This window comes from Flavobacterium sp. 270 (assembly GCF_004368785.1).
GTDB lineage: Bacteria > Bacteroidota > Bacteroidia > Flavobacteriales > Flavobacteriaceae > Flavobacterium.
The window spans coordinates 692,059-787,647 of the sequence record NZ_SODM01000002.1; the positions used below are offsets into that span (position 1 = coordinate 692,059).

Sequence of the window (95,589 nt, forward strand, 5' to 3'; positions counted from 1 at the left end):
AATCTACATTTGGGCGGATAACATCCTTTTCAATTACATTTATATCTTTAATGATAACGGTATCATCATACGCCACGCTAAGATTTTCTACGTATAAAAGTGTTTCTTTAAATTCGTGTGTCATGATTATATTTTTGAATATCTAAATATGGCTTTTCTTAAGTAATTGATTCCTGAGTCTAAGCCAAGACCTATTAATAATATGATGATTTGAAGCGCAATAATACGTCCGGTATTCATAAATTTATCCGAGTTTTTAATTAAAAACCCTAAACCTCCGGAAGCTACAACAATAGATTCTACCGTAACCAACATCATCCAGGTAATGGCAAGATTTTGTCTGATTACATCAATAACATAATCTACTCTTCCTAAAATAATTACCTGCCAAAGTACTTCCCATCTTGTACATTTTAGCATTTTGGCGTGATCAAATTCTTCTTGCGGAATGTCTTTGATTACGGCAATTAATGAGGTTGTTAAAAACGTAGTTAAGAAAATAACCAAAATCCAAACCTGCATCATTCTTGCATCGTGAATTACCATTGTGATATAAAACGAAAGTCCTGTAAAAGGTAAAAATCGAAATTTAGTAACAAATTCTGAAATGGATTTTAATAACGGAATCGGCCATGAATAAGCTAATACTAATGAAATTAATGTTGCTAAAAAGATAGAAATAAAACACAATTTCAAAGAATTGAAAATATGAACTACTAATCCTTCCTTATATAATTCCTGAAAACCAGTCAAAACCTGACTTGGAGAAGGAAACAAATGTTTTTCGCCAGAAGTGGCAGCAAACCAAATAATAATCAAAAGAACTAACCACCCTGTTAAAATTAGGGTTTTATTGGTCTTTGATATTTTTTCAAAGGGCGTTAAAAATTTTATCATATTTATAGTAAAGGCTGTCCCGTAAGACAGCCCTTTTTATATTTAAATTATTATTTCAAGAAAGTAATAACTACACGTCTGTTAAGTGCTTTTCCGGCAGCCGTATTATTGTCACCAATCGGATCGTTTTGTCCTTTTCCGTCAACCATTTGAAAACGGTTTGCAGGGATTCCTTTTTGTTTCAAATAATTTACAACCGCTTCTGCTCTGCTTTTTGATAAAGCTAAATTAGAATCTGGATTTCCAATATTATCGGTGTGACCCACAACCGTTAATTTTGTGTTTTCTGCCTGAACCAAAAGGTTGTAGATTTTCTCTACTTCTTTACTTGAACTGTTAGAAATTTCTGCACTTCCGGTATTGAAATTAATTTTCCATTCCCCAGAAGCTACAACTTCAGTTGCTTGATTTGTATAATCTGCTTTATCTGCAGATGTTGACTCAATATCATTAATGTTTTTCAGGAAGAATAAATTTACCGCTTGTTCGTAAGGAACAACTGCTCCAACATTTTCGTTAAATCCAAAAGGATTCAATTCTGTTAAATATCCGGCAACTTGATTGTACACAGATTTATATCTGTTAACACCGTCTGATAAACCATAATACTGCATTGCATCAGCATAGTTGAAAACTTTAGATCCACCCATGTTATAAGTTAATCCGCCTTTTGTTCCTTGCTGACCTTTAAACATTTTATACCAATAATCTGCAGTTTCTAATTTGTAAGTATCTGCAACTGCCTGAGAAGCTCTCACTTTCCAGTCTTCATAATTTTTCATTTGGTTTGAAGCTGTAAGTGCAGATTTCAGAATATTAGAAACAATATCCGGATTTTTTTCTGCCCATTCTTTTACACCAATAATTGTTGTTGGCATTTGGTTGTTGAATTCTTTTGTAGAAACGATATCAACAAAACCAGTCAATTTATCAAAAACTGTTTTATCTCCAGGCGTCCAAGTTGCACAACCGTCGATTTTTCTGTTTACTGTTTTTCCAGTTAATTTTCCATCAACAACTTCTTTTAATGTAACTGTCCAACCTGTAGTTTGAGATTTAATCAATTCTTCAGCAGATTTAATGTAGTCATCATTTTCAGAAGGATAAATGTTTACTGCATCTGCATCGTAAGTTGCAGGATCAGGATTTACTTTTAAACCGTTTGCAAAACAATAGTTTACAGTCGTAACCCAGTCACCGTCTCCAAGAACTGCAGAAATTACAGCTCCTTTCATAGATTTTGGATCTGATTTCCAGCTTGGTGGCCCGATTAATTTATCTTCTCCGTAACTCATACCTACAGCACCCATAACTTGTACGTGGTATTTGTCTTTTCCGTATTTTTCGTTTAAAGATTTTTGAACAGAACTAATGTAAAATGGCGCACCATCTCCCATTATTATTACAGCAAAAGCACTTTTATCTGAACTTGGAAAAGCTTCGCCTTTATCAAATTCTTCAATAAATTTCATTTGCATATTACGCAATTCTGAAAGCCAGTCCTGACGGATAATTTCAAGATTAACTCCGTTTTTTTCCATCAAAGAACCTTTTGTTGTTTTAGGTCCACCGTTAGAAACAATAATTCCAGATTGTGCATTCCATGCATACGCAGCAATTCTTACTAAAGGTTTGTTGGCAACTTCTGAAGATACTTCAGTACTTGGCAATGGTATTTTTTGAGCGTTTGTAACGTTATTAACATCTGTTGAGTTAAGCTCCATTCCGTCTAATTGCTTCGAAACTGCCGTTTTAATTCCAGGAGAGATATAATAAACTCCGGCTAAAATTGCTCCAATTGCAACGATCACAATTAATAATTCAGAAAACGTAGTTAACTTTTCTGTTCTTAAAATTTTTCCCATTTTATATTTAAAATTTAAATTTATGTATTAAAAAATATCCCCAAAACCGCCGCTCGATAATTTATCTTCTTTGGTCATTTTATAATTCGGACTTGTATATTTTGTTGAGTCTGGAATCGTGTTGTCTCCCGTTTTAATTTCATCAGCCAATGAATCTAATCTTGAGTACAATTCGTCGTTATCAACAGAATATTTAGAAGTTAAAGCATCAATGTCAATTAAGTTTTCAGATGTTTTAGCAATATCCTGAGCAATTGTAGAAGTTACTACTTCAAGAGCATATTCTAATTCCCAGTCTTTTGTGAACATCATCGCGCTTTTTGCACTTTCTGTAGCTTCTTTAGCGTTTCTTGCAAACTCATATTCTTTTTGAAGCATCGTAACTGTGGCGTCAAAATCGGCAATTTTAATATCGATTGCTGTTCCAGCCAAAGTTAATTTTCTATCCATTTTTCCTAAAACATTAGCACGAACGCCATATTTTTGGATAAAACTTTTACTTTGCTCATATTGAGTAGAAATTCTTTGTGAGTCGCTAAGTTTTCTTGCCAGTTCACTTTGCAGCGCTACATACTCGTCTGTATCTTTAGCCGCAACTCCATTTACTTTTACCATTTCATCCATCGCAGATTTTAATCTTTCTGACTGACGCTGTAAACTTAAAACTTGCTCCTGAAATGACTTTGCTTCTTTTTCAGCTTTATTGGCTTCAATTTCCATTTCGCCTTTTAATCCTTTTAGCTTCGCTTTTGTATTTTTAAAAACTTCACGGTTTTTAATCATTTTTTGCTTTTGCTCTTCCAGTTCATTAAAAGGATTACTTTGAATTAATGCTTTATGAAGATTTTTGGTTGCAAAACGAAGTCCTTTCATAATAACAGGAAACATCATCACTAAGAAAACTAAGAACACTCCTGTTGCAGATAATGCGATCGCCTGCCCAAGCATTGTAAATAATGGCGGAATAATATAAGTCCAGACTAAATATCCTCCAACTCCTAACAATCCTAATGCTAAAGCCCAGAATAATGACTTTTCGCCTTTTTTAAGTACTCCGGCTTTTAAAGCAATTTCACCTTTAGATTCATCAAAGTGTTTTAAAATTGGTAATGATAAAAGAGTGCTTTTCTCTTGTTCGAATTTGTCCATTATAGATATTGATTAATTCCTGTGATTACAGTGTTGATTGATGATAATATTTTTTGTTTTGCTAAATCGTTGGCTTCCATCTTTAATTGAATTTCCGAAAGCTGTTCCATATTTTTTGGATCAATTTTTTGAAGTTCCATTTTCTTAGTCTCCAATTCTTTTTGAAGTTCAATAATTTTGGCTTCCAATTCAGAAATATTTTTAGACAGATTGTATTTTTCTTTTGTAATGTTATTGTCTAATTCTGATTTTTTAGATTTCCCAACAGTATCATATTTGGCGTATACCTTTTCAATTTCACTAATATAAAAACCTGATTTTTCTAAAAGAAACTCTTTTGTCAAATCTGATTTAATCGTTTTACCCATCGTAAAAGCCATTTGATAACTTTGCGGATTTGTAACTCCAACAGCCATTACAGATTTATACAATTCGAAAAAATCAAAACCTTCTGCGTTCAATGATTCAAAACCTTTATTGTAAACTTCAAAAATTTCGTTTAAAAAAGGATTTGTCACTGCGTTTCCCGGAAATGAATCGGTAGCCTGAGTTGGGAATTTATTATCTGATGTTGATAAAACTGGTGCTGCAGGCTGAACCGGAGCTGATCCTTCGTTCTTAGCAGCTTCATCATTAATGAAAAGGCTCTTCCAATTAAAACTTTCTTTTGCCATTGTTTTTAGTTGATCTATTTTTTAATACTTCTTTGGTTGTTAAATGTTATACGTACAAAGAGTTAAAAAGTTACTAATTATAAAAAATATAAATGTAAGTGTTTTTCATATATCGAGGTAACTATTTGTTATAAAGTCAGTTTGCTCTCGTCTAAAATTTTTACAAAATGAAAACCTTTTGGCCCATAGCCTTGATTGTAATAAAAACGATGCGCAGCAAAATTTCCTGTAAAGGCATCCAGAACAATACTGCTGCAATTTAAATCTATTGCTTTTTGTTCAATATAATCGGTTAGTAATTTTCCTATTCCTTTTGAGCGATATAACGGATTGACAACAAAATTGTCTATTTCCAGATATTTGCCCGTCCATAATTTAGTTGCAGACCAACAGCCCGTAATTCCCAAACAAACATCTTCATCAAAAACTGCAACCTGAATATAATTATGCGGTACCATTTCAGAAAGATATGCTTCATATTTATCAACAGAAAGATTTGGATACAAAAAACGTATCGTCTCAATTTGAGCTAACATCTCTGGGATAGTAGTGAGTTCTTGTAGTTTCATTTTGACAAAATAGATTTCCAAAAATAATTAAAAAAGAATTGACTTCCCCTAATTTTACAGATAGTTCGCTCTTAAGTAATAAAGAAAAACCTTATTTTAACACAAATGAGATAACTTATCTATTAATCATTAAAGTATGCTGCAGAAAAGTAATTATATGCCGAAAATAATTACAACATGTGAAATATATAAAATAAAGACAAAAATTATGTAAGATTTTTTTCTTAAACTCTTCTTAAATTTGCTTCACAGGGATTGAGAAAGCTAAATACAACCCTTATAAAAAAGGAAGCACTGGGACTAATAAAGCTTGTTTGTTCCCATAAAAGACAAAGCACAAGGGATTGATTCTGCTGTATTGTAACCCTAAAAAAACAGAGCATTGGGACTAATAAAGCTAGTTTGTTCCCATAAAAGACAAAGCATTGCAGGTTTTTAGGTGCCTGCAAATAAATTATAAAATGGTATTGATTCTCATTTTTGAATAAGATGAGAATCACCATTTTATAACTATTTCTAAAACAAAACAGTTATAATAAAAAAAGAGCAGACAAATTATTGTCTGCTCTTTTTTTATATGTCTTAAATAAATTATCCGTTTAAGGCTTCTGCTCCACCAACGATCTCTAAGATCTCGTTTGTAATAGCTGCCTGACGTGCTTTATTATAAGTTAATTTCAATTGATTTCTTAATTCAGTTGCGTTGTCAGTTGCTTTGTGCATTGCTGTCATACGCGCTCCATGTTCTGAAGCATAAGAATCACGAATTCCTTTATATAATTGTGTTTTCAAAGATTTAGGAATCAAAGCTAACACGATTTCTTCTTTTGAAGGCTCAAAAATATAATCTGCAGCAGTAACTGGTTTATCAGATTTAATTGGAGCTAAAGGTAAAAACTGTTCAACCTGAACGATTTGAGTAGCAGCATTTTTAAATTGATTATAAACCAATTCAATTTTATCGTACTCTCCAGACAAGAATTTTTCAGTTAAATTTTCAGCAATTCCAGCAACATTATCAAAAGTTAAATGATCAAAAATTGCATTATGATGACCGTGAACTTTATGACTTTTAGCTAAAACATCGTTTCCTTTTTTACCAATAGGAAAAACATCAACTTGTTTTCCTGCATAAAATTGAGTACGATTTTTAATCTCTTTAATTACATTGGTATTAAATGCACCACATAAACCTCTGTTTGAAGTTATAGCTACAAGTAATACTTTTTTTACTTCACGTTGTGTAGTGTAATCTCCTCCAACTTCACCCTCAAGTGTAGCAGAAAGATTTTGTAGTAACTCCGTTAATTTCTCAGCATAAGGGCGCATTGCAGTGATTGCATCTTGTGCTTTCTTAAGCTTTGCAGCAGAAACCATTTTCATAGCCGATGTAATCTGCATCGTCGATGAAACGGAAGTAATTCTATTACGGATTTCCTTTAAATTTGCCATCTATTAATTTGAGAATGTGACAATTTGAAAATTAGATAATTAGAAATATCCTAAGACATATCCAATTATCTAATTTACTCATTATCTTATTAGTTATATTTTGCTGAAATTTCTTTTGCTGCTTTTTCGATAACATCAGTAATGTTGTCATCTAACTTACCAGCTTTTAATGCATTAAGAGTATCTTTATGCTTGCTGTTTAAGTATGCTAAGAAATCAGCTTCAAATTCTTTTACTTTATTTACAGGAACGTTTCTTAATAAGTTTTTAGAACCTGCATAAATAATTGCTACTTGATTTTCTACTGTGTAAGGATCATTTAAACCTTGTTTCAAGATCTCAACGTTTCTTCTTCCTTTTTCAATTACATTTAAAGTAACAGAATCTAAGTCAGAACCAAATTTAGCGAAAGCTTCTAATTCACGGAATTGAGCTTGGTCTAATTTTAAAGTTCCAGAAACTTTCTTCATAGATTTAATCTGAGCATTACCTCCAACACGAGATACTGAGATACCTACGTTGATAGCAGGACGAACTCCAGAGTTGAACAAATCTCCATCAAGGAAAATCTGACCATCTGTAATCGAGATTACGTTTGTTGGGATATATGCAGAAACGTCTCCAGCCTGAGTTTCGATAATTGGTAAAGCAGTTAATGAACCACCACCTTTTACGATAGACTTGATAGAATCTGGTAAGTCGTTCATGTTTTTAGCAATTCCGTCATCAGCAATTACTTTACAAGCACGCTCTAATAAACGAGAGTGTAAGTAGAAAACGTCTCCAGGATATGCCTCACGTCCCGGTGGTCTTCTTAATAAAAGAGAAACCTCACGGTAAGCAACAGCTTGTTTAGATAAATCATCATAAACGATAAGAGCTGGACGACCAGAATCTCTAAAGTATTCCCCAATTGCTGCACCTGCGAAAGGAGCATAAACTTGCATTGGAGCTGGATCAGAAGCATTAGCTGCAACAATAACTGTATAAGCCATTGCACCTTTTTCTTCTAACATTTTTGCGATTCCTGCTACAGTTGAAGCTTTTTGCCCAATTGCAACATATATACAGAATACAGGTTTTCCTGCATCGTAAAATTCTTTTTGATTTAAGATTGTATCGATACAAACAGTTGATTTACCTGTTTGACGGTCACCAATTACAAGCTCACGTTGTCCACGTCCAACCGGGATCATAGCATCAACTGCTTTTACACCTGTTTGTAATGGCTCAGTAACTGGCTGACGGAAGATAACTCCAGGAGCTTTTCTTTCCAAAGGCATTTCGTATAAGTCACCACCGATTGGTCCTTTTCCGTCAATAGGAAAACCAAGAGTGTTTACTACACGTCCTACCATTTGCTCACCTACTTTAAGAGAAGCGATACGTTGAGTTCTTTTTGCAGTAGATCCTTCTTTGATTCCAGTTGATGGTCCTAAAAGTACAACACCAACATTATCTTCTTCAAGATTCAATACGATACCTTCCATACCGTTATCAAATTCTACTAACTCACCATATTGTACATTCGATAGCCCGTAAACACGAGCAATACCATCTCCAACTTGAAGTACTGTTCCTACTTCCTCTAGCGTAGCACCAGATTCAAAACCTTCTACTTGCTTTCTTAATATTGCTGAAATTTCAGCAGGTTTGATTTCCGCCATCTTAATTTATAATTTAGACACTTTTATGTGTGATAAAACTAATTACTTAACTCTCTTTTTAAAACTTGTAATCTGTTTGCAACAGAAGCATTGTATTGCTGATCTCCAATTCTCAAAATAAATCCTCCAATAATTGCAGGGTCTACAATGTTTTCTATTGTTATTTTTTTGTCTGACAATGTTGCAATTTTAGCTAAAACTTTAGCTTCTAAAGCTGCGTCCATAGGAATTGCTGTTGTAACTTTTGCTACTTCAATTCCGTTGCTTTGGTCATATACTTTAGAATATTCTACTGCAATTGCATCTAGAATCTCAAATCTTTTGTTTTCAAATAATAAATGAAATAAACCTTTAGTTACACCATTTACATTTGCAAAAACTTCTAATAAAGCACTTTCTTTAACTTCAACTTTTGTAGTTGGGTTTTGAATAAATGTGCTCAATTCCTGATTATTTTCAATTGCAGAAGCAATTGATTTCATATCGTTATTTACAGCTTCGGCAACACCTTTAGAGTTTGCTAAGTCTAAAATTGCTTTCGCATAACGAATTGCTGCTCTTGTACTTGCCATAATCTTAGTTTAACTTTACGTCACCTAACATTTTCTCAACTAATTTAGTTTGAGATTCTTTGTTAGATAATTCTTCTTTCAATAATTTTTCAGCAATGCTTAATGATAAAGTTGAAACCTGTGATTTCAATTCAGCCATAGCAGCATTTTTTTCGCTTTCGATAGCCGCTTTAGCCTGCTCGATCATTTTTAGACCTTGCTCTTGTGCTTCGTGTTTAGAATCAGCAATCATTTTCTCTTTCATTTCGCGAGCTTCTTTAAGCATAGCGTCACGCTCAGCACGAGCTTCATTCAAAATTCTTTGATTGTCAGCTTGTAAATTTTGCATTTCCTGTCTTGCATTTTCAGCAGAAAGTAATGCATCTTTAATACCTTGTTCTCTATCATTTACTGCATCAAGAATTGGTTTCCAAGCAAATTTTTTCAACAAAAGGATTAATCCAACAAATATTAATATTTGCCAAAAGAACAAACCGAACTCAAACTGATATATTAACTTATCCATTATATATGATTATAGATTTTAATTTATGTCTTTTTTAAATTGCTTAATGCAATTTGTAATGTTTTAATTTAAAACAATAGTTACAACCAACCGTTGCAACTATTGTTTTTGTGTTTTAATTACGATGCGAATAACGCAGCGAAACCAATACCTTCAATAAGTGCAGCTGCAATAAGCATAGCTGTTTGGATTTTTCCAGAAGCTTCTGGTTGGCGAGCGATAGCGTCCATTGCTGAACCACCGATTCTACCAATTCCTAATGCTGCTCCGATTACAATTAATCCTGCTCCAACGATATTTGGAATTACCATAATAAATATATTAAAAATTAAACATTCAAATTTGATTGTAGATTTTTGAATGTAGATTGTAGATTGAAAATAATCTGAAATCTAAATTCTGAAATCTAAATTTTAATGGTGCCCCTCCTCTTCGTGGTGGTGCTCTTCTACTGCTGAACCAAAATAAAGTGCAGACAGCATTGTAAAAATATAGGCTTGTAAAAATGCTACTAAAATCTCTAGTATAGAAAGTACAAATGATAATCCGAAAGAAAGACTGCTTCCAATCCAGCTTTTAAAGATAAACATTAATCCAATAATACTCATTAAAACAATATGACCTGCAAAGATATTTGCATACAAACGAATCATTAATGAAAATGGTTTGATGAAAACTCCTAACAATTCAATTGGCGCCAAAATAATTCTCATTGGTTTTGGCACTCCCGGCATCCAGAAAATGTGACCCCAGTAATTTTTATTTGCTGTAAGATTTGTAATTAAGAAGGTAAGGATTGCTAAAGAAAAAGTAATTGTTAAATTACCAGTAGCATTAATCCCTAGTGGTGTTAATCCGAAAAGATTTAAAAACAATACAAAGAAAAAGATTGTCAATAAATAACCCATATATTTTCTATGGTGTTTTAATCCAATATTAGGAATTGCAATTTCGTCACGAATGTAAACTACAAGTGGTTCGAAAATTCTACCAGCTCCAGAAGCGATACCTCCGTTTTTAGCATACGATTTTGCTAAGCTTGAAAATAACCAGAACATTAATAATGCTGCAGCAAAAATAGAAACTACAGTTTTAGTAATAGAAAAGTCTAAAGGACGAACATTTTCTGGGTGACCTGTTTTTTCATTTTCAGTAATTTCTCCAGAAGCATCTGTTCTGTAAATTTTACCATCATGGTGATTGATTACATAATATTTTCCATTTGATTCTGCAGTAGCATGACCGTGGTTGAATTTTGCTGAAGAGAAAACATGCAAACCTTCATCCCAAATAATTACAGGTAAAGGAAAACCATAATATTTTCCAGTCTCATCATCTTGAGTAAAAGTAAAATCATGAGAGTCTAATACGTGGTGATTAACAAATGCTTTAATCTTAGATTTTACATCTGTTGGTTCTGCCTCATGATGGCCTTCTGCAACAGCTTCGTGAGCTGCTTCAGTTTGAACATGTGCTGAGTCCTTTTCAATATTTGAAAAGCTCATTAATGAAAGACTAGCTACAAAAGCTGCAAGAATAAATCTGAGTGGTTTGTTTGAAATCACCATATCTGTGGAAATTCTTATTTTTTACGTTTCTAAAATTTGGTGCAAAGGTACATTTTTTATTAATATTCAAAAGGATATGAAAAATTATTTTTGAACCTTGTTTTACATAATCGCTATTTTAACGCTTTTCATTTAATAATCGGACAGTTAAAACCGTCTCAAATAACAAAAACAAAATAAATGTTATAAAAAAGTTCGTTTTTTCAACAGCGATGTCATGAATCTTATCTGATAAAATCGGTCGCAATACGATATAAGATAATAACATTTGAAGAAAAGTTCCTAACATGAAAAACATTCCGATGCTGTCAAATTTATCTTTTTTAAACTTTAATGTGATTATTAATAATAATGCAGCAAATGCGGAGAAAATTAAATACAGAGTTTCTATACTGTAATGAAAATTTTGATCATCAAGTTTAAAAAAAACAAAAACTGCCTTATGTAATATATAGGTAGTGACTGCAAGAAAAACTAAATGTAAAATTGATTTGTATATTTTAAAAAGCATCTTTCAATAATTTATGCAAAGATGCAACATTTATTTAAAGCACTTTTTAAAAAGCTGTTACTTTGTTTTGTTGATTTCGTTTACTTGTCGGATTACATTATATAATGCCAAAGCAACGCCAACCATAACTAATATCTTATTATAGTAGACTTTTTCACTCGGATGATTTTCATCAAGCCAAGTGCCTAGATATGAAAACAAGAAAATAATTGCACCCATTTGTATCGGAATATTAATGAGTGCAATCCATTTATTCCTTTGGTTTTTGTTCGGTTCCTTTTCCATCTTTCAATAGTACTTCTTTTGTATGTGTTAACATGGTACAAGTCGCTGTAAAATCAGCTCCGGGTTCTATAGAAAGTTTTCCAACTGCAACTTCACCGTGAATTTGTGCGGTCGCTTTTATATTAAGTACTTCTAAAACTTTTATTTTTCCGCGAAATTCTCCTTCAATATCAGCATTGTTGCAAATAATTTCGCCTTTTACAACTCCAGACGCTCCAATCACTAATTTTCCTTGTGATGTAAAATTTCCTATCAATTCTCCGTCTAGTCTAAAATCTGCTTTAGAAACAATATCGCCTACAATTGATGTTCCTTCTACGATTCTATTGGTTTTGCCTAAGAGTTCGGTTCCTGGCTTTTTAACTTTTTCAAACATTATATTATGGGTTTTGGGGGGCTAAGTAAGCGTCAAGGTTCTTTTTAATTTGAACCACTTTGTAGTTATCACTTGAAATGATAATTGACGGTTGTGCAATTTTATATTTTTTATCCTCACGGAAAACTTCTGCAAGATCTCTGGCATAAGCTTCATTATTAATTCCGTGAATAACAACAAAACTTTGGGTTCTTGTATATTTATCCAATGTTGTTGTAACCTTCATAAAATTCTCAAATTCTAAATATTTCTTAATAGCATCATCAACCTGCTTGGCTATTTTAGTATCACCTGCCGGAACTGGGTAGAGAACTTTCCAACTCTTTTTATCAACAGTTGTAAAACTAAGTTTTTCTAAACTTGGTACCTGTTTTTCTAAAATTTCTCGTGCATTTTTTCCTTCTTCACTGTTAGGATAATTATCTGCCACTGCTTCAAGATTTTTCTTGTATGCATCCAGACCATCTACTTTTCCTAAAGTTTTTGCTTTTAACAGTTCGTATTTAGAAACAATTTCATCACCAGAATATTGATTAATTAAATTATCAATATTATCTAAAATCATACTATATTCTTCCTGCTCATAAAGTTTGTACCACTTTTTGTATTCTGTATCAGGAGCCGAAATTTCGTTGGAATTGGTATTGTTTAATATTTGAGCATATCTCGAATTTGGATACGCTGTTGTAATATTTGATTTGATTGCTTCGGCTTTGGCCGGATTTGTAATTTGGTATATTTTATACAAATTATACATTGATGGCAAGATCAATTTTTCTTCTGGATTATTTTTCAATAATTGCTCGAGTTTATCACTGGCCAAATTGTATTCTTTGAATTTCTCCTTATATATAAGACCTAATTGATAATAGGCAAAATTACGTTCTTTACCAATGCTGTCTATTGCCAACTGCGAAGTAGGAAGTTGTTTTTCGTAAAAATCTGTGGTGTATTTTGGAATAACTATTGAATCTTTTAATGCATTTGCTGCCTCCAGATCATTAATAGTATCATTCATCGCTGCAGTATTAGCAGATTTTATTGATGCCAGTCTCCAATTACCGCCTATCGCTCTATTACCCCACATTTTTTTAAATTGTAGTTTTCCGTAAGCAACTGTTGTTGGATTATAAAAATAAAATGTACTTGCTACATCCGAATTGGCACCTGGAGGCATTCCAATTCCTCCCATCCCATCAGGTGGAGATGTTGGCTGTCCTAACGAATTTGGATTAACGGCTCCGTTTCCTGGAGTCTGAGCCTGAGAGTTGCGATCTATATTGGCTAATCTTTCATTTTCTTTTTCCATTAAAATACGTTTTGTCTCATCTTTCTTTTTAAGATCAGCAATATACGTTTGGAAATAGGTTTTTCTGTCAGCAGGAGGCAATCCGTAAACTTTGATAATACTATCGTTTCGTTTTGCAATTGCTTCGTACTTGATTACATTATCAAGATTTTTTCTGTTTTTTTGGATGAGTGCAAATTCTCTTCCTTTTGGATCTAATTTTACCAATGTACTGTCGTAGTATTTGGCAGCCATTGTATAATTGGTAGCTTTAAAATACATATCGCCGACGTTTCTATAAGTAGAAGCGGCTAAATAAGAATCTTTAGATTTTCTATGCAGCGATTTATTATAAAATTTTAAAGCATTTTCCTGATCTTTCTTTTTATCATAATAAACACCCATTTCGTAAAACAAGACATCATAATAAGGTCTGTTTTCTCGATCTGCAACCAGTTTATTATATGTTTTTAAAAATATGGTATCATTATCTTTTCCATAGTCAAACAATTGTGCTTTTTTAGCATAAGCATGCATCATGTATTTTCTGTCTGCTTTTCGATTCATATCGATCACACCGTCATAATAATAAATTGCACTGTCTCTTTTGCCTGCTTCCTGATACATCTGTCCGAGAATAAAACGGTATCGGGCTTTGTCCTCGTTTATTTTGCTGTATTCTTCTGCTATTTTAAGTTTAGTAACAGCACTGTCTTTTTGTTCTAAGTTTAAAAAAGCTTCTGCCAACAAAGCATTGGCATCAGAAAAGGTTTGTTTGCTTAAATCTGTCTTTTTTAATAATCTATTAATGTTTGTAATCACAATTGCGTCGTTTCCTAAACGCATATTGGTTTTCTCACGCCAGATTTTTGCAGTGTAAATATTACTGCTGTTTGGATATTTGTATAGAATGTAATTGAATGCTTCGAGTGCGGGAATAAAACGCTGGTCATAATACCTCGCTTTTCCGAGCATTAAATAAGCTTCATCGATCTGCGAATTTTTTTCTCTTCCACCAATATTCATCGAGTGTTTCTGAATGGCTTTTGTTGCTTTGGTTTCTGCTTTTTCAAAATCAGGATTCTTAGCCTTTGCTTCATCAGAAAAATTTTCATCGATCTGCATTTTTTCGATAGGCAGCATTTTCCAAAAATTATCCTGATTGTTTGCTTTTATAGCCATTAAGCCTTTATCCAGACCAATTCCTCCGTTGTACAAAATATTATATTTTGTGCTTAGCGCATGAGAATTTCTAGACAAAAAAGTGTTTTTCTTTGTAGAGCAAGCTATCAAAAGAAATAGAAACACAACAAAAAAACAATATTTAAGAGTATTATTTTTCAATAGAAAAGATTTTAAAACAATTAACTTCTAAAAAGTCGTTTTAGTATAATGACTGGTAAAAATACGCTTCTTTTTTGAAATTACAGGAACTTTATACTGCAAAAAATAATTCAAGTTCTTGTAAGGTTTCTTCTGATGTTTGTATGTCTTTTACAACCTCTCCTTTATTGAGTGCAACAATTCGATCACATACCTCTACAGTATGCTGTAAATCATGGCTTGAAACCAAAACCGTAACATTAGGATTGTCTGCCAATTCTTTAATTATTTTTTTTAAACGGCTTACTGTTGTCGGGTCTAAATTAGCAAAAGGTTCATCTAAGATTACTACTTCCGGATTACCAATTAGTGTTGCAATTATGCCTACCTTTTTCTGATTTCCTTTTGATAAATCGCGAAGGTATTTTTTGTTATTCAAAATTTCACCATTAAAAAACTCTTCGTGCTGCGCCAATAAAGCGTCAATATCTGCTTTGTTTTGATGGCGTAAATCTCCGATAAAATAAAAATATTCTTCAGGAGTCAGATATCCAATTAAGAAACTTTCGTCGAGAAAAGAACCTGTAAAAGATTTCCAATTTTCGCTTGTATTTACCTGAATATCATTGCTTTTTATACTTCCTGTTGTTGGCTGAATTAAGTCTAACAATAAACTAAAAAAAGTTGTTTTTCCAGCTCCGTTATTTCCTACTAGTCCAAAACTCTGTCCTTTTGGAATTTCAAGATTATTAATATTTAAAACTGTAGTACCGTTATATTTTTTTGAAAGTTGATTTACTTGTATCATGAGTAATTTTAGATTTTAGATTGTTGATTTTAGATTAAAAATCTCTTGTGTTTTCCTGTTTACTTAATTTTTTAATTATCAAATTTGCCAATTCTCTAATTAAAATTTAACTCTTTTGTTTGTAAGCACTTATCGTACTGTATTTTTCTGTTTTATATCTTTTTTCTATAATTGTAAAAACTTTGTCTTTAAAAATAAAACCTAAAACTCCAGCTCCTGCAACTAAAGCTAATGCCACGCTTTTATCGGCAAAATGAAGCCCAAGCCAATACAATAATGATGGTAAAAATATCTTTGGTAACGAAAGCAACATTCCATTAATGTTAAAAGCTTTTTTATCGCCAAAAGCACCTCCGGCATTGCTTAAATCAATTGGAGTTTTAGTAAAAGCACCTCCCAAAAGTACTAAATGCGAGTTGACTCCGATATTGTAAATTGCTCCAACAACGATTGTTAAGTAAATTTCCCATCCGTAAAAAAGATAAAACGAGGCTAAAATTGTCGAAACAAAAGTAGCAATAACAATGAGCCACCATTTTGAAGTAATATACCCTCGATACGGAATATTTTGTGTCATCATTAATTGATAATACGAACTGTCCCAGCTTGGTACAAATTGTCCGAAAACAAATAAAAACCCGCCCGACACAAAAATTCCAGCAAAAATATGCATCACTTCTGGCTGATGCGTATTGCCAAAAAAGATTAATCCGTAAAATAAAAAGATCACACTCATTACAATTGTTGTTTTAGATCTTTTATTTCTTTTAATTAATTTAATGTCATTTTTAAGAAACGTTCCTAAAGTTCCGAATTGATTGAGCCAAGAAAGATTTTCTGTTGTAGCAATATCTTCTTTTTTAGAAAGGCCGGCATCTAAGAACAGATTGTTTTTGAAGAATTTAAAAGTAAATAAGTACAGAATAATCAATACTAAAACCGGAATTAAAAACACAAATTTGGTTTGGTAAACCCCTTGAAAAAAAGGCGTTGTAAAAGTCGTAACATCAAACAATTTATAATATTGTGCGCCAGCCAAAACTAGAATCAAACCGATAAAAAGCACAAATAATTTATCGATATTACTTAAAATAATATTCAGAAAATTGTTGATATAAACTAAAGCTATAATTGCTAAATTCCACAAAATAATACCCGCAATATTATAACCTTCCAGAACTAGCACAAACGAAAACGGAACAAAGAAAAGCGCATGAATCCAGTTAAAAAAAGACAAAGCTGTTTTGCCCAAAGAAAAATGAACTATTGTTGGCTTTTTAAACGGAAGAACCAGTAAAGGTTTGATATTAAGTACTGGTATTGATTGTAATAACAGTCGTATAACTAAATCGAACAGAAGATAATAAATCAAAAATTTATTGATGGTTTGAAGAGGCTCAAGATTCATTTTCTTAAGAAGGTAAAATACTCCAGCTCCCGCACCTATAAAGATTAATGAAAAATAGATCATCAAAAAACCGATTAAGATTTTCATTACCAGGTTTTTACCAAATGATGCAGATCTTGAAAAGGCTTTCCATTCGAGATAAATAAATTTTTTAATCATGGTTATTCTGTTTTTAGGTTTTGTAGTAAGTGATCAAATGTAAGAAAACGTTACAAAAAAAGTTAAAAAAAATTTTTTCATGCCTCTCTTTTAGCTTCGTTTGCTACTTTTGCATAAAATATTCAACCATGCCTTCATTCTTAAAACTTATAATTAAAGAGGTAAAACGAGAAACAAAAGATGCTGTTTCTGTGCTTTTTAATGTTCCTGAAGAACTAAAACCTGACTATAAATTTATTGCAGGACAATATATTAATTTAAAATTAACTCTTGATAACCAAGAAATTAGACGCGCATATTCTATTTGTTCTGCACCAGAAAGTGGTGAATTACGAATTGCTGTAAAAGCGGTAAAAAATGGTTTGTTTTCTCAATTTGCCAATACTACTCTAAAAGCAGGCGATGTTCTTGAAGTAGGTCATCCTGAAGGAAAATTTACTTTTGAGCCAGAAGCAGAAAGACAAAAAAATTATGCTGCTTTTGCTGCAGGAAGTGGTATTACTCCTGTGCTTTCTATTATAAAATCGGTTTTGAAAAGTGAGCCAAAGAGTTCATTTGTATTGGTTTACGGTAACAGAACTCCCGAAGAAACTATTTTTCACCAAGAATTACACGATTTACAATTACAATATGTGGGACGTTTTTTCGTGCATTATGTATTTAGTCAGGCTAAAGCTGAAAATGCATTGTTTGGAAGAATCGAGAAATCTACGGTAAATTTTGTATTGAATAACAAACATAAGGAACTTCAGTTTGATAAATTTTTCTTGTGCGGGCCAGAAGAAATGATCAATACGGTTTCTGGAATTTTGAAAGAGAAAAATGTAAAAGAATCAGCAATTAAGTTTGAACTTTTTACTTCTTCTACAGAAGAACATGAAATTAAAGCTTCTTTAGAAGGACATACAAAAATTACTGTTTTGGTTGATGATGAAGAAGTTACTTTTGAAATGTCTCAAAAACAAACCATTCTGGATGCAGCATTAAAAAAAGGAATTGATGCACCATATTCTTGCCAAGGTGGTATTTGCAGCAGTTGTTTGGCACGTATTACAACGGGAACTGCAGAAATGACTAAAAACTCAATTCTAACAGATAGAGAAATTGCTTCTGGTTTAGTTTTAACCTGTCAGGCACATCCAACTTCTGAAACTATTTATGTAGATTTTGATGATGTTTAATCGTTAAAATCTCCATTTTTTAAATTCCAAATTCCAACTTTACAATTGGGGTTTGGAATTTTTTTTTCATCACATCTTTGTCAAAGTCAAAAATTGAAATTTAATTTTATGTTTATGAAATCAATTCGAGAAATATTTAGAAACAACGAACCTCTTTTGGATGAACCTGAAGTTAGTGAGCTTATTGATTACTGTAAAGAATTACAAGACGAAATTGTAGAATTTAAATTTCAGAAAACTGATAATAAAGAAATTGCAATGCTGGATATAATTAAAGAAGTTCTAAAAGGCTGCGAAGCTTTGGAAAAAGAACAAATGGAACATGAAAGATTTGGTTACGATGCTCCAGATTATAAAACGACTATTTCAAATCTTAAAAATTATATACACGGTCGATGTCGCGATGAGAAAATAAGGTTGTGAAAGATTTAAATTCCAATAAAAAAATTCCAAATTCCAATTTTGAAAATTGTTGTAAAACTTTGACAAAGATGAATACTCTTCAAAATTGGAATTTGGAATTTTTTTATTGGAATTTAATTTTTACAAAAGTGCCTGAATTCTTTTAAACACTTTTTTAGAAGATATTGTTCTCATTGCATCTTCATAACCTTCTACTATTTTGTTTCCGTAAACTGAAGTTGGTAATTGTGGATATAGGTTTCGGTCTGAAATTAAAGCATTTTCTAAACTTTGATTGAAAGGTAAAAATCCCGCATACGGATGTGTTGCGCCCCAAAGCGTAACCACTTTTACGCCCAGCATAGCTGCAATATGTGCGTTTCCAGAATCCATAGAAAGCATCACATCGAGATTGCTGATTAGTTTTAATTCCTGCTGAAATTTAATTTTTCCCGCGACATTTATCACATTTTTAAAAGGTTCAGAAAGTGAATCCAAAATTTCGATTTCTTTCTTTCCGCCTCCAAAAAGTAAAATAGTATAATCTTTATTTTCGGCTAGTTTTGCAATAACTTCCTGCATTAAATCTAAAGGATAAACTTTAGAATCGTATTGTGCGAAAGGTGCAATTCCGATTAAATTTTGATAATTTTCTCCAATTAAATCGGTAATTTCTGCACTTAAAACTGCTTTTTTAGGAAACTCTGGATTGGATAAATTTATACGAAAACCAAGTTCTTCAAAGACTTTTGCGTGTCTTGCAAACATTGACGGCAATTGTTCGAAAACTTTATTTTCTGCCCTTGTTAATTCTTTTTTCCCTTCACGTCCTTTATCAACTGTAGCTCTTTTTTTTCCGCTTAAAGCGAAAAGTAAACTCACAACCTTAGATCTTAATACGTTATGCAAATCTGCAAAAGCATCTATTTTGAGTTTTTTTACATCAAAATACAACCGTAAAAGTCCTAAGAAACCTTTGTGGCGTGCTTTTTCATCAAAAGCAAAAAAATCCAGATTTGGAATTCCTTCAAAAAAAGGTTTAAAAAATGGTCTCGAAATTACGGTGATTTTTACCGTTGGATATTGTTTTACAAAAGCGCGTAAAACAGGAACCGTCATGGCGACATCTCCCATTGCGGAAAGTCTCATGACGGCTATATGTTGAATAGTCTTGGACAAGTCTGCTGCCAACTATTTTTTATTTTGGTATAAAACTGGATTTAATTCGTCGTCGTTGTACATTTTCATCTGCTTGTACACTTTCATGAATTTATCGCCATTTTCGATATCTGTAAGCAATTCTTCGATCGCTGTAGATAAATCAGTTCTTTGCTCTAAAAGAACATTTAATTTTTCCTGACATTTGTCTCTATGCTCTTGCGAAGCCTCAGCACGAGTAGCTTCTTCCTGCATGTGATAAATTTTTAATGCTAAAATAGACAATCTGTCAAATGCCCAAGCAGGACTTTCTGAGTTGATTTTTGCACCGTCTTTTACTTTTACATCGCTGTACTTTTGTAAAAAGTAGCCATCAATGTATTCCACCATGTCTGTACGCTCTTGGTTTGAAGCATCGATTCTTCTTTTTAAAGTTAAAGCTGCAACAGGATCAATCTGCGGATCACGAATGATATCTTCAAAATGCCATTGTACTGTATCAATCCAATTTTTTAAATACAATAAATGTTCAAATTTATCTTTTGGAAAAGGATTGTTTATAGGTTGGTCAACATTATCAAACTGATGATAATCTTTTATACTTTGTTCGAAAACCGAATATGCTAATTTTGAAAACATGTCTATCTTTTTTATAGACACAAAGATACTTTTTATACTTTTATAGTCCGAAGAAAACCTTTAATTTTTCATTATTAGTAAAGTTTTCTTCATAATAACTCAAAATAATCATTATGCAAATTCATTATATCTCTGAAAATAACAGTGTATTAAACCATTTTTTAGGTCAAATTCGAAATATAAATGTTCAAAACGACAGTATGCGTTTTCGAAAAAATATAGAACGAATCGGCGAAATTATGGCGTATGAATTGAGTAAAACTCTGCCTTACAAAAATGTTGATATTCAAACACCGCTTGGCATTAAAAAAACAACAGAAATTGCATCTGATATTGTTTTATGTCCAATTTTAAGAGCCGGATTACCGCTTCATAATGGCTTTTTAAATTATTTTGATTATGCCGAAAACAGTTTTGTTTCGGCTTGCAGATTTCATCCTAATAATGATGATTATTTTGAAATCCGCGTTGAATATCAAGCAATTTCAGACCTCAACAATAAAACAGTTTTACTGCTTGATCCAATGCTGGCAACTGGACAATCAATTGTAGCTGTACACGAAAAATTAATGCAGAATGCCTCTCCAGCTGAATTTCATATCGTAGTCGTTATCGCTGCGCCGGAAGGAGTTGCCTTTCTGGAAAAAAACCTTCCTGACAACTGCCATTTATGGGTTGCAGCTTTGGACGAGAAGTTAAACGAGAAAAATTATATTGTTCCGGGACTTGGCGACGCCGGCGATCTTGCTTACGGAAGTAAATTATAACTGGGAGAAAAAAGTAAATAAACTACATAAAATAAGCACGTAAAAAACAATTTCGTTATTTAGTTTTTGCTGTACATATTCTACATGACTTGCTGCCATCATAGACAATGGCGCAATACTAAACAACAGTAAATCATTGCTTTTGTTTGGAGAAACGATGTAAACTAAAACAGCAATAAAAAAGCACGCTACAATTTTTTTATACGAACTGTGCAAAAGCTGTGGTCGGTTTGATAATGTACTTATCATAGAAACTACAAAAAATAAGGCCACTGCCGTATAGATCGAAAGTGCTCCGTTTTCGTAATTATCTTTAAAATAATCAATTCTAAAATCTACTACAGCACGTTTCTGAATAAATTCTACAGCATCAATATGAAAAATTAGAGACACCATTAAAAAAACTATTCCAACTGCTAAAAGTGCAATAAATGGCAAAACCCAGTTTCTATAATCCCTTGAAACGTGAAAAATAATGGATATAAAAACCAAGATCAAAAACAATACAGACCAAAATTGAAATAAAGAGGCTACAAAAATCCAAAAAGAAGCATCGAATATTTTTTCTTTTGATGATTTTAGAGATTGCAATGAAATCAGTCTTCGAAGCGATAATAAAATAAAAAATCCAGCATATATTACATTCGGATTATTAAAGATCGTTGGGAAAAATAATAGAAATAATAAGTAGAAAAATATCGCGTAACCGTTGTCTTTACTAAGCCCATTTTTTTTGACAACAAAATTAACCATGAAAAAAGATGCCAAAATAAAGCACAATAAACTTACTTTCTGAAATAACAAAAATGAGGAATGAACCCAAGAAGCATCTCGAATTTGGAACAGAAAAAAGAAAACCAGTATTAAAATTACAACCAATGAATAATTTAATGGCGTAGATTTTTTAAAAACACTTGTTATCATAAGGATATTTTATACTTTTGTGATTGTAAATATAATACTTGTTTAAAAGGAAAATCCCAACAAGTTGAAAAAAAGATTCTATAAATTGAATTTTAACTTCAATGCGTTACAAAACAATAAATAACATATAATTTTATAAATTATGACAGCTTTTTTTGAAGGAATACAATACTTATTCGTTAACATTTTATTCGCTCCTCTTGATTTTTTACGTCATTTAGAACGTAGTACTTGGTTTGGTGCTAACACTATCAACTGGATTTTTATGATTATTTGTGCAAGCGCAATCATTTATTGGATTAAACAATTACGCATTTTTGATGATGCCGGAACAGAAAACCAAGATACTACTGCTCACTCTTTCTTAAAGTAAGTCGAAGCCAATATCTTTTCTAAAATACATCTTATCAAAATTTAGTTTATCTATATTTTGGTAAGATTTTTTTATGGCCTGTTGGAAATCGTCTCCGTAAGACGTTACTGTTAATACACGTCCTCCGTTACTTAGAACTTTTCCGTCTTCTAATTTTGTTCCCGCGTGAAAAACGATAGAATCTGTAATTGTTTCTAAACCAGTAATTGTTTTTCCTTTTTCAAAATCTTCTGGATATCCGCCAGAAACCACCATAATTGTTGTTGCGCTTCTTGGATCAACTTCTAAATTGAAGTCTCCTAATTTCTCGTCTGCAACAGACAAAAACAATTCAACCAAATCAGATTTTAATCTTGGTACCACAACTTCAGTTTCAGGATCACCCATTCTTACGTTGTATTCAATAACGATTGGCTCATTTTTTACATTGATCAAACCGATAAATACAAATCCTTTATATTCGATTCCGTCTTTTTGGAAACCTTCGATTGTTGGTTTTACAATACGTGTTTCAATTTTTTCCATTAAAACCGCATCAACATAAGGAACTGGAGAAACAGCTCCCATTCCGCCTGTATTTAATCCTGTATCACCTTCTCCAATACGTTTGTAATCTTTTGCTGTTGGAAGAATTTTATAGCTTTTCCCGTCTGTAAGAACAAAACAGCTCAATTCAATTCCATCCAAAAATTCTTCGATTACCACTTTAGAACTTGCAGTTCCAAATTTGGCATGAACCAGCATATTTCTTAATTCTGTTTTCGCTTCTTCAAGATCCTGAATAATCAAAACACCTTTTCCTGCTGCCAAACCATCTGCTTTTAAAACATACGGAGGTTGTAATGTTTCCAGAAACTCACATCCTTTTTCTACTGTTTCAGCAGTAAAACTGTCATAAGCTGCAGTTGGAATGTTATGTTTCATCAAGAATTCTTTTGCAAATTCTTTACTTCCTTCTAATTGTGCACCTAATTTTGATGGTCCAATTACTGGGATATTTTTTAGACTTTCGTCGTTTTTAAAATAATCGTAAATCCCTTTTACCAATGGATCTTCTGGTCCAACCACTACTAAACTTATATTTTCTTTAAGCACAAGTGCTTTTACTGCTTCAAAATCGGTTGGAGAAATTGCTACATTTTCGGCAATTGCAGCCGTTCCCGCATTTCCTGGTGCAACAAAAAGTTTTTCGCAAAGCGGACTCTGAATCATTTTCCATGCAAATGCATGCTCTCTTCCGCCTGATCCCAATAATAAAATTGTCATGTGTTGTTGTATTTTAGTTGTGGTGCAAAAATAATTGCTTTTACACGTAAAAAATAATTAAATCTTAAAAAGTTAACTTTTAATCCCTAATAATGGTTGCTAAATATTATTTTTGAGGAAATTAGTCCTTCGATGTTTAAAATTTTTGACTTAGCGCTACAACTAAATGGTTATCCTCTAAAGAAAGCCAAATTAAAATTGCAAACAATAATTGCTGTTCCAAATGAAAATTTTGATGATTTTAATGAACAGCGAAAAAAAGAAATTGTCAATTTTCATTTAAATAATAATGCGTTTTACAAAGAATTAGCACATATAGATTCCTATCAAAATTGGTCCGATTTACCTGTTTTAAGTAAAAGGCATTTGCAAAGACCTTTATCCGAAAGGCTTTCAAATGGGTTTTCTTTAAAAAATATTTATACAAATAAAACCTCCGGTTCTAGTGGTGATCCAATGGTTTTTGCACGGGACAAATTTTCACATGCACTTACATGGGCAGATATTACTCGACGTTTTTTATGGTATAAAATTGATTTTAACCATTCCTATCAAGGTAGATTTTACGGTATGCCTTTAAATTTTTTAGACAATAAAAAAATCCGGATAAAAGATTTTTTTAGCCGTAGATATCGTTTTACAATATTTGATTTGTCGGATAAAGCATTAGAAAAAATATTATCAAAATTTCAAAAAAATAAATTTGATTATATAAATGGCTATACCACTAATGTCGTTTTGATGGCAAAGTATTTACAGAAAAACAACAAGGTACTTGTCGACATCTGTCCTTCATTAAAAGCCTGCGTTGTTACGTCTGAAATGCTTTTCGAAGAAGATAGAATACTATTAGAAAAACAGTTGGGCGTTCCTATAGTTAATGAATATGGATCAGCAGAATTAGGCGTTATTGCTTTTGAAAATTCTGATGGAGAATGGCAAATCAATACTGAAACATTATTTGTTGAAATATTAGACGAAAAGAATCAACCTGTGCCTTACGGAAAAGAAGGGCGTATTATTATAACAAGTTTATACAACAAAGCAAATCCTTTTATAAGATATGAGGTTGGTGATTATGGTATTTTGGATGAAAAAAGTACACCAAATAAACCTATTCTAAAAAAATTAATTGGGAGAACCAGCGATATTGCTATTCTGCCAAGTGGCAAAAAATCACCGGGAATGACTTTTTATTCTATTACCAAAAAAATCTTTGGAGATGATGGAAATGTCAAAGAATTTATAATAAAACAAGTCGAAACGGACGTTTTTGAAATAGAATACACTAGTGAAACCACCCTTAATACCTTTGAAATCACAAAAATTGAAAAGATATTTGAAACATATTTAGAGCCTAATTTAAAGTACATTTTCATTCGAAAAGAAAAACTCGAAAGAGGCAAAAGTGGAAAACTAAAGCAATTTAAATCATATTTATAATATAAATAAAATCTTACATTTGTTTTTTATTTAAAAACTTATGGATCATCATTCTTTACTTTCTGAAGAAACAATTTCTAACAAAATATATTTTATTCGCGGACAAAAAGTGATGCTGGATAGTGATTTGGCAATGCTTTATGGTGTTGAAACAAAAAGACTAAATGAACAAGTAAAAAGGAATTTATCTAGATTTCCTGAAGATTTTATGTTTCAACTTACTGAAAATGAATATATTTCTTCAAGGTCGCAAATTGCGACCTTGAAGAATGGAAGAGGTTCAAACTTAAAATATCTTCCTTATGTATTTACCGAACATGGCATACTAATGCTTTCAAGTATCTTAAAAAGCGACAAAGCCATTCAAACAAATATACAGATCATGCGAATTTTTACAAAAGTGAGACAAATGCTTTTGGATACAACTGAAATAAAAGTCGATATTCTTCAGATTCAGAAAAAATTAGAAAATCATGATAAAAATATAGAATTGGTTTTTTCTTATCTTGATGAGTTAACCGAGAAGAAAGAAAATGAAACGGATAGAGTGAAAATTGGGTATAAAAAATAAATTTGAGGTCACAAATTGTGACCTCAAATTTTATGATAATGTAAATGTATTCTTTAAGGTCACAATTTGTGACCTTAAACATAAATATTAATTCCTCTTAATATATTTCGGCTTAATCACCAATTGCGTAAACAAAAACCTCATCATCAGCAAAATAGAAAATACCAAGTTATATCCATGAAATTCTCTATAAACACCAAAATTATGTTTTATCAATTTGAATTTTGAAGATGAAATTGAATCTTTTCTAATTCTGTAAAACGCTAGAGGTTCTGGAACAGGTTTTGTTTCTCCAATTTGTTTTAGAATTGTCAACCACAATCGCCAGTCTTGTCTTTTTTGAGAAGCTGGTAAGATGATTTTTCCAAAATAATCTGCATTGTAAATTGCAGTTAAATTGCCAACATAATTGCAGAAAAATAATTGATTGTAAGTTAGCTTTAATGGCGCTTCTACCCTTCTGTTTAAATCTTTTCCTTCTTCATCAATACAATCATAAAAACTAAAAGTAAAGTGTAGATTATTATCTTTTAAAAACTGAATTTGTTTTTCCAGCTTTTCGGGAAACCACAAATCATCGGCATCCAGATAGGCGATATATTTTCCGGCTGCTTTTTCTAAAGCTATGTTTCTGGCGAAACCATTTCCTGAATTTTTCTCTAATTTAAATAGTTTTATTCGATCATCTTTTTGAGCAAATTCTTCAATTATAGAAACAGTTTGATCTGTAGAAGCGTCATCGACCAAAATCATTTCCCAGTTTTGATAACTTTGATTCTGAACTGATTGCAAAGTTGCAGTAATGAACTTTTCAGTATTATAGGTTGGTATTATAATAGAAACCAATTCGCTCATTAGTATGCTTTTTTATCGCCTTTAAAAATATTTATTACGGTCTGAGAAATGATCTTTAAATCTAAAAAAAGAGACCAGTTTTCAATATAAAAAATATCAAACTTGATTCGGTTTATCATATCTCTTTCTATGGTAATTTCGCCTCTAAAACCACTTACCTGCGCCAATCCGGTAATTCCTGGTTTAACACAATGGCGTATCATATATTTTTTTACGCTGTTTCCGTATTCTTTATTTTGTGACCAAAGATGTGGCCTCGGGCCAACAACAGACATTTCGCCCATTAAAACATTATAAAATTGCGGCAATTCATCAACACTTGTCTTTCTCATAAACCTGCCGATTACTGTAACCCTCGGATCATCTTTTGATGCTACTGTTTCTGGTGTTTTGTTCATTTTCATAGAACGAAACTTATAACACACAAATTCATTTTCATCTATTCCAGGACGGCCTTGTTTAAAAAACACAGGGCCTTTAGATTCTAATTTTATTAAAATTGCCAACAGCGGATATAACCACGACAAGAGAAAAACAATTACTGAAATAGCAAAAACAACATCAAAAGATCTTTTAAATAATTTTATTGCCGGTTCGTTCAGCATCGTTTGTTTTAAAGATAATACAGGAAAAAATTCGTAATAATCAATTTTCAAATTCTTCGAAAAAATCTCTTTTGTGTCGGGAATAAACTTTATCGATTTATTGTTTTCGTCTGCAAAATCAATTAGATCTTTCAGGAAACTATTCGATACTTCGTTTAGAGAGCAATAAATTTCATCAATATAATTATCAATTACATACGGTTTTAAATCTGCCAGCTTTCCTGTAATTTCCTGATTTGTTTTTTTATCAGAAAAAAAACCAAGAAATCGATATCCGTAATCTTTTCTTGTTTCAAAAAAATCTTTCAATCGCATTGCCTCTGGCGTAAAGCCAACAATAACTGCGGTTCTGTAATTACTGCCGGTTATAATTCTATATTTTTTTAGATAAAAAAACAACGAAAACTTAAATACCGTGACCAATAATAACAACACAAATATGAAAATTGCGATATCACGTTCGCTAAATACCGCTTGTTTTGAAAACGGAAAAAAAGAAATTACTGCCAAAAGAAAAAGAATTCCTTGCTTAAAAATTTTTGAAGCAATTTCTAATGGCGTTGTAAACCTGTAAACATCATAAAATTTTATTGAAAAAGCGATTAAACCCCAAACTACAAATTGATAAATAATAAATACTAAAACATTCGAAACTTGCGTGTTAAATACAAAATAGCTTATAACTGCAATTATAACCAAATCGATTAATATACTAATTGGCCGGATATATTTTGAGTATCTTCCTATTTGCACCACCGCTTTAAAGTTAGTTACGCCTGCGTTTTCTTTTTATTTATGCTATTTTATATAATTTGAAAAGTCTTTGTGTTCTTCCTTAGAAAGTTCTTCTTTAGAAAGTGATCTAAAATAATCATATGTAATTTTCATTCCTTCAGAACGGCTTACTTTTGCTTCCCAGCCTAATAATTCTTTTGCTTTTGTTGTATCTGGCTGACGTTGTAACGGATCGTTTATTGGAAGCGGATGATATACTACTTTTTGGTTTGTTCCTGTTAGTTTTATAATTTCCTCTGCAAAATCTTTGATTGTAATTTCATCAGGATTTCCAATATTTACCGGATATACATAATCAGAATGCAACAATCTGTAAATCCCTTCTACCTGATCGTCTACATAACAAAAAGAACGTGTCTGCATACCGTCGCCAAAAATCGTTAAATCTTCTCCGCGAAGTGCCTGACCAATAAATGCCGGAATTACACGTCCGTCATTCAAACGCATTCTTGGTCCGTAAGTATTAAAAATTCTAACAATTCTGGTTTCTACGCCGTGAAAAGTATGATACGCCATTGTTATAGATTCCTGAAAACGTTTTGCTTCATCATAAACACCTCTTGGGCCTATTGTATTTACATTTCCATAATATTCTTCGGTTTGAGGATGTACTAACGGGTCTCCGTAAACTTCAGAAGTCGAAGCGATTAAAATTCTAGCTTTTTTTACTCTTGCTAAACCTAATAAATTATGTGTTCCCAATGAACCTACTTTTAAGGTCTGAATTGGAATTTTTAAGTAATCAATCGGACTTGCCGGAGAGGCAAAATGCAAGATATAATCTAATTCGCCCGGAATATGAACAAATTTTGTAATGTCGTGATGGTAAAATTCGAAATGCTCTAATTTGAATAAATGTTCAATATTTTTAAGATCTCCCGTAATTAAATTATCCATTCCGATAACATAATATCCTTCTTTGATAAACCGATCGCATAAATGTGATCCTAAAAAACCTGCCGCACCGGTAATGAGTATTCTTTTCATAATAATTATATTGAACCTTTGTTTTTTGGTAATAACTGCAAATATCCACAAATGTAATAAAATATCCGCCTTTTAAATTGTGTAATGTTTTAGTAAAAGGGAGCGCAAACTTTAATTCGTTTTTAATTTGGTTTATTCTATTTTTACGAAACTAAATTGATTTGTTTTGAAAGTTGTACATATTGTAGAAGCACTAGAAGGTGGTGTATATACCTATTTTAAAGATTTATCGACTTTCTTTGGCGACGAAGAGATAAATACTGCTGTAGAAACTACTGTTATTTACAGCGGTAACAGAAAAAGCATTGATCCTGAAAAAGTAAAAACAGATTTTTCTTCGGGCGTTCAGCTAATATCGATCAGCATGGCGCGGGAAATTGCTCCTTTTCAGGATTTAAAATCAACTTTTAAATTAATCCGGGAACTTCGAAAAATTAATCCGGATATCATTCATCTTCATTCTTCAAAAGCTGGTGTTTTGGGTAGAATAGCTTATTTTTTCTTATTCAAAAAAAAGAAACTTTTCTATACGCCTCATGGTTATGCTTTTCTGAGAACTGATATTTCGAATAAATCAAAAAAATTGTATTCGATAATCGAAAACAGTTTTCAGCGTATTTTTGGCGGAACAATAATTGCTTGCGGCGATACTGAATTTGAAATTGCAAAAAAAATCGGGCCGGCAAAATTAGTCCGCAATGGAGTTGATATTCCTGAAATCCGACATCATTTTTTACCTCATCAAAATTCTAAATTAACAATTGGTATTCTGGGTCGAATCACCGCGGCAAGAAATCCTAAATTGTTTAATGATATTGCTTTACGTTTTCCCGACTTCGATTTTGTCTGGATTGGTAATGGCGAATTAAATGCTTTAATTACAGCACCAAATATTCGGATTACAGGCTGGATTTTAGATAAAAAAAAGGTCTTCGAAGAGTTAAATACTATTGATATTTATATGCAAACCTCTCTTTGGGAAGGTTTACCAATTGCAGTTCTGGAAGCAATGGTTTTAGAAAAACCTGTAATAGCTACCAATATTATAGGAAATAAAGATTTGGTTTTAAATCAGGAAACAGGATTCTTATTTGATGCTATTGAGGAACTCGATTCTTATTTTGAAATTTTAAAAGACAATCAAACCAGAGTTTCTTTTGGCAAAAATGCTTTTAAAAGATGTCAGGAATTATTCGATAAAAATCAAAACTTTAAACAGCTTCTTGCTCTTTATAAACAATAACTTTTTGCTGCATCCAATAACTGGCGAAAATAGACGCCCATAAACCGCTAAACGCAATTCCATCAAAACGAAGCAAATAATCATCTGTTAAATTGCAAATGAAGAAGATGAGAAAAAACGAAAGTATAAGCGCGTTTTTTAAATCATAGCCGAAATAAGCAATTGTAAGCATATACAATAAAGCGACAATTGGACCTAGAATGCCAAACTTCAATAAAAAATCAAGAAACTGGTTGTGCGTCGGAAATTCATATTTAGCCAAAAAATGCTGGTTTGTTTCGGCAAAATATTTGTTTAATTCTGGTTTTCCATCAGAAGCGCCAACTCCAAAAGGCAGGTTTTTTACAGACAATTCCCAAGCCGATTTCCAAACCGAAACTCTGGTTACTAAAGAATTAAATACTTTAATTTCGGGATGATCAATTTCATCCAGCTTCCCTACTTTATCCATATAAGCAAATGTTACTTTTGAGTATTTCTCTTTCATGTAAGGATTTTTCTGAATGAAGATAAACAAGATTCCTCCCAATAAAACTATGGCTGTTACAACAATTAATGCCATTTTTTTAATGTTGATTCTGGTCTTAATTGCAAAAGAAACTACTAGAATATATCCGAGCAAAACACCAATCAACGCAATTCTGGTATTTACAAATAGAACAAAGAAAAACGACAACAGGAATACTACGAAACGAAATGTTTTAGAAATCGTTATTTCGTTATTTATAAAGCTGTAAAATACAAAATACAAGGCGCAGACCGATACAAAAGCCAAATGCATATTTAATGCCGGCGCGTGTATGCCAATACTGTCCGAGAACTTATAACCTATTTCAAATAAGTCAATTCCGTTTAGGTATTTTGTAATTAATTCCGGAAAAATGACTGTAAATCGTATCAGGAAAAATAAAATAAGAATTGTGGTCGCAATACAATAAATCTGAACTGTTTTTAGAAAATTAACGCGTTGATAATTTCCTATAATAAAAAGTGGAAATAACAATAACGAAGTGCTTTTCTCAAGTGCTTTTAATCCTTTTGAGTAAGAATCATTATTCCAAAAAAATAATATTTCCAGCAAAAGCGGCGATGCTATACAAAGTACTAAAATCAGGCTCGTTTTGGTAAATTTTAATCGTTTAACAAACAACAGATTAAATACTCCAAAAACAATAATAATAAAGGAACACGGTTTTCTGAAAATCATCAAAATGGCGATGATACACAAAAATATATTGAAAATTTTATTGAAGTTCTTTTCGGAAAGATTCATAGTATAATGCAAAATAAATTAATGGAAATATGCCTATTTTATGACGAACTGCTGTACCTAAATCCGGTTCGAAAACACCTTGCACAATAAAGAACGAAAAAATTATCAGCAATACTAAAAGTTCTTTTGGATATTTTTTCCTGTTTTGTAAACATTTTGAAAACCTGACAAGCAAGATATAAAATAACAAAAGCTGCCAGATTATAAATATAATAATCTGCGGAGAAAAGATATGTTTTAAACCGTTTACAGGAATATTGACCGTAAAAAATCCATAAAAAATTCCAATAGTTTCTCCATACCAAGTATCTGTTTTTACGGGCGAAACAATCATGGAATTAGCATCTGCAGATCCAATTCTATCGTTATTAACTAATTCCCGGCTGACTTCAGAAAGGTATTTTCCTTTTATAATGCCATGACTAAAGGACAAAAAAACAGCAATCAGCAAACCATAAAAAATAGTGGTTATGGTTTTGTTTTTGAAGCTTATCAAACTAATTAAATACATACCGCCGCCAATTATCGGAATTAAGGCATAATAAGGGCGATAAAAGGCTCCAAAAATTATTAATAGTAAAATGGTGCACCAGATTGTCTTTTTTAATGAAAATTGAGCATTTAAACACATAAAAACAATTGGAGAAACATACAGAAATGTCACGAATTCTTTTGATGGCATGGATACAAAAACAGCGATCATAAGTATGCCTAAATACACTAAAATGTTCTTTACGTTTACTCGCTCAAAATTATCCGGAATCCCGATTTTATATAAAATGTAGAGTAATATTGGAAATTGAATTAATGCAATTATAGGAAATGGCAAATATCTTAAACCTGTAATTTTGTAAAACAAAATAGTTAGCGGATAACTTCCAAAATAGCCTATTTCATTGTATTTATCATAAACCAAAATCGCCGAATCATAGAAAAATTTTGGAGGCAAAACAAAAAAAGCCAAAAAAGCGACAACCAAATTGGCCGAAGCGATAAGCAAAAATGCTGCAGTACTTTTTTTGATTAAAATTTGCATATTCGTTTAATAATTATTTTGATGCTCTATATCTTTTAGAGAAAGTAGTTTTTATGCGGTATCCGTTTAAAAAAAATATCAAAGATTTAAAATTCAGATATTTATAAAAATTCATTACTTTATCTACTTTTAAATTTCGATCTCTTTGCAGTAAATATTTCCAGGAAACTAAACCGTTCCAAATCACATTTTGCATTTTAGAAGACAGCACATAAAATTCTTTTAAAATTACAATATAATTGCTCGCCCAAAAGTTTTCTATCGCGAGATTCAGTTTTTCAGAATTTGTTTTTTCTTCTTGTAAACCGTGTTTTATCATTTCATAAATATCCATGACGTGTTTTTCGTTTACAGACGTTGTAATCGAACCTTTTCTGGCTTGGCGATAATGATAAAACGATTTGGAATAAACGCTGAATGTATTGATATAATACATCAGCTTCGCTGTCCATTCTATATCTTCTGATTTTCTTCCTAAAGTAAAAAACAAATTATTGTCTGTTAAAATAGCTCTTCTAATTACTTTGTCCCACGCGGCGGCGGCATATAAATCATAATAAACCAGATGAACCGCTTCTTCTTTAAAACTTCCTTTTTTGGCTTTTAAAAATTGCTGATTGTATTTACAGTTTACATCATTCGCAGAAAAAAAACGACTTTCTTCGTGTATAACTATATCTGGATTTGAGTCTTTTATCAAGTTATTAAGATCTAACAAAACATCGCTTCCAACCCAATAATCATCACTGTCAGAAAAAATAATATAATCTCCTTTTGCTGCTTTTAAACCTGCATTTCTGGCGTCTGATAAACCTCCGTTTTCTTTATCAATTATAATAATCTGCTGATGCTTTTCTTGGTATTTTTTGCAGATTTCTAACGATGAATCTGTAGATCCGTCGTTTATTAAAAGAAGTTCAAAATCAGTATAACTTTGACTTACAATACTGTCTAAACATTGTTCCAGATAATCTTCAACATTATAAACGGGAACTATAATGCTGAAAAAAACGGCTTGGTTTTGAGTCTTTATTTCTTCCATTTTAATGCAAAAAAACTTTTACTTTATCTTTTTGATAAATGATTACTGCCGAAACAAAATTCCAGAAAAAAGAAGCCGAAACAAAAGCAATTGCAGCGCCGTTCATTCCGTAAATTGGAATTAAAAATCGGTTTAAAACAAAGTTAATTAATACTGCAATAATTAAAACGATTTGAAATATGTGCTGTCTTCCCGTCATGTTGAGATAAACGGGTACAGAACCAAAAGCCGAACAAATTCCCTGACCAATTATTAAAATTAGAAACGGTTCTTTTGCTACAATATATTGATGCCCAAAACAAGACAAAACCTTTTCTGAAAAAATACACATAAAGAATATTACCGGAAATGTAATTCCCGAAATTAAACGTACGCTGTTTCGAACTGTTTTGTTGAGTTCTTCCATTTTTTGACTCGAAAAAAGTTCTGCTATTTTTGTTGATACTGTAATATTTATTGTAACAACAATAACCGAAACAATGGTCATTAATTTTACTCCAACAGAATAAAAAGCGACAGTTTCATCGTCTCTATATTTCTTCAGAAACATAATGTCAAAACACATCAATAAAAATATCGCCATACCGCTGATCGCTATTGGATACGATTTTAAAAATACTTCTTTGTGCGAAATCTTTTCTGTGACTATAATTTGTGCCGTAGTTCTAAAGTATTTGTAAACTAAGACAGAACTAATGAATGCCAATACTACATAACCGAGTAAAAAAACATCTACTAAATAAGTTTCCTGATGCCAATAAAATAAGACAACGGCTCCAATTATCAACGGAATATATTTGAGAACATTTCTAAACAATTCTGCTACATATAATTTGTCTAATGCTCTGAAAACTTCTGTGTTTAAAGTCGAAATTCCGTAAAAAGATAAGGTTGCGGCAGATTTTAGAAATATAGAATAAACGTCCTGATCAGAAAAGTAGTTGTTTACTACTTTTTCATCTATTAAATAAATAATTAATAAAGCAATTACCGAAGTCAAAATGAGCATTAGGATCATTTTGATATAAATATTTTTCAATTCTTCAAGCGCATTCAGACTTGCCAATCTTCCTTTAAAATATAAAATAGACTGATCAAAACCTAAAAGACAAATACTGCTGGCGGCCAAAAGAAAAGATCGCGCAAAATCATATTGTCCGACTAATTTTGGACTGTAGGATTTTGTCAAAAATATGGTAAAACCAAATAACAAAAGAACTCCAAGAATTCTTAAAACCAAAGTGCTTAAGCTTCTTTTTAAAAATGAGTTTTTGGAGATTTTCTCAAAAATGCTATTTGTTTTCAATTGAATTTCATGATGTTAAAGAATAAAATTATTGTTTTTTAAACTTTATTTATCTGTGATTTTAAAAGCTGGCGACGATAAAATTTCTGAAACAAATTGATAAAAACAAAAATAGAAAGGAAAAAAATTGGCAGTAAAAATTTAAAAATACCACTTACTATTTTCGTGTCATTTATGTTTAAAGACGCGTCTATTTCTTTGATTGTTTTATCGGCACTAATTAGTTTTAATCTGTTTTCTCCTTGTTCTTTAACTAACTTCTGCTTGGTTTTTATAATTTCGTTTAGCTGTGTATTTTCATTGTAATACACTAATTTATCGCTTTTTGTATTGTTTTTTACGGTGCTCGAAAAGCCATTTAAAACATTATCAATCTGAGCAATTATCGTGTCGTTTTGGGTAATTTCCTGTTGCAGATTTTTAAATCCTATTTTCTGGATTGCTTTAAAATATTCGGAATCGTTTAGGTATTTTAATAACGGTTCAACCATTTCTTTTTCATTCACATTTGTGTTTGAAACAAAAGAAATGGCATGAAAAGTATAGTTTTTGCTCGTTACATTATCTTCAAGGACTTTTTTTACTTCGCCAACCTCAGCCATTAACTTTATAAGCTCAAAGTTTTGTTCATTGTCCTCAATAAACTTATAAACGTCGGCAATGGGTTTAATTTCGATTCTTTTAATGCTTTTTGGATGCGAAATCCCCACAACATTTTTTAGGAAAACTGTGTCTCCAGAAACAATTTTGGCTTGAATTAAATCAATTTTAGAATACAGATAATCAACGCTTCCAAAATTTGGTCTTACAATAAGCTGATTTTGAAAGGTTTTTTTATGCGAATCTAAATACCATCCTAACCCAAATCCGAGTACTACCAGAACCAGAACAATAATCCAGTTGCGGACAAAAAACTGAATCGATCTAAAAATAGCAGCGCTTAGTCTCTCAAAGAAACCTCCAATGCTTCTGGAAAGCTGAAAAATATCAATTTCCTGATCTGTGTCTTTTTGCGGTAGTTTTGTACTCATTTATTGGTTTTATTTTATATTGAAAATTTGTTCCAAAATCTTAATTGTAATCAAATATGTTGGTTTTACGCCCGTAGTTCCCAGTCCGCCAGAAGCCAATGTGCTTCCCGTTTCCAAAGGATTATCAGATGCGTAATACGCATATCTTACTTTAATATCGTGCGGAACACTTTTTCTAATTTTTGATGCCGATTGTATTGCTTTTTGGTAATATGAACCTTCCATTTCAAGACCAATTACTCCCCAAGTCGATTCGTGAAAGAATTTTAATAAATCTCTGTTTTGCAATGAAGTTCCTAAAACGGTAACCATTGCGCCTTCAAAAACTGCGATGTCATTTCCTTCAAACATAGCGCCTGTTAATTCATTTTCGAAGAAATAATTATCAGCCGTTCCTTCGTTTATGTGCGCCGTAGGAATCATAATGTCGCCTTTTCCGCCTTCCAAAATTCCGGCTTTACCCATTATAGAAACCGATTTTACATTGAGTAAAGTATCTTTTTTAAATGGTTTTAAAAGTTCATCGATTGTCTCATACGCCTGCTCGCCAAACGCATAATCCATTACAATAATAACCGGTTTTTCTTCGTCTAATACTGCATTTGGAAAAGCTGTTTTTTTCCAGTCAATTTTTTCGGTATCAAAAATCTGAACATCAATATTGGTTCCAGAAGTATCTAAAATCGAAATCATTCCGTTTTTAAGCGCCAGTTCTTCTACTACATTTCTTGTGTCTTTGGCGCCGGACTTGCTTAATTCTTCATAGATAAAGAAATCTGTTTTGTCTTTGAATTTTGTTTTTAACAACGGCGTTGCAAAAAGAGAATTCATTACACTGTGCATGTTGGCACTTATTACGTGTATCGGACGTTTTAAAAGATTATTTGTTTTTAAAACCTCTTTGATATTGGTTGCCCAAATCTCTCCGTGTATGTGGTGTCCTAAACGTTCTCTTAAAACGGGACTAAAAGTTATCGTACGCTTATTACTGTCGATTACTTCTTCGATCGCTAGTTTTCCCAACCAGTAAATTACATGAAGAAAACGGTCTGGTGCATCCTCAGAACCAAAAGTGTCATAGATATCTAAAACTTCTTCAAAAGTTCTGGCTAAAATATTGGCAACGTGCGAAATTGCTTTTTCTTTTTCTATTAAAGAAAGTTTTTTGGTCTGCATTACAGCTTGCTCCAATTTCATCCAATCACGTGAAACTTCTCCGCCGTCATCAACGAGAACTCTGTTTTTTATTTTGTGCGATTCGATGAAAATAAAAGTCAAATGCGTCAGAATATCATAAATATCAGATCTTCCGCGCGTGATCTCAACATTCATTTGTTCTTCGTCAATTCGGTAGCAATTTCTTCTTCTTTTTGGAGGAACAATCGCTTTAAAATGAGATTTAGAATATCCTTCATCCGAAGTTAAATTAATAAATCGACATTGCTCAATTCCTATCGGAAGACGTTCTATAACGTATAGAAGTCCGTTTAATTCTACTTTTTCTTCGCCAATATTTCCGTAAATTTCCGGGCGCAAAGCCAATAATGACTCACGCAAACTATCGCCCGAAACACCCATTGGTTTATAAAAACCACGGTTAAATAAGTGGCGCATTGTAATGTACATTTTTTCTATCGCTGCAGATGATTCCTGAGCTCTTGATCTTGATATATGTTTGGTTTCTTTCATTCTTTTTATATTTTCGAACTTATAAATATAAGTTGTTTTTTCTATTTTAAATTATCTGCAATTTTTCTATCATTCGACAATCTCGGAATTTTATTCTGTCCGCCTAATTTTCCTTGCGATTTCATGTATTCTTGAAATCCATTTTTAGAAACTTTGGTTATAACTACTTTCTGCAACACATTTCCGGTAATTAAATCGTCGTAATAAATGTTTTGCTTTCGCATTGAATCGTCTATAGCTTCGGCGAAAGCCTGAATGTTTTCTGGCTCATTTTCAAATTCTATCAACCATTCGTGATAGGGTAATCCGCTGGCTGGCGTAATTTGAGGTGCAACAGTAAATTCGTTTATTACAATATTTGTTTCTGCAGTTGCTTCTTTCATTGCATTTTCGACTTCATTGGCAATTACGTGTTCGCCAAAAGCAGAAATATAATGTTTAATACGCCCCGAAACAATAACTCTATAGGGCGATAAAGACGTAAACTGTACGGTGTCGCCAATATTATAACGCCAAAGACCTGCATTTGTAGAAACAATCAAAGCGTAATTTACTCCGGTTTCAACTTCGCCAATCGTATAGCTTTTTGGATTTTCTGTAAAGAATTCATCGGCTTTTATAAACTCATAAAAAATACCTGAATTTAATAATAAAAGCATTCCTTTTTCTTTTTGAGAATCCTGATAAGCAAAAAATCCTTCAGACGCCGGAAACAGCTCTATGCTGTCTACTTTACGACCAATCATGCTTTCAAATTTTGCGCGATAAGGTTCGTAATTTACTCCTCCGTAAATGAACAAATTAAAGTTTTTGAATATTTCGCCTATTTTTTTTCCTCCACTTTTTTCCTGTAATCGCTCAAAATACATCTGAACCCAAGACGGAATTCCGGAAATAACAGACATGTCTTCTTTTATGGTTTCCTCCACAATGGCGTTTACTTTGGTATCCCAATCTTCAATACAATTGGTTTCCCAGGACGGCATTCTGTTTTTCTGTAAATATTTCGGAACAAAATGCGCCACGATTCCAGAAAGTCTTCCAAAATTGATTCCGTATTTTTCGGTTAAAATTGGACTTCCTTGTAAAAATATCATTTTTCCATCAACAAAATCCGCCTTTCCCGTTTCGTGTATATAATGTAAAATGGCATTACGTGCAGCGTTAACGTGAGTTGGCATTGATTCTTTGGTCAGCGGAATATATTTGGCGCCAGAAGTTGTTCCCGATGTTTTAGCAAAATAAAGTGGCTTTCCTTTCCATAAAATATCTTTTTCTCCAATTCTTACCTTATCTATATAAGGTTTAAGATCTTCGTAATCGCGAACGGGAATATTTTTCTTAAAATCAGCAACATCTTTTATTTTATCAAAATGATGATCAACACCAAATTGTGTTTCTTTTGCAGTGTTTATTAACTGCTTAAAAACTTTCTGCTGTGTTTCTACCGGTTTTTGAGCCCAAACTTGTGTTTTGTTATATATGCTGCGCGCAAATATTTTTGCCGCTACTGATTTAATAGACATCTTTTATGGTATTACTTCTTGTCTTTTTTATTTTTATCACGAGGTTTTTCGCTCGACTCCTTTTCTATTTTAGCTACTTCTTCTCTTAATTTAATTTCCTCATCAGTAACTTTCATGTCTACATCTGGTGTTTCTTCTTTTTCTGCCAGAATAGAATCTTTATTGAATTTTGCATATTCGAGTTCGCCTCTTAATACTTTCTGAATCCCTTTTATATAGGCTTCGTTTTTTCTTAAAGCGGTTTCTAATGAATCTGATTTTATGGCAAGTTCGGTTGCATTTCGTTTTAATTCAGAAGAAGAATATCCCGGAATGAACTCGCGCAAAGGCGTAAAAGCAATGATGAATGTTGTAATTAATATTAAAAAAATACCTCCCAGAGTAAATGTCACAAAAACATTCATCATATTGAGTTTGAACGAAAATCGCTCTTCAAAAGTATCTTCATTTAAAATTATTAACCGGCTTTTGGTAAATAATTTTCTTCTGAAATTTTGTTTCTTTTTCTTCGTCATATTCTTAGTAATAGGAGCAAATATAGTGATTAATCGTATTGTTGATGCTTGTGAGAATTTTATGAATGTGCTAAATTTATGATTTTATAAAATATTTAACGCACCTAAAAAAGAAGATTTTAAACCAAAAACACTTTTACTTCGTATATTTCTATATACATTTGCAGTAAAATAAGAAAACAATTTGCTTCGGCATAAATATATACAGTCATGGGAAGATTAGGTCTTACAGAAATCCTCGTAATAGTAGGTATTGTGATATTACTTTTTGGAGGGAAAAAAATTCCAGAATTAATGAAAGGTTTAGGAAGCGGAATTAAGGAATTCAAAAACGCTGCTAAAGACGATCAACCTGCTCCTGCAGTAAAGAAAGAAGAGGAAGAAGTTAAATAATAACTTTTAAACTTATTAAAAATCCCAAGCTACAATTGTATGATTGTAGCTTGGGATTTTTTTGTTTTAATAATTTTAGGAGTCTTTTTACAATGAAAAAAGTTGTATCTAATCTTTTATATATTTGCTGAAATTTACTTTTATGAAAAAAACTTTACTTTTTTTAATTCTTTTTATACAATTCTTTACATTATCTGCTCAAAATCCAACAAATGTTAAACGTGAATACGGCTCATATCAAGGATTTTCAGATGGAAATGTTTTTTCTACGGCAATACAACCAGACGGGAAAATATTAATTGGCGGTGCCTTTAGCTCTTATAGAGGAGACAAGGTTTCTAATAATATAATTCGTTTAAATCCTGACGGTACAAAAGATACTAGTTTTAGTGTTGGCAGTGGTTTTAGCAACTCAATGTATGCTAATTATGTGTCTTCAATTATTCTGCAAGACGATGGAAAAATAATTGTTGGCGGCGTTTTCACCAAATTTCAAGGATTTCCTCAAAATTATCTAATCCGTTTAAATTCGAACGGAAGTAAAGATACTTCATTCAATATTGGAACTGGATTTATGGATAATCCAAACGGTGGTTCTACGGTACTTTCAATGGTTAAACAAAATGATGGTAAGATCTTAATTGGTGGAGGGTTTTTAGGTTATCAGGGAGTAGCAAATAAATATTTGATACGTCTTAATGCTGATGGAACTAAAGATGCTTCATTTGATATTGGTACTGGATTTGATTCTACTGTAAATTCAATTGTCTTACAAAATGATGGGAAAATATTAGTGTGTGGAAAATTTACTAAATTTCAGGGAGCATCACAAAATCGTTTAATTCGTTTGAACACAGATGGAAGTAAAGATATTTCTTTTAACATATCTGCAGGATTTGATGATACTGTAAATAGTGTTTTAATACAGCCTGATGGAAAGATTGTAGCGGGTGGTTATTTTATGAGATTTGATTTTAATTCTCAAAATGGACTAGTACGTTTAAATTCTGATGGTTCTAAAGATTCTACTTTTAATATCTTAACGGGTTTTGGTTTTGCTCCATCTGTAACAGCTTTAGGTTTACAACCTGATGGTAAAATAATTGCGGGTGGTGGATTTCTCTCCTATAAAGGAATTTCTCAAAATCATTTGATTCGTCTAAATTCTGATGGAACCAAAGATAATTCTTTTGATGTAGGAACTGGTTACGGAATAGGCCAAACAGATCGTATTAATTTTATTGTTGTTCGACCAAACGGAAAAATATTAACCGGGGGATATTTCGATAGCTACAAAGATATTACTGTAAATAATTTTGTATCTATAAATAATGATGGAAGCAGGGATATTACTGTGCAAACAGGAAATGGATTTAACAATCCTGTTAATGCAATAGTTCAACAAACGGACGGAAAAATGATCGTTGCAGGCAAATTTACTAATTATCAACAAACTCCTCAAAATTGTCTTGTACGCTTAAATTCAGACAACACTATTGATAGATCATTTAATATTGGCACCGGTTTTTTTAATTATTGGGGGGGGGTGTCTGCTATTGAAGCTATTGCCTTGCAGCCAGATGGAAAAATAATCGCTGGAGGAGGTTTTACCGCTTTTCAAGGTGTTAGTCAAAAGCAGTTAATTCGACTAAATCCAGATGGAAGTAAAGATCCCTCATTTAATATCGGAGGTGGATTTGATGGTTCGGTTGGAACCGATAAAGTTCATGCAATTGCCCTGCAACCAGATGGAAAAATAATTGTTGCCAGTGATTTTTGGCAATATAATCAATCTCCAAATGGTAAGCTTATCCGTTTAAATCCTGACGGAAGCGTAGATAAATCTTTTAATATTGGATCTGGATTTAATTATGTGGTTGAATCAATAGTTCTCCTAGAAGACGGTAAAATAATTGTAGGAGGAGAATTTACAAAATTTCAGGGGCTGAATCAAAATTTTTTAATTCGGTTAAATGCTGATGGAAGCAAAGACAATTCATTTAATATTGGAACTGGATTTAATTATCCGGTAAATTCTTTAGCACTTCAAAAAGATGGTAAATTACTTGTAGGTGGGATATTTACATCCTACCAAGGTAAAGCACAAAAATATTTGATTCGTTTGAATACTGACGGAAGTCAGGATGATTCATTTAAAACTGGTACTGGGTTTAATTCTCATGTTCTGGGGATTGCAATTCAAGCTGATGATAAAATAATTGTCGGTGGAGAATTTACAACATATCAAAACTCTGTTCAAAATCGTGTTGCCAGATTAAATACTGACGGAAGTCATGATGTTGTTTTTAATCGCGCGATAGGAAATTTTAATTCTGATTCTAATGTTCGTACAATTAAAGTTCTGCCAGATGGACAAATAATATTGGCTGGAATATTTACTACATATAATGAAAACAATAGGTCTGCTTATATTATGGGATTAGAAGGCGATTATATTGCCACACCCTTAATCTCAAAAATTACACCAACAAACATAACCTGCACAACAGTTTCGGGAGAAGCTTCAATAACTACTAATGGAGGTAGAAGCCCTTATACTTATCTTTGGTCGAATGGAGCAACAACAACTAAAATTACTGGATTAGCTCTTGGCGATTATTCCTGTAAAGTAACCGATGCAGATTTAACCATAATAACAGAAAATTTCGAAATAACTTTAATTCCAGATACTGAAAAACCAACAATAACTGCACCAGTAGATGTTTCTGTAAATATATCTTCAGGATGTACTTCAAACGGAGTAGTATTAGGAAATCCAATAACTGCTGATAATTGTTCCATTGCTTCTGTAACTAACGATGCTCCAACAGCTTTTCCTGTGGGAAATACAACCGTTATTTGGACTGTAAAAGATAATAGCAATAATATCGCAACAGCAACTCAAATCGTTAAGGTAAAAGACATTGCTTTACCAACAATAAAGTCACCTGCTGCTGTTGTTATAAATACAATTTGTACAACAGCTGACGTTGTATTAGAAAATCCAGTAACCACTGACAATTGTACGGTGGCTATTGTTAGCAATAATGCTCCATCTACTTTTCCTGTTGGTAACACAACAGTTACTTGGACTGTTAAGGATGGTAGTGGTAATATTGCAACAGCTAAACAAATTGTTACTGTAAAAAGACTTGATGTAAAGGTTACTATTAATGCAGGAATTTTAACAGCTACTGAAACTGAAGCGACATATAAATGGCTTGAATGCAATAATGGTTCATTTATAGAAATTCCAAACGAAAATAAAATTTCTTTTACTCCTATTAAAATTGGAAATTACGCTGTAGAAGTTACTAAAAATGGATGTTCTGTAACAAGCACTTGCTATCAAGTCAAAACTCTTGGAACAAAAGATTTTGACTTAGAAAATTCCCTAAAATTATATCCAAACCCAACCAAAGATTTTGTCACAATTGAAATGAATGCATCTGATAATGCAAATTTGAAGGTTTTTAATATGAATGGACATTTCGTCCTTTCAAAAGAATTGAAAGCAGGATCTACAATAGTTAATATTTCACATTTAGCTGCTGGTGTATATTTATTTGAAATTTCAAATGAATTAGGATCTTCGATCAAAAAAGTAATTAAAAAGTAATTTATATTAAATAAAAAAGTCCAAAAAATTTTGGACTTTTTTATTTAATAATCTTAGAATTTGGAATTTAAATATTAAAATTTTTAAAGTATCATAGTAAGTTGAATTCTCTTTCTATCTTCATCAACCTCAGTAACTTTTACATCAACATGCTGGTGTAATTTTACCACTTCGTTTACATCACTTACGAAACCAGCTCTCAATTGAGAGATATGAACTAAACCGCTTTCTTTGATTCCGATATCAACAAAACAACCGAAGTTGGTAATGTTATTTACAATTCCCGGTAAAATCATTCCCGTTCTGACATCTTTGATTGATTTTACATTTGCATCAAACTCAAAAACCTTTGCTGACTTTCTTGGGTCTAATCCCGGTTTTTCAAGCTCTTTTATGATGTCTTTTAGCGTTAGCAAACCAATTTCTGGTGTAATATACTTTTCGGCCTTAATTAAGGCTGTTTTCTCTTTATTTGCAATTAAATCGTTTACCGAAAGATTCAAATCTTTTGCCATTTTCTCTACAACCGGATATGCCTCTGGATGCACTGCAGAATTATCCAGCGGATTTTTTGCATTCGAAATTCTAATAAACGCCGCACCTTGCTGATACGCTTTGTCTCCTAAACGTGGTACTTTTTTAAGTTGTTTTCTATCTTCAAATGGGCCATTTTCAGAACGATATTGTACAATGTTTTCGGCAAGCTTCTCCCCGATTCCACTTACGTAACTTAGTAAATGTTTACTTGCCGTGTTAATGTTAATTCCAACCGAGTTTACGCAGCGAATTACAGTACTGTCTAATTCTTCTTTTAGTTTGGTTTGGTCAACATCGTGCTGATATTGTCCTACTCCAATTGCTTTTGGATCTATTTTTACCAATTCGGCCAACGGATCTGAAAGTCGACGTCCAATTGAAACCGAACCACGAACCGTTACATCATAATTAGGAAATTCTTCTCTCGCAATTTTTGATGCCGAATAAACCGAAGCTCCGGCCTCAGAAACTATAAAAACCTGCAGCGGTTTGTCGAACGCGATTTTTTTTATGAAAAATTCGGTTTCTCTAGAAGCTGTTCCGTTTCCGATAGAAATCGCATCTATTTGATACGCATTTACCATCGAGCGGATTTTTTTTATTGCCATTGCTTCCTCATTTTGAGGCGCGTGCGGATAAATGGTTTCATTGTATAATAAATCTCCTTTTTCGTCAAGACAAACTACTTTACAACCGCTTCTAAAACCTGGATCGATTGCTAAAATTCGTTTTTCTCCCAACGGCGGTGCTAATAATAACTGACCTAAATTGTTGGCAAAAACCTGAATCGAGTTGGCATCGGCTTTTGCTTTGGCTTCCTGCAAAGTTTCATTTCCAATTGCCGGATTCAATAAACGTTTAAAACTGTCTTCGATCGCTAATTGTAAATGCGCTGTTGTATTATTTTGTTTTTTAATGATAATTTCATCAATAACGTCATATGCATCGTCGATATCAACATCAATTTTCATCTTAACAAAACCTTCGTTTTCTGCACGAAGCATGGCCAACAAACGGTGTGAAGGCGCTTTTGTCAAATTTTCATCCCAATCAAAATATTGACTGAATTTTTGCGCTCCTTCTTCTTCCGCTTTCTTTTTTACGACTTTAGTTCCAATCGTAGCTTTGCGTTGGTATAATCTTCTTAGTTGTTTACGAACGTATATATTTTCGTTAATCCATTCGGCAACTATATCTCTTGCGCCCTGAATTGCCGCTTCTTCATTTACCACATTATCATTAAGATATTGAGTCGAAAGAAAATCAATATCAACATCACTTTCAGACATAATTAATTTTGCCAAAGGTTCCAATCCAAATTCGCGGGCAACATCGGCTTTTGTTTTTTTCTTCTTTTTATACGGAAGGTAAAAATCTTCAATTTCTTGTAAATCAAAACTATCTTCAATTTTTTTCTTCAAATCTGGCGTAAGCGCTTTTTGTTCTTCAATAGATTTTAGAACCGCTTCTTTACGTTTTACAATCGCTTCATATTCTTTATGAAGTTTTGCAATCAGTTCAATCTGAACTTCGTCTAGATTTCCGGTCGTATCTTTTCGGTAACGAGAGATAAACGGAATCGTACAATCTTCTTCTAAAAGTTTTACTGTGTTTTGAATGTTAACCGCTGCTGTTGGTACAGACTTGGCAATGAATTGAATATTAGTCATAGCTTTAAATGAGATAATTTCTTGATTATAAAATGACTTAATCTGTTTGTTTAAAACCTTAAACAGTTAATCATTCGGGAGGCTAAAATAATATCTTTGTTTCTATTTTTTTAGCCAATGAAAGTTTTATTAATATATTTTTTAGTCGTAAATGTTTTCGAGTTTGCTATTGCTGGGTTTGACAAGTCTATGGCTATCAAACAAAAACGCAGAATCCCAGAAAATACTTTATTTTTCCTTGCCTTTATCGGCGGAACAATTGGGTTGTTAACAGCAATGTTTTTATTTACTCATAAAACGAGTAAATTTTCTTTTATTGCAAAATTTGCAGGAATTATTTTGATTCAAGTTGCTGTTGCATACTTAATATTTACTTATAAAAAGTAGATATTAACAATGTTAATAACTCCAAAAACAACATTTAAATAATTGATATATAGTTTTTTAAAATAAAGAAGCCAGGTAAATTTTAAAAATCCGCCCGGCTTCTTTATTTATATTGGTGCGTAGCACCCGATTTTTTTTGGCTTTTTACGAGCAAGCGATTTTATTCACTCTGTTTTGGTGTCTTCCACCTTCAAAAGCTGTAGCTAAAAAAGTTTCAACAATCTCAACCGCTTGTGGAATAGATGTATAACGTGCCGGAATGCTTACAATGTTTGCATCATTGTGTAAACGTGTTAAATACGCAATTTCTTTAGTCCAGCATAAACCAGCTCTCACTTTTGGATGTTTGTTAACCGTCATAGCGATTCCGTTTCCACTTCCGCAGATTACGATTCCAAAATCAGCTTTTCCTTCCGATACATCATTTGCAACCGGGTGTCCAAAATCAGGATAATCTACAGAATCTTCAGAGTCTGTTCCGTAATTGGTTACTTCATATCCTTTAGCTTTCAGCATTTCAACAATTGCTTTTTTATATTCTGGTCCGGCGTGGTCGTTTCCAATCGAAATTTTCATTTTTAATACTATTAAGTTCTGTGGCACAAATTTACTTAATAAATAAATGCTTGCCACGAATTACACTAATTTTCACTAATTTCTTTTTTAATCAATAGTTTTAAACATTATTAAAATCACAGTTATAATTCGTGTACATTCGTGCAATTCGTGGCAACAAAAACATCAATTCATAATTCACATCATATCAAACCTTTATCAGTTATTAACAATTTTGATAAGTATATAAGAACCTGATTATCAATAAATAATAAACAAGATTTTTGTTAAATTTTTATTGTGTTAATACTAAAACCTAAATCGTTGATATTCAGTTAACTTTAAATTAACACGAATTGTTAATAAGTAAAGAAAGAAAATTAGAAGTTTTTTTTGGTTGTATCATAAAAAAACCTAATCCAAAACTGGAATTAAAAATCCTAATAAAGTTTGAGGAATTTTTAGAAAAGTTATCAATATCAAAAATGCTATTTTCAACAGAAATCAACATATCAACTTATCTACAAAATGAATTGTTTTTTGGTTGTTAACCGTTGTTAATTAAAATTGAAAAAGGCTTAAAAATTAATCATTTAACTAAATATAACTATGTTGATAACTCCCGATAAGTAAGTAAAACTTCATTTCAATACTTTTAAAAATAAATTTATTCGACATATTAACACACTATAATAACCAACAAATTTTTTTAAATTTTTAAAAATCTTTTTTGTTGTATATAATATATGTTGAAAACTATTAAAGTTGAAAATCGAAAAAAAATATTTTTGAATTGAAATTTAGTTGATTCAGACAATTTTGAGAGGATTGTTAAGATTGTCCAGAATTTCCTGAACTTGTTCGAAATCGTTTGGATGAACTTTGAGTTTAATGCCACCCAGGGCTGCAGAATACATTGGTACGACAGAAAGCGTCATTTCGTTTTCAAAAAAATATGGAATTCCTTCCTGCTCTAATAAGTGTTTGAGAATAACTGTTTCGTGATCGTAATAAAATCTAGCGATCGTTTTAAAGCTTTCCATAAAAGGTATTTTTATAAAGATACGAAATGAGCAGCATTTAAGTTGAAAAAGCAATAATTTTAATATATGGGTCTCGTAAATTGTTTAAAATGAATGAAAAGCAGTTTTTTAAAGTTATAATTTTAATAATTCTATTTGTTAAAATCTGTAATCTGATATCTTATTTGTAATTTTAAACTTTATAAGAAAAGATATATGAGTAAGAAAATTAGAAAGCCGATAAAAAATGAGAAGGATTTCTCAAGCAAAATTGTAAAGATTTTATCGCAAAGCCCTAATAAAGTATTTAATTACAAACAAATAGCAGCAAAGCTTGAACTAGACGATACAAAAAGCAGAAACCAGATTATAAAAGATTTAAAAATTCTGGCTTCGTCCAAAAAAATTATAGAATCTGAACCTGGTAAATATTTAGTAAAAGCAGAAAGTCAGGATTATTACGAAGGAACAATAGATATGACAAGCCGTAAAACTGCTTATTTTATTTGTCCCGATTTTGCAGAAGACGTTTTTATTCCGACCAATAATTTGAATCGTGCGCTGGATAAAGACAAAGTAAAAGTTTACGTTTATAACCGAAGAAAAGGAAAAAGACCTGAAGGTGAAGTAATTGAAGTTGTAGAAAGAAATAAAACAGAGTTTGTTGGAGTTATTGACATTCAGGCCAATTTTGCTTTTGTTTCTACTGCAAATCCTAAAATGTACACGGATATTTTTATTCCGAAAGACAAAATAGGAGAGGCAGAAAACGGAGATGTTGTTTTAGTAACAATTGAAGATTGGCCAAAGAGAGCTGATTCTCCATTTGGATCTGTGATTAAAGTTTTAGGAAAACCTGGAGAACATAATACAGAAATTCATGCTATTTTGGCTGAATACGGTTTGCCATCCGATTTTCCGGTAGAAGTAGAGGTTTATGCACAAAAGATTGATACTTCAATTCAGGAAGCTGAGATTGCAAAACGTCGCGATATGCGTGATACATTAACGTATACGATAGATCCAAAAGATGCAAAAGATTTTGATGATGCTCTGTCTTTCAAAAAGTTAGAAAACGGAAATTACGAAATCGGAATTCACATTGCCGATGTTTCGTATTATTTGGAAGAAGGAACAATTTTGGATGATGAAGCATATCAAAGAGCAACTTCAGTTTATTTGGTCGATAGAGTAGTGCCAATGCTACCTGAAGTTTTGTCCAACTTTGCTTGTTCACTTCGTCCGCATGAAGAAAAATATACTTTCTCTGCTGTATTTGAAGTTTCTCCAACCGCACAAGTTATTAACCAATGGTTTGGTAGAACGGTAATTTATTCAGATCAGCGTTTTGCTTATGAAGAAGCACAATATATTATTGAAACAAAAGACAATACAATTCCAATTGATATTTCGATAACAGGTGAATCTTATGTTGTCGCTGATGAAATTGTTCAAGCTACTTTAAAACTAGATGAATTAGCCAAAATTTTAAGAAAGAAAAGAATGCAGAATGGTGCTATTTCTTTTGATAAAGTCGAAGTAAAATTCAACTTAGATGCAGAAGGTGAACCAGAAGGCGTTTATTTTAAAGTTTCTAAAGATGCCAATCATCTTATCGAAGAATTCATGCTTTTAGCCAACAGAAAAGTGGCTGAATACATTGGAAAACAAAAGAAAACCTTTGTTTACAGGATTCACGATGAACCAAACGAAGATAAATTGATTGCAATGCAAACTGTAATTGCAAAGTTTGGTTATAAAATTGACTTTAGAGATAAAGGCAATATTTCGAAATCATTAAATGCTTTGATGGAAGAAGTAAACGGTAAAAAAGAACAAAACTTAATTGATACTCTTGCTATTAGAAGTATGAGTAAAGCCAAATATTCTACAGATAATATTGGTCATTATGGTTTAGCTTTTGATTATTACAGCCATTTTACTTCGCCAATTCGTCGTTATCCAGACGTTATGGTACATCGTTTGTTACAACATTATCTTGATGGAGGTGCTTCTGTAGACGAAGAAACATACGAAACTAAATCTTTGCATTGTTCCAACATGGAAAGTTTAGCCACAAATGCCGAACGTGATAGTATTAAATACATGCAGGTTAAATACATGCAGGATCATCAGGATGAAGAATTTCTTGGTGTTATTTCTGGTGTTACCGAATGGGGAATTTATGTTGAAATTGTTTCTAACAAATGCGAAGGTATGGTTAGAATCAGAGAGATAAAAGACGATTATTATACTTTTGATGAAAAACAATATGCCTTGGTGGGGGCAACATCAAACAGTATTTTACAATTAGGAGATGAAATTTACGTTAAAGTAAAAAATGCCGATTTAGTTAAAAAACAATTAGATTTTCATTTTTTACGAAGAGCAGAATAGTTGTTAAATTTAAAAAAAAGAAACATGAAAAAATTAATTATAGGTGCTGCAATATTAGTTGCACAAATGTCTTTTGCACAGGTTACCAAAAATTTAGGAGATTTTGATACCGTTAAAGTTTACGATAAATTGAGTGTAAAATTAGTTCCTTCTTCTGAAAACAAGATTGTTATAAAGGGAGCAAGGGAAGCTGAATTAGAAGCTGTAAATAAAAATGGTGTTTTAAAATTAAGAATGCCTTTTCCAAAACTTTTATCAGGAAACGATCTTGAAGTTACTTTGTATTACAAACGTTTAGAGCTAATTGATGTAAATGAAGGTGCTTCAGTAACGAGTAACGAAACTATAAAAGCAACAGTTTTTAAAGTAAGCGCACAAGAAGGCGGAAAAATTAATGTAGATTTGGATGTTGATAAAATAAATGTAAGTTCAGTTTCTGGCGGAGAAATCACATTGTCTGGTAAAGCTTCTAATCAAGATGCAGGTTTAGGTGCAGGAGGATATCTTCTGGCAAGTAAATTAGCTACGTCTCAAACGAAAGTAAGCGTTTCTGCGGGCGGAAAAGCAGATGTGAATGCTTCGACCTTAGTAGACGCAAAAGTAAGCGCAGGAGGCTCTATTTACATTTACGGAAAACCAAAACAAATTAATCAGAAAACGGTTTTAGGAGGTAAAATCGAAGAGGTAAAGTAACTAATTGTATTTGAATGATAAATGATATTTTAACTGGGCTGCCATGGGGACTTTTTCTAAGTTTTATGGTAGGCCCGGTATTTTTTATACTAATTGAAACCAGTATTACCAAAGGATTTAGAGCTGCTATGGCTTTTGATTTGGGAGTAGTATTAGGTGATATTTTTTTTATAGGAATAGCTTATTTAGGAAGTTACAGACTTATTCAAAGCTTAAAAGATAAACCGGCATTATTTATTTTCGGAGGAATCATTATGCTTGCTTATGGAATCATTTCTTTTGTAAAATTAAAGAATGATGAAAAAATGGATGACGAAGAAATTGACCGCGATATTATAAAAAGAAACTACGGTAGTTTGTTTATAAAAGGCTTTATCTTAAACGTTATCAACATTGGAGTTCTTGGTTTTTGGCTGGCAGTTATTATTTCTGTAGGGCCAAAATTAGAAATGGAAAACGCTAGAATGTTTACATTTTTTGCATCGGTTATCATTACTTATTTGTTGGTTGATTGTATTAAAATTCTATTAGCCAAACAATTAAAATCGAAACTAACGCCAAATAACATTCTAAAAATTAAAAAAGTAATTAGTGTTGTTTTAATGATTTTTGGAGTGGTGTTAATAACGCAGGGATGGTTTCCGAAAGAAAAAGAAATGGTCAAAAATGCTTTTGAAAGAATTGAGAAAAAGTAATTAACTTAAAAATATACTGTGAATAAACTTTTACTTTTATAATATTAAACCTCTCAATTGAGAGGTTTTTTTATGATTATAAGTGTTGTTTGTCATTGCGAGGAACGAAGCAATCTTACTACAATGATTTAAAAATGTTTGATATTCTTAGTGAGATTGCTTCGTTCCTCGCAATGACAACAAGGCACAAAAAAACCTTCAAATTGCTTTGAAGGTTTTAGAAGCCTCTTCCGGATTCGAACATAATCTTTATCTAATTTTTTCTAAAAATTAACCACAAAAAAACCTCTAAATTTCTTTAGAGGTTTTAGAGGCATCGTCCGGATTCGAACCGGAGTAGGAGCTTTTGCAGAGCCCAGCCTAGCCGCTCGGCCACGACGCCATTACTTGAACGGATGGCAAAAGTAACTAAAATCTTTAAAATTCAAAACTTTAAAATGAAGTATTTTAAAAATTTAGGTTTTTGTTTTAGAAAATTACTTTCTAATTTCCGTCATTTTTATCGTAACTGATTCTACATCACCACCAATAGGAGGATTTATTTTAGAAACCCAAACTGTAGTTTTTGTTACCGAATTTATCTCTGCCAACACACGATTATTGATTCTTTTAGCAACATGCTCTAATAAATGCGAACGAATTGCCATTTCTTCAGCCACAATTTTATTCAAATGAACATAATCTACCGTGTCTAAAAGATGATCTGTATCTGCAGATTTTTGTAAATCAGTTTTAATTTTTAAGTCAACTGTGTAATCAGAACCTATTTTTCCTTCTTCGATTAAACATCCGTGGTAAGAAAAAGTTCTAATGTTTTTTAATTTTATAACTCCCATTTTATTATTGTTTCAAGTTTAAAGTTTCAGGTTTTCCGCCACTTAAGTAACTTTAAACCTGAAACCTGAAACCTTTTTTTTATCTTTGCTAAAATTACTATAAAATAATGGCATCAGAAGAGAAATCACTCAATTTTATTGAACAAATCATAGAGGAAGACGTAAAATTAGGTCTTTCAAATACTAAACTTCGCTTTCGTTTTCCACCAGAACCTAATGGATATTTACACATTGGGCACGCAAGTTCTATTGCGTTAAATTTTGGTTTAGGACTTGATTATCAGTCGCCTGTAAACTTACGTTTTGACGATACTAATCCAGAAAAAGAAGAACAGGAATTTGTTGATGCTATCAAAAAAGATGTAGAATGGTTAGGCTACAAATGGTCTGAAGAGCGTTATGCTTCAGATTATTTTCAACAATTGTATGACTGGGCAGTTTTATTAATTAAAAAAGATAAAGCCTATGTTGACAGTCAATCGTCTGAAGATATGGCGATTCAAAAAGGAACTCCATCTACAGAAGGTGTTGACAGTCCGTTTAGAAATCGTTCTGTCGAAGAAAATTTAGACCTTTTCGAAAGAATGAAAAACGGTGAATTTGAAGCCGGGACTCATATTCTTCGTGCAAAAATTGATATGAAATCTACTAATATGTTGATGCGTGATCCTATCATGTACAGGATTTTGCATAAACATCATCATAGAACAGGAGATACCTGGAAAATTTATCCAATGTACGATTGGGCACACGGACAAAGTGATTATTTAGAAGAGATTTCACACTCATTTTGTACACTTGAATTCTTGCCTCACCGTGAACTTTACGATTGGTTTTTAGATCAGATTTTAGACGAAAATAAACTACGCCCGAAGCAAAGAGAATTTGCAAGACGTAATTTATCACATACCGTTGTTAGTAAAAGAAAATTACAGCAACTAGTTAAAGAAAAGCATGTTAACGGTTGGGATGATCCAAGAATGTCAACAATTTCCGGATTAAGAAGACGTGGTTATACAGCAACTTCTTTGCGTAATTTTGCCAATACAATTGGTATTGCAAAACGTGATAATTTGATTAATGTATCGGTTTTAGAATTCTGTATTCGTGAAGATTTAAACAAAATTGCACCTCGTGTAATGGCGGTTTTAGATCCTGTAAAACTAGTAATTACAAATTATCCTGAAGGAAAAGAGGAGTGGCTTGAAGCCGAAAATAATCAGGAAGATGAAAGTGCTGGTTTCAGAAAAGTACCTTTTTCTAGAGAATTATATATCGAAAGAGAAGACTTTTTAGAAGATGCTCCGGCAAAATATTTCCGTTTGACTTTAGGAAAAGAAGTGCGTCTTAAAAATGCGTATATCATTAAAGGAGAATCTGTTATAAAAGATTCAGAAGGAAATATTACTGAAATTCACGTAACTTATGACACTGATTCTTTAAGCGGAAGCGGTACAGAAGCAAGTCAGAGAAAAGTGTCTGGAACTCTACATTGGGTCTCTATTCAACATGCTGTAGAAGCAGAAGTTCGTTTGTACGATCGTTTGTTTACAGATGAAGCTCCAGACAGTTATAAAGACAAAAACTTCTTAGATTTTGTGAATCCAAATTCATTAGAAATTGTAAAAGGATTTGTTGAACCAAGTTTATCAACAGCTCAAAATGAAGACAAATTCCAATTTCAACGTTTGGGTTATTTTACTGTTGATAAAGACTCAACTGCTTCAAAATTAGTATTTAACAAAACTGTTGGATTAAAAGATGCCTGGGAAGAAAAAGGTAAAAAAGAAGAAAACAGCATCAATAATTCTTTAAAAGATATCAATAAATATTTTAAAGTTGAGACAAAACCAGAACGTATTGCAATTGAAAGCGCAATAGGGGAGAGCATCAAAAATGTTTCCAGTTTTTCTTTATTACAAAATTCATTAAAGAAGAATATCAACAATAATAAGGCTTCACTTTTGTTTTCTCAATTTTTATTGAAATATTCAAACTGGAAATCTTCGGATTTTGAAGAAGACGATATTAAAAAATTATATACAATGTCTCTGAGAAGTGAATCTACTTATGTAAGATCGAAAGCACTTTTGAATTTGAGAGATATTGAAAATTCAGATTTGAGAAATCAATTTGATGATGAGATTTTAAAAGCATATTCAAATCCACCAAAAAATGCATCGGAAAGAGAAATTGAAATTCTTTCTGAAATGGTGAAGAAGTAATATCAATATAATTTATGAAAAGCGCTTTTATAAGCGCTTTTTTTTATTATTTAGTTTTTCTATTGAAATTTAAAAATTTATAATTTTAGTAGATCAAAACTAACCTTCATAAATTGATTCTAAGACGTTTTTTAAATACTTTCGATTCATTTATCATCTTTGTAAAAATCTTTAAATAGTAAGCTTTATTTTAGTTTTAGCTTCAATTTTAGACCTATTTAAGGCTTATCAACATTGGATTGTTGATAAAGTTGAAAATCAGAATTGATTTTCATTTTAATTGTGAATTCAAACTCAAAAAACCTACTCAATATTAAATATCAATTTTATTTATTACAAATAATAATTTAAACGTTTAAATTTATTATTTATAAAAACTATTATATTTTAAAATAATATAATTTATTTAGATTAAAATTGAACTTCATAAATTAAATCTAAGGCAATTTTTAATTTCTTCCATCACATTAATCATTATTTGAATAATTGTTGATTTAGAAGCTTTATTTAAGTTTTAGGCGTTATTTTTCTTAGTTTAACGGGTTATTAACATACAATTGTTTATAAAGTTGCTATTTTTATGACTACACCAAAAGTCAGCGAAGATTTTAAAAATTTAGATTTCCAACAGATTCAAAATTGAGTTGTATTCAAAATTTTAAAATTTACATTTTTGTTTGATGCATATTCAGAACAGAATTCTTAAAAAACAATTTTATGTCCCGATTTTCATTGTGATCTGTATTTGATAATATTTCGCGTAAAAGGTATTTTTCAGAATAGATTCATAATTTTCAAAATTACATGAGATTGATTTAGCGTTATTTTTAATTTTTAGATTTTCGGCTGACATTCATTTAAATCTTAAAAAAATAGAAATCATGAAAATTTTATATTTTACGCTGTCCTTATTATTTGCAAATATTGCAATTTCTCAAACACATCAAATTACAAAACACAATGGAGAAGAGTTAGATGTGAATTTTATTAAAAACGAAAATGGTTTAGTTTATTATTCTTTGAATGGAAGTTCAGAAGAAATGAAAATCAGTAAATATGCTATTTCTAAAATCACTAATAAACAGACCAACAAAACTCAGAAAATCTCCGACAAAATAATTGTAGATTCAAAAGACGATTACAAAATGGTAACAGTTCTGCCTCAGGAAAAGACAATAGGGCTGAAACAGGCCGCTAATTTTTCCGGAGTTTCGACCAGGACAAAAGGCGAACCGCCAATTGCAAATCAAAACCAAACTGCTATGAGAATCAAAACGCAGTCTGCATCAAATGGTTATCCGTTTGTAAGCATTGTTGAAAAATCTGATGGTAAATACGAAGCGGTTGCTTATGTGTATTAATTGTATTGTTAATTTTTGATAAATATCAATTTAATAACAATTTGTATTTTGAAAATTGAGTACCTTTATTAATCATTTAAATTTAAATATCATGTCTAAAAACTTAAATACAGCGGCAGCAATTTTAGCAGCAGCAGCGGCAGGAGCAGCCATCGGAATTTTATTTGCTCCAGATAAAGGTTCTAAAACGAGAGCTAAATTGAAGGAAGGAATTGATGATGCGGCACATAATATTAAAGATTCTTATGACGCAAGTTCTGAAGTGCTTCGTGAAAAATTTACAGGTGCAACAAAAAATCTTGATGGAACTTTGAATGATTTACTGTCGAATGTAAGTCATAAAACGGAAGAAGTAATTTCTTTTTTAGAAAAAAAACTGGCTGAATTAAAAGCCCAAAATGCTAAACTTCAGAAATAATATATTGGAAGCACAAATGCAATTGATTTTTTAGTTGTTTTTATTTATTAAAGTGGATAAAAAATGATTATTTAGTTGTGCATTTTGTGCTTCTTTTTTTAATTAAAAATTTAAATATGGCTTTTGAAGAATTAAAAGAAAATACAGAGAATATTCAGGAAAGCACTAAAGCTTACATTGATAGTAACTTAGCTTATTATAAACTCTGGGGTTTTAAAGTTGCAATGAAATCAACGACTTTAATATTTAAGTTTACTTTGATTTTATTATGTTTCAGCATGGTTATGATTTTCGGATCTTTTGCGGCTGCGTATGCTTTTGGTTCTTTATTTGGAAGTAATGCACTCGGATTTTTGGCAGTAGGAGGGATCTATCTTTTGTTTACAATTTTACTTTTTCTGATAAAAGATAAAGTTGTGGAAGGTCCTATTTTAGAGAAATTTTCAGAAATCTTTTTTAACGATTAATTTATGGAAGTAAAAAAATACTCATCGTATGCTGAAATTGAAAAAGATCTTGAAATTTTAAAACTAGAAAGAGAGATCAATTATCAGAAAATGGTTTTGAGTTTTCAGAAAACGAAAGAAAGTATTACGCCTGAAAATGTTTTGGGTGGGATTTTTTCTTCGTTCAAAGATTACTTTTCAAATTCTTATGGAAGCATTTTACAATCGGTTTTGCCCTTTGCAATCAATTGGTTTATAAATAAAAAAAGAGGCAGTTAAGCCTCTTTTTTGTTTTTGATATTTATTATTGTGCCGTTTCTGTTGGCTCTGAAGTATCTGATGGATTATAGTTTATGTCCGTATTGTCTGTTTTTTTAACTTTTCTAGGTTGTCTTTTCATTTCTTCTCCAATAATATTTGAAGCTGAAAAACTAGTTACCATACTGTTTAGCATATCACTTGCTGCCTGTGGAGAGTTTGGTAATAATATCAAATTAGAATTAGTATCAGCTCCAATAGCTTGTAGCGTATCATAATGTTGTGTAATTACGATTAATGCTGATGCTTCTTGCGAATTAATTCCAACATGATTTAAAACTTCAACACTTTCTACCAATCCACGTGCAATTTCTCTACGTTGATCTGCAATACCTTGACCCTGAAGTTTTTTACTTTCGGCTTCCGCTTTTGCTTTAGCTACAATTCTAATTCGTTGTGCTTCAGATTCAAACATTGCCGCTGTTTTTTCTCTTTCGGCCGCATTGATACGGTTCATTGCATTTTTTACCTGAATATCAGGATCAATATCTGTTACAAGAGTATTGATGATATCGTAACCGTACGTTGTCATAGCTTCATTCAATTCTCTTTTTACAGCAATTGCAATATCATCTTTACGAACAAACACATCATCCAAAATTAACTTAGGAACCTCGGCACGAACAACGTCAAATACATAAGCAGTAATCTGATCATGTGGATATTCTAGTTTGTAAAAAGCTTCATATACATGTTCTTGTATTACTTTAAACTGAACAGAAACTTTCATTTTAATAAAGACATTGTCTTTAGTTTGTGTTTCTATAAGAACATCTAATTGTTGAATTTTTAGATTAACTCGTCCAGCAATTCTATCAATTATTGGAATTTTTAATTGTAAACCCGAATTTCTAACGCTTGTAAATTTTCCAAAACGTTCTACAATAACACTTGTTTGTTGTTTCACAGTGAAGAAAGAAGACATCAAAATGAAGAATGCTAATACTAATAAGATAATAAATGCTGTACCCATGGTTATAAAATTTAGTTTTTATGAGCCCGTAAATTACGAATATTCTTCTAAAAATAAATTTCTAAATCATAAAAAAAACGCTAAGAACATTTGTAATGTTCCTAGCGTTTGATATTTTTTTACCATTAAGGTATTAAGTGATTTAAGCTTAGTTTTATGAACTTAAAGTTTTTCTATTTTTTTACCATCAAGTATAGCTTAATTTTTTTAATATCTTAATGGTAAAATTTTATAGTGTAGCAATTGCTTTCTGAATTCTCGAAATAGTTTCTTCTTTTCCGATGATTTCTACAATGTCAAATAGGTGAGGACCTTTCAAAGCTCCAACCAAACTTAGACGGAAAGGTTGCATCACTTTACCCATTCCGATTTCATTTTTAGTTAACCAATCTTTTACGATTGCTTCGATATTTGCTGAGTCAAAACCATCAATATATTCCAAAGTTGAAATCAATTCCTGCATTAAAGCCGGGGTTTCTTCCTTCCAGTTTTTGCTTGCTTTTTCATCATAAGATGTTGGCGCCTGGAAAAAGAAATCAGTCAAATCCCAAAATTCAGAAACAAAATGAGCACGTTCTTTTATAAGAGAAACAATTCTTGTTACATCAAATTTCGAAACATCAACACCTTTTTCTACTAAAATAGGAGTGAAGTCTTTCGCTAAATCAGCATCATTTTGTTTGATTAAATATTGGTGATTGAACCATTTGTTTTTCTCCGGATCAAATTTTGCTCCCGATTTATGCACTCGGTTTAAGTCAAAAGCTTCTACTAATTCTTCTAGAGAAAATAATTCTTTATCCGTTCCGTCATTCCAACCAAGTAAGGCAAGGAAATTAATAACCGCTTCCGGGAAAAATCCTTTCTCTCTGTAACCAGATGAAACGCCTTCTTCCGTTTTCCATTCTAGCGGAAACACAGGAAATCCTAATTTATCACCATCTCTTTTAGATAATTTTCCGTTTCCAATTGGTTTTAAAATCAAAGGTAAATGTGCAAATTCCGGAGCATCCCAACCAAAAGCTCTGTACAATAAAACGTGAAGAGGCATAGATGGCAACCATTCTTCACCACGAATAACATGTGAAGTTTCCATCAAATGATCATCCACAATATTAGCCAAATGATACGTTGGCATTCCGTCACTTTTAAATAAAACTTTATCGTCAAGAAGATTCGTTTCAAACTTTACGTCTCCACGAATGATGTCTTTTAAATGTAAAGTTTCGTCAACCGGAGTTTTAAAACGGATAACATAATGTTCTCCATTTGCAATTCTTTTAGAAACTTCATCAGCAGAAATTACCAAAGAAGTTTGCAATTTTTCACGGTTTGTATGATTGTAAATAAATGTTTTTCCTTCTGCTTCTTGTTCTTTTCTCAAAGCATCAAGCGCTTCCGGAGTATCAAAAGCATAATACGCCCAACCAGAATTGATCAGCTGATCTGCATATTGTTGGTATAATTCTTTACGATCACTTTGTCTGTACGGACCAAATTTTTCATTCTTTCCAACCGTTTCTTCAGGAGCAATTCCTAACCATTCCAAAGCTTCCATAATATAAGCTTCAGCTCCGGGAACAAAACGTGTCTGATCTGTATCTTCAATTCTCAGATAAAAAACGCCATTGTTTTTCTTGGCAAATAAATAATTAAATAGGGCAGTACGAACGCCGCCAATATGTAAAGGTCCTGTTGGACTTGGTGCAAAACGCACACGAACTTGCTTTGACATTTTGTATAAATTTTGATGCAAAGATACAACTCATAATTAGATAATTTGAAAATGAAGATAATTAGATAATGGCTTGTTTCTAGCTTAATTGACTAATTTTCTAATTGATCATTATCTAATTAAAATTACTACTTTTATAGGTTATAAATCAAACAGATTCATTTTGAAAACAACGTCTGCCATATACGCGAAGCTAGAAGCTTTTATTAAAAAATATTACACGAATGAACTTATAAAAGGAATACTTCTTTTTACCGGTTTTGGACTTTTGTATTTTTTGTTTACGCTTTTTATTGAGTATTTCCTTTGGTTAAAACCTCTCGGAAGAACACTTTTATTCTGGCTTTTTATTGGAGTAGAAGTTTTCCTTTTGTTCCGTTTTATTTTATTTCCGATTTTTAAGTTATTCAAACTTCAAAAAGGAATCGATTATAACCAGGCTTCGGCAATTATCGGAAATCATTTTACAGAAGTAAGTGATAAACTAACGAACTTTTTACAGCTTTCGGCTTCTGAGGATTCAGCAGAAAGTTCAGAATTAATGTTGGCTTCGATAGAACAAAAAGCAAATTCACTGCAACCAATTCCGTTTGGAAATGCAATCAATTTTAATTCAAATAGAAAATATTTACCATTAGCATTAATTCCAATTTTGCTTTTTGCCGTGTTTTATATTTCAGGAAACAGCAATATTATTTCTCAAAGTTTAAATAGAGTAGTGCATTTTAATGCTACATTTTTACCTCCGGCGCCTTTCAAATTTGTAGTTCTGAATTCAAATTTACAAACAGAACAGAACAAAGATTTTGTTGTAAAAATGGAATCAATAGGAAACGTTGTTCCCGAAAATGTAATGATCCATATTGGTGATGAAAGTTATTTTATGGAATCTTCTCAGCCAGGAAAGTTTGAATTCAAGATTGAAAAACCAGTTGAAAATGTTTCTTTTTCTTTTGAAGGAAATTCAGTTTCATCTGAAGAATACGAATTAAAAGTAATCACCGTTCCATCAATTGCCAACTTCGAAATGGTTTTGAATTTTCCTTCATACCTAAAAAAGAAATCAGAAACTATTCAGGGAACTGGTAATGCAATCGTTCCTGAAGGTACTTTAGTGACTTGGAAAATGAATACGCAGTCGACTCAGGAGATTGTTTGGAAGGATGAAAACGCAACTTTAAAGTTTAATAAAGCCGAAAATGAGTTTAAATTGAGTAAAAATATTGCTCAAAATACAGAATATCAAATTCTTACTTCTAATAATAAGGTTAAAAATTACGAAAAACTGGATTATCAGCTGTCTGTTATTAAAGATCAACATCCAACAATTACGGTTGCACCAGCTCCGGACAGTTTGAAATTAGATAAAAATTATGTCTTAGGAAGATTAGGTGATGATTACGGATTATCAAAATTACAAGTAGTTTTCTATGAGCGCAACAAACCGCAAACTGCAAAGCGTGGAACCATTCCGGTAAAGCAAGCTGTGTTTGATCAGTTCGTTTTTTCTTTCCCAAGTAATTTGCAGGTAGAAGAAGGAGTGTCTTATGAATACTATTTTGAAGTTTTTGATAACGATGCACCACATGGTTTTAAGAGTACAAAGTCTTCTACATTTTCAGACAGAGTTTCTACAACAGACGAAGTTCATGATTTAGAATTGCAACAGCAAAATCAAAACATAAACAGTTTATCTAAATCATTAAAGAACCAAACTAAGCAAATTTCTGAAATGGATAAGATCCAAAATACAGGAAAAGAAAAAGATAATTTAGAGTTTAAAGATCAGCAAAAGATTAATGATTTTATCAAACGTCAGAAACAACAAGACGAAATGATGAAACAGTTTGCTGAGAAAATGAACAAGAATTTAGATAAATTCAAAGACGATAAAAAGGATAAAACAGCAGAAGATTTACAAAAGCGTTTAGAGAATGCCGATAAAGATTTAGAGAAAAATCAAAAATTATTAGACGAACTGAAGAACCTAAATGATAAATTAAACAGCGAAGAGTTGTTTGATAAAATGGAAAAGTTCAAACAAATCAGTAAAAATCAATCCAGAAATTTAGAACAATTAGTTGAATTGACCAAGCGTTTTTATGTAGAAAAGAAAGCTGGACAAGTTGCAGAGAAATTAAATAAACTGGCAGAAAAGCAAGAAGAGCTTTCTAATAAAGAAAAAGAAAATACTCAGGACAAACAAGAAGATATCAATAAAGCTTTTGATAAAATTCAGGAAGATTTAAAAGACTTAAAAGAGGAGAATAAAACATTAAAATCTCCTTTAGATATTCCTTCTGATGCTTCTAAAGAAAAAGATTTGAAAGATGATTTGCAAAAAGCATCTGATGAATTGAACAAAAAGAATGCTTCTTCGGCAAAGCAAAAACAGAAAAGTGCTTCTAAGAAAATGAAGAGTATGGCGCAACAAATGGATGCGGGTATGGAAGGTGGAGAGCAGGAACAATTAGAAGAAGACGTTGCAATGCTTCGTCAGGTTTTGGATAATCTTCTGGCATATTCATTAACTCAGGAAGATGTAATGAAACAATTTAAATCTATGAAACTGGGTTCTTCTATATATACGAAGAATATAAAAGTACAACAAAATCTAAAACAACAGTTCAAACATGTTGATGATAGTTTGTTTGCTTTGTCTTTAAGAAACCCAAAAGTAGCTGAAGATGTAACGAAGGAAATTGGAAACGTACAATATAATGTAGACAAAGCGATTGAATCTTTGACAGACGTTCAGGTTCCAAAAGGAGTTTCGCACCAACAATATGCTGTTTCATCTGCAAATAAATTAGCCGACTTTTTGAGTGATTTATTAAACAACATGCAAATGTCTATGTCAAAACCGGGAACAGGAAAACCAAAACCGGGAGACGGACAAGGAATGCAATTACCGGATATTATTCAAAAACAAAAAGGACTTGCTGATAAAATGAAAGAGGGAATGAAGCAAGGTGAGAAACCGGGAGATAAGCCAGGTGATAAACCCGGAGAAAAACCAGGTCAAGGTCAAGGTGGAAAATCAGGACAATCTCAAAATGGTCAAGGTAAAGATGGACAAGGCAAAGACGGACAATCTGGTAAAGATGGTAAAAACGGAAAAGGAGATAAGGATAATAAAGAAGGTGAAGATGGAGAAGGAGATGCTGAAAAGATAATGGAGATTTACAAAGAGCAGGTTAAACTTCGTGAAGAGTTGCAAAAAGAGTTAGCTAAAAAAGGATTAGATTCTCAAGGAAGATCTGTCATCGAACAAATGAAACAATCTGAAAAGCAAATTTTGAATAAAGGATTTAAGAATGAGAACTTGCAAAGGATCTTAAATATCCAACAAGAATTATTAAAATTGAACAATGCAGTTCAGCAACAAGGTCAGGATACGAAGCGTCAATCTGAAACAAATAAGACTGAATTTACAAACAGAACAAACGCATTACCAAGCTCATTATTAGATTATTTAAATAGTGTAGAAATTTTAAATAGACAATCGCTACCTTTGCGCTCAAATTTTAACCAAAAGGTTCAAGAATATTTTAATACAAAATGATCAATTTTAATTACGAAACAGATTTTAATTTAGAAAACGAAGAAGCCTTTACTGATTGGTTGAGTGCTGTAATTGTTTCTGAAAAGAAAAACGAAGGAGAGATAAATTACATTTTTTGTGATGATGAATATCTTCATAAGATCAATGTTGAATATCTTGATCACGATACATTAACAGATATTATCAGTTTTGATTATACAGTTGGAAACGAATTAAACGGAGATATTTTTGTTTCTGTAGAAAGAGTAGAAGACAATGCAAAGGATTTTAATGTTTCTTTTGATGAAGAATTGAAACGCGTTTTAGCTCACGGTATATTACATTATTGTGGATATAAAGATAAAACAGATAAAGATGCAGAGTTAATGCGTTCCAAAGAAGATGAAAAAATAGCGATGTTCCACGTGGAACTATAACTTAAACATCTCTTTTTAAAGTTTAGAATTCATGTTCCACGTGAAACACAATTCTAAATTTCGAATCAAATTAATCAAACGTTCCACGTGGAACGTTTTTTAAGTTTTATGTTTTAAATAAAATTCGTTCCACGTGGAACATAATTTTTGTTTCAAGTTTTTGGTTTCAAGTTTGATTAGTTTGGTGTTCCACGTGAAACATCAGTAGAGAAATAACTTGAAAAATTAAAAAGAACAAACCGAAAAGCAAAAGGGATGTTCCACGTGAAACATGTTTCAGATAACTTGAAAAATAAAACAACAGAAACGTGAAACAACAGAAACGTTTCACGTGGAACACTAATCAGGAATAACTTGATCCCGAAGCTTCGGGAGAAACAAGGAAAACCTGAAACAAAAAAAAGAATGTTAATTCTGAGAACTGACTTAACCGGTTTCCAGAGAAAGTAAAACAAAATGTTTTTAGAAGAATACGATGTTATAGTGGTGGGTGCCGGTCATGCCGGTTCAGAAGCCGCGGCAGCGGCCGCGAATTTAGGATCAAAAACTTTATTGGTTACAATGAGTTTGCAAAACATCGCACAGATGTCTTGTAATCCTGCAATGGGCGGAATAGCAAAAGGGCAAATCGTTCGTGAGATCGATGCACTTGGAGGTTACTCCGGAATTGTTTCAGACAGAACTGCGATCCAGTTTAAGATGTTGAACAAATCAAAAGGACCTGCAATGTGGTCGCCGAGAGTTCAAAGTGATCGAATGCGTTTTGCTGAAGAATGGAGAATGATGTTGGAGGGAACTCCTAATTTGGATTTCTACCAAGAGATGGTAAAAGGTTTGATTATCGAGAACGGAAAGATAAAAGGAATAAGAACTTCGCTTGGAGTTGAGATTCGATCTAAATCTGTTGTCTTGACAAACGGAACTTTTTTGAATGGATTGATTCATATTGGAGACAAACAATTCGGTGGAGGAAGAGCGGGCGAAAGTGCCGCTTTTGGAATTACCGAAGATTTGGTTGCAGTAGGTTTTGAATCTGGAAGAATGAAAACAGGAACGCCACCGAGAGTCGATGGACGTTCTTTAGATTATTCTAAAATGAACGAAGAAAAAGGAGATGCGAAACCAGATAAGTTTTCGTATTCTGATTTGACGGTTCCGTTGACTGAACAAAGATCTTGTCACATGACATATACGTCTTTGGATGTTCACGATATTTTGAGATCAGGATTTGATCGTTCGCCAATGTTCAACGGAAGAATAAAAAGTATCGGCCCGAGATATTGTCCTTCTATAGAAGATAAGATAAATCGTTTTGCAGATAAAGAACGTCACCAATTATTTGTAGAACCGGAAGGATGGAAAACATGTGAGGTTTATGTAAACGGATTTTCAACTTCGTTGCCAGAAGATATTCAATTTAAAGCTTTGCGATCTGTTGCCGGTTTTGAGAAAGTAAAATTTCTGCGTCCGGGTTATGCAATTGAATATGATTATTTCCCGCCGACACAATTGAAACATACTTTGGAAACAAAGTTGGTTGAAGGATTATATTTTGCCGGACAAATAAACGGAACAACAGGATATGAAGAAGCAGCTTCGCAAGGATTAATGGCCGGAATAAATGCGCATTTAAAAGTACATGAAAAAGCACCATTAATTTTAAAACGCGATGAAGCGTATATCGGAGTTTTGATCGACGACTTAATTACGAAAGGAACAGAAGAACCTTATCGTATGTTTACATCAAGAGCAGAGTACCGAACATTGTTGCGACAAGATAATGCTGACTTTAGATTGACGCCAATGTCACATGAAATTGGTTTAGCATCTGAAGCGCGTTTAAGAAGAATGGAAAAGAAATTGAATGAGTCTGAAAAGATGGTTCAGTTCTTTAAAGAAACGAGTGTATCTGTTGCAGAAACAAATCCAATTTTAGAAGCTAAAGAAACTGCTCCGATTACACAAGGTGATAAAATGTTTAAAGTATTTTCTCGTCCGCAGATTGATTTGGAAGATATGATGAAATTCGAAAAAGTTCAAGAATATATTTCTGAAAATGATGTGGATCAGGAAATTTTAGAGCAGGCAGAAATCCAGGTTAAATATTCTGGCTATATTGAAAAGGAAAGAAACAACGCAGATAAATTGACAAGACTCGAGGAGGTAAAAATCCCCGAGAATTTTGATTATAGTAAAATCAAATCAATGTCGATAGAAGCAAAACAAAAGTTGTCAAAAATTCGCCCCGTTACAATATCACAAGCATCAAGAATCAGTGGAGTTTCTCCGAGTGATATTTCTGTGCTTTTGATTTATATGGGAAGATAAAAAAGTTTCAAGTTTCAGGTTTCAAGTTTAGTTGGAACCTGAAATTTTGTTTTTTGTTCCAAGTGAACCAAAACCTGAAACATATGCAAACTTGAAACTTGAAACAAAATTTTGAAATTGTTCCACGTGAAACTATTTTTATAATTCTATGGAAATAATTAAAAAGGAATTTTTATCATTGCAAGACAAAGAAGCATTATTGCAACTTTGGAATAATGAATATCCGGAAAAATTGAATTATCAAACTATTGATGAATTTGATGTTTATCTGAATGCTTTGACTGAAAAACAACATTATTTTTTAATTAATGATGAAAACAAAATCAAAGGTTGGGCTTTTACTTTTTTAAGAGAGAATAAAACTTGGTTTGCTATTATTTTGAATAAAGATATTCAAGGAACAGGAAAAGGTTCTTTGTTGATGAATGAATTAAAAAAGAATAAAAGCGATTTGAACGGTTGGGTTGTTGATCATGAAAATGATATTAAAAAGAACAAAGAGTTTTACAAATCTCCGATGTTGTTTTACATCAAAAACGGATTTACGATCTGCGAAGAAATAAGAATTGAAAATCAGAAAATGTCTGGTGTCAAAATAAATTGGAACATTAAAAATAAATAAAAATAACAGACCCTAAAAATGAGAATTTCGTTTTTAGGGTTTGCTATGAAATTAAACCAAATACATAAAAATTATAAATGGACGTTTTAAATAAAAAACATTTTCTTACTGTAAAAGATCATTCGGTTTCTAAAGAAATTTTTGAATTGTATTATGATGAAAATCTGGATATGCTGATTACATCTCCGCAGCCGGATTTACAAAATTTAGGAAAGTATTACGAAAGCGAAGATTATATTTCGCATACAGATAACAAACGTTCGTTGTTTGAAAAAGCATATCATTTTGTAAAAAACATTGCTTTGAAAAATAAACTGAATTTGATCAATTCAGAACAATCTCAAAGAGGAAAAATTTTAGACATCGGTGCCGGAACCGGAGATTTTTTATTGACGGCAAAAAATGACGGTTGGAAAACTGTTGGAGTTGAACCAAGCGATCGCGCAAAAGAAATTGCAAAGAAAAAAGGAATTGAGTTTGTAGAAGAAATCAGCGAGCTCGAAAATAATTCTTTTGACGTAATTACGATGTGGCACGTTTTGGAACACGTTCCAAATTTAGAATTACAAATTCAGGAATTGAAGCGATTATTAAAACCAACTGGAACATTAATTGTTGCGGTTCCAAATTTCAAATCGTACGATGCAAAACATTATGGAGAATTTTGGGCAGCTTTTGATGTGCCGATTCATTTTTGGCATTTCTCAAAAAAAGCAATAAAATCGCTTTTTGAAAAAGTGGATATGAAATTGGAAAAAGTGCTTCCGATGAAATTTGATTCTTTTTATGTGAGTTTACTTTCTGAAAAATACAAAACCGGAAAAATGAATTTTCTAAATGCTTTTTTTGTGGGTTTAAAGTCAAATTTAAAAGCATCGTCTACAAAAGAGTATTCATCGCACATTTACGTCCTAAAAAACGACTAAAAAGCATTTTAAGCTTATTTAAGCCGATATTTCACCTTAACCGAGGAGAAATATCGGCTTTTTTTAGAATGTCGCTCTAAAAAGCGCTGTGAAAGCCAGTTTTAATAGGGTTTTATTATGATTGGTTTTTTTATCATAAATAAAACTAATATCATAAAATTAGCCCATTTTTTAAACTTTATGTTGATGCTATTTATTTTTTTATATTTTTGTCTTCAATACATTAAAAAAATAGAAATTTAAAAAATGAAAAAAGCATTAGTAATTATCGCGCTTTCAGTTTTGGTTGTTTCATGTAATAAAACAGCAGACGTTAAGGAAGTAAAAACAGCTTACGTTGATACTTCAGTTTTAATGAAAGAGTACACTGAAGCAAAAGATCTTGAAGCGAAGTATAAAGCACAAGCAGAAGAAAAAGGAAGACAGTTACAAGCAGAAATTACTCGTTTTAAACAAGATGCTGCTAGTTTTCAGAGCCAAGCTCAGGCAAATGGCCAACAATGGGCACAACAAAGAGGAGCAGAGCTTCAAAAAAGAGAGCAGCAATTAGGTTACGCTCAACAACAATTATCTCAACAATTACAACAAGAAAGCGGTGTAGAAATGGATTCTTTGATAAGTGGAGTTAAAAAATTCATCAAAACTTACGGTAAAGAAAAAGGATATTCTTATATCTACGGTACTGGAGATGCAGCTTCTATCTTATATGCAGAAGACAAATACGATATTACAAAAGAAGTTGTAAAAGCATTAAACGACAAATACAGTTCTACTCCTAAAGCTGACAAACCAGCAGTAAAAGAGGAAGCAGCTAAAAAATAATACCAAACTAACTGATTAAATTAAAAACCTAAATCTCTTGAGATTTAGGTTTTTTCTTTTATAAAAATGCGATACTTTTAGGTTTCAATTTACACAATGCAAAACGTTTCAGAAGCAGCAGCTTACACTTTACAATTCATCAATCAGACACAGAAGTCGATCTTTCTAACGGGTAAAGCCGGAACCGGAAAGACCACGCTTTTGCGCGAAATCATCGCAACAACGCATAAAAACACAGTTGTAGTCGCACCAACAGGTATTGCGGCTTTAAATGCAGGCGGTGTTACCATACATTCGATGTTTCAACTGCCATTTTCGGCCTTTATTCCGTCTTACGATGCCAATCCACAGTTTACTGAAACGGTAAAATTTGAGAATAAAGAAACCTTACGAAGACATTTCAAGATGAATAATTTGAAACGTAACGTAATCAAAAACATGGAGTTACTGATTATTGATGAAGTAAGTATGCTCCGCGCAGATCTGCTTGACGCGATTGACTTTATGATGCAGACCGTTCGTAGAAATTCATATCCATTTGGTGGTGTTCAGGTACTTTTTATTGGCGATTTATTGCAATTACCGCCGGTAATTCGGGACGAAGAATGGCGAACTTTACGCAATTATTACAAAGGAAAATTCTTTTTTCATTCGCATGTAATTCAACAACATCCGCCGTTATATATTGAATTATCTAAGATTTATCGCCAGACCGATGATGATTTTATTTCGGTTTTGAATAATCTGAGAAACAATCAGATTTCACCGCAAGATGTTCAGTTTCTAAACCAATATGTAAAACCGGATTTTGATCTAAAAAACAATCCAGGCTATATAACTTTAACAACTCATAATGCCAAAGCTGATTCTATTAACGAACAGTCAATTAATGATTTAGCTGGAAATGAACATACTTATTTACCCTTTATTGTAAGTGATTTTCCGGAGAAAATTTTTCCGGTTGAAGAAAATCTAAAGCTAAAAGTTGGTGCGCAGGTAATGTTTGTAAAAAACGATTTATCATTTGAAAAACGCTATTTCAACGGAAAAATGGGCGTTATAAAATCACTTTCGCCCGAAGAAATCTTCGTTCATTTTCCAGAAGAAAACAAAACGATTGAAGTAGAAAAATACGAGTGGAAAAACATCCGCTACAAAGTAAACGAACTTACCAAAGAGATTGAAGAGGAAGTTTTGGGGACTTTTGCGCATTATCCGCTAAAATTGGCGTGGGCAATTACGGTTCATAAAAGTCAGGGCTTAACTTTTGATAAAGCTGCGCTCGATGTATCGCAAGTTTTTCTTCCCGGACAAGCGTATGTGGCATTATCGCGTTTGCGTTCTTTAAACGGGCTTATTTTGCTTTCTCCGATGCAGATGAATGGGATTTCTAACGATCAAGATGTAATGGATTATGCTTTGAACAAAGCAAATGAAGATACGCTCGAAAAATCACTGCATTTTGAAACCAAAAATTTTATTCATAACTATCTCATAAACAGTTTTAATTGGGCAGATTTAGCGCAGGAATGGCGAAATCATCGTTTTAGTTATAACGAAAATGCTGTCGCTTCAGAAAAATCGAAACACGCCATTTGGGCACATAAACGTCTTGAGACCATTGATCAGCTTATAGATCCGGCGCAGAAATTTATCAATCAGCTTAATAAAATTTTCAATAACGAAACCGTTGATTTATTTTTTGTGAAAGAAAGAGTAGAAGCGGCCTACGATTATTTCTTTAAGCCGATGGACAAATTGGTAACCGATCTTTTGCAGAAAATGGCTGAAATTCAGAAATTTAAAAAAGTAAAAGAATATTACGACGAATTGACAATCCTGGACGACTTACAAACCAAAGCCGTTTTAAGATTAATGAAAGCCAAATTATTAATTGAAATCGTCGTTGCAGGAGAAACAATCTGCAAAGAAAAGCTCACATCGTCGGCTATCAAAAATTTCAAAGTAAATAAGCTGGAAAAAATCCGCGAAGAATATCAAATGACCAATACAGACATCTTCAAAGCAGATGAACCCGTTGTGCGTTACACTTCAAGAAAGCTGGACAAAAGTGAACCTAAAACCGCCAAAAAAACTACAGTAGAAGAAACCTACGATATGTGGATTGAAAAAAATTCCATTGAAGACATTGCAAGAATTAGAAAACTAACTGTGCAAACTATTGAAACACATTTAATTAAATTAATTCAAGCCAAAAAAGTAGAGATTTCAGACGTTCTGCCGTATGACAAAATTCTGGCGCTGCGTGAAGCTTTTGAGTTTTATCAGGAAGAATCTTTAGCGCCTTTAAAAGAAAAACACGGTGACGAATTTACTTGGGACGAACTTAAAATGTTTAAAGCCAGTATAAATTAAAATCAGCTTAATTAATCGCAAAAATGCGATAAAGTCAGGTATTGTCATAGAAAATGAATTGCCTTCTGCTTCAGTTGGAGGTAAAGTCAAAATGTCGATATTCGGCTTTAGCCAAACCTCATTAATTTGGCTAAAACCAGAACTTATTATCAATTTTTTCCTCGGATTAAAGTAATAGGCAATTTAAAATTAATTATCTTTATGTTGGATTGTTCCACGTAAAACACAGATTAATAAGTAATTATTTGATTATGAAAGCAAAAATTCTATCCCTATTTCTAATCGTACTTTCCGTAAATTTTGCTCCAGCTCAAGATCTAAAACCCGAATACCAAAAAGGAATTATTTACTTTATTGATTGCGTAAAAAACAATAAAAAAGAAGCTGTTGCGGGATTAATTAAATTTCCATTCGGAAGAGAATATCCAATTCCGGTCGTTAAAAACAAAGCAGAATTTATTAAAAGATACGATCAGATTTTTGATACTACCTTGAAAAACAAAATTATAAAATCGAATCCTGCCAAAGATTGGTCGCAAATGGGCTGGCGTGGTATTATGCTTTATCAAGGGGATGTTTGGATGGATGAAGAAGGGCATTTAATATCAATAAATTACCAATCAAAAGCAGAAAGTGACCTTAAAGCAAAATTGATAAAAGGCCAACAAAATGCATTACATCCTTCTATAGCTAAATTTAAAGCTCCGGTTTGTGTTCTGGAAACTTCCAAATTCAGAATCAGAATCGATGATTTAGGAAATGATAATTACAGATATGCTTCATGGTCTTTAAATCAAAAAATGAGTGAGAAGCCTGATCTTGTTATTACTAACGGAAAATTTGTTGCCGATGGTTCAGGTGGAAATCATCATTATGAATTTAAAAAAGGCATTTTTCTTTATGAATGTGATATCATTGTTTTAGGCGAAGACAGTTCACCGCCGGCGCGATTAATAATCTATCAAAACGCTAAAGAAATTCTAACGCAAGACGCAAAACTCATCATAAAATAAAAAAATCCTATTCGATTGAGATTATCAGTTTCTCGTATTTTGCCTTTTTAATCAATTTTAAGAGCAAATAGTTTTAAAAACAAACTAAGACTCAAAAACATCAAAAACGCGCTTAAAATCCTCTGTTTTTAATTCAAACAAAAAAATCCTTTTCTCTATTCGAAAAAAGGATTAATTCTATAATTTTAAAAAGAGATTTTTACAAAGCTTCAACCAAAATCCATGCATCTGGATTTTCTCCTTTTTGAATTTCTTTTTGTGCTTTTTCTGCTTCGGCCATAGTGGCATAACTTCCGTATAAAACAGGAAATAATCCGTGTTTGTTTTCGCCAAGCATTCTCGCTTCGTAACCGTCTTTAATCAATTGGTCGTACGCTTTTTTTGCATTTGCCTGGCTTCTAAAAGCGCCAGCCATAATGTGATACGGCATTGTTTTTACTTCTACAGTTTCCACCTTTGCAGAATCAACAGAAAGTGTAACAGCCGGAAGTGGATTCTGAATCATGAACGTTGCTTCCTGAATCTTGTTTTGAACTTTCTTCTGAACTGAACTTTCAACGACAAGTGTCTGAGAATCTATCTGATTTTGATACAACGGATAACCGATACTTCCTGTAATTCCAAGTCCTAAAACAAAGATTGCAGCATAACGCATCCATGAGCCAAAAGATCTAACTTCTTCTTCATCATTTTCATATAAATTGACCGTTTTGTTTTCTGCAATTTTTTCGATTTTTTTCTCAAAGATTTCTTTTTTCACCAATGGCGATACAAACGGACTTAACCCAAAAGAAGTCGTTAAAAAATTAGTCTGATCACTTGGCGTAAAAATGATATTTCTTTCTGCATTCAAACGTATCTCACCAATGTTTTTAAAGCTTAAAGTACCATTTTCTTCCAAAAGTTGTTTCCAGCTTAAAACTTCATGCGAAATAGCGCTTACAGCAAATCCATAAGAAGTGCTTTCTGCTTGTGCGATATGATTGGCCAACAATCCATCATTGTTTTTAAGATGGCTGTTGAATGAGATCGTTTTTTTTGGTGGAAAAAACGAATTTGTACTTTCATTCAGCTGAGCTGAGTGAATTTCGGTTAAAAAAGCTCCGAACCCTGGCACCGTTACACACTGATAACGATACAATAACTGCGAGATGTAATTTTCGATTTTCATAGGAACAAAGTTAACGAACCGATATAGTTATCAAAATTTTATTCACAATTTTTATTAACAATTCGAATAATTTTATAGATAATTAATTTTCAAATAGTTAATAATTATGAATATAAAAATTAAAACGTTGCAGAACTACAAATTTATATTTTTATTAAGAAATTACTTTATTTTAATGATATTTGCGCTTTCAAAAAGTGAAAATTATTTTTTCTATTTTACATAATATTTTAAGAAAATGACAGATCAGGAATTATTTTATTTATTAGCGCTTCTAAAGGTCGATGGAGTGGGTGATATTATGGCTAAAAAACTACTTACGCATTGCGGAAATGCTGAGACAGTTTTTAAAGCAAAGAATACCCAAATCGCAGCAATTGATGGCGTTGGATCTGTTCTTTTAAAAAAGCTTTCTGATAAATCTGTTTTTGAAAAAGCAAATACAGAACTAGAATTTATAAAAGCAAGTGGGATTGATGTTTCGTTTTTTCAGGATCAAAATTATCCCGAACGTTTAAAACATTGTATAGATGCTCCTGTTTTATTGTTTTCTGCCGGAAATATAAACCTAAAAGATAAAAAGATAATCAGCATTGTGGGAACGCGACAGATTACGTCTTACGGAACTGAATTTTGTAGAAAACTAATCGAAGATTTAGCGCCTTTAGATCCGGTAATTGTGAGCGGTTTTGCTTATGGTGTTGACATTGTAGCACATCAGCTGGCGATGGATTTTAACTTGCAGACGATTGGTGTTTTAGCACACGGATTAAATCAAGTGTATCCAAAAAACCATAAAAAATATATGGCAAGAATGGAAGAAAACGGTGGATTCATTACCGAATTCTGGAGTTCTTCTAATCCTGATAAAGAAAATTTTGTTCGCAGAAACCGTATTGTTGCCGGTATGACAGAAGCTACAATTGTTATTGAATCTGCTGATAAAGGCGGTTCTCTTATTACGGCAAATATGGCCAACGAATACAATCGCGATGTATTTGCAGTTCCGGGGCGCGTTACAGACAAATATAGCCAAGGTTGCAATGACTTAATTAAAACACAAAAAGCGAATGTTTTAAGCAGTGCCGCTGACTTGATTTATATGCTGAATTGGGATCTCGAAAAGAAAGTTAAAAACGTGCAGAAACAGCTGTTTGTAGATTTAGAAACCGATGAACAAAAAGTATATGATTTTCTTCTAAAAAACGGAAAGGAATTACTAGATAGTATTGCGCTCGAATGTGAATTTCCGATTTACAAAATGTCTGGACTTCTATTGAATATGGAACTGAAAGGCGTTATAAGACCTTTGCCGGGTAAATTGTTTGAAGCGATTTAATCAATTATTCCTTTGATTTTCCTTTAAAATGTTTGTACAATTTATACAGTACAAATAGAATTATAAGTGCAAAAACAATATTTAAAATTTGAAATAAGTAAGGAGGTATATCGCGATCTTCAATAAATTGATTCATATTTTTGATTTTAGTTTGTATTTATCTTCTTGTAAAATATTTATTATCATGAAGTTACAAATAAAATTTCAAACGTGATTAGATTGAAGATTTTAAATAAAAAACCCGACAGCTTTTAAGACTTGTCGGGTTTTTTATTTTGTTAGTTAAATCCCAATTTTTCTCTAACTTTTTGTAAAACAGGATTTGCTACACTTGCCGCTTTTTCGGCGCCTTTTTTAAGTAGTTCATCTACTTCGTTAAGGTTGTTGATGTAGTAATTATATTTTTCTCTTTCAGTTTTAAATTTTTCTGTAATCAATTCAAAAAGAGCTTGTTTTGCGTGACCGTATCCGTAATTTCCACCTAGATAATTTGCTCTCATTTCGGCAATTTGTGCTTCATTTGCCAACAAAGAATAAATTGCAAAAGCATTACAAGTATCTGGATTTTTTGGTTCTTCAAGCGGAGTACTATCCGTTTCGATGCTCATAACCTGCTTACGCAAAGTTTTATCGTCAAGGAAAATATTGATAATATTATTAGCAGATTTACTCATTTTTCCGCCATTTGTTCCAGGAATCAACATACTGTCTTCTTGAATCTTGGCTTCAGGAATAACAAACGTTTCTCCCATTTGATGATTAAAACGAGAAGCCACATCGCGTGTGATTTCTAAATGCTGTAACTGATCTTTTCCAACAGGTACAAATTCTGCATCATACAACAAAATATCGGCCGCCATTAACATCGGATAAGTAAATAATCCTGCATTAACGTCATCAAGACGATCTGATTTATCTTTAAAAGAATGCGCTAAAGTCAAACGCTGGAACGGAAAAAAACAGCTCAAATACCAAGTCAATTCTGCAGTTTGCGCTACATCAGATTGTCTGTAAAAAGTAACTTTATCTGGATTTAAACCACAAGCCAGCCAAGCAGCAGCGGTGCTGTATGTGTTTTCTCTTAATGTTTTACCATCTTTAATCTGCGTAATCGAATGTAAATCAGCAATAAACAAAAAAGATTCGTTTGCCGGATTATTAGATAATTCGATTGCCGGAATAATTGCTCCCAATAAGTTGCCTAAGTGTGGCGTTCCTGTACTCTGAACACCCGTAAGTATTTTTGCCATTCTATTTTTTTCTTATTCTTCTTAACCGCAAAGTTCGCAAAGTTTTTCGCAAAGGAAGCAATGTTTATTTTTTTCTTTTGAAAATATATAGAAAGTTATCTAAATACAGCCTCATATTTATAGATTATTACAAGAAAGTCTAATATTCTAAAAAATCTAAGGATCTAAAATTTATATTCAACTCTGTTTTATTACATTTGAAGTTATGAAAGGAATTAAAATTGTTTTTTGGGTATTGTGGCGCATTTGGTTTTACATCTTAATGGCCATTCCGATACTGATTATGTTGCCATTTTTGCTAATATCTATTATATCCGAAAGTGGTTACCCCTATTTTTTTAAAATGGCCCGCATTTGGGCTAAATTCATTCTTTTCGGAATGGGTTTTTATTATAAAATCAAACGCGAGCAAAAGCTGATTAAACATAAAAGTTATATGATTGTTGCCAATCATACTTCTATGACAGACATTATGCTCATGCTGGCGATCATCAAAAATCCTTTTGTCTTTGTTGGAAAAAAAGAGCTTGTAAAAATTCCTTTGTTTGGATTTTTCTACAAAAGAACCTGTATTTTGGTTGATCGAAATTCGTCTAAAAGTAAAAATGAAGTTTTTAAAAGAGCTCAGAGCCGCTTAAATCAAGGTTTAAGTATCTGTATTTTTCCCGAAGGCGGTGTTCCAGACGACGAAAGTATATTGCTGGATGAGTTTAAAGACGGAGCTTTTAGACTGGCAATAGATCATCAAATTCCGATTGTTCCAGTTGTTTTTGCTGACAATAAAGAACGATTTTCCTATACTTTTTTGAGCGGAAGCCCCGGAAAAATGCGCGGAAAAGTGCTTCCTTTTATTGAGACTTCAGGATTAACTACAGATCACAGAAAAGAGCTTCGAGATCAGGTAAGAGAGCTGATTTATAAAGCTTTACTCGAATTTAAAAAAGAAGATTCCAAATAAATAAGAAAAGATAAAAGCCGGCAGATTGCAAAATCTACCGGCTTTTGTTTTGAATTAAAAACCCCTATTTTTATTCAAAAGTCTTATCTATGGATTATTTTTTCTGAAATAAAACGCAATACTTTTTTAAATTTTAATTTGGTTTTTCTACGGTTTTTACTGTACAACACTTCTATTTTCTCTTTCATGATTTAAAATATTAATAGTTGATAATAAAGAGTCCTGATCGACTCAAGTTAACGTCATAATATAATAGATGCAGAAAATTGAAAAAGGTTGCGTTGAAAAGAATTTATTTTGATTATTAAAGAATAAAAACCCGTCAGCACTGTAAACCAACGGATTTTTATTTACCTAAATAACCAAATTTATTCTAAAAAAACAGTGAAAAGGGCATTATGGCGAATACCAACAAATCGCATGTCTTTTTAATAGATGAAGGTTTTTATAAATGGTTGCGTGTGAATTTTAATTTTTTTTGAACCATATAAGTTATTTAAGTTTGAATCGATCATTTTGTACAATCTCTAAAATAAGCTTAAATAACTTATATGGTTCAAAAAAAGCCAAAAAAAAACCTGCAATTTGCAGGTTTTTAATGTTTTATGCGTTAGCTAACTCTTTAATGTGAGCTTTAATTTTTGCTTCTAATTCGTCTGCTAGTTCAGGATTATCTTTTATTAATGCTTTTACTGCATCACGACCTTGTCCTAATTTGGTGTCGCCGTAGCTGAACCAAGATCCAGCTTTCTTAACGATCTCAAATTCAACGGCTAAATCTAAAATCTCACCCGTTTTAGAAACTCCTTCTCCGTACATAATGTCGAATTCTGCAGTTTTAAAAGGTGGTGCAACTTTGTTCTTTACAATCTTAACTTTAGTTCTGTTTCCGATAACATTTTCTCCATCTTTAATTTGAGAAGAACGACGAATATCTAAACGTACAGAAGCGTAGAATTTTAATGCGTTACCACCCGTAGTTGTTTCAGGATTTCCGAACATAACACCAATTTTCTCTCTTAACTGGTTGATGAAGAAAACAGTACAGTTTGTTTTGCTGATTGTTCCAGTTAATTTTCTTAAAGCCTGAGACATCAAACGTGCGTGAAGACCCATTTTAGAATCTCCCATTTCACCTTCAATTTCACTTTTTGGAGTCAAAGCAGCAACCGAGTCAATAACTACGATATCAATTGCACCAGAACGGATTAAGTTTTCGGCAATCTCTAAAGCCTGCTCACCATTATCTGGTTGAGAAATGATTAAGTTTTCGATATCTACGCCTAATTTTTCAGCATAGTTTCTATCAAAAGCATGTTCCGCATCAATAAAAGCAGCAATTCCGCCAGCTTTTTGAGCTTCTGCAATCGCGTGAAGCGTTAATGTAGTCTTTCCAGAAGATTCTGGACCGTAAATTTCGATAATTCTTCCTTTTGGATATCCATTTACCCCAAGAGCTAAATCGACCCCTAGAGAACCAGAAGAAATAGTTTCTACTTCTACAATGGCTTTATCTCCCATTTTCATTACGGTTCCTTTTCCGTAAGTTTTATCTAATTTATCAAGCGTAAGTTGTAGCGCTTTTAATTTTGCATCTTTTTCTGAACTCATCTTTTCTTTCTCTTTTTCTTTTTCTTTCATGTAAAATTTTATAATTTTTTCAGTCTCAAAACAAACCAAAAAATTTAAATAACTTCTTGATTTAGATTTGTATCAGGCTTGTAACATGGCAAAAATACTTCTTTTTTTTGAAGTTTGGTTCTCTCCAATTGTTCCAAATTGTCACAAAATGTACTACAAAAACAAAGCCTTTAATTCTGTAGCGTCAGAAGGTTTAATTTTTCCCGCAAGCAGTAAACTCAACTGTTTGCGACGCAAAGCAGCATCAAAACGTTGAATTTCTAATTCTGTTTCTGGTACAATTGAAGGTACTTCTACAGGTCTTCCGGTATCATCAACGGCAACAAAAGTATAGATTGCTTCATTTGCTTTTGTTCTGTTTCCAGATTCGCGGTCTTCTACCCAGACATCTATAAAAACTTCCATTGAACTTTTAAAAGATCTTGAGACTTTTGCTTCGACAGTAACAACGCTTCCCAGCGAAATAGCTCTGTTAAAAGCAACATGATTTACAGATGCCGTAACTACAATTCGGCGAGAATGTCTGCGCGCAGCAATACTTGCTGCACGATCCATACGGGCCAATAATTCGCCGCCAAATAGATTGTTTAAAGGATTTGTTTCGCTCGGTAAAACCAAATCGGTTAATATTGTTAAGGATTCTGAAGGATGTTTTGGATTCATTTTTTTGAATAATAATTTTTATTTTCTGTCACAGATTTTACAGACTAACACAGATTTTCTAATCCTTTAATCTATAAAATCCGAGGCATTTTTTGATAATTGAGGTTGATTAATTCAACCAATAAACTGCCATTACAGCAGGAATAAAATAAATAACAATGGTTCTCGCACCATCATAATCTTTGGCTAATCTTTGTCCGAAAAGCATCATTAACAGACAAATACACGAAAATATCGCGCCATAAAAACCAAATTCACGCCCATTGTTTGTAACTAATTGAATAGCGCCAACAACGCATAAAATTCCAGAAATTAATTCTAAAATTAATAAATGAAGCAAAGCAAGGGGCACTTGGTTTTTTAGTTTCGTTTTAGAGAAATGTTCTTTAAGCCAGGTAACATTATCATTCCAATAAAAAATTTTCTCGTAACCTGATTGTAAAAACGTTAGAGCTAAAAAAGCTAATAATAAAATAGAGGCAACATTATTCATCTGAAAATTATTTTTTATGAATTAAACGCGTAAGTTTTATAGACAAATCAGTCAAAATTATTTTTGCATTTCCGTTTCTTTCAATGTGATACATAGCATCCGAAAGTTCTTTAAAAATGTCATGAATATTATTTCCATTTACAAAAGGCGCAAAATTTTCCAATTTAAACTTATCCGCTTTTGGTTCGATATAAACTAAACTCGGTGCTTGATAATTTAATAAAAGCGCTTGTCTGAACATTTCGATACAGAATTGAATAAATTTTTTCTGGCTTTCGCGGCCAAGACCAGCAATTTCTTCGCTCCAGGAAATAAGATCCTGAATCGCTGCCGCATTTCCTTTCGCCCTAAAAGCTGCTCTAACCCAATTGACAAACCATTGCTCAAAAGGATATTCAGAATCATCTTCTTTTAATAAAGAAAGCGCTTTATTAAAATTTCCCTGCGCCTGATGTGCAATTTTTTTGGCAAAATTGTGATCGATATTTTCACGTGAAACCAACGCTTCTGCAATTACCTTTTCAGGAAGTCCATTAAAGTGAATAACCTGACAACGAGAACGTATGGTTTGTATAATGTCTTCTTCGTTTTCAGAAATCAGAATAAAAATGGTTTTATCTGAAGGTTCTTCCAGCAGTTTTAATAATTTATTTGAAGCCGCGATATTCATTTTATCGGCCATCCAGATAATCATAATTTTATAACCGCCTTCGTAAGATTTTAGCGCAAGCGATTTTAAAACTTCCTGAGCATCTTCGACCCTGATTTCCCCCTGTTTATTTTGAACGCCGAGAACTTTATACCAGTCAAACAATCCGCCGTAAGGCATTTCCTGAATAAATGTTCGCCAATCCTGAATAAAATCTAAACTCTTCGGCTTAGTTTTTACGTCTTCGGTTGTTACAGTTGGATAAATAAAATGCAGATCGGGATGTGAAATGTTTTCGAACTTAAGATTGCAGGAATCGTTTCCGTTTGAGTTTTCGCTGCCAGTATTACTGCATAATATATATTGTGCGTAAGCAATAGCTGTTGATAATGTGCCGCTTCCCTCTGGCCCAATAAATAATTGTGCATGGGGAATTCTTCCAGAAGCTGCACTTTTGATCAAGTGGCTTTTGATGTAATCTTGACCTAAAATTTGAGAAAATTGCATGAAGCAAAGATATAAGAAAATGATGTAGTCAAAAATTTTCGATAGAAACTTTATTCAGCACTTTTTATTTTAGAATTAAAAATGTTTTTAACGGATTTATTTTTGATTTTTTGGATCAACTTTTGTTAATAACGAGTTCAAAGTGAGTAGATATCAGCTGTTTTTTGTTAATATTTTTTTTCAAAAATCGTTAAACGTAAGTTTTTTTTGGTTATTAATAATAGAGATTTGATTTTTTTTATGGCGAATATCTTACGGATTACGTTTTAATATTTTTAACAAAAAGCCCGTTAAAACGCACATTTTCTCGACATAGCGCTGATTTTTAAGATTTTTTTAAGATTTTTTTTTGAAAAAAAAAACCGTTACAGTTGTAAATTAAGTTAATTTATATATTTTTGTTTCTATCAACAACCAATTATAAATAGAATCTATGAAAGGGAAAATTATCTTATTTAGTGCAATTTTTATCCTAACTGCATCTGCAGCTTCTGCTCAAGCAAAAAATGCTCCAAGAAGTATTATTAGTACAACTGCTCTTATTCGTAAGTACCATGATCAGAAAGAATTGAGTGGTATGCAAAAAGGAGAACTTTTGGAATTATACATTGAGCGTATTAAAGTTTTAGTAAAAACTCTCCCTTACATCGCTTTGGTTACAAAACCAGGTGTTACTATGGCAGACTTAGGTATTCCAGACGACAGTGAGCACAAAAAAGTATTAGATGCTCAAGCAACTGGTACAGCAACATTCTTGGATACTACAGTAGACTTCCAAAGAAAAATGATGCCTTACTCAGATAAAGGAAACTTAATCGCTGCAATTTTATTTTACGAAAGCACATTGAAATCTTTACATGAGTTCAACGAATTGAATGAAATGTAATTAAAACAATATTTTTAAAACCTTTTTCAAAGTGTTTACGTAGATGCATTAAATCTCAAACAAGATTTTGAAGAAGTTATAAAATAATAACTCGTTCTCGATGTCTTCTGTTTTATTTCAGAAAACTCGAGATGAGTTTTTATAATATTACGCATACGCATATCCCAAATTTATTATTAACCCCCAAATACCGCCCTTTATCATGAAAAAAATTACTCAAATTATCTGCGTTCTTTTGACAGTTACGAGTATGAGTGCTCAGCAAGAAAAAGGAATTATGGGCTACAACAATTGGTTGAATAACTGGACCGAATTTAAGCCTAACAAAGTTGATTATGGAGAAGCAAACCAAATTTTAGCAGGAAATATTTCTGTTAATACTAAATTGCTGAAAAAGAATATCTATGTTTTGCAGGGTAACGTTTATGTTACCAATAATGCTGTTTTAACGATCGAACCTGGAACGTTAATTATCGGTGATTTTGAAACAAAAGGAACATTGGTAGTTACTAAAGGTGCACAACTTGTTGCAGACGGTTTAGAAACAGATCCAATTGTATTTACTTCTAATCGTAGCCAGAAAAAAGCTGGTGACTGGGGTGGACTTGTAATTCTTGGTGATGCTCCAATTAATAAATTTGGAAATGTTGGTTCTTACAACCTAGATCTTGATCCTACTCTTACTACTTATGGTGGTGATAAAGTTGACGGAAATTCAGGAATCTTAAGATTTGTTAGAATCGAATTTGCAGGTAAAAAAGTTAAAGGTGTTGATACTTTTAACGGTTTAACTATTGCAGGTGTTGGAAACAAAACAATTCTTGACAACGTTATGGTAAGCTACTCTGGTGGTGATTCATTTGCTTTCTACGGAGGTGATATAAACGCTACTAAATTAGTTTCTTATAAATCAATAAATGATGACTTCAAATTTACACAAGGTGTACAATGTCGTTTATTCAACTCATTAGCAATTAGATCTTCTTACTTATCTAGTAATAAAGATGGATCTCGTTGTTTAGAAGTTAAATCTTTCGAAAAGAAAAGCGAAACAGATTTTACTAAAAAACAAACTCTTGTAGCAGCTACAAATATTACTATGCTTAACGATAGCGAAAACATCAAAGCTGATATTCAGGCAGGTTTGGTAAAAGAAGCTGTTTATGTAGCAGAAGCTGCTTCGCTTGAAATGAAACGTAGTGTGATCTCTGGATTTAACCCTGCAGTTTTATTAGACAGCAAAACAGAAATCAATGATGCCAATCTTAAAAAAATCAAATTTGAAGAAATGTACTTCAACCTATGTAACGGAAATATCTTTACAGAGTACAATTCTAACAATGAAGATTTAGAGAGCTGGTATGGAAATAGTGTATTCTTTAATGTTTACTCTCAAAGTGATAACAAAGAAACATTCATTGATATTTCTAACCCTAAAAAACCAGATTACAGACTTCAATTAGGGAAAATCACAGCTTCTAGCGGAAAATAATTAGATTAGATTTAGATTTTTATTTCAAAGGGTAAATTTTATTAATAAGTCCCCAGACACAATTAAACATCGTCTCTACCGGACCAAATAAAGATCAAGACATAATGGCTATATCTACGAGAAAGTATTTCTTATATATAATATTTTTAGTTTCGCCTATTTCATTAAGTCTATACGCACAGAATACAGCAGATAACCAAAAGGTTGCTGCTGCTTCTGATTGCGAATTGACCACAGTTTCTTTTATTCAGAGCGAAACAACAGCTGACGTAAAAATCAGCAGTGCAGACAATAATAATCAGTTTATAGTAAGGTTGTCCAACCCCAAGGACAGCCTTGCTATTGCAGCTGAAACTACTAATAAATCTGCGGACTGCGAAGAAAATTCATTGATTAGTGCTACCTCAATTCTTGCAAAAGATATTATTGAGAACTACAAATATGATTTTTCTGAAACATTCATCGATATCTTGTTTTTTGAACGTATAGACTTAGCAAGAACACGTACTATATGATTCGAAAAACTACTTTATCAGTTTACCGTTTTATTCTTTTTTTTAGTATAATATTCTTTACTAAAACAAATTTCTATGGCCAGACGCAAACCATTGTTCCACAACCTTTAGAAGGTTTAGACAAACTTTGTGCCGGCCCTTCTTTCAATGAATATTTTGCTACATTTACTTATGTTGGTTTTCCTGATGGCACTACATTTGAAGTTGAACTTTCTGATAAATTAGGAAGTTTTACTACACCAACTCCAACACAAAAACTTGGAGTTGTAAACAATTCAACAACGCAGCAAACCATTAGATTTTCAGTTCCAACATCATTAGCAGGGTCAGATATTTATAGTTTAAGAATAAAAAGTTCAACGGGTTCTGTAAGTACAAGATTTAAAAATTCATCAGATAACACATCATTTGCAGCTTATTACAAAAGCTATGAATCTTCATTTACAATTTTCAAAAAAAACACAACAGCAATAATTTGCTCTGGAGGTTCAGTATCACTTACAGTTGATAATGACACTCCAACAGTTGTTGGATCATCGCCAGAAACATATCCAAATATTAAATACAGATGGTATAAAGATGATGTTCTTATTGCGGGACAAAGTTCTAAAACGTTAGCCGCAAATGCACCTGGAACATATTATAGTCAGGTTGATTATGGATTGTGTTCAGAACCTAATATTACTTCAAATCGAGTTGTTATTACTTCTTCAAGCTCTGGTTCTGCTGTTACAGTAAATTCTAGTTTAGGAAACCCTTTTTGTTCTACCGGAACAGGAACAATATTAACATCTACCGCTGGAAACAGTTACGTTTGGAAAAAAAATGGAACAGTTATAAATGGTGCAACTACTCGTAGTATCAATGCAAATGAATCTGGGATTTACACTGTAGATGTTGACTTTGGAGGTTGCGTTGCTACAGGAACAATTGATTTAAAAAGCAATGGATTTGCTGCATCTATAAACGTAGATGTAGATAATGATAACAAAATTGCAGAAGGTGAAAGCTTAAACGTAGCTATAACAACAGATGCTACAACTCCGGTTTTTGAATGGTATTTAAACAATTCCATTATTTCTGGAGCAAATACAGCTACATTAAATATAGAGAAAAGAGGTACTTATAAGGTTATAATTTCTCAAAATACGGGTTGTTTAGCTTCGAAAGAATTCACATTTAGAGTTTCTTTAGAAGGAGAATCTGTAGTTACAAAAATAGCCAACATAATAAGTTTAAGCAGCAATCTTTACAATGTATGGGATATTCCGAGCGAATATAAAAACCCAGAAACTCAAGTAATCATATTAAGTTCAAACGGAGATATGGTTGTTGATACAGTAAATTATCAAGGCGACTGGCCAGTGCCAGGATCGCTCGATTTTAAAAATATAAATCCAGTATATTACTATGTCATTAAATCCGGCACAGGTGAAAAAAAAGGATCAATAACTGTTATAAAATAATATGAAGAAACTTTTACTATTCATCACTTTATTTTACGGTTTTTCAAATGTACTCTATTCTCAAGAAACCAATTCTGAGGATGGAGTTGTTTCGTTTTCGTTACCAATAAGAAATTCATTAAAATTTAATAGATATTTAATTAACCCTGCATTCAGTTTTGTTCGTGAACAAAACGCGTATGTAAGTTTTTATAATAAAAGACAGTGGACTCAGTTTGAAAATTCTCCAAATACCTACTTATTTGGTTATTCAGGCCGTTTTAGAGAAAACGAAGCTTTTGCATTTGGGTTATTTCAACAAAATTATGGTCTTTTCACAGTATTTGGAGGAGTAGGAAACTTTGCTCACAATATTGTTTTGCAAGAAGACAGCAATCTTACTTTTGGTTTGAATGTTGGAGCTTACAGAACCGGTTTAAATGATGGAAAAATCATTACTAATGATCCAAATCTTGATGTTAGCAATTATCCTTCAAACACATTACTTACTGTAAATCCGGGTATTAACTACGGTACAGCATTTTTAGATTTTGGTTTATCTGTTAATAATTTAATTCTGTATAATTTCGGATCTGGAATGGTAAAAGATGATCCAGAAAGAGCGGTTGAATTACACGCAATGTACACTGGATATATTGACACTTATGGCTTTTTTGACAGAAGTAAATTTTCTGGAATAGTAAAAACAGAAGTTAAAAAAGATAAAACAGTAATCTCTGGTCTTGCTATGATTTCAATTCCGAAAGGAGTTTGGGCACAGGCAGGATACAATACAGTATATGGAGTTTCTGCAGGTTTAGGTGTTAATATTACGCCTAGTATTGCTATAGAATACAACTACGAAAGAGGAATGGGTAATTTCTCTAATCTTGGTGGTTCTCATGAATTTGCTATTGCATATAAATTCAAAAACAAAAATTACTATTATGGTGATGACGAAGAAGGTTCTGTAATTGATCCGGCTAAGCCAAAACCAGTAATGGCTAAAAAGAATACAACTCCAATTACCAGAGTTGATGGTGCCGAAAAAGCAAAATTAGCTGCCGAGGCTAAAGCAACGGCAGATGCCGAAGCAAAACAAGCAAGACTTGCTGCCGCAGATAAAGCCAAAGCAGATGCCGAAGCTGCAGCAAAAGCAAAACTAACAGCAAGTACACAAGCTAAAGCAGATGCAGAAGCTCTTAAAATAAAACTAGCTGCCGATGCCAAAGCTAAAGCCGATGCCGCAGCCACAACAAGAGCACAAACAGCAACAGCTAACAGAGCAGTTGCCACAACACAAAAGACACAAGCACAACTAGCTGCTGATAAAGTTAGAGCAGATGCAGAAGAACGTAGAACAAAATTAGCTGCTGATAATAAAGCCAGAGTCGATGCTGCTGCTGCTGCCAGAGCGCAAGCTATTGCAAACAAACCATCAGCGACAGCTGCACAAAAAACACAAGCACAGTTAGCTGCTGATAAAGCAAAAGCAGACGCAGAAGCATTAAAAATAAAATTAGCTGCTGATGCAAAAGCAAAAGCAGATGCTGAATCAAGTGCAAAAGCGAAAGCTCCTGTTACTGCTCCAAAAACACCAGCACAATTAGCTGCTGATAAAGCCAAAGCAGATGCAGAAGCATTAAAAATAAAACTAGCTGCTGATGCCAAAGCAAAAGTGGATGCAGAAGGAAAAGCTAAAACAGTTGCTGCTTCTCAACCTGCAGCGCCTCAGAAAACACCAGCACAGTTAGCTGCTGATAAAGCCAAAGCAGATGCAGAAGCATTAAAAATAAAATTAGCTGCTGATACCAAAGCAAAAGCAGATGCTGCTGAAGCGAAACGTAAAGCAGATGCAAAAGCAAAAGCTGAAGCTGCTGACTTACAATCAATTTTGGCTGCAGATGCAAAAGCCAAAGCAGATTCTGATGCCCTACAAGCAAGATTAGCTGCAGAAGCAAAAGCTAAAACTGCTGAAGCTGCCAAAACCAAAGGGGCAATTGATGCTGCTAATAAAGCTAAAGCTGCCGCTGCTGCGAAAGAAAAAGCTGCAGAAGAAGCTGCTTTAAAAGAAAAATTAGCTGCAGATGCAAAAGCGAAAGCCGATGCAGAAGCAAGACAATCTAGAATAGCTGCTGAAGCAAAAGCGAAAGCCGATGCAGAAGCATTGAAAATAAAACAAGCTGCAGATGCAAAAGCAAAAGCTGAAGCAGACGCATTACAAGCTAAATTAGATGCTGAAGCAAAAGTTAAAGCTGATGCAGATGCCCTTCAGGCTAAATTAGTTGCTGATGCAAAAGCAAAAACGGATGCAGAAGCATTGAAAATAAAACAAGCTGCAGATGCTAAAGCGAAAGCTGATACAGACGCACAACAAGCAAAACTTGCTGCAGATGCAAAAGCAAAAGCAGACATGGAAGCTTTACAAGCAAAATTAATTGCTGATGCAAGAGTTAAAGCCGATGCTGAAGCAACTGCAAAAGCCAAAGCAGATGTAGAAGCTAAAAAAATACAAGAAGCAGAACAAGCACGTCAAGCAAAATTAGCCGCTGATGCAAAAACAAAAGCAGACGCAGAAGCATTACAGGCTAAACTTGCTGCAGATGTAAAAGCAAAAGCGGATGCAGAAGCATTAAAGGTAAAACAAGCAGCTGATGCCAAAGCAAAAGCCGATGCAGACGCACTGCAAGCTAAATTAGCTGCAGATGCAAAAGCGAAAGCCGATGCAGAAGCATTACAAGCAAAATTAGCTGCCGATACAAAAGCCAAAGCTGACGCGGAAGCATTACAAGCTAAACTTGCAGCTGATACAAAAGCAAAAGCAGATGCAGAAGCATTGAAAATAAAATTAGCTGCAGACGCAAAAGCGAAAGCCGATGCAGAAGCACAACAGGCAAAACTTGCTGCCGATGCAAAAGCCAAAGCAGATGCAGAAGCATTGAAAATAAAATTAGCTGCAGATGCAAAAGCAAAAGCGGATGCAGAAGCACAACAGGCAAAATTAGCTGCCGATGCAAAAGCGAAAGCAGATGCAGAAGCATTACAAGCAAAATTAGCTGCTGATGCAAAAGCTAAAGCTGATATGGAAGCATTACAAGCAAAATTATTAGCCGATGCAAAAGTAAAAGCGGATGCAGAAGCAACTGCGAAAGCGAAAGCTGATGCAGATGCTAAAAAATTACAAGAGGCAGAAGAAGCACGTCAGGCAAAACTTGCTGCAGATACAAAAGCGAAAGCAGATGCAGAAGCATTAAAAGCTAAACTTGCGGCTGATGCCAAAGCCAAAGCAGATGCAGAAGCATTACAAGCTAAACAAGCAAATGAGGAAAAAGCAAAAGCAGCTGAAGAAGCTCGTTTAGCAAAATTAGCTGCAGATACAAAAGCGAAAGCAGATGCAGAAGCATTAAAAGCTAAACTTGCGGCTGATGCCAAAGCAAAAGCAGATGCAGAAGCGTTACAAGCTAAACAAGCAAATGAGGAAAAAGCAAAAGCTGCTGAAGAAGCACGTTTAGCAAAATTAGCTGCAGATACAAAAGCGAAAGCAGATGCAGAAGCATTAAAAGCTAAACTTGCTGCCGATGCCAAAGCCAAAGCAGATGCAGAAGCGTTACAAGCTAAACAAGCAACTGAGGAAAAAGCCAAAGCTGCTGAAGAAGCTCGTTTAGCAAAATTAGCTGCAGATACAAAAGCGAAAGCGGATGCCGAAGCGTTAAAAGCTAAACTTGCTGCCGATGCCAAAGCCAAAGCAGATGCAGAAGCATTACAAGCTAAACTTGCTGCCGATGCAAAAGCGAAAGCAGATGCAGAAGCATTAGAAGCTAAGCTTGCCGCAGATGCTAAAGCAAAAGCCGATGCAGAAGCTGCAGCAGCAGCTAAAGCAGCTGCGACTCCAAAAGATGATACGGCTAAAGAAATGGAAAACTTAGCGAAATCTATTGAAGGCTTAAGTAAAGTACAAAGCGATTTATTAAGCCAGTTTAGTTCAACAGTTGCGAAAAAACAAAACGACTTAAATGACTTAAAAGAAGAAAATGACTTAAGTGAAAAAGGTATTTATAGAGAGCCAAAACCATTTAAGAGTGTAGCTGCAGAGAACAGTCAATTAGAAGCCTTGAAATTACAAATGGCTGAAGCTAATAAAAACACGAAAGATGAAATTATTAAGCTGACGAATTTATATAACGAAAGAGTTAAAAAATTCCCTAAAAATGATGCCACGAACAGAGCATATCTTGAAAGGATAAATCAATTAAAAGCAGCTCAGTTAAAAATGGAGCAGGATAATGCCGACTTATTAGCCAATTTGGAACGCATTAAAGCAGAAACTGAAATTGAGAAAAAACGTAGAATCAAGCGTGCAGCTTATGAGAATGATCAAGGAAGATATAATCAGGATCTTGCAGCTCTTAAACGTATAAAGGAAACTACCAAAGTAAGCAGTACACCTTTAGCAGTTAGTGATTTTGATTTTGGTGAAGACCAGTCAAATATGCAGATTATCAAGAATATTAAAAATGCTGAAAGTGGTTATTATATGATTATAGCGGTACACAGTAGTGTTGAAAAAAGAGATGAATTCTTAACTAAGGCAGTAGCCTCAGGACGTTCAGATGTTAATTTCTTTTACAACGTAACAACAAGTAAATATTACATCTATTACGAGAAGTTTGAAGGTTTATCGGATGCCACAAAAGCATTGGAAACAAAAGCAAACAAGCCATACAATGAGAAAATGGCAATTGTAAAAGTGGAGAATTAATAGAGAAATTAAAAATATAAGTATTTAAACTCTTAAAAAGTTTAAGAGCAAATACTAAAAATAAAATGTTTTAGAATATTAATTATTTAGTTTTCTGATGCCCCTCAGAAGATAAAATAAGTAAAACAAGAGAATTATTATGAAGAGACCTACTATTTTAAGAACGCTAATTTTTGCTTTGGCAATGTTATTAAATTTTGTTTCCTATTCACAAAATTTAATCGCATTTGACTCGAAATCGGACAAGAGTTTAGAAGAAAATTTATTCTTCAAAACGAATAATCAGTTTAATAATCTACTTAATTCTCCAATTTCTGAAGAGAAAGAAGTTGATAATTTTGCTGTGCCTATTATTCCAAATCCTGTTCTTAAGTATGCACAGGCACCTTATTCAGGAACAGTTTCAATTTGTCCTAATGACGGTAAAGAACTTCCCAAATTATTTATTTGCGGTAGTAATGATGCGAGATTAATTGAAACGGGCATTACAAATGCGCTTGCAAGTAATATTGTGTGGTCTAAACTTGGAGGAACATGTACCGCTTTCGCGAATGTAAATTGTGCAAGCGAGACCGCAGCAAACAGCTGTTGGACACAAGTTGCAACAGGTCCAAATTACAGTGCAAGTGTTGCAGGTGAATACAGATTAAAAATTACTTATCCAGACGCTACAGTATTTACTTTTTATTTTAATGTTTATACTAATGATTTAGATCCTACAAACATTAAAAAAAGTAACATTGTTACAGGTACTAGTTGTACTGGTTCAGGTACTAGTTCTATTCCTGGTAAAATAATAGTTGGAGGATTTGGTTCTGGATACGAATATGCTATTGCTCCTACTTCTACTACGGCAACACCTACAGCTACACCTACAACAGGATGGCAAGACAGTAATATTTTTGCAAATATTACTGCGGCGAATAACTATGATGTTTTTATTAGATTAAAAAATGTACCAAGTAGTTGTGTTTTTAGAGTAAGAAAGAACGCAATTACATCTAATCCACTTTCTATATCGACCACTATAACACAGCCAAAATGTTTTGGAGGTACGGGAGGTACAATTAAAATTAATACAGGAGACATTGGACTTAAATATTATTTTAGAATTTTTAAAAATAATGTTTTAGTAAGCACCATCGGACCCACTGCAGCGCCAGAATTCCCTTTTGACAATTTAGCGCCGGGTAATGATTATAAAGCACAAGTTAGTGTAGATGGTAATCCGTGTGTATCTAATACTACAGGAAACCTTACCATTAATAATGCACCACAAGCATTAACAGCTACATTAACAACTTCAGCAACCGGAAATGCATGTTCTACGGATAATATTAAAATCAACGCTTCTCAAGGAACTTCTCCATATAAATATTTTGTAAGTATAAATGGAAGTGCTTATGTTGCTAATAGTTCTGATGTTGTTGTTGTAACAACTACAGGAACATATAGTGTTAGAGTTGAAGACTTAAACGGTTGTACAACAACTGTTTCAACAAATAGAACTTCAATTGCAAAACCGAATTATGTTATTACGCCGTCAAATCCAAATTGTAACTCGGCGACAGGAAAAATAAACGTAAAAATAAATAATACGAATAGTTATACTGTACAGTATAGATTAGATTCCGATTCATATATATCAGGTTCTACAGGATCTAGTTACGATTATAGCGGCCTAGGACCAGGAACATATACTATCAGAGTTAGATATCGATTATCTAGCAATAATAATTGGTGTAATGATGATGTAGTTGTAACAATTTTAGATGCTCCAAATGCCTTAACAGCATCTGCTGGAGTTGCTGCCTTAGCAGGTTGTGCAGGAGACAATGGTATCGTTAGAATTACAAATCCATCTGGAGGAACACCTCCATATACTTACAGTTTTGATGGTGGAAATACTTATATAGCTACAAACGAAGCGGCTTTGCCTCCAAGTGCATCTCCAGGATATACTCTGTACATAAAAGACTCCTCTCTTCCAACACCTTGTATTTACTCAATGCCAGGGATTATTATTGATCCTAAACCAGCAAATCCTGTAATTACATATTCTGCAATTACATATGATTGTGATGGTTTGGCAACGATAAGTGCATCGGTTACTAGTCCGGGAGGTTTGAACTACGAATATAGTTACTTAATTGACGGCGTTGTTAATACTAATGAACCACCGAATGTTTTTCCTAATATTGCTGCAGGGGATCATGAAATTAAGGTACAATATAATTTAGTAAAAGTATCTACGCAAAGTAATTTGCTTACAGAAAATTTTGGTCGAGGAAATCCAACAACATCACCGGGTATTAATCCGGCATATTGTTTTGAGAACATGTCTGGTACTCACCCTCCAGGATATGCATGTAATACTGACAATAATATTAATGATGGAGAATATGCAGTTGTAAACAGAATTACATACAGATTTGGGAGCTGGTTAGATTTTAGAGATCACACCTCTGCTGCCGGTCCTGTAGATTCTCAAGGAAGATTTTTGGCAATTAATATTGGTGGAGTAGCTGGTATTGGTGGAATTATTTATAGAAAACCTATTTATGACGTAATTCCTAATCAGGATGTTAAAATTTCATTTTGGGTAGGAAATTTAATTGAGAATACTCCAGGTAATGCTGCAAATGATGATCCAAATATCACCATTCAATTAATCGCAGATTACGGATTACCATCTCAGACTTTAGTAGCTTCTCAAGAAACTGGGGTAGTACCCAAAAGTAATAAATGGGAAAACTATAATATGAGTTTAAATCCTGGATCTTACACTACCTTAGATTTTGTTATTAGATCTTACAGTGCTGTAGATTTTGGAAATGATTTAGTTTTAGATGATGTTGTAGTATTTCAAACACCAAGAACTTGTGTTTCTACAGATCCATTCAAATTTACAGTTCAGGATGAAAAAGGTTTTATAGCAGAAATTGCTGGATTTACAAATGAAAAGTGTAAAGGCCAAGGAAATGGTACAATAACTTTAAAAGTAAGAAACTTTGGTACTGAATATGAGTATTCTTTAAGTGGAGGTGCAGCTGGATCTTGGGTGACTTCAAGCAATCCAGATCTTACCATTACAAATCTTCAGGCTAAAACTTACGATATTAGAATTCGTAGAAAAACAGGTGAAGCTTGTACTAAGACACTTTCACCAGTAATTGGATCACCTGCCGAGTTTATTGTAGAAGCGGTAGCCACACCAGGTGACTGTGTTACTCCTACATCTATAAAAGCAACTGCTACAGGAGGAAATACTCCTTATACACTTATACTTACCAATGACGCAAATGGAGCAGTAAGAACTTTTCCTGCAAATGGAATTTTAACCAATGTAGCAGCAGGAACATATACCGTTTCTGGTTCTGATATAAATTCTTGTAGTGATAGTAACGATTCAAAAATTACAGTTGCAGATCCTACAGGTCCAACAGCAGAAGTTGATAAAACTACAGGTTTATGTTTTGGCGGCACAAGTGCAACTATTAATGTAAATGTTTCAGGTGGAGTAGCACCATACAGATACCAAGTAAGTTTAAATTCTGGTGCTTATAATACTACACCAATAAGTTTTACAGGAAACACTTTAAGTTATACAGCAACAGCAACAGGGACTTATAATTTCATAATTTGGGATAATAACTCGTGTAAAGCTAGTGCAATCAGCCAAAAAATTGATGGACAAATTTCTGCAACAACCGCTGTTAAAACGGCTCTAAGTTGTAAAACAGTAAAAGATGCAACAATAGAAGTTACCATAAACGGGGGAACAGCACCGTTTACATACACTGTAAAAAATAAAACCACAGGACAATTATTATTTACAAGCGGTTCTATTGCAACAACAGTTTTTAGTTATAGTACTGCTGATGCTGGGACTTATACATTTGATATTAAAGATAGTAATGGTTGTACCGCTACAAAAGACGGAACGGTAAACTCCTTAACAGCGGTTATCGCCAATGCGAGTCCATCTAATCCAAAATGTAACGGTGCTGCTACTGGTTCAGTAACATTATCAGGATCAGGCGGAGTTGGTCCATACACGTATAATTTTAACGGTCTTGGTTTTTCGACCACTACGGTTTATTCAAATTTAACAGCAGGAACAGCCTACAGCTACCAGGTAAAAGACAGCAACGACTGTGTATCTACAATTGGAAGCATCACCCTTAGCCAGCCTGCTGTGATCACAGCATCGACGCAGGTTACCCCTTACTTATGCGGGCAGACCGGCAGCATCAAAGTTATCAGCGCAGCGGGAGGAACAGCTGGTTATATGTACAGCATCAACGGTGTTGATTTCCAGGCAGGAGATACTTTTACGGGTTTAACCAATGGAACTTATACAATTACGGTTCGTGATATCAACATGTGTACAGGAACAACAGCCCCTGTAACACTAGATCCATTGACACCTCCTACGGCATTAAGTTTCAGTCCTTCAGCCTTGAGCTGTCCGACACTTAAGGTGAGTATTACAGTTACCTCTACAGGCGGATCAGGAGCTAAAACATACAGTATTGTTTCACCGGCAGCCTATACATCTAATGTATCAGGGTTAACGTCTGGGATATTTACGAATTTAGATCCGGGAATTGTTTACAGATTTGAGGTAAAAGATGCTAAGAACTGTACGTTCCAGGACAATTATACTGTTGCTAATTTACCTGCATTAACAGTAAGCAAGAGCTTTACTAATGTTCTTTGTTCAGGTACATCAACCGGAACAGCTACTTTTACTGTTACGGGATCAACAGGCTTTAGCTATACATTAAACGGAGTTTCTAAGGGAGCAGGCACATCACCGATCAGCCTGACAAACCTTGCAGCAGGGACTTATGCGGTAGTAGTTACCAATACCGCTACAAGCTGTAGTGCTTCAGCTTCGGTTACGATCGCTTCACCGGCTTCACCGCTGACATTAACAGCAGCACCAAGTCCTATTACTTGTGATGCACCAGGCAGTGTTGTCCTTACAGCCAATGGCGGATGGGGAGGGAACTCTTACAGAATCATCCAGCCTAGTCCAGGAGTAATCTTAGGTCCTCAGGCTTCAGCTACCTTTACAGGACTGGCCCTTGCAGGAACTTATACTGCGGAGGTTACCGATTCTAACGGATGTATTGTTACCAAAACATTCACATTAAGCACACCAGCGGCTCCAACAGCGAGCGTAACAGGATCAGATATTTGTTATGACACGACCAATCAGGCAACCATTAAAGTTACCGGAACAGGCGGTGTTGCACCATATGAATACAGTATCAATAATGGGACAAGCTACCAGTCAGGAGATACGTTCTCTAATTTACTTCCGGGAACTTACACTGTAATTGTAAAAGATGCTTACGGCTGTAAATCAACAGCAGTAAGCCAGATTATAGCAGATCAATTATTAGTATCTATAGTTTTAAACAAAGACATTGATTGTAAAACACCGTCTGCAGCGAGAATAACAGGAACCATCCAGGGAGGAACAGGACCATATACTTATGGTGTTTCTACCAATGGCGGTACTTCTTATACCTCATTAGGAGCAGTAACGGGAACCAGTTTTACTTATGATACATCAACAGCAGGAACCTACCAGTTCCAGGTATTTGATGTTAACTCATGTCCTGCAGTTTCAGGAACAAGAGATGTTCACGCCTTAATACCAGTTATCGCCAATGCGAGTCCATCTAATCCAAAATGTAACGGTGCTGCTACTGGTTCAGTAACATTATCAGGATCAGGCGGAGTTGGTCCATACACG

At 33.0% G+C, this 95,589-nt stretch carries 78 protein-coding genes and 1 tRNA gene (1 of these 79 only partly in view); 34 read left to right on the plus strand and 45 right to left on the minus strand.

The features are described from left to right. The 17 genes from EV144_RS10330 to EV144_RS10415 form a co-directional block, all read right to left on the minus strand. Window positions 1-124 carry the start of an ATP-binding cassette domain-containing protein gene (locus EV144_RS10330; protein WP_134148529.1) on the minus strand. Its footprint begins 707 nt before the window's first position, so only the first 124 of its 831 coding nucleotides appear in the window; the start codon lies at window positions 122-124; the stop codon falls past the left edge of the window. 2 nt (window positions 125-126) lie between these two features. Continuing rightward, window positions 127-897, minus strand: coding sequence for an ABC transporter permease (locus EV144_RS10335; protein WP_134148531.1), 771 nt, complete (start codon window positions 895-897; stop codon window positions 127-129). 50 nt (window positions 898-947) lie between these two features. Next, entirely contained in the window at window positions 948-2,762 is a 1,815-nt protein-coding gene (locus EV144_RS10340; protein ID WP_134148533.1) for a phosphate ABC transporter substrate-binding/OmpA family protein, read from the minus strand. 27 nt (window positions 2,763-2,789) lie between these two features. After that, on the minus strand, window positions 2,790-3,911 hold the full coding sequence (locus EV144_RS10345; RefSeq protein ID WP_134148535.1) for a hypothetical protein: 1,122 nt from the start codon (window positions 3,909-3,911) through the stop codon (window positions 2,790-2,792). Further along, window positions 3,911-4,585 carry a hypothetical protein gene (locus EV144_RS10350; RefSeq protein WP_134148537.1) on the minus strand — a complete coding sequence of 225 codons (675 nt, stop codon included), beginning with the start codon at window positions 4,583-4,585 and terminating at the stop codon, window positions 3,911-3,913. The genes EV144_RS10345 and EV144_RS10350 overlap by 1 nt, the downstream gene beginning before the upstream one ends. A 128-nt stretch (window positions 4,586-4,713) precedes the next feature. Continuing rightward, entirely contained in the window at window positions 4,714-5,154 is a 441-nt protein-coding gene (locus tag EV144_RS10355; protein ID WP_134148539.1) for a GNAT family N-acetyltransferase, read from the minus strand. A gap of 591 nt (window positions 5,155-5,745) precedes the next feature. Next, complete coding sequence (gene atpG / locus EV144_RS10360; RefSeq protein WP_134148541.1) at window positions 5,746-6,606, minus strand: ATP synthase F1 subunit gamma; 861 nt, start codon at window positions 6,604-6,606, stop codon at window positions 5,746-5,748. A gap of 89 nt (window positions 6,607-6,695) precedes the next feature. Then, complete coding sequence (gene atpA, locus EV144_RS10365) at window positions 6,696-8,273, minus strand: F0F1 ATP synthase subunit alpha (RefSeq protein WP_134148542.1); 1,578 nt, start codon at window positions 8,271-8,273, stop codon at window positions 6,696-6,698. Window positions 8,274-8,311: 38 nt separating this feature from the next. Then, complete coding sequence (atpH, locus tag EV144_RS10370; protein WP_134148544.1) at window positions 8,312-8,845, minus strand: ATP synthase F1 subunit delta; 534 nt, start codon at window positions 8,843-8,845, stop codon at window positions 8,312-8,314. Window positions 8,846-8,849: 4 nt separating this feature from the next. Continuing rightward, window positions 8,850-9,350 (minus strand): F0F1 ATP synthase subunit B, encoded by a 501-nt coding sequence (locus EV144_RS10375; RefSeq protein ID WP_134148545.1) that lies wholly within the window; start codon window positions 9,348-9,350, stop codon window positions 8,850-8,852. Window positions 9,351-9,469: 119 nt separating this feature from the next. Then, on the minus strand, window positions 9,470-9,661 hold the full coding sequence (gene atpE / locus EV144_RS10380; protein WP_166670559.1) for an ATP synthase F0 subunit C: 192 nt from the start codon (window positions 9,659-9,661) through the stop codon (window positions 9,470-9,472). Between the two features lie 102 nt (window positions 9,662-9,763). Continuing rightward, window positions 9,764-10,918, minus strand: coding sequence for a F0F1 ATP synthase subunit A (atpB, locus tag EV144_RS10385; protein WP_134148548.1), 1,155 nt, complete (start codon window positions 10,916-10,918; stop codon window positions 9,764-9,766). Between the two features lie 568 nt (window positions 10,919-11,486). Further along, entirely contained in the window at window positions 11,487-11,714 is a 228-nt protein-coding gene (locus tag EV144_RS10395; RefSeq protein WP_134148551.1) for an AtpZ/AtpI family protein, read from the minus strand. Next, on the minus strand, window positions 11,680-12,090 hold the full coding sequence (locus tag EV144_RS10400) for a polymer-forming cytoskeletal protein (protein WP_134148553.1): 411 nt from the start codon (window positions 12,088-12,090) through the stop codon (window positions 11,680-11,682). Before EV144_RS10400 ends, EV144_RS10395 begins: the two co-directional genes overlap by 35 nt. Before the next feature lie 4 nt (window positions 12,091-12,094). Further along, entirely contained in the window at window positions 12,095-14,722 is a 2,628-nt protein-coding gene (locus EV144_RS10405) for a tetratricopeptide repeat protein (RefSeq protein ID WP_134148555.1), read from the minus strand. Window positions 14,723-14,813: 91 nt separating this feature from the next. Next, window positions 14,814-15,509: an ABC transporter ATP-binding protein gene (locus EV144_RS10410; protein ID WP_134148557.1), complete on the minus strand. Its 696-nt coding sequence runs from the start codon at window positions 15,507-15,509 to the stop codon at window positions 14,814-14,816. Window positions 15,510-15,615: 106 nt separating this feature from the next. Further along, window positions 15,616-17,076: a DUF5687 family protein gene (locus EV144_RS10415; RefSeq protein ID WP_134148559.1), complete on the minus strand. Its 1,461-nt coding sequence runs from the start codon at window positions 17,074-17,076 to the stop codon at window positions 15,616-15,618. A 128-nt stretch (window positions 17,077-17,204) separates the two neighbouring features. On the opposite strand from EV144_RS10415, the gene EV144_RS10420 reads away from it, so the two are divergent. After that, complete coding sequence (locus EV144_RS10420) at window positions 17,205-18,257, plus strand: ferredoxin--NADP reductase (protein ID WP_134148561.1); 1,053 nt, start codon at window positions 17,205-17,207, stop codon at window positions 18,255-18,257. A gap of 114 nt (window positions 18,258-18,371) precedes the next feature. Then, window positions 18,372-18,680 (plus strand): hypothetical protein, encoded by a 309-nt coding sequence (locus EV144_RS10425; RefSeq protein ID WP_134148563.1) that lies wholly within the window; start codon window positions 18,372-18,374, stop codon window positions 18,678-18,680. 120 nt (window positions 18,681-18,800) lie between these two features. Here EV144_RS10425 and EV144_RS10430 read toward each other — a convergent pair whose 3' ends face one another. Then, the gene (locus EV144_RS10430) at window positions 18,801-19,808 is read right to left on the minus strand and encodes a glycosyltransferase family 9 protein (protein ID WP_134148565.1); all 1,008 of its coding nucleotides are present in this window, start codon (window positions 19,806-19,808) and stop codon (window positions 18,801-18,803) included. Between the two features lie 42 nt (window positions 19,809-19,850). Then, window positions 19,851-20,456, minus strand: coding sequence for a DUF4254 domain-containing protein (locus EV144_RS10435; RefSeq protein WP_134148567.1), 606 nt, complete (start codon window positions 20,454-20,456; stop codon window positions 19,851-19,853). A gap of 113 nt (window positions 20,457-20,569) precedes the next feature. On the opposite strand from EV144_RS10435, the gene upp reads away from it, so the two are divergent. Further along, a complete protein-coding gene (upp, locus tag EV144_RS10440; RefSeq protein WP_134148569.1) occupies window positions 20,570-21,223 on the plus strand; it encodes a uracil phosphoribosyltransferase in 654 nt (217 codons plus the stop codon). Here upp and EV144_RS10445 read toward each other — a convergent pair. Beyond that, on the minus strand, window positions 21,218-22,147 hold the full coding sequence (locus EV144_RS10445; RefSeq protein WP_134148571.1) for a DUF6427 family protein: 930 nt from the start codon (window positions 22,145-22,147) through the stop codon (window positions 21,218-21,220). The genes upp and EV144_RS10445 overlap by 6 nt on opposite strands. A 142-nt stretch (window positions 22,148-22,289) precedes the next feature. On the opposite strand from EV144_RS10445, the gene EV144_RS10450 reads away from it, so the two are divergent. Beyond that, window positions 22,290-22,520: a DUF6341 family protein gene (locus tag EV144_RS10450; protein ID WP_134148573.1), complete on the plus strand. Its 231-nt coding sequence runs from the start codon at window positions 22,290-22,292 to the stop codon at window positions 22,518-22,520. Here the strand turns inward: EV144_RS10450 and purD are convergent. After that, window positions 22,512-23,786, minus strand: coding sequence for a phosphoribosylamine--glycine ligase (purD, locus tag EV144_RS10455; RefSeq protein WP_134148574.1), 1,275 nt, complete (start codon window positions 23,784-23,786; stop codon window positions 22,512-22,514). The two genes, EV144_RS10450 and purD, sit on opposite strands and share 9 nt — an antisense overlap. A gap of 132 nt (window positions 23,787-23,918) precedes the next feature. Here purD and EV144_RS10460 point away from each other — a divergent pair, with 132 nt between their 5' ends. Continuing rightward, window positions 23,919-25,229: a phenylacetate--CoA ligase family protein gene (locus tag EV144_RS10460; RefSeq protein ID WP_134148576.1), complete on the plus strand. Its 1,311-nt coding sequence runs from the start codon at window positions 23,919-23,921 to the stop codon at window positions 25,227-25,229. A 40-nt stretch (window positions 25,230-25,269) separates the two neighbouring features. Continuing rightward, on the plus strand, window positions 25,270-25,800 hold the full coding sequence (locus tag EV144_RS10465) for an ORF6N domain-containing protein (RefSeq protein ID WP_134148577.1): 531 nt from the start codon (window positions 25,270-25,272) through the stop codon (window positions 25,798-25,800). An 87-nt stretch (window positions 25,801-25,887) separates the two neighbouring features. Here the strand turns inward: EV144_RS10465 and EV144_RS10470 are convergent, their stop codons facing one another. Genes EV144_RS10470 through EV144_RS10480 form a run of 3 tightly spaced genes read right to left on the minus strand, consistent with a single transcriptional unit; the run spans window position 25,888 to window position 29,042 of the window. Continuing rightward, window positions 25,888-26,655: a glycosyltransferase family 2 protein gene (locus EV144_RS10470; protein WP_134148579.1), complete on the minus strand. Its 768-nt coding sequence runs from the start codon at window positions 26,653-26,655 to the stop codon at window positions 25,888-25,890. Next, a complete protein-coding gene (locus EV144_RS10475; protein ID WP_134148581.1) occupies window positions 26,655-28,013 on the minus strand; it encodes an undecaprenyl-phosphate glucose phosphotransferase in 1,359 nt (452 codons plus the stop codon). Before EV144_RS10475 ends, EV144_RS10470 begins: the two co-directional genes overlap by 1 nt. A 45-nt stretch (window positions 28,014-28,058) precedes the next feature. After that, the gene (locus EV144_RS10480) at window positions 28,059-29,042 is read right to left on the minus strand and encodes a UDP-glucuronic acid decarboxylase family protein (RefSeq protein ID WP_134148582.1); all 984 of its coding nucleotides are present in this window, start codon (window positions 29,040-29,042) and stop codon (window positions 28,059-28,061) included. A 166-nt stretch (window positions 29,043-29,208) separates the two neighbouring features. Here EV144_RS10480 and EV144_RS10485 point away from each other — a divergent pair, with 166 nt between their 5' ends. Next, window positions 29,209-30,285, plus strand: coding sequence for a glycosyltransferase (locus EV144_RS10485; RefSeq protein WP_134148584.1), 1,077 nt, complete (start codon window positions 29,209-29,211; stop codon window positions 30,283-30,285). Here EV144_RS10485 and EV144_RS10490 read toward each other — a convergent pair. Genes EV144_RS10490 through EV144_RS10525 form a run of 8 tightly spaced genes read right to left on the minus strand, consistent with a single transcriptional unit; the run spans window position 30,254 to window position 39,703 of the window. Next, the gene (locus EV144_RS10490) at window positions 30,254-31,492 is read right to left on the minus strand and encodes an O-antigen ligase family protein (RefSeq protein ID WP_243854650.1); all 1,239 of its coding nucleotides are present in this window, start codon (window positions 31,490-31,492) and stop codon (window positions 30,254-30,256) included. The two genes, EV144_RS10485 and EV144_RS10490, sit on opposite strands and share 32 nt — an antisense overlap. Before the next feature lie 37 nt (window positions 31,493-31,529). After that, window positions 31,530-32,594: a hypothetical protein gene (locus EV144_RS10495; RefSeq protein ID WP_134148588.1), complete on the minus strand. Its 1,065-nt coding sequence runs from the start codon at window positions 32,592-32,594 to the stop codon at window positions 31,530-31,532. A gap of 13 nt (window positions 32,595-32,607) precedes the next feature. Continuing rightward, on the minus strand, window positions 32,608-33,636 hold the full coding sequence (locus EV144_RS10500; RefSeq protein WP_134148590.1) for a glycosyltransferase family 2 protein: 1,029 nt from the start codon (window positions 33,634-33,636) through the stop codon (window positions 32,608-32,610). Window position 33,637: 1 nt separating this feature from the next. After that, entirely contained in the window at window positions 33,638-34,942 is a 1,305-nt protein-coding gene (locus EV144_RS10505; RefSeq protein ID WP_243854651.1) for an oligosaccharide flippase family protein, read from the minus strand. A gap of 38 nt (window positions 34,943-34,980) precedes the next feature. Then, window positions 34,981-35,973 carry a hypothetical protein gene (locus tag EV144_RS10510; RefSeq protein ID WP_134148593.1) on the minus strand — a complete coding sequence of 331 codons (993 nt, stop codon included), beginning with the start codon at window positions 35,971-35,973 and terminating at the stop codon, window positions 34,981-34,983. Window positions 35,974-35,982: 9 nt separating this feature from the next. After that, window positions 35,983-37,662, minus strand: a complete 1,680-nt coding sequence (locus tag EV144_RS10515) for a DUF6909 family protein (protein WP_134148595.1) — start codon at window positions 37,660-37,662, stop codon at window positions 35,983-35,985. Window positions 37,663-37,703: 41 nt separating this feature from the next. Beyond that, window positions 37,704-39,188, minus strand: a complete 1,485-nt coding sequence (locus tag EV144_RS10520; RefSeq protein WP_134148596.1) for a GH3 auxin-responsive promoter family protein — start codon at window positions 39,186-39,188, stop codon at window positions 37,704-37,706. Window positions 39,189-39,199: 11 nt separating this feature from the next. Continuing rightward, window positions 39,200-39,703 carry a peptidase gene (locus EV144_RS10525; protein WP_134148597.1) on the minus strand — a complete coding sequence of 168 codons (504 nt, stop codon included), beginning with the start codon at window positions 39,701-39,703 and terminating at the stop codon, window positions 39,200-39,202. A 210-nt stretch (window positions 39,704-39,913) separates the two neighbouring features. Here EV144_RS10525 and EV144_RS10530 point away from each other — a divergent pair, with 210 nt between their 5' ends. Next, window positions 39,914-40,096, plus strand: coding sequence for a twin-arginine translocase TatA/TatE family subunit (locus EV144_RS10530; RefSeq protein ID WP_134148599.1), 183 nt, complete (start codon window positions 39,914-39,916; stop codon window positions 40,094-40,096). A 142-nt stretch (window positions 40,097-40,238) separates the two neighbouring features. Further along, window positions 40,239-43,715, plus strand: coding sequence for a T9SS type A sorting domain-containing protein (locus EV144_RS10535; protein WP_134148600.1), 3,477 nt, complete (start codon window positions 40,239-40,241; stop codon window positions 43,713-43,715). An 83-nt stretch (window positions 43,716-43,798) separates the two neighbouring features. Here the strand turns inward: EV144_RS10535 and EV144_RS10540 are convergent, their stop codons facing one another. Then, window positions 43,799-45,922, minus strand: a complete 2,124-nt coding sequence (locus EV144_RS10540; RefSeq protein ID WP_134148602.1) for a Tex family protein — start codon at window positions 45,920-45,922, stop codon at window positions 43,799-43,801. A 117-nt stretch (window positions 45,923-46,039) separates the two neighbouring features. Between EV144_RS10540 and EV144_RS10545 the strand changes: the two genes are divergently transcribed. Then, window positions 46,040-46,309: a DUF1294 domain-containing protein gene (locus EV144_RS10545; protein WP_134148603.1), complete on the plus strand. Its 270-nt coding sequence runs from the start codon at window positions 46,040-46,042 to the stop codon at window positions 46,307-46,309. Between the two features lie 144 nt (window positions 46,310-46,453). Here EV144_RS10545 and rpiB read toward each other — a convergent pair whose 3' ends face one another. Then, the gene (gene rpiB / locus EV144_RS10550) at window positions 46,454-46,885 is read right to left on the minus strand and encodes a ribose 5-phosphate isomerase B (protein WP_134148605.1); all 432 of its coding nucleotides are present in this window, start codon (window positions 46,883-46,885) and stop codon (window positions 46,454-46,456) included. A 788-nt stretch (window positions 46,886-47,673) separates the two neighbouring features. After that, window positions 47,674-47,907: a putative signal transducing protein gene (locus EV144_RS10555; protein ID WP_134148607.1), complete on the minus strand. Its 234-nt coding sequence runs from the start codon at window positions 47,905-47,907 to the stop codon at window positions 47,674-47,676. Between the two features lie 195 nt (window positions 47,908-48,102). On the opposite strand from EV144_RS10555, the gene rnr reads away from it, so the two are divergent. From rnr to EV144_RS10570, 3 genes are read left to right on the plus strand one after another with little or no spacing between them, the layout of a single operon-like run. After that, window positions 48,103-50,283, plus strand: a complete 2,181-nt coding sequence (gene rnr / locus EV144_RS10560; RefSeq protein ID WP_134148609.1) for a ribonuclease R — start codon at window positions 48,103-48,105, stop codon at window positions 50,281-50,283. A 24-nt stretch (window positions 50,284-50,307) separates the two neighbouring features. Next, window positions 50,308-50,976: a head GIN domain-containing protein gene (locus EV144_RS10565; RefSeq protein ID WP_134148611.1), complete on the plus strand. Its 669-nt coding sequence runs from the start codon at window positions 50,308-50,310 to the stop codon at window positions 50,974-50,976. A 14-nt stretch (window positions 50,977-50,990) separates the two neighbouring features. Beyond that, window positions 50,991-51,671 (plus strand): LysE family translocator, encoded by a 681-nt coding sequence (locus EV144_RS10570; RefSeq protein WP_134148613.1) that lies wholly within the window; start codon window positions 50,991-50,993, stop codon window positions 51,669-51,671. A 311-nt stretch (window positions 51,672-51,982) separates the two neighbouring features. On the opposite strand, the gene EV144_RS24135 is transcribed toward EV144_RS10570, so the two are convergent. Both EV144_RS24135 and folB read right to left on the minus strand, forming a co-directional pair. Further along, window positions 51,983-52,053: transfer RNA gene (locus EV144_RS24135), tRNA-Cys, on the minus strand. A 94-nt stretch (window positions 52,054-52,147) separates the two neighbouring features. Next, window positions 52,148-52,507 carry a dihydroneopterin aldolase gene (gene folB / locus EV144_RS10575; protein WP_134148615.1) on the minus strand — a complete coding sequence of 120 codons (360 nt, stop codon included), beginning with the start codon at window positions 52,505-52,507 and terminating at the stop codon, window positions 52,148-52,150. Between the two features lie 107 nt (window positions 52,508-52,614). Between folB and EV144_RS10580 the strand changes: the two genes are divergently transcribed. From EV144_RS10580 to EV144_RS10600, 5 genes are all read left to right on the plus strand, one after another. After that, the gene (locus tag EV144_RS10580; protein WP_134148616.1) at window positions 52,615-54,732 is read left to right on the plus strand and encodes a glutamine--tRNA ligase/YqeY domain fusion protein; all 2,118 of its coding nucleotides are present in this window, start codon (window positions 52,615-52,617) and stop codon (window positions 54,730-54,732) included. Window positions 54,733-55,613: 881 nt separating this feature from the next. After that, window positions 55,614-56,093 (plus strand): hypothetical protein, encoded by a 480-nt coding sequence (locus EV144_RS10585; protein WP_134148618.1) that lies wholly within the window; start codon window positions 55,614-55,616, stop codon window positions 56,091-56,093. Window positions 56,094-56,184: 91 nt separating this feature from the next. Next, a complete protein-coding gene (locus EV144_RS10590; RefSeq protein ID WP_134148620.1) occupies window positions 56,185-56,511 on the plus strand; it encodes a YtxH domain-containing protein in 327 nt (108 codons plus the stop codon). 116 nt (window positions 56,512-56,627) lie between these two features. Beyond that, the gene (locus EV144_RS10595) at window positions 56,628-56,978 is read left to right on the plus strand and encodes a competence protein (RefSeq protein WP_134148622.1); all 351 of its coding nucleotides are present in this window, start codon (window positions 56,628-56,630) and stop codon (window positions 56,976-56,978) included. Window positions 56,979-56,981: 3 nt separating this feature from the next. Continuing rightward, window positions 56,982-57,236, plus strand: coding sequence for a DUF6327 family protein (locus EV144_RS10600; RefSeq protein WP_134148624.1), 255 nt, complete (start codon window positions 56,982-56,984; stop codon window positions 57,234-57,236). A 25-nt stretch (window positions 57,237-57,261) separates the two neighbouring features. Here EV144_RS10600 and EV144_RS10605 read toward each other — a convergent pair whose 3' ends face one another. Further along, the gene (locus tag EV144_RS10605; protein ID WP_134148625.1) at window positions 57,262-58,248 is read right to left on the minus strand and encodes an SPFH domain-containing protein; all 987 of its coding nucleotides are present in this window, start codon (window positions 58,246-58,248) and stop codon (window positions 57,262-57,264) included. Between the two features lie 229 nt (window positions 58,249-58,477). Further along, window positions 58,478-59,983: a glutamate--tRNA ligase gene (gene gltX, locus EV144_RS10610; protein ID WP_134148627.1), complete on the minus strand. Its 1,506-nt coding sequence runs from the start codon at window positions 59,981-59,983 to the stop codon at window positions 58,478-58,480. Between the two features lie 163 nt (window positions 59,984-60,146). Between gltX and EV144_RS10615 the strand changes: the two genes are divergently transcribed. From EV144_RS10615 to EV144_RS10650, 8 genes are all read left to right on the plus strand, one after another. Beyond that, complete coding sequence (locus EV144_RS10615; RefSeq protein WP_134148635.1) at window positions 60,147-63,548, plus strand: DUF4175 family protein; 3,402 nt, start codon at window positions 60,147-60,149, stop codon at window positions 63,546-63,548. Beyond that, window positions 63,545-63,964: an rRNA maturation RNase YbeY gene (gene ybeY / locus EV144_RS10620; protein ID WP_134148637.1), complete on the plus strand. Its 420-nt coding sequence runs from the start codon at window positions 63,545-63,547 to the stop codon at window positions 63,962-63,964. Before EV144_RS10615 ends, ybeY begins: the two co-directional genes overlap by 4 nt. 456 nt (window positions 63,965-64,420) lie before the next feature. Then, window positions 64,421-66,292: a tRNA uridine-5-carboxymethylaminomethyl(34) synthesis enzyme MnmG gene (gene mnmG, locus EV144_RS10625; RefSeq protein WP_134148639.1), complete on the plus strand. Its 1,872-nt coding sequence runs from the start codon at window positions 64,421-64,423 to the stop codon at window positions 66,290-66,292. A gap of 148 nt (window positions 66,293-66,440) precedes the next feature. After that, window positions 66,441-66,914: a GNAT family N-acetyltransferase gene (locus tag EV144_RS10630; protein WP_134148641.1), complete on the plus strand. Its 474-nt coding sequence runs from the start codon at window positions 66,441-66,443 to the stop codon at window positions 66,912-66,914. Window positions 66,915-66,991: 77 nt separating this feature from the next. After that, a complete protein-coding gene (locus EV144_RS10635) occupies window positions 66,992-67,840 on the plus strand; it encodes a class I SAM-dependent methyltransferase (protein ID WP_134148643.1) in 849 nt (282 codons plus the stop codon). 246 nt (window positions 67,841-68,086) lie between these two features. After that, window positions 68,087-68,662: an OmpH family outer membrane protein gene (locus tag EV144_RS10640; protein WP_134148645.1), complete on the plus strand. Its 576-nt coding sequence runs from the start codon at window positions 68,087-68,089 to the stop codon at window positions 68,660-68,662. 96 nt (window positions 68,663-68,758) lie between these two features. After that, complete coding sequence (locus EV144_RS10645; RefSeq protein WP_134148647.1) at window positions 68,759-71,038, plus strand: helix-turn-helix domain-containing protein; 2,280 nt, start codon at window positions 68,759-68,761, stop codon at window positions 71,036-71,038. A 251-nt stretch (window positions 71,039-71,289) separates the two neighbouring features. Further along, window positions 71,290-72,051: a hypothetical protein gene (locus EV144_RS10650; RefSeq protein ID WP_134148649.1), complete on the plus strand. Its 762-nt coding sequence runs from the start codon at window positions 71,290-71,292 to the stop codon at window positions 72,049-72,051. 199 nt (window positions 72,052-72,250) lie between these two features. Here the strand turns inward: EV144_RS10650 and EV144_RS10655 are convergent, their stop codons facing one another. Then, window positions 72,251-73,222 (minus strand): SPOR domain-containing protein, encoded by a 972-nt coding sequence (locus EV144_RS10655; RefSeq protein WP_134148651.1) that lies wholly within the window; start codon window positions 73,220-73,222, stop codon window positions 72,251-72,253. 238 nt (window positions 73,223-73,460) lie between these two features. On the opposite strand from EV144_RS10655, the gene dprA reads away from it, so the two are divergent. After that, window positions 73,461-74,561 (plus strand): DNA-processing protein DprA, encoded by a 1,101-nt coding sequence (gene dprA / locus EV144_RS10660; RefSeq protein WP_134148653.1) that lies wholly within the window; start codon window positions 73,461-73,463, stop codon window positions 74,559-74,561. Window positions 74,562-74,839: 278 nt separating this feature from the next. On the opposite strand, the gene trpS is transcribed toward dprA, so the two are convergent. Next, window positions 74,840-75,811 carry a tryptophan--tRNA ligase gene (gene trpS, locus EV144_RS10665; RefSeq protein ID WP_134148654.1) on the minus strand — a complete coding sequence of 324 codons (972 nt, stop codon included), beginning with the start codon at window positions 75,809-75,811 and terminating at the stop codon, window positions 74,840-74,842. Window positions 75,812-76,016: 205 nt separating this feature from the next. Between trpS and EV144_RS10670 the strand changes: the two genes are divergently transcribed. After that, the gene (locus tag EV144_RS10670; RefSeq protein ID WP_134148656.1) at window positions 76,017-76,769 is read left to right on the plus strand and encodes a lysophospholipid acyltransferase family protein; all 753 of its coding nucleotides are present in this window, start codon (window positions 76,017-76,019) and stop codon (window positions 76,767-76,769) included. A 603-nt stretch (window positions 76,770-77,372) separates the two neighbouring features. Here EV144_RS10670 and recA read toward each other — a convergent pair. The 4 genes from recA to EV144_RS10690 all read right to left on the minus strand — a co-directional run bounded on the left by recA (window position 77,373) and on the right by EV144_RS10690 (window position 80,722). Then, entirely contained in the window at window positions 77,373-78,380 is a 1,008-nt protein-coding gene (gene recA / locus EV144_RS10675; protein ID WP_134148937.1) for a recombinase RecA, read from the minus strand. 183 nt (window positions 78,381-78,563) lie between these two features. Then, window positions 78,564-79,073, minus strand: a complete 510-nt coding sequence (locus tag EV144_RS10680) for an acyl-CoA thioesterase (RefSeq protein ID WP_134148658.1) — start codon at window positions 79,071-79,073, stop codon at window positions 78,564-78,566. A gap of 109 nt (window positions 79,074-79,182) precedes the next feature. Then, window positions 79,183-79,566, minus strand: coding sequence for a DoxX family protein (locus tag EV144_RS10685; RefSeq protein WP_134148659.1), 384 nt, complete (start codon window positions 79,564-79,566; stop codon window positions 79,183-79,185). A gap of 7 nt (window positions 79,567-79,573) precedes the next feature. After that, entirely contained in the window at window positions 79,574-80,722 is a 1,149-nt protein-coding gene (locus tag EV144_RS10690) for an ATP-binding protein (RefSeq protein ID WP_134148661.1), read from the minus strand. A 433-nt stretch (window positions 80,723-81,155) separates the two neighbouring features. Between EV144_RS10690 and EV144_RS10695 the strand changes: the two genes are divergently transcribed. From EV144_RS10695 to EV144_RS24140, 6 genes are all read left to right on the plus strand, one after another. Beyond that, window positions 81,156-81,608 carry a hypothetical protein gene (locus EV144_RS10695; RefSeq protein ID WP_134148663.1) on the plus strand — a complete coding sequence of 151 codons (453 nt, stop codon included), beginning with the start codon at window positions 81,156-81,158 and terminating at the stop codon, window positions 81,606-81,608. A 202-nt stretch (window positions 81,609-81,810) separates the two neighbouring features. Beyond that, entirely contained in the window at window positions 81,811-83,100 is a 1,290-nt protein-coding gene (locus EV144_RS10700; RefSeq protein WP_134148665.1) for a hypothetical protein, read from the plus strand. Window positions 83,101-83,204: 104 nt separating this feature from the next. Further along, on the plus strand, window positions 83,205-83,615 hold the full coding sequence (locus EV144_RS10705; RefSeq protein WP_134148667.1) for a hypothetical protein: 411 nt from the start codon (window positions 83,205-83,207) through the stop codon (window positions 83,613-83,615). Continuing rightward, window positions 83,612-85,081 (plus strand): gliding motility protein SprC, encoded by a 1,470-nt coding sequence (sprC, locus tag EV144_RS10710; RefSeq protein ID WP_134148669.1) that lies wholly within the window; start codon window positions 83,612-83,614, stop codon window positions 85,079-85,081. The genes EV144_RS10705 and sprC overlap by 4 nt, the downstream gene beginning before the upstream one ends. Window position 85,082: 1 nt before the next feature. After that, window positions 85,083-89,819, plus strand: a complete 4,737-nt coding sequence (locus tag EV144_RS10715; RefSeq protein ID WP_134148671.1) for a PorP/SprF family type IX secretion system membrane protein — start codon at window positions 85,083-85,085, stop codon at window positions 89,817-89,819. A gap of 139 nt (window positions 89,820-89,958) precedes the next feature. Next, the coding region (locus EV144_RS24140; RefSeq protein ID WP_166670560.1) for a hypothetical protein at window positions 89,959-95,589 on the plus strand (5,631 nt) is incomplete at its 3' end.

Excerpts from the sequence above, each read along its gene's own strand:
- EV144_RS10335 (WP_134148531.1), bottom strand. The coding sequence starts at position 897 with ATGATAAAATTTTTAACGCCCTTTGAAAAAATATCAAAGACCAATAAA.
- EV144_RS10340 (WP_134148533.1), bottom strand. The coding sequence starts at position 2,762 with ATGGGAAAAATTTTAAGAACAGAAAAGTTAACTACGTTTTCTGAATTA.
- EV144_RS10345 (WP_134148535.1), bottom strand. The coding sequence starts at position 3,911 with ATGGACAAATTCGAACAAGAGAAAAGCACTCTTTTATCATTACCAATT.
- EV144_RS10350 (WP_134148537.1), bottom strand. The coding sequence starts at position 4,585 with ATGGCAAAAGAAAGTTTTAATTGGAAGAGCCTTTTCATTAATGATGAA.
- EV144_RS10355 (WP_134148539.1), bottom strand. The coding sequence starts at position 5,154 with ATGAAACTACAAGAACTCACTACTATCCCAGAGATGTTAGCTCAAATT.
- atpG (WP_134148541.1), bottom strand. The coding sequence starts at position 6,606 with ATGGCAAATTTAAAGGAAATCCGTAATAGAATTACTTCCGTTTCATCG.
- atpA (WP_134148542.1), bottom strand. The coding sequence starts at position 8,273 with ATGGCGGAAATCAAACCTGCTGAAATTTCAGCAATATTAAGAAAGCAA.
- atpH (WP_134148544.1), bottom strand. The coding sequence starts at position 8,845 with ATGGCAAGTACAAGAGCAGCAATTCGTTATGCGAAAGCAATTTTAGAC.
- EV144_RS10375 (WP_134148545.1), bottom strand. The coding sequence starts at position 9,350 with ATGGATAAGTTAATATATCAGTTTGAGTTCGGTTTGTTCTTTTGGCAA.
- atpE (WP_166670559.1), bottom strand. The coding sequence starts at position 9,661 with ATGGTAATTCCAAATATCGTTGGAGCAGGATTAATTGTAATCGGAGCA.
- atpB (WP_134148548.1), bottom strand. The coding sequence starts at position 10,918 with ATGGTGATTTCAAACAAACCACTCAGATTTATTCTTGCAGCTTTTGTA.
- EV144_RS10395 (WP_134148551.1), bottom strand. The coding sequence starts at position 11,714 with ATGGAAAAGGAACCGAACAAAAACCAAAGGAATAAATGGATTGCACTC.
- EV144_RS10400 (WP_134148553.1), bottom strand. The coding sequence starts at position 12,090 with ATGTTTGAAAAAGTTAAAAAGCCAGGAACCGAACTCTTAGGCAAAACC.
- EV144_RS10410 (WP_134148557.1), bottom strand. The coding sequence starts at position 15,509 with ATGATACAAGTAAATCAACTTTCAAAAAAATATAACGGTACTACAGTT.
- EV144_RS10415 (WP_134148559.1), bottom strand. The coding sequence starts at position 17,076 with ATGATTAAAAAATTTATTTATCTCGAATGGAAAGCCTTTTCAAGATCT.
- EV144_RS10420 (WP_134148561.1), top strand. The coding sequence starts at position 17,205 with ATGCCTTCATTCTTAAAACTTATAATTAAAGAGGTAAAACGAGAAACA.
- EV144_RS10425 (WP_134148563.1), top strand. The coding sequence starts at position 18,372 with ATGAAATCAATTCGAGAAATATTTAGAAACAACGAACCTCTTTTGGAT.
- EV144_RS10430 (WP_134148565.1), bottom strand. The coding sequence starts at position 19,808 with ATGAGACTTTCCGCAATGGGAGATGTCGCCATGACGGTTCCTGTTTTA.
- EV144_RS10435 (WP_134148567.1), bottom strand. The coding sequence starts at position 20,456 with ATGTTTTCAAAATTAGCATATTCGGTTTTCGAACAAAGTATAAAAGAT.
- upp (WP_134148569.1), top strand. The coding sequence starts at position 20,570 with ATGCAAATTCATTATATCTCTGAAAATAACAGTGTATTAAACCATTTT.
- EV144_RS10445 (WP_134148571.1), bottom strand. The coding sequence starts at position 22,147 with ATGATAACAAGTGTTTTTAAAAAATCTACGCCATTAAATTATTCATTG.
- EV144_RS10450 (WP_134148573.1), top strand. The coding sequence starts at position 22,290 with ATGACAGCTTTTTTTGAAGGAATACAATACTTATTCGTTAACATTTTA.
- purD (WP_134148574.1), bottom strand. The coding sequence starts at position 23,786 with ATGACAATTTTATTATTGGGATCAGGCGGAAGAGAGCATGCATTTGCA.
- EV144_RS10460 (WP_134148576.1), top strand. The coding sequence starts at position 23,919 with ATGTTTAAAATTTTTGACTTAGCGCTACAACTAAATGGTTATCCTCTA.
- EV144_RS10465 (WP_134148577.1), top strand. The coding sequence starts at position 25,270 with ATGGATCATCATTCTTTACTTTCTGAAGAAACAATTTCTAACAAAATA.
- EV144_RS10470 (WP_134148579.1), bottom strand. The coding sequence starts at position 26,655 with ATGAGCGAATTGGTTTCTATTATAATACCAACCTATAATACTGAAAAG.
- EV144_RS10480 (WP_134148582.1), bottom strand. The coding sequence starts at position 29,042 with ATGAAAAGAATACTCATTACCGGTGCGGCAGGTTTTTTAGGATCACAT.
- EV144_RS10490 (WP_243854650.1), bottom strand. The coding sequence starts at position 31,492 with ATGATTTTCAGAAAACCGTGTTCCTTTATTATTATTGTTTTTGGAGTA.
- EV144_RS10495 (WP_134148588.1), bottom strand. The coding sequence starts at position 32,594 with ATGCAAATTTTAATCAAAAAAAGTACTGCAGCATTTTTGCTTATCGCT.
- EV144_RS10500 (WP_134148590.1), bottom strand. The coding sequence starts at position 33,636 with ATGGAAGAAATAAAGACTCAAAACCAAGCCGTTTTTTTCAGCATTATA.
- EV144_RS10510 (WP_134148593.1), bottom strand. The coding sequence starts at position 35,973 with ATGAGTACAAAACTACCGCAAAAAGACACAGATCAGGAAATTGATATT.
- EV144_RS10515 (WP_134148595.1), bottom strand. The coding sequence starts at position 37,662 with ATGAAAGAAACCAAACATATATCAAGATCAAGAGCTCAGGAATCATCT.
- EV144_RS10520 (WP_134148596.1), bottom strand. The coding sequence starts at position 39,188 with ATGTCTATTAAATCAGTAGCGGCAAAAATATTTGCGCGCAGCATATAT.
- EV144_RS10525 (WP_134148597.1), bottom strand. The coding sequence starts at position 39,703 with ATGACGAAGAAAAAGAAACAAAATTTCAGAAGAAAATTATTTACCAAA.
- EV144_RS10530 (WP_134148599.1), top strand. The coding sequence starts at position 39,914 with ATGGGAAGATTAGGTCTTACAGAAATCCTCGTAATAGTAGGTATTGTG.
- EV144_RS10535 (WP_134148600.1), top strand. The coding sequence starts at position 40,239 with ATGAAAAAAACTTTACTTTTTTTAATTCTTTTTATACAATTCTTTACA.
- EV144_RS10540 (WP_134148602.1), bottom strand. The coding sequence starts at position 45,922 with ATGACTAATATTCAATTCATTGCCAAGTCTGTACCAACAGCAGCGGTT.
- EV144_RS10545 (WP_134148603.1), top strand. The coding sequence starts at position 46,040 with ATGAAAGTTTTATTAATATATTTTTTAGTCGTAAATGTTTTCGAGTTT.
- rpiB (WP_134148605.1), bottom strand. The coding sequence starts at position 46,885 with ATGAAAATTTCGATTGGAAACGACCACGCCGGACCAGAATATAAAAAA.
- EV144_RS10555 (WP_134148607.1), bottom strand. The coding sequence starts at position 47,907 with ATGGAAAGCTTTAAAACGATCGCTAGATTTTATTACGATCACGAAACA.
- rnr (WP_134148609.1), top strand. The coding sequence starts at position 48,103 with ATGAGTAAGAAAATTAGAAAGCCGATAAAAAATGAGAAGGATTTCTCA.
- EV144_RS10565 (WP_134148611.1), top strand. The coding sequence starts at position 50,308 with ATGAAAAAATTAATTATAGGTGCTGCAATATTAGTTGCACAAATGTCT.
- EV144_RS10570 (WP_134148613.1), top strand. The coding sequence starts at position 50,991 with ATGATAAATGATATTTTAACTGGGCTGCCATGGGGACTTTTTCTAAGT.
- folB (WP_134148615.1), bottom strand. The coding sequence starts at position 52,507 with ATGGGAGTTATAAAATTAAAAAACATTAGAACTTTTTCTTACCACGGA.
- EV144_RS10580 (WP_134148616.1), top strand. The coding sequence starts at position 52,615 with ATGGCATCAGAAGAGAAATCACTCAATTTTATTGAACAAATCATAGAG.
- EV144_RS10585 (WP_134148618.1), top strand. The coding sequence starts at position 55,614 with ATGAAAATTTTATATTTTACGCTGTCCTTATTATTTGCAAATATTGCA.
- EV144_RS10590 (WP_134148620.1), top strand. The coding sequence starts at position 56,185 with ATGTCTAAAAACTTAAATACAGCGGCAGCAATTTTAGCAGCAGCAGCG.
- EV144_RS10595 (WP_134148622.1), top strand. The coding sequence starts at position 56,628 with ATGGCTTTTGAAGAATTAAAAGAAAATACAGAGAATATTCAGGAAAGC.
- EV144_RS10600 (WP_134148624.1), top strand. The coding sequence starts at position 56,982 with ATGGAAGTAAAAAAATACTCATCGTATGCTGAAATTGAAAAAGATCTT.
- EV144_RS10605 (WP_134148625.1), bottom strand. The coding sequence starts at position 58,248 with ATGGGTACAGCATTTATTATCTTATTAGTATTAGCATTCTTCATTTTG.
- gltX (WP_134148627.1), bottom strand. The coding sequence starts at position 59,983 with ATGTCAAAGCAAGTTCGTGTGCGTTTTGCACCAAGTCCAACAGGACCT.
- ybeY (WP_134148637.1), top strand. The coding sequence starts at position 63,545 with ATGATCAATTTTAATTACGAAACAGATTTTAATTTAGAAAACGAAGAA.
- mnmG (WP_134148639.1), top strand. The coding sequence starts at position 64,421 with ATGTTTTTAGAAGAATACGATGTTATAGTGGTGGGTGCCGGTCATGCC.
- EV144_RS10630 (WP_134148641.1), top strand. The coding sequence starts at position 66,441 with ATGGAAATAATTAAAAAGGAATTTTTATCATTGCAAGACAAAGAAGCA.
- EV144_RS10635 (WP_134148643.1), top strand. The coding sequence starts at position 66,992 with ATGGACGTTTTAAATAAAAAACATTTTCTTACTGTAAAAGATCATTCG.
- EV144_RS10640 (WP_134148645.1), top strand. The coding sequence starts at position 68,087 with ATGAAAAAAGCATTAGTAATTATCGCGCTTTCAGTTTTGGTTGTTTCA.
- EV144_RS10645 (WP_134148647.1), top strand. The coding sequence starts at position 68,759 with ATGCAAAACGTTTCAGAAGCAGCAGCTTACACTTTACAATTCATCAAT.
- EV144_RS10650 (WP_134148649.1), top strand. The coding sequence starts at position 71,290 with ATGAAAGCAAAAATTCTATCCCTATTTCTAATCGTACTTTCCGTAAAT.
- EV144_RS10655 (WP_134148651.1), bottom strand. The coding sequence starts at position 73,222 with ATGAAAATCGAAAATTACATCTCGCAGTTATTGTATCGTTATCAGTGT.
- dprA (WP_134148653.1), top strand. The coding sequence starts at position 73,461 with ATGACAGATCAGGAATTATTTTATTTATTAGCGCTTCTAAAGGTCGAT.
- trpS (WP_134148654.1), bottom strand. The coding sequence starts at position 75,811 with ATGGCAAAAATACTTACGGGTGTTCAGAGTACAGGAACGCCACACTTA.
- EV144_RS10670 (WP_134148656.1), top strand. The coding sequence starts at position 76,017 with ATGAAAGGAATTAAAATTGTTTTTTGGGTATTGTGGCGCATTTGGTTT.
- recA (WP_134148937.1), bottom strand. The coding sequence starts at position 78,380 with ATGAGTTCAGAAAAAGATGCAAAATTAAAAGCGCTACAACTTACGCTT.
- EV144_RS10680 (WP_134148658.1), bottom strand. The coding sequence starts at position 79,073 with ATGAATCCAAAACATCCTTCAGAATCCTTAACAATATTAACCGATTTG.
- EV144_RS10685 (WP_134148659.1), bottom strand. The coding sequence starts at position 79,566 with ATGAATAATGTTGCCTCTATTTTATTATTAGCTTTTTTAGCTCTAACG.
- EV144_RS10690 (WP_134148661.1), bottom strand. The coding sequence starts at position 80,722 with ATGCAATTTTCTCAAATTTTAGGTCAAGATTACATCAAAAGCCACTTG.
- EV144_RS10695 (WP_134148663.1), top strand. The coding sequence starts at position 81,156 with ATGAAAGGGAAAATTATCTTATTTAGTGCAATTTTTATCCTAACTGCA.
- EV144_RS10700 (WP_134148665.1), top strand. The coding sequence starts at position 81,811 with ATGAAAAAAATTACTCAAATTATCTGCGTTCTTTTGACAGTTACGAGT.
- EV144_RS10705 (WP_134148667.1), top strand. The coding sequence starts at position 83,205 with ATGGCTATATCTACGAGAAAGTATTTCTTATATATAATATTTTTAGTT.
- sprC (WP_134148669.1), top strand. The coding sequence starts at position 83,612 with ATGATTCGAAAAACTACTTTATCAGTTTACCGTTTTATTCTTTTTTTT.
- EV144_RS10715 (WP_134148671.1), top strand. The coding sequence starts at position 85,083 with ATGAAGAAACTTTTACTATTCATCACTTTATTTTACGGTTTTTCAAAT.